This is a genomic window from Streptomyces sp. NPDC044064 (assembly GCF_056434245.1).
The window spans coordinates 57,672-144,062 of record NZ_JBWKFN010000027.1 but is presented as its reverse complement, the minus strand read 5'-3'; the positions used below and the strand labels follow the sequence as shown (position 1 = coordinate 144,062).

The following is an 86,391-nucleotide window of genomic DNA, read 5'->3' as shown; positions in this document are numbered from 1 at the left end:
GATCTGCACACCCCCCACCCCCCCCCCCCCCACCCACCCCCCCCCCCCCCCCCCCCCCCCCCCCCCCACCCACCCCCCCCCCCCCCCCCCCCCCCCCCCCCCCCCCCCCCCCCCCCCCCCCCCCCCCCCCCCCCCCCCCCCCCCCCCCCCCCACGCCCGGGCAGGTGGCGAGCTGCTTGCGGATCAGCTCGGACTTGTCCTTGGCGAACGGGATCGAGGCGTCGGTGATGAGCACGGCCCCGGCGTGGCCGGCGGAGTCCGAGATGATCCACTGCCCGCTGATGGCCGCCACGTCCTCGACCCGGGTCGTGACGTTGGTGAAGAGCGGGGGACGGCGGCTGGGACCGGGGGAGGCGAGCGCGTGCCAGCCGACGAGCGGGATGCGTTGCGCGGCGGCCCGGGCGACCTGCTGGGAGGTCGCGTCGGGGTCGAAGCCGCCGATGACGATGCCCGAGGGCCTGAGGGTCACGGCCTGGCTCATGGCCGCCTGGATGCCGGCGGGAGTGCCTCCGCCGTCGATCACCCGCACCTTCCAGCCGATGACGCGCGCGGCCTCCCGCACGCCCTTCGCTGCGCCCGCGACCCCGGGATTGGTCATGGTCTGCGCGACGAAGACGATGTTCTTGCCGGGCACAGCCCTGGGGCCGTTCGTGGGTCCGTCCCAGGGCATGTCCGTCTTCTCCGCCTGTTCCACCGCGGCCCGCGCCTTCGTCTGCACCGCGGGGCAGCCGGGCGGGCCCGTGGTGGAGCCTCCCCGCACGTCCGAGGAGCCGCGGTCGCAGCCTGCAAGGGTGGCTGCCGCCGCAGCCAGCAGGACTGCGGCGGTGTGCCGGGCGGTGACGCGGCCGCGGGCGGCCCTGCGGGTGCCGGGCACGGGAACTCCTCGGAGAAGCGGCGCGATCACGGGGGTGGGGACGGCACGGAGGGCAGGTCGCCGGTGGCCGCGGTGCCGGTGCGCAGACGGCGGCGGGCGGAGTAGCCCGCAAGGCCGACGGCGAGGAGCAGAGTGGCGCCGTAGAACAGCGGGGTCGTCCAGAAGTCGCCGCCCAGCTGGGCGATGCCGGTGAGACCGACGGCCAGGACGGCGACGGCGACGAGCGTGCCCAGGGCGTTGGGGCGGCCGGGTCTGACGGCCGTGGAGCCGAGGAGGGCGCCGGCGAAGGCGGGCAGCAGATAGTCCAGGCCGACGCTCGGGTTGCCGACCTGCAGCTGGGCCGCGAGCAGCACCCCGGCGAAACCGGTGATCAGCCCGGACGCGGTGAAGGCGTAGACGGTGTACCTGCGGGTCGGGATGCCGAGCAGGTCTGCGGCGCGCGGGTTGGATCCGACGACGTAGAGACCCCGGCCGAGCGGCAGCCGCTCCAGGACCAGCCAGAGGGCGGCTGCGAGGGCCAGCACGTAGAAGGCCGGTACGGGCAGACCGAGGAACGTGGAGTCGTAGAGGTCGGTGAAGCCCGTGGGGAGGCCTCGGGGCCCGGGGACGACGCGGGCACCGCCGGTGACCCATCCGGTCACGGCGTACAGCATGCTGCCGGTTCCGAGCGTGGCGATGAAGGAGTCGATCTGCCCGAACTCGACGATGACGCCGTTGAGGACGCCCACGAGCCCCGCTCCGACGAGTACCGCGAGGCAGGCGAGCGGCCAGGGCCAGTGTCCGTCGACGATGAGCTGCAGCACCATGACGTGCGCGAGGCCGAGGACGTAGCCGATGGAGAGGTCGAACGCGCGGGTGACGATGGGGACCATGGCGGCGAGCGCAAGGATGGCCGGGATCGACTGGGTGGACAGGATCGAGTCGACGGTCTCCCGGGTGGGGAAGGTGCGGGGCAGGGCGAGGGAGAAGGCCACGAGGAGCAGGGCCGTCAGGGCCAGGAGGCCGTAGGCGGCGGCCAGGTGGCCGCCGGGCCGGTGCCGGGGCGGTCGCGGCGGGGCGGGCGAGGCGGTCACGAGGTGGTCGCGGTTCCGGACTCGGGCAGGGCGCAGGCGGCTCGGGTGAGCCCGGAGACCGTCAGGCCCGCACCGCTCAGCTCGGCCGTCAGGGTTCCGCGTACGAAGACCAGGGCGCGTCCGCACACGCGGGTGACCTCCTCGAAGTCGGTGGAGACGAGCAGGGCTCCGAGGCCGGCGGCGAGGGCCTGGTCGAGCAGGCGGTGGACCATGGTGCGGGCGCCGATGTCCACGCTCGCCGTCGGCTCCTCGAGGATCAGCAGACGCGGGTCCGCGCGCAGCCACCGACCGATCATGACCTTCTGCTGGTTGCCGCCGGAGAGGACGGCGATGGGGGCCTCGCTGTCACGGGGACGTACCGAGAAGCGGTCGATCAGGGCGGTGGCGTAGGCACGTTCCTGGCCGGGGCTGATCCAGTGCGGCGCCGGCCGGCCGCCCGCCCGGGGGTTGGCCAGGAGGTTCTCCCGTACCGTCAGTTCGGTGGCGCAGCCCTCCCGTTGCCGGTCGGCGCAGACCAGGCCGACGCCGAGGCGCACGGCGTCCGCGACGGTGCGGGGGTGGTAGGGCCGGCCGCCGAGGAGTACCCGCCCTGCGAGGATCGGCCCGGCGCCCGCGAGGGCGCGGCCCAGGTCCGTGTGCCCGGCGCCCGTCAGCCCGACCAGGCCCAGGACTTCACCGGCCGCGAGTTCCAGGCTGACCGGGCCCACGCCCGGGGCGCTGACGCGGTCGAGGGCAAGGAGGGCCGGACCGCGGGCACGGACTGCGGCGGGGTGGAAGTCGGCCGGTTCCGCGCCGACGATGTCGCGCACCAGGCGGGCGGGACCGTGGCCGGCCACCGGACCGTGGCTGACCAGGCGGCCGTCGCGCAGGACGGCGAAGGTGTCGGCCACCTGGTACACCTCGTCGAGGCGGTGGGTGACGTAGAGGATGCCGTGCCCTCGGGCGCGCAGGGCGTGCAGGACGCCGAAGAGCCTGGCGCAGTCCACCGCGGGGAGGCGGGCGGTGGGCTCGTCGAGGACGATGAGCTTCGCCCGGGTCGCGAGGGCTCGGGCGATGGCGACCAGCGAGCGTTCGGCGGGGGCCAGTTGGGCGACGGTCGCCTCGGGGTCGAGATGTGCGGCGACGGTCCGCAGGGCTTCGGTGCACTGCTCCCTGGTGCGCCGCCAGGAGATCAGCCCGGCGCGGCGCGGATATCCGGTGCTCAGCGCGATGTTCTCGGCGACCGTCATCCACTCCACCAGACCGAGGTCCTGGTGGATGAAGGACATGCTGCGGGAGGCCTCCCGGGTGCCGAGCGGGTGCCCGGCCACGGTGATCTGCCCCGCGTCGGCGTGGTGGACGCCCGCGAGCACCTTGATGAGGGTGGACTTTCCCGCGCCGTTGGGGCCGAGGAGGGCGAGGACGCTGCCGGCCCGGACGTCCAGGTCGACCCCGGTCAGCGCGAGGGTTCCGCCGAAGCGCTTGCCGAGCCCGCGGACACGGACCAGGGGTGGAGCGTCGTGCACGGACATCTCCGGAGATTCGGCCTGGCTGGTTCATCCCATACGCACAAAGGGATACTAACGGGGGATATCACTTAATTCCGGTTCAGCCGGTCGTCAGGCCGCGTCCAGCGCGCATTCGGCCCAGATGACCTTGCCCTGGGCGGTGTAGCGGGTGCCCCAGCTCTGCGACAGCTGTGCCACGAGGAACAGACCGCGGCCGCCCTCGTCGGTACCGGCCGCCCGGCGCAGGTGCGGCGCGGTGTTGCTGGCGTCGGAGACCTCGCAGATCAGGTTGTGGGCGTGCAGCAGCCGTACCCCGATGGGCCCGGCGCCGTGACGGACGGCGTTCGTGACCAGCTCGCTGAGGATCAGTTCCGCGGCGAACGCGGTCTCGTCGAGTCCCCAGTCGGCCAGTTGTCGTACGGCGTCCGCGCGGACCTCGCCGACGAGGGCCGGGTCGGCGGCCAGGTCCCAGGTGGCGATCCGGTTCCGGTCCACGGCGTGGGTACGGGCGACCAGCAGGGCGATGTCGTCGTAGGGGTGGTCGGGCGCCACTAGGTCCAGCACGGTCTGGCAGGCCTCGTCGGGGGTGTGCTCGGGGTGCGCCAGGGCTCCGCAGAGGTGGTCAAGGACGTCGTCGACGTCGCGCTCGCGGTCCTCGATGAGTCCGTCGGTGTACAGGACCAGCTGGCTGTCCTCCGGCAGGTGCATCTCGGCCGTCTCGAAGGGCAGGCCGCCGAGCCCGAGCGGAGGCCCGGCGGGCAGGTCGGGGAGCGAGACGGTGCCGTCGGGGCCGACGAGCACGGGCGGGGGGTGGCCGGCTCGGGCCATGGCGCACTGCAGCGTGGTCGGGTCGTAGACGGCGTACAGACAGGTCGCTCCGACGATGCCGAAGTCCGCCGACTCGGGATCCTCCCGGTCGAGGCGCCCCACGACGTTGTCGAGATGAGCGAGGACCTCGTCCGGCGGGAAGTCCAGTTCGGCGAAGCTGCGTGCGGCGGTGCGCAGGCGCCCCATGGTGGCGGCGGACAGCATGCCGTGGCCGACGACGTCGCCGACGAAGAGGCCCACGCGCGTGCCGGAGAGGGGGATGACGTCGTACCAGTCGCCGCCCACGTCGGACTCCGCGGGCAGATAGCGGTGGGCGACGTCGACGGCGTCCAGGTCGGGCAGACAGTGCGGGAGCAGGCTGCGCTGCAGGGCCAGGACCATGGCGCGTTCGTGGGTGTACTGGCGGGCGTTGTCCATGGACAGGGCGGCGCGCGAGGCGAGCTCCTGGGCCAGCGAGCGGTCGTCGTCGCCGAAGGGGGCGGGGTCCTGCGAGCGGTAGAAGCTGGCGACGCCGAGGACGACGCCGCGGGCGACCAGCGGGACGGTGATGAGGGAGTGGACGGCCGCCAGCAGCTGTTCGCCGAGTTCGGGGTCCTGGGCGAGCCAGCCGGCGGCGATCTTCAGGTCCGGTTCCAGCACCGCCTGCCCGCTGACCAGGCACCGCAGCTGCGGCGTGGTCGGGCCGAAGTCGATCCGCTTGCCGACCGGGCTGAAGGGCAGGTCCTCGCGGATACCGCGCACGACCGTCCGGCGCAGCTCGCCGAGGGGGTCGGCGGCCTCCTCGCCGCGCAGGACGGACTCGGGCAGGTCGATCGTGACGAAGTCGGCCAGTCGCGGAATGGCCGTCTCGGCGAGTTCCTCGGCCGTGCGGCGCACGTCCAGGGTGGTGCCGATGCGGGCGCTGGCCTCGGAGAGCAGTTCCAGGCGGCGGCGCGCGGCCAGGGCGTACTCCCCCACCGTCGGCTCTCCCACCAGCACGAGCCCGCTCGCCAGCGGCCGGGAGTCCGCGTGAAGGTCCGGCGCCCCGTCGGGGGTTGTGGGGTAGGCCCGCTCACGGTCGGCACCGCTCCGGACCGGCGCGGCGGCGGCACGGCCGGGCGTCGGGCCGACGTGGACACGGTCCGGTACGAGGAGGACAGGACGGTCTCCGGGCGGCCGCAGGAAGGACAGGGCGGCGAGCCGGGCGCTGCCGACGGTGTCGTCGGCCCGGCTCGGGACGGCGCCGGGCGGCCGGGAGGCGGGGCCGGTCAGGACGGCTTCGATGGCGATGCCCTCCACCCCGGAGGCGCTCGTCGTCGGCCGGCTGACGAGCGTGACCCGCCGGCCGTCGGACAGGCGCACGTCCACGGCGCCCCGCTGTGCGCAGGAGATCAGCTCGGTGGCCCTGTCCAGGAGGACGGCCCGGTCGCGGGGGTGCAGCTCGGGGGCCAGCTCATCGACGCCGATGCGGGTGTGCGACCCCGCGGCGGCGTCGGCCCTGGCGCTCAGGTACGACCGCAGCAGCGCCCGCTCACGCACGGAGCTCTGCCCCAGCAGCCGCCGTTCGACGGCCTCGGCCGCCTTGCGGATCACGGTGGCGAGCGCCGGGTTCTCGGCACCGCGCGGATAGCCGAAGCAGAGGACGCCCTCGATGCGCCCGCTGAGCGGGTCACGGACGGGCAGCGCACGGCAGGCGTTGCCCTGGGCGCGCTCGGCGAAGTGCTCGGCGCCGTAGACCCTGATGAGCTGACGCTCCGCCAGCGCGAGACCGATGCCGTTGGTCCCGGCGTACCGCTCGGCGAACACGAATCCCGGAACGCGCTGGAACGCGGGGAGGGTTCGGACCATGGACGCGTCGCCGAAGCGGCGCAGGAGGACGATCCCGTTCGCGTCGGCGACGGAGATGTTCATCTGACTGCCGGCGAACGTGAACTGCAACCGGTCGAGGACCGGGAGGGCCGCGCTGACGAGCCTGCTGTGCGGATCGAAATCCGTACGGTAGGGAAGATCGGCCTGGTCCGGTGAAAGACCCAGGGACCGGGAGCGCTGCCAGGAACCCAGGATCGGCGACCGTACGCCTTCCTCGACCGCCTCACCCTGCAGGAACCGCTCACGGGTACGCGCGGGCCCTGCCCCGCCGGTCGTACGCCGCCTGGGCGTCGGTTCCCTGCCGGACCGCACCACGCCTCGCCTCGCTCGCACTCGCGTCTATCGCAATTTACGAAAACCCGGCATTGACGAGGATACGGTCATAGCGGTCATGAGTCATGGCATGCCGGAGCGGTCATGAGTCATCGCATACCGAAGCGGTCACACTCGGTGAGGGGTGGGGGCCGTCCGTCCATGACCGCGCTCGCGTGACAGCCGTGCCGAGCCGGGTACCCGGTCTGAACGTAAGCCCGGACCTCGGCCGACCCCTGTCGGTGCGGACGCGCAGTCCGACAGTGCGCTCGGGAGCGGAGCATGAGACTTTCCTTCCTCGAACCCCTGTACAAGCACACGGGCCCCTTCGCTTCGGTCTACCTGGACACCTCCCGCGACAGCCTCATCGAGGATCCCGACGCCGCCATAGAGCTGCGCTGGCGACGTCTGCGGGCCACCCTTGCCTCCGAGGGCGCCGATCAGGACGCCCTCACCGCGGCGGCGGAGGCCGTGGGGAGCGACACCGGCATCCCCGGCGCCCACGGGCAGGCGGTGTTCACCGCGCACGGCCGGCTGGTCCTGCTGGACGAACTGCCCGCCCCACCCGCAAGGGACTCCGCGCACTTCGGAACGCTGCCGGACACGCTGCCGCTGGTCGTCCAGCACTTCCCCCAGATCCCCTACGTGGTGGTGCACGTCCACTACAGCGGCCGTCACTCCACGGACGCGCCCGGCACGGTGCGGATCGAGGCCGAGATCGGCCTGTGGCCCCTGACCAAGGTCACGCAAGGGCACCGCGTCCACGAGGAGATCCCGGTGGCCGACTGGCTGAACGCCGCCGGAGCACTGGGCCGGGAGCTGGAGGGCCACGCACGGCGCATCGACGCCGAGGCAGTGGTCGTCGCGGGAGACGTGTGGGCCCGCGGCATTCTCGTCCGCCGCCTCCCCGCCGCCCTGCGCGGACGGGTCCGGACCCTGGAGGGCGCCGGCGAGTCCCGGCCAGGACGGGCCCTGCTGGAGCACCGGCTCGACATCCTCTTCAGCGGGCGCATGGCCGAGCACGACCGGTCCCTGCTGGCAGCCTTCCTCGCCCAGCGCGCACACGACGGAGCGTCGGCCGAGGGCCTTGCCCCGGCCGTTTCCGCACTGCAGCGCGGCCGGGTCAAGGCCCTCTTCCTCAACAACCACCCCGAGTCGCCGCTCCGTCTGTGGGCCGGCCCGGAGCCGGGCCAACTGGCCCTCGGCGAACAGGAACTGCGCTCCTACGGCCTCCAGGACGTCCGCGAGGAGCGTGCCGACACGGTGCTCACCCGCGCCCTGGTCGGCACCCGGGCCGAGCTCGTCCTCGTGCCCGAACATCAGGTGAGGCTGCACGAGGGCGTGGGCGTACTGCTCCGCTACTCGGAACCGGCACCCCGCTTCTGACCCCACCGCCCGTCACGGGCCCCGACGGCCCCCGCGCTCCGGGTGGTGCTCGGCTCGCTCCCTCGCACGGGTCGGCTCAATCCGGCGGTTCCGGCGCCGCGCCGCCGTCCTCACCGCCGTCGCCTTTCCGTTCGTCCGGGCCGGGGGGAGGTTCCTTCGCCTCCTCCGGGATGTCCTCCTTGGGCGGCGGGTCCCGCGGGACGGGACCGGGTGAGTCCGGTTCCTTGCCGTGCGACGCGTTGCGATGGCGGTGCGCGTGCCCTTCGGACGCGCTGGCGAACGCAAGGACGGGGTGCCCGAGGAACAGCCGGATTCGGGGGTGGTCGAGAATCAGGAATCGGAGAGGCATCGCTGTGCTCCCGTGGATCGGGGTTCTGTCAGGCTTCCTGCCCTGCCGGACGTCCTGTCGGTCCTCGTAGCCATGGCCGGTCACCGCTCCTCCTGTCGTGCTGCGACTACCCGTCCGGCCCGGAAGGATGCGGCGGCCGGTCAACACCGCTCCCGGGTTCCTTGAAGAGGAAACAGCCGTCGCGAGCCGTCCTCGCCGAGATCTGACGGTGTCTCCGCTCGACTCGCGGTCTCCCCCTTCGAGGCGCACGATGGACTCAGGGGAACTCCGCCCCGCGAGCCGGTGACAGGCCGTGGGGCCGGCCGAGGAACAGCCATGACCCACACCGAACTTCAGCCGGGCGGCGTCGAGTCGGAGAACCATCCTTGGAAGATCCGCCTCGTCAAACACCCGAAGCGGTTTGAATCGTCGCACTTCGTCGCCGCCAAGAAGGCGGCCCACGCGATCCTGCACGCCATGGAGGATCCGGACCTGCCCTACGGGCCGAGACCCGTCGATCCAGGGGCGGGACCGAACGGTTCCGAGCACTGGGAGATGCACCACGGCGGCAGCCTGTGGGTCAAGGGACGCGACCACTGGCTGATGTACCGCGCCCGGGTCGGCATCGAGTGGAGCATGCAGTTCTGCGCCGATCCCGAGAAGGTCGACCGGCTCCGGCAGGAGGCCGCCGAGCTGGTCGACGCCTTCCCGCTCACCCTGCCCGCCCTGGCGGAACTGGGCTACGGGCACGCCGAGGAGCTGCTGCGCACGCCCATCAAGGACGCCGACGGGGTCGAGGCCTGGACCGACTGCCTGTTCAACTCCTGTGTGCCGCTGAGCCGCGGGAATCACCAGGGGATCCTGCCCAAGGTGCCGGGTGAGCACCACTATCCCTGGCCCGTGAAGGGCGCGGACTTCGTCCGGTTCGACGACTTCCAGCTCTGGGTGACCCTGCCCGACGGCACCCACGGTGCCGTCACCCCGGTGGACCGCCGCGGCTCGGGCGACGGACACGTCCGCCTGGCCTTCGTCCCCGAGGGCAGCGAGGCCGCCGCGACGATCGCGGAGGCGCAGAACCGCGGGCTGATGGCGGTCCTGCCGGCGAACAGCGACGTGGCCATGCAGGCCTTCGCCCGGCAGGTCTCCCCGGGCCGGCACACCGCCTCCGGCCCCCTGTCCGCCGCCGCGGCACGGCACGGCGGACCCAACTCCGGCTAGCAGGGAGGACGGCATGCCTCGCGCGATCGTCGTCTGCCTGGACGGGACGGGCAACCAGGTGGGCGCCAGCCATCCCACGAACGTGGTCAGGCTGGTGGAGATGCTGGACGCGGACGATCCGGCACGCCAGCTCGTCTACTACGACCCCGGCGTCGGGACGATGTCGTCGGCCACCGCCAACGGACCGGTAGGCCGCCGGCTCTCCCGCCTGTGGGGGCTGGCCTTCGGCAGCGGGCTGCGGACCAATCTCGCCGAGGCGTACACGTACCTGATGCGGAACTGGCAACCGGGCGACCAGGTGTACGTGTTCGGCTTCAGCCGCGGTGCCTACACCGCCCGGGCGCTCGTCGGGATGCTCAACAAGCCCGGCCTCATGCGCCCGGGCTCGGAGAACCTGGTGCCGTACGCCGTGGCGAAGTACTCCTTCAACCAGGACGTCGACCGGAGCGAGAAAGAGGTCGCGCGGTTCTCGCACGCGTTCTGCCGGCGCACGGAGAACGAGCCGCTGTGGGCGGAGGTGAAGCAGAACAACCCGCGCCAGGTCTCCCACCACGCCCTGCCGGTGGCCTACCTCGGTGTCTGGGACACCGTGAAGGCGGCCGGCCTGCTGCGGCTGGGCAGTCTGCAGTGGCCGTACACGCACCAGTTGCCGAACGTCGCCCGCATCCGGCATGCGGTGTCGCTCGACGAGACCCGCCGCCCCTACCACGAGTTCCTGGTGACACCCCGCCCGGCGCCGCGTCAGGACACCGCTGAAGAGGTGTGGTTCACCGGGGTGCACTCCGATGTCGGCGGCACCTTCGCGCATGCCGAGGACGACCCCCTGCTCTCCACGATCCCGCTCAAGTGGATCACCGACGGCGTCACCCAGGACCTGGTGTTCCGGCCCCAGGCCTACGGCACGACCTGCGCGGTCACCGAGAACTTCGCCGGCGCTCCGGTGCACGACAACGGCCCGCTGTGGTTCCTCGTGGGCCGGCGCTCCCGTCCCCTGCCCGACGACGCCCTGCTGCACACGAGCGTCAGGCTGCGGCGGGAGCGGGATCCCGGGTACCGCCCGGATCTGCCCGGCCCGCAGGAGCCGGGCCGCTGGGCCGACCCCGACTGGACCAAGCCGGAACCGCCGCCCGGCGGTTGAGCACCGCCCGGCCTGTTCCCGCGAAGATCTCGCAACAGACACCTTGACTGGCTAAGTCTCGTTACGCAACGCTCTCCTCAGGAGTCGATGACGACGAGGAGGCCGGTCTCGCGATGGAGTGGACGGGCGCGCGGTACGCGGACGAACCGACGGTCGAAGTGACGACGTGGATCGACGCACCGCCGGAGCGGGTGTGGAAGCTGGTCTCGGACGTGGGCCTGATGCCGGCCATGAGCGACGAGCTGCAGTCGGTGGAGTGGCTCGACGGCGTCACCGGGCCGGCCGTCGGCGCCCGGTTCGTGGGGCGCAGCAGCCACGAGGCGTACGGGGAGTGGGAGACCACCTCCCACGTCGTCGAGTGCGAACCGCCGCGGGTGTTCGCCTGGGCGGTGCAGGACCCCGCCGATCCGAGCGCCGTCTGGCGCTTCCGGCTCACGCCCAGGGACGGCGGGACCGAACTCTCCCAGTGGATGCAGATGGGTCCGGGACGTTCCGGCCTGTCCGTCGCCATCGACGCGATGCCGGAGAAGGAACAGAAGATCGTGTTCGTGCGCCTGCGCGAGTTCGAGCGCAACATCTCCGTCACCCTGGAACACCTCAAGAAGCGTGCGGAGGCGTGATGCGGACCGCGACGACGATCGAGGCGGCGGGCGGGGAGGCCTGGTCGGACCAGACGGACTTCGTGGTCGAGGCCGAGAAGCTGGGGCTCGACATCTGCTGGGTCGCCGAGGCATGGGGCTCCGACGCGCCCTCCGCCCTGGGCTTCTACGCTGCCCGCACGGACCGCATGCTGCTCGGCTCGGCGGTCATGCAGGTCGGCACGCGCACCCCGGTGGCGCTGGCCCAGACGGCCATCACCTTGTCCAACCTCTCCGGCGGGCGCTTCCTGCTGGGCCTGGGCCCCTCCGGCCCGCAGGTGATGGAGGGGCTGCACGGGGTCCCCTTCGCCCGGCCGCTGGCCCGCGTCCGCGAGACCGTGGAGATCGTGCGCCAGGCGGTGGAGGGCGCCAGGATCTCCTACTCCGGAAGCGAGTTCCGGATCCCGCTGCCGGACGGGGACGCCCGGCCCATGCGGCTCTCCATGCGCGCCGAGCACCGGATACCGGTCTATCTGGCCGCCCTGTCCCCCGCCATGCTCCGGCTGACGGGGCAGGTCGCGGACGGCTGGCTCGGCACGAGCTTCGTACCGGAAGGCGCGGCGCAGGCCTACTTCGCGCCGCTCGACGAAGGCCTGGCCCGCAGCGGGCGCGGCCGCGCCGACCTGGACGTCTGCCAGGGTGCCGAGGTGTCGTTCGCGCCGGACGAGGAGGCGCTGGGCGCCATGGTCGCCGGCCGCAAGAAGGAGCTGGCCTTCAGCCTCGGCGGGATGGGCTCGGCCTCGACCAACTTCTACAACCAGGCGTACAGCCGCCAGGGCTGGGCGGAGGTGGCCGCGGAGGTACGCGAGCGGTGGCAGGCGGGTGACCGGGACGGAGCTGCGCAACTGGTCACCGACGAGATGGTGCTCGCCACCACGCTGATCGGCACCGAGGACATGGTGCGGCAGCGGCTGCGCGTGTGGCGCGACGCCGGTGTGAACACCGTCCGTCTCTACCCGGCCGGTGACACCCTGGACGCCCGGCTCGCCACGCTGGGCCGCGCGATCGAGCTGGTCCGTGAAGCGGGTGACCTCTCATGAGTCCCGCGCGCCCGTCCTTCGCCGACTGGCCGTGCTCCGTGGCCCGCACGGTGGACATCATCGGTGACGCCTGGACGTCGCTGATCCTGCGGGAGGCCTTCTACGGCAGCTGCCGGTTCGACGAGTTCCAGCAGCAGCTGGGCATCGCCCGCAACACGCTGACCGACCGGCTGCGCCGACTCGTCGACGAAGGACTCATGGAGAGGCGGCTCTACGAGAGCGAGCCTCCGCGCCACGAGTACCGCCTGACGGAGAAGGGGTGCGACTTCTTCCCGGTCCTCGCCGCCCTCACCCGCTGGGGCGACCGGTGGCTCGCGGGTGACGAGGGCGTACCCGTCACGCTCCATCACGACGCGTGCGACCACGACGCCCACGCCGAGGTGGTCTGCTCCTCGTGCGGCGAGCCGATGCGATCCGAGGACACGTCCGTGCGGATGGGTCCCGGCTATCCGGAGCGGCTCAGGACGCGGCCCGACGTGCAGCGCCGTTTCGCTCAGCCCTGAGGGCGATGCCGCCTGCGTTCGTGAACCGTTGCGGGGTCGACGGGCGGGAAGGCCTCCCTGAGCCGGGCGAGGAGGGCCTTCGCCGCCAAAGTGGCGGGCCCGTGCGCCGGCCAGGCGAGAGCGATCCGGCCGCGCAGGCCCGGAGCGGTCAGCGGGAGGGTGCGCAGGCCGAAGGCGGCCGCGGTCCCGGACGGGAGCTCCGGGACGACGGCAACCCCGAGACCTCGGGCCGCGAGGCGCGCCACCAGGGTCGGCGCGGCGGCTTCGAAGGCGATGCGAGGGGAGAAACCGGCCTGGGCGCAGGCGCGTTCGAGTGTCCCGCGCAGACCGGTGCCGCGGGGAAGGCAGATGAGCGGCCGATCGGCGAGGGCTGCCGGCCTCGGCCGGCAGGTCCCGCAGGAGCGCCTGCGGATCGTCCTGGACACCGTCGCGCCGCGAACACTTCGCTTCTTCAAGGCGGACCTCGTCGACATCGAACTGCGCGCCACCGATCTGGAGTGGTCGTACGGCAGGGGCACTCAGGTGCTGCGCCCGGCTCAGGAGCTTCTTCTGCTCGCGTACGGGCCCAAACTCCCGGCGGCACGCATGGACGGGTGATTCCTGCTCCCCTGTCCCACCAGGGTTGCCGGTCAGGGGGGTGGAGGTGGCTCGCGGGAGGGCAGCAGGCATGATCACCGCGTGGACAAGACATGGCGGGGCTGGGCGGCGCGGTGGGCGATCGCTCTGGTGTGGTTCTACGAGGGGTTCTGGTGCAAGATCTGGCCGGGGCGGGCGGATCAGCGGGCGATCGTGGGGGACGTGCCGTTCCTGCCCGAATGGGCGGTGACGGGGGCGCTCCTCGCGATCGGCCTGGCCGAGGTCGCGATCGGCGTGTGGGTGCTGAGCGGGCGTCGGGCGCGGGCGGCCGCGATCGTACAGACCGTGCTGGTGGTGGCGTTCAACACGGGCGGCCTGCTCTTCGGCGCCGACCGGATCGACGAGCCCGGGCGGCTCGTGACACAGGACCTGGCCTTCCTGGCGCTGATCTGGCTGGTGTCGTGGACGGAGGACGAGTGAGCGGGACACCCTGGGCGCACGGTCGGCTGCTCGGCGGGTTCGGCGGCCCGCGCCTGCTCTTCGGGCGGATGTACGAGGACTGGGGTGTCGAGCTGGCGGTCTTCCCGCCGGCGGGCGCACGGGTGCTGTGCATCGCCTCGGCAGGTGACACGGCGGCGGCCCTGGATGCGGCGGGGTACGACGTGACGGCCGTGGACGTCAATCCGGTGCAGCTCGCCTACACGCGCGAGCGGCTGGCCGGCGGTGCGACCCGGGAGGGAACGGCCGAGGCGGTCATGCGCCTGGGCCGGGGCACCGCGGCCCGGCTGCTGCCCGCCTGGCGCCGGGCGGAGCTGCACGACTTCCTGGCCCTCGACGATCCGCAGGAGCAAGCCCGCCGCTGGCGGGAGGAGTTGGACACCCCGGGTCTGCGCCGGCTGATGCGGGTCGCACTGCGGCCCGGCGGAGCCCTGGCGGTGGCCCTGCGACCGTCGTTCGCCGGTGTCGTCCCGCAGCGTTTCGACGAGGTGCTGAGGCGGCGCCTCGAGCGGACCGTGTGCGGGCATCCCAACGCGAGCAATCCGTGGCTGTGGCGGCTGCTGGCAGGGGCCGAGCCGCCGCGCACTCCACCGCCCCGGGCACCGGGCGTCCGGCTGGTCCACGACGACGTGGTGCGCGCGTTGGAGCAGGCGCCGTGCGGTGCCTTCGACGCGGTGACGCTCTCCAACGTGCTGGACGGGCCCGGCCCCGGCTTCGCCCGGCGGCTGCGGGCGGCCGTGCGCCACGCGGTGCGGCCGGGCGGCGTGGTGGTGCTGCGCAGCGCCCGGGAGCCGGGCCCTGGCGGGCCGGGTTGGGCGGCGCAGGACAGCTCGGTGCTGTGGGGTGTGGTGCGCGTGGTGCGCCTCGGGGGCGAGGGCGCGGATCGGAGGATCGAGCCGTGAGGTATCTGCTGCAGCGTCATCCCGTGCCCATACGCACGCGCTTCGCGCACTCGCTGGTGCTGACGTACGCGCTGCCCGCCGAGCTGCTGTACCCGCTGGTGCCGCCGGGCCTGGAACTGGACACCTATGGGGAGCACGGGTTCGTGGCGGCCGCGCTGGTCGACACCCGCGCCCTGCGGCCGGCGGGCCTGCCCGTCCGCCTCGGGGCGGACTACCTCCTCACCGGCTACCGGGTCTTCACCCGCTTCCGCACCCCGGGCGGCCGCGTCATGCGCGGACTGCGCATCCTGCGCAGCGACACCGACAGCAGGGTGATGGCGCTCGGCGGCAATCTGATGACCCGCTACAACTACCGCCTGGCCCGGATCGGCACCCGTGTCGAGTCCGGCCTGCTGGAGTTCCGGGTGGACAGCGCCGACGGCCGGGCGGATCTGCACGTGCGGGCCGATCTCGGCAGCGCGCCGGCGCCGCTGCCCGCCGGCAGCCCGTTCGCGGACGCGCGCGCCGCCCGGCGCTTCGCGGGCCCGCTCCCGTACACCTTCGAGTACGAACCGCAGACCCGCTCGATGATCGTGGTCAAGGCGGTCCGCACGCACTGGGACCCGCAGCCGGTCTCCGTGGACGTGCGCCGGCTGACGTTCTTCGACCACGCCCCGTTCGCCGGAACGCGGCCGGTCCTCGCCAACGCCTTCCACGTCGCCGATCTGGAGTACGGCTGGGAACGGGGCCTGCGCCGGACCGAGACCGGCGGTGAGCGGTGATCCGCCGCTCCGGCGTCCGGGACGTGATCGCCTACAACTGGCCGCGGTACACGGCCGGTCTGGCCACGGCGGCGGCCTCGGCCGCAGTCGCCCGCCGGCTGCCACCGCCCCTGCGCACCATGGCCCGGGCCGGCTCCGCCGCCGCGGTCGGTCTGCTCGCCTCCGCCACGGTCGCGAGCTGGCTCGTCTACGACCGCTCGGAACTGTACGGCTACGACTGGCTGGACGCGCTGCTGCCGCAGGCGCCGACCGCGCACGTGGTGGTGGGCACCGGCCTCGACGAGGCGAGCGTCCCGCTGGCCGCCCGCTGGCCGGCCTCCCGGCAGACCACCGTCGACCTGTACGACCCGGCCGTGATGACCGAGGGGTCGGTGCGCCGCGCCCGGCGCAGGGTGCCCCCGCCGCCGCACGCGGTACCCGGCCGGGCGGAGGCGCTGCCCGTGCCCCCGGCCATGGCGGACGCCGTGTTCCTGGTGTTCGCCGCCCATGAGCTGCGGCGGGCGCGGGACAGGGAGCGGCTGTTCGCGCAGTGCGCCCGGGCGCTGCGCCCCGGCGGGCGCCTGGTCCTGGTGGAGCACCTGCGGGACGGCGCGAACACGGCCGTCTTCGGACCGGGAGCCTGGCACTTCTTCCCTCGCGGAGAGTGGCTCCGGCTGGCCGCGCATGCCGGGCTGCGTCCGGCGGCCGAGCGCCGCGTCGCGGGCCTGGTCACGGCGTTCGCCTTCACCAGGGAGCCGGCGTGACCGAACTGCTCACGCTCACCTCGCAGTTGCGCCTGGTCGGCCTGGCGCTCGTGGGCATGGGGCTGCTGCACGTGGTCCTGCCGCGCATCCTCGGCTGGCCGGGCGACCTCGGCGGCAGCAGCCTGCTCACCCGTCAGGTCTCCTACGCGCACGTGTTCTTCATCGGCCTGACCTGCGTGCTGCTCGGCGCGCTGCCGCTGGCGTTCTCCCATGAGCTGTTGAGCGGCGCGCCGCTGCCGACGGCACTGCTGTGCGGACAGACCCTGTTCTGGGGCCTGCGCTGGGTCATGGAGTTCGCCTACTTCTCACCGCGGCTGTGGCGGGGGCACCGGCTGCGGACGGCGGGCCACCTCGCACTGTCGCTGCTGTGGACGTGGGTGACCGCTGTGTTCACCCTGGCGACGGCGCACGCGGTGGGCTGAGGAGCGCCGGATGCGCGGCCGCGCCCCGGGCCATGGTGCCGGTGCCCGGCCGGCCGGCGTCAATCGCCCGGCCGGCCCTTCTCCCGGTCCGGCAGGTAGCTGGCGAGGCCGCGCAGGATGATCTCGACGCCGATGTCGAACCGCTCGTCGGAGGAGTCCGACACCATCAGCCCGGACAGGGCGCGCAGATGGGGGAAGTCCTCTTCGGGCAGGGCCGAGAAGTAGTTCCGCATCTCCTCGGCCATCTCGCGCCAGTCGGGGCGGGCCAGGGAGGAACCGTCACCGCCGTGCTGGTCGGCCCGGTCCTGCCACATGCCCTCCTCCAGGACGAACCCGTCGATGTAGGTGGAGATGAGGTCCCCAGCCTCCGCCGCGATGCGGTCGGGCAGCCCGGCGGTGCGGAATATGGCGAGCAACGCCTCGACGTGCGGCAGCAGTTCGGCGGTGAAGGGGACGTGGGCCATGGAGATCCTGGCCATGTCCCGGTGGGACCGCAGGCGTCGCCGTCCGGAGCGGGCGTAGTCCCGCACCTGCTCCTGCCATCGCTCCGGGTCGGGTTCGGGCATTTCGAAGCCGTCGAAGAGCCGGGTGTACATCAGCTCCAGGAGGTCGTCCTTGGACCTGACGTGGGCGTAGAGGGCGGAGACCGTGACCCCCAGCTCGGCCGCGACCTGGCGCATCGACAGCCCGTCGAGCCCCTGGCGGTCCAGCACGGTGAAGGCGGCTTGGACGACCCGCTCGCGGGACAGCGGTGCACGCGCGGGGGCGACGCGGGTGCGCGTGGGGCGCTCGCGCTCCCAGGGGGACGGCGGAGGGGTTGCGGGGGTGTTCGAGGCCGCGTCGGTCATGCCGACAGTTTAGGCACCGGGAGAACAGTGTTCACCTTACTGAGCGGCCCGCATGGCGACAAACGCGATATATCTTGTCTCGGCGCCGCGCTTGCGCTATATCTTAATGAACGCCGTTCTCTCGGTGAGCACTGTTCTGTTAGTGTGAACAGTGTTCTGCCGCGCGTCCGGTCACCCGTCTCCCCGGGGCGTACCAGCACCAGCGCACCGGGCAGTCACATCCATCCGTCCCACCGCGCCCGCGGACCTCACCGCGGCGCGGCCCATGTGCGAGGAGTTCCGATGTCCACCACCGGTGTCGCGTCCACCGAGACGCCCACCGACTCGCCAGCGCCCTACCGGTGGCGCTGGGCTGCGCTCTTCGTGATCCTCGCGGCCGAGGTGATGGATCTCCTCGACGCAGTCGTCACGAACATCGCCGGCCCCTCCATGCGGGCCGACCTGGGCGGCGGCGCCTCCACCCTGCAGTGGCTCGCCGCCGCGTACACGCTCTCGATGGCCGTCGGCCTCGTCACCGGAGGGCGGCTCGGCGACATTCACGGGCGCCGCCGGATGTTCCTGGTGGGAGCCGCCGGCTTCACCCTGGGCTCGCTGCTGTGCGCGATATCCGTGTCGCCCGAGATGCTGATCGGCGCACGCGTCGTCCAGGGCCTGTTCGGCGCGGTGATGCTGCCGCAGGGCCTCGGCATGATCAAGGAGATGTTCCCGCCGAAGGAGTCGCAGAAGGCCTTCGGCATGTTCGGCCCGGTCATGGGACTGTCCGCGGTGTGCGGGCCGATCCTGGCGGGCTGGCTGGTGGACGCCGACTACTTCGGCACCGGCTGGCGGATGATCTTCCTGATCAACCTGCCGCTGGGTGCCGCGGCCTTCCTCGGTGCCCTGCGCTATCTGCCGCGGGGCCGCTCCGGGACCAAGCCGCGCCTCGACATCGCCGGCATGCTCCTGGTCTCGCTGGCCGCACTGCTCATCATCTTCCCGCTGGTCCAGGGCCGTGAGTACGACTGGCCCGTGTGGACGTTCGTGATGATGGGCGCCTCGGTGGCCGTGTTCGCCTTCTTCGCCAAGTACGAGTCGCGCCGCAGCAAGGACGGCCGGGACCCGCTGGTCGTCCCCAGCCTGTTCCGCAAGCGCGGGTTCAGCGGCGGCATGGCCCTCGGGCTGGTCTTCTTCTCGACCATGCAGGGCTTCATGCTGGTCTTCAACCTCTACACCCAGATCGGCCTCGGCTATTCGCCGCTCAAGGCCGGCCTGGTGATGGTGCCCTGGTCCGGCGGCATGATCGTCGGCTTCGGGATCGCCCAGGGGGTCGCCCGGTTCGGGCGGGCCGTACTGCAGGCCGGCACGCTGGTCATGGCGCTCGGTGTGTTCGGCGTGTGGCTGACCCTCGACATGGTCGGCAGCGGTGTCGGCCCCTGGCAGCTCCTGCCCTCCCTGCTCGTCACCGGCATCGGCATGGGCCTGCTCATGGCACCGTTCTTCGACATCGTGCTCGCCAGTGTCGAGCAGCACGAGACGGGTTCGGCGTCCGGCACGATGACCGCGATGCAGCAGCTCGGCGGCGCCTTCGGCGTAGCCATCCTCGGCACCGTGTTCTTCGGCCTGCTGGGCGGCGGGATCGCCTCCGCCGTGGACCACCACTCGGGCAGTCTGCGGGGCCAGTTGGCCGCCGCGCACGTCGCGCCCGCCGCTCGGGACCGCATCGTGACGGACCTGCGCGCCTGCGCCTCGGACCGCGCCGTCGCCAAGGATCCCGCTGCGACCCCGGCGTCCTGCACGCGGCTGGAGAAGGACACCCGGTCCGCCGTGACCTCGCCGCAGGCCGGGGCCCGGATACCGGCGGCGCTCAAGTCCACCGCGTCGTCGGCCTTCCAGAGCGGCTTCGGATCCGTCATGCAGACGGTGCTGTGGATCGTGGACGGCATGCTCGCCCTGACCTTCCTGCTCGCGTTCCTCCTGCCCCGCCACGCACGCCCCGAGGGCTCTGCCGGGCACTGAGCCCCGGCCGCGTACGCACAACGAAGTACGGCCGCCGGCCCCCTCCTTGGGGTGCCCGGCGGCCGTCCCGTTTCCGAGGCGGCCACACGGAGACGGCCTGTCACCGGATGCGCCCGCTCCCGTACAGTCCGTGGTGCCGGCGCTCCATCGCGACCACGCCCATCGGTTGACCAGGAGAGGAACCATGGACACCGAAGCCAGTCCCGACACCCTTCCCCGCCTTCCCGGAACAGGACGGCCGGTTCCCGAAGCCGAGCCCGGGCTCGTGGAGCGGTGGCGTTCGGAGGGCGGCGAACTGGTCGGCCTGCTGGCCCAGGTGCGGGAGCGGTTGGGCGGGGTCGCCGCGTTCCGTCTCGGGCCGGCACCCACGCCCACGGTTCTGGTCACCGACCCGGAGGCGGTCCAGCACGTACTCGCCCGGCACCCGGACCGGTACGTCAAGCGCTCCCACCGCGCCCGCCTGCTGATCGGCGACGGCGTCCTCGCCGCCACGGGTACGGCGTGGAAGCAGCAACGCCGCCTGTTGCAGTCCCAGTTCACCGGCACCGGGATGCGCCGCTACGAACAGCGGATCGTCGGGGCCGCCCGGACCACAGCCGGGCGCTGGAACGGCTACGCCCGTACGGGGCAGACCATCGATGTCGCCCGGGAGATGCGCCGCTTCGCCCTGGACGCCATCTGGCGCTCACTCACCGGGCACCCTCTCGACGACGGAACCGAGCACGAACTGGCCGCCGTCGCGGCCGTGGCGGCCGCCCTTCCGACGCTGCCCGCCGGTGCCACCGACGCCGAGGGCGCCGTCGCCGCCGATCTCGCCAGGATCGACGCGGTCGCCCGGCACGCCATCGAGGCCGCCCGCGACGGGGCGGCCGGCCCCGACGGCCCGGGCCTGCTGCACGTCCTGGTCGAGGCCTCCGCCGAGCGCCCCGAGTACACCGACCGGCTGATCCGCGACGAGCTGGTCACGCTGCTCGTGGCCGGGCACGAGACCACGGCGAGCACCCTGACGTGGCTCTACCTGCTCCTCGACCGGCACCCCGCCACCCGCGAACAGGTTCTCGCCGCCGGCGCCGAAGGCTCGGCACAACGCCGCCAGGCCATCCAGGCCCTGGTTCACGAGACGCTCCGGCTCTACCCCTCCGCCTGGATCCTGCCCCGCCACGCCACCGAGGACGACACCCTCGCCGGCTACGCGGTCGAGGCAGGCACCGACATCCTGACCTGCCCCTACCTCACGCACCGCGATCCCGGACTGTGGCCGGATCCCGAGCGCTTCGACCCCCGGCGCTTCCTCACATCGGACGGGCGCCCCGCCCACCCGGGCGCCTACTTCCCCTTCGGCATCGGCGCCCGCGCCTGCCTCGGCCTGCAGTTCGCGCTCCGTGAGACGACCATCCTGCTGGAACACCTGCTCCCGGCCCACATCCCGGCCTTCTCCTCCGTCCCCACGAAGGCGGCGTACGGCATCACCGTCCGCCCCGACGGCCCCACCCCGGCGACGCTGGAAGCTCCGGGCGCCTGACGCCTCCCGGCGGCCCGGAGGGTTCGGGATCGGGTCGGCCCGCGTTCACCCGGCGAACCCGGGCGATCTACGCTACGACTTCGGCGGCGCCCCCCACCGCCCCACCCGCACCGTCCCGAAAGGACGAGCCCCGTGCTCACGTCGTACGCAGCCCACTTCGACACGCCCGCCGGGTATCTCGACTTCGCACGGTTCGGTCCGCCGTCGCGGGACGCCGTGGCCGCCACCGCGCGCGCCATGGAGGAGTCCGCCGGCGCCGACCACACCACCGTTGACACGCTGATGGGCGCGGAAGGAGTCGCCCGGGACACTGCCGCCCGGCTCGCGGGCACGGACGCCCGGCACACCGTGCTGCTCCCCAACGCGTCCACCGGTCTGTTCCACGCCGCCCTCGGCATCCGGGACGGTGTGGTCCTGGCGCCGCGCACCGACTTCCCGGCCAACCACTATCCGTGGCGCCGCACGGCGGACCTGGGCCGGGCCACGCCGCGCTGGCTCGACCCGGCGCCCGGCGGCGGGGTCACCCCCGACCTGGTCCGCGCCGCGCTGACCGACGACGTCGTGGCCGTGTCCGTCAGCGCCGTCGACTTCCGCTCCGGCTTCCGTGCCGACCTGGCGGCCCTGCGCGAGGCGATCGGACCGGACCGGCTGCTGATCGTGGACGCCATCCAGGCGTTCGGCGTGGCCGTGATGCCCTGGGACGCGGCCGACGTGCTGGTCGCGGGCGGTCAGAAGTGGCTGCGCGCGGGATGGGCCACCGGCTTCGCGACGCTGTCCGATCGCGCGCTGGAATCCCTGGAGCCGGTACTCACCGGATGGACGGGCGTCGAGGACGTCGGCCTCTTCGACGGAGCGGAGCACCCGCCCGCCCCGGACGCGCGGCGGTGGTCGATCACCAATCTCAGCCCGGTGACGGCCGCCTCGTTCGCGGCCGCGCTGGACCTCGTCGAGCGGCACACCGTCACGGCGATCGAGGCCGCGATCGCCGCGCGGATCGCCGAACTCACCGATGTCGTCCGGGAGCACGGCGGCCAGGTCCTCTCCCCCACCGACCCGGCGCGGCGCGCGGGCGTCCTCTCCTTCACGATGCCGGACCACGATCCGTCCCTCGTCGCGAAGTCCCTGCATGCCGAGGGTGTCACTCCGACGGTGCGCACCGGCTCGCTCAGGCTCTCCCCGCACGCCTCGACCCCGCCGGAGGCGTCCGATCGGGTCGCTGCCGCGCTGTCGTCGCTGCGGAACTGACCCCGGCCGGCGGGACGATCTCCCTCTTGAGGATCTTGCCGGTGGGTCCCTCGGGCAGTGCATCGGCGATCCACACCCTCCGCGGGTACTTGTAGGCGGCGACCTGACGTCTGACGTACTCGCGCAGCTCGTCGGGTGTCGCCCGGGCACCCGGTTCGAGAACGACCGCGGCGTCGGCGACCGCGGGGTGCTCGTACAGCACGTCTTCTGCCGACCGGAGCGAGCGACCAGGCCCGGTCGGACAAAAACGTCCGGTGACCCGGCACAGTGGCCGACGACCCCGCGGACCGCCGCGCCGAACCGGTGTTCCCCACCGGACGCGGCCTGCTCCAGATGGCGGCCGCCGCCGGCTACATCTGTCCCGCGGCCATGGGCGCGGAGTGGAGTTCGCGTACCAGCTGCGGGGTGAGCAGTTCACCGGCGCGGTCGGCGAGGACGGCCATTTCGTAACCGACCAGACCGACGTCGCACCCTTCGGCCGCCAGGACGCCGAGGCAGCTTCCGTCGCGGATGCGCCCGACCAGGAGGAAGCCGCCGAGCATCTCGATCATGACGAGTTTCATGCCGTGGAAGCCGTGCGCCGTCGCCGCGTTCTGGGCGAGGCTGGTGATGCCGGAGACGACGGCGGCGAGGTGGTCGGCCCGGTCTCGGCCGAGGCTGTCCGAGGCGGCCATGAGCAGGCCGTCGGAGGAGACGGCGACGGCATCGGTGACGCCGTCGGCGGTGCGGACGAACTGCGAGATGAGCCAGCCGAAGCTCTGGACGGCGGTGGTCATGATGAAGCTCCTTGAGTGGTGCGGGCCTCGCCACGGGCGACACCTGCTCTGAAGCCGTTGAGCAGGGAGGAGACGGCGGGCCGGGCGGGCCGGGCGGAGGCGGCGGAATCCTTCGCGGGGGCGAGCAGACGCCCGGGGAGGGCGAGGAGTGCGGACAGACCGCCGCCGGTGGTGTCGAAGAGGTGGACCTGGGTGCCTTCACCGAGGCGGTGGGCGAGTCGGCCGACGACGAGGTGGCCGAGGAACCGGGTGGGCGCGGCGAGGAGGGCCTCCTCCCCGGAGCCGGCGAAGCGGGTGTGGGCGCGTTCCTTGTCGGCTTCGGACATGCCGACGCCGTGGTCGACGACGGCGAAGCAGTACGTGTCGTCCTCGGTGTCGTACCAGCCGTGCACCTCGACGGGTTCGGCCGGCGGCGAGAACATCAGCCCGTTCTCGATGAGTTCGGCAAGGAGATGCACGACATCGGCGACGGCGTGTCCGCGCACCCGCACCGGCTCCACCGGCGCGATCAGCACCCGCCGGTACTGCTCCACCTCGGCGACGGCGGACTGGACGACTTCCAGACCGTCGGCCGGTGCCGCCGTGGGCCGCGGCGGATTCTGCCCGGCCAGGACCAGCAGGTTCTCGGCGTTGCGCCGCATACGGGTGGCGAGGTGGTCGAGCTCGAACAGCTCGGCGAGGGCGTCCGGGTCGAGTTCCTGCCGTTCAAGTCGGGTGATGAGGGCGAGCTGCCGGCGCACGAGGTTCTGGTTGCGCCGGCCGAGATTGGCGAGCGACTCGGTGGTGTTGCGGCGCAGGCCGGCCTGCTGGGCCGCGAGGTGGAGAGCGGTGCGCTCCACCTGGTGCAGGGAGGCTGCGACCTCGGTGATCTCCGTCGTGCCGCCGAGCAGCCGCGCATCGCGGTGGTCGGGGCCGTCCGCCGTCAGGAGGGGCTCCAGGTGATCCTGCGGGGCCTGCTGGATACGGGCGACGGTCGCGGGCAGTCGGTGCCGTGCCACGTCGTGGGCGGTCGCGGTGAGCGCGCCGAGCGGGCGTGTGAGGGAGCGGGAGGCGAAGGCGGCGAGGCCCGCGAGCAGGGCGGCCACGAGCGTCCCCGCGCCGAGGCAGACGGCGAGGCCCGTCCCGGCGTCGTGGCTGAGCCGGTCGGCCCGGTCCCGTACGTCGTGGCCGACCGACAGCTGGACGGCGTACAGGTCGTCGACGAGCACGGTCATCGCGTTCCACCAGGTGCCGGGGTCGGCGCGCAGTGCGGAACCGTCGGGGGCGGCGTCCGCCCGGTTCTCGTAGGTGATGGCGCGTCGGGCGTCCGCCGTCGCGAAGGCCCGTTCCAGGGCGGCGCGTTGAGGTGCAGTGGCGACGTGCCGGAAGCGGGCCAGGGCGGCGACGCGGGTGGCGCGCACCTCGGTGAAGGTGAGGTACTCGCGGCCGTGGAAGGCTCCTTCGGCGAACACGCCGTTGAGGAGTCCGCGTTCGAGAGCGACGGACTCCTCGGCCGCGGCCAGCTCCCGCAGTGCCGCGAGCCCGTCGCTCAGTCGGCGGTCGGCGCGTGTCGCGGTCTCCGTGACCGGGTCGACGGCATCGAGGGCGTCGATCGCGTCGGTGTAGAAGGTGAGGGTCGCCGCCCTGTCGGCGGTGCCCCGGTCGGCAGCGGCACGGATGTCGGCGAGCCGCCCCAGATTCCGCCGGACGACACCCTCGACGACGCTGTCACCCCGCATTGCGCGCAGTGACGACGCCACGCGCGTGCGCGTGGCGTCCAGCGCGGGCCGGAACGCCTTCTCACCCCCCAACAGGCCGTTGGTCAGGCCGCGTTCGCGTTGCAGCTGGTGCACCAGGGCCTGGATCCGCAGGCTGAGACCGACCTCGGTACGGGTCGTCCGGGCAGCGTCGAGGTCCTGGACGCGGTCGTGCACGGCGAGACCCGCCACCGCCAGCAGCAGGCAGATCGGGACCGTGATGACCACCGCCACCCGGCCCCTGATGCTGCGCCAGCCGGGCAGCGGCCGCCGGCCCGGACCGGTTCGGCCGCGGTGGCGGCTCCCTGAACTGCTCCTGCCCGAACTCCGCTTGTACGAACGGCCCTTGCGGACTGCACCGAGCCTGCCGAGCAGTGGCCGTAACGGCTCCCACACCCTCATACGTCATGAAGCTAGCCCGACCGCCGGCCCGGGCGGTTTCCGATCCGTAAGGCCGCAGGGGAAGTTCGGTTGCGCCACCCTCACACGGCGGGCGAGGAGGGTGTGACCGCGTCCGGCACGGCACGGACGGCGACGGGCGGCGGGGCTCCGGGCGTGCGGCCGTTCGGACCGTCAGGCGGCTCCCCCGCCTGCGCCCGGTGTCGGGCCCGCCGCGATCGAGAAGGCGAGCACGAGGCCGTCGTCGGTGGCGCGCGCCGAGGTCAGTGCGACGCCATGGGGCAGTCCGGTGACGGCCACGGTCCGGGGTTCGAGCTTGTCCCGCAGCCCGGAGGCGGCCGGCAGGGCGTCGAGGTCGTCGACCGCCATGCTGCGGCCGAGAACGGTCACCGTCGTGGGCGTGACGGTGAAGGCGTCCGGGGTCGTGGACACCTCGGCCCGTACGGTGACCGGGAGCCCGAGGCGGCCGACGCTCCCGCCGAGGATCAGATCGCCGTCCTGGCCACCGGCTGTCAGACCGTCCCCCAGTGCGCCCATGCGACGGGCCACCTGGTCGTATCCGACGGTGGCGGTCCCGGTGCCGCCGGCGCTGTCGCCGTCCGTCGTGACGTCCTTCAGGCGGACGTTCACATCCATCACCGCGTGCTGGCGGTGTACGCCCCTGGCGCTCAGCTCGACGTCGCCGATCTCCCCGCCGAGGGTGCGCAGCCCCGCGAGCGGCGTGGTGAGGTCGGCGTGCACCGGGCCTTGCGGCTTCAGCCGGCGCGACGCCTGGATGTCGATCCGCTCCTCGGTCCGGTGCTCGACCAGGAGATCGGTCGTGCAGACCAGGGCGATCAGTGCCGCGCCGATCGCGGCGAGGATGCGGGGCTTGTTCCGAAGGATGCGGGTCACGAGCTCACTTGCTCCGAATCGGTCGGTGGGCGGAGGGACGGGATGATCAGGCGTGCAGGCGCGGGAGGACCCGGTCGAGCCCGCGGGGCAGCCACCAGTTCGCCCTGCCCATGAGAAACATGGCGGACGGCACGAGGATCAGGCGGACCACCGTGGCGTCGACGATCACGCTGATCGCGAGCCCCAGGGCGAGCATCTTCACGACCACGGTCGGCGAGGAGGTGAAGGACAGGAACACCGCGGTCATGATGAAGGCCGCGGCGGAGATCACGCGGGCCGTCGCGGACAGTCCCTCCCCCACGGCGAGCCGGTTGTCACCGGTGCGATGCCAGGCCTCGGCGATCCGGGACAGCAGGAAGATCTCGTAGTCCATGGACAGCCCGAAGACGATCGCGAACATCATCATCGGCACGTACGACTCGATCGGCACCGGCTCGGACAGTCCCAGCAGTGAGTCGCCCCAGCCCCATTGGAAGACGGCGACGAGGACGCCGTAGGACGCGGCCGTGGTGAGGAGGTTGAGGACGACGGCCTTGAGCGGAATCACCACGCTGCGGAAGACGGTCATGAGCAACAGGAAGGCGAGGACCAGGACGATGCCGATGACGATCGGCAGCCGCTCGCCGACCGTGTCGCGGAAGTCGGCCTGGCCGGCCACGGAGCCGGTGAGAGAGGCCGCGGCGCCCGTGCCGTCGAGGGCCTTCGGCAGGGTTCGCCCGGAGAGGGTGTCCAGCAGGGCGCCGGTCGCGGCGTCCTGTGGGCCCGTGGTCGGGGTGACCGTGGTGACGAGGATCTTTCCGTCGGCGCTCGCCCTGAGGGGGGTGAAGGACGCCACGCCGTGGGTGTCGTTCAGCGCCGCGGTCACGTCGTTCGAGATCCGGTCGACGGGCGTGCTCGCGTGGCTCACGTCGACCACGGTGACGACCGGGCCGTTCGCCCCCGCTCCGAAGCCCTGCCCGTCGGCGTGCGCGATCCAGTCGTACGCGGTGCGGGTGCTGCTGCCTGGTCGGTCCGCACCGGCGTCGACGTGGCCGAGGCGCATGGACAGCAGCGGTACGGAGCACACGCCGAGGACGGCGAGGCCGATGGCCAGGAAGGTCCACGGGCGCCGGGAGACGAGTTCGGCGTAGCGGTGCCAGCCGTCGCGGGCTCCCCCGCTCTCGGCGACGGGGCGGCGCAGTCGGAGCCGGTCGATGTGCCTGCCGACCAGGCCCAGGGCCGCCGGGACCAGGGTGAGGGCGGCAGCGGCGGTCACGATCACGGCGAGGGTGGCCGCCAGCCCTATCTTGCCGATGAAGCTCAGTCCGCACGCGTACAGGCTCAGCATGGCGACGGCCACGGTCAGGGCGGCGATGAGAACGGCGCGTCCGCTGGTGTGTGCCGTGCGGGCCGCGGCGTCGACCGGATCGCGTCCGTCCATGAGGTCCTGGCGGAAGCGCGTCGTCAGGAACAGGGCGTAGTCGATCCCGACGCCCAGGCCGATCATGCCGGCGAGCGTCGTGGCGGAGGTCGCGAACGACAGCGTGGCGGCGACGATGCCCACGACGCCGAGGCCGACTCCGACGCTGATCAGCGCGGTGGCCAGCGGCAGCAACGCGGCGAGGACGCTGCCGAAGGTCAGCAGCAGGATGACCAGGGCGGTGACGACGCCCACGCCCTCGCTCAGCTTGTCGTCGGCCGGTTCCCGGACCACCTGTTCGAGGTCGCCTCCGTAGGCGACGTCCAGCCCTGCCGCCCGGGCGGGCTCCGTCGCCGTGTCGAGTCGCCCGGTGTAGTCGTGGCCGAGGTTCTTCAGCTGCTGGTCGAAGGAGACGGTGGTGTACGCCGTGCGTCCGTCGTCGCTGGTCACGAGTGCGGAAGCGGCGGTGACGTGGGGCAGGTCGCGCAGGTCGGCCAGGGTTCGGCCGAGGGCGGACCGCCGGCCGGCCACGGTGCCGGAGTCCGCGTGGAAGACGACCTTGCCGCTGGGCCGGCCCGCTTCGGGCATGGAGGCGGCCAGGAGGTCGGCTCCGGTGTGGGATGCGGTGCCGGGCAGGCTGACCTGGTCGCTGAAGGTGGGCGCGGCGAGGTGCCGCCCGACCAGGGCGGCGACGAGGACCAGCAGCCAGGCGGCGACGACCGTGGCCGGATGCCGGGCGCAGAAACGGCCGAGGCGGCCGAGTCCGCCGGGTACCGGGTCGGGGTTCACCGGCGGACGCGTATCGGTGCGGGCGTCGGCCGGCGCCGTGGGGTGTTGTGAGGGTCGGGGCACCGTGGTCTCCAAGGAAAGTGTCACGAGTGACACGAACTCTAGAGAAGAAGTGGCACGTATGACAATTGGCATCCATGACACTTTGCGTCTGCGACAGCTCTCGCGTGACACGCGTGCCAATTGACAGCCACGACACCATGGCGGAGGCTTCGACCCATGCCGAGTGAGATCACCCCTGCTGGACTGCGTGAACGCAAGAAGGAGGAGACGCGGCGCCTGCTCCTCGAAGGGGCCGCACGCCTGTTCAAGGAACGCGGCTTCGAGGCCACGACGGTTGCGGACATCGCCGCATACGCGAACGTCTCCGCGCGCACGTTCTTCCGCTATTTCGACAGCAAGGAAGCACTGCTGCTGCCGGACGGCGTCGAGATCTTCGCCTACGTGGAGAACGCCCTGTCGGAGCGTCCGGCGGACGAGGAGCCTCTCGACGCGGTGTGCAACGCCCTGCTGGAGGCGGCCAAACCGTTCGCGGCCTCCACCCTGACCGCCCTCAGCCACCCGCTCGAGGACATGGAAGTCGTCGTCACGGCCCGCCTGGTGCAGGCCTTCTCCGACTTCGAGGAGCGGCTCACCGTCCTGGTCCGGCGCAGACTGCCGCCGGACACCCCGGACGCCGACCTCAAGGCGGCCGTGATCGCCTGCGCCGCTCTCTCCGCGGTGCGTGCCGTCCTGCGGACCCGCCGGGCACGCCGCGCGTCCGGCATCACGGACACGGGCCCGGCGCCCCTCCTGCGAGCCTTCGGCATGCTGCGCGAGATCGGCTCTGCCGAGCGTCTGTGACGACGGGCGGAACGCCGCAGGAGGCGGTGGCGCACGCGACGGCCCGCGGCACCGGGTGCGCCTCGGCCTCCCCGGCCGATCATCACCTGTCCCCGTAGTCCTCCACCAGATTGCCGATGAGCGAGAGCAGGGCGTCGGCGCGATGCCGGTCCTCCTGCTGGGCGCGCAGAGCCTCGTGGGTCTCCCGGAGCCGGTCCAGGGCGGCCGGTTCGCGGTCCTGCACTTCGTCGAGCAGCGGGTCGGTGATCAGGTCGAGGCAGGCACTGAGCAGCCGGCGGGTGGCCGGGGACGGCGGGGCGGGGTCGGGGGCGGCGTATGCGGTCGTCAGATAGCGCGCCGGATCGGTGAGGCTCCAGCCGACGACGGTGCCGTGCTGGACCAGGAGCGCCAGGTCCTGGGCGATGCCGATGCGGCCCTCCAGCGGTTCGTCGAGGACGTCGAGGTCACGCAGTGAGGTCAGTACGGCGTCCCCGGGCGCTCGGCACAGCACCGAGGTCACCTCCAGACGGCAGTTCCGCTCCTCGTCCGCGCGCAGCCCGCCCGGGAGGACGGGCGGTGCGGAGAGGAGGCGGGCACAGTCCTCGGCGGAGGCGGACTCGTGCGGCAGCCGGAACTCGGCTCCGACCAGCTCCCGGCTCGCCCGGTCGAACCCGAGCGTGTCCGGGGTGTCCCACAGCCACTCCTGGCTGCCGAAGGTGTCCAGGAGGAAGCGCTCGCGTTCCTCCCGGCTCGCGTACGGCGCGAGGTGCACACCGGGGCTCGAGAAGTCGAAGCCCGGGGTGACGGACAGGGGTTCACCCGTCACCGTCGCGGTCCAGTCGTCGTCGAGCGTGATCTTCATATCGTCCTGCCTCATCATCTGATCTGCTCCGCCGGAGCCATGTAGCCGCCGTTCTTGCCCGGAATCCTGCCCTCCACGACGTCCGCGTGGGTGATCGGCCCACCGGGATCGGTGGGCAGGCCACCGAGTGCCTCCGCCCCGGAGGTCCCCTTGATGCCCGAGGGACCGTACGCGGTGACGACGTTGCCGGCTCCGGCGCCGCCGCCCCGGGCGATCACGACGTCGTCGCCCTGACGGAAGATCAGGTTCCCGCTGCCCGCCGAGGAGTGGTACACCGCGTCCGGGTTCTTCAGGATCTCCAGCACGCGCTCGTCGGTGAACTCGTGCCGGGTGTCCGCGTGATAGCCGCCGTCCTTGCGCATCCGGCCGCCCTGCGCCCGCTCGATGACGTCGTCCGCGGTCTTGACGGCCTTCTCCCTGGCCTGCTGTGCCTTCTCCTCCTTCGTGTACTTGGGCATCAGGCCCAGCGGGTCGCACCCCGCGAACGGGTTGGCGACATAGCCCACGGGATTCGGCGCGGGGGCCAGACCCAGCGGGTCCGGGGAGGTGTAACGGCCGGTCTCGGGGTCGTAGTGGCGGAAGCAGTTGTAGTGGAGACCGGTCTCGGGGTCGTAGTACTGGCCGGGGAACCGCAGCGGGGTATAGGCGCCACTGTCCCGGGACCAGGCCGTGGTGCCCCAGAGCGTGCTCCGGGTGCGCCAGGCGATGTCGCCCGTCTCGTCGATGAGTTCGGTCGGCGTGCCGACGAGGTCGGTGGCGATGGCGAAGAAGCGCCGGTCGATCTCCGACTGGCTGTTGTCGGCCGTCAGGATGCGCTCGGTCTGGGCCAGGGGCACGACGTCCCGGTGGTCCCAGGTGAGGGCGACCGTGTGCGGGGCGTCCGGCCGGTGGCTGGTCTGCTCGCACAGGGTGAGGCCGTCCCAGGTGAAACGGACCTCCTCGGCCACGCTCTCGCCGTCGGCAGCCAGGCGCTGCTTGGCGGTGCGCCGGCCGAGGGGGTCGTAGCGGTAGCGCCACCGGGTCCCGTCGGGGGTGGTGACGGAGGTGAGGCGGCTCTCCGTGTCCCACTCGTAGCGCCAGCTGTCGGGCTTTCGGGACAGCCGGGTCTTCTGCCGCAGGGTGACCCGGCCGAGGGCGTCGTGCTCGAAGCGGACGCCTCCGGCGCGGGTGATGCTCGTGCCGCTGTAGGCGCGCTCCCCCGTCGCCTCGCTGCCGGGATGCCGGTCCGGCCAGGACGCCGAGGTCTGGTTGCCCGTGTCGTCGTACGCGTACCGCTCCGTCCAGCCCGGGGCGTGTACGGCGGTGACCCGGCCCATCGGGTCCAGATCGAAGGTGCGGGTGCCGGCCAGCCGGTCGGCGAGGGACAGCAGGTGCCCGTCGGCGCGGTAGGCGTAGGCACGGCTGTTGACGGCCCGGGCCCCGGCGGTGACGTGCTGCGCGGAGAGCCGTCCGGCCTCGTCCCAGGCCGACGTCATGGTGAGCGCGTCCCCGAAGACGCGGGCCAGCTCGCGGCCGGCGGCGTCGTGGGTGAAGTCGACCCGGCGGCCACCCGTAGTGAGCCGCAGGGGAAGCCCGTCGGAGGCGTAGGCGTAGGACGTGACATGGCCGGTGGGTGTCGTCCGGCGGACACGCCGCCCCAGGGCGTCGTAGGAGTGGACCAGCGGTTGGCCGTCCACCAGCTCGGTCTTGACCTGGCCGCGGCGGTCGTACTGGTAGCGCAGTTCGCTGTCCGGTCCGACCGCCTCCAGGAGGCGGCCCGCCCGGTCGTACGCGTAGGTCGTCACCCGCCCGTCGACGTTCTTGCGGAGCACCTGGCCGAGCGGGTCGCGCTCGAAGGAGATGGTCCCGCCGAGGGCGTCGGCCCGCTCGGTGAGCCGGCCCGCGGGGTCCACCCGGTAGGTCAGGGTGCGCCCGTCGAAGTCGGTCTCGGACACGATGTTGCCGACCGCGTCGTACTCGTAACTCCACGTCAGCCCCTGCGGGTTGGTGACCCTGGTGAGGCGCAGGTCGTTGTCGTGCTCGAACTCGTGGCGGCCGCCGTCGGGCCGGGCGGTGGCGAGCGGGAGGTCGAAGTGGGTGTACTCGTAGCTCGACACGCCGCCGGCGGCGTCGGTGTGGGTCAGGCAGTTGCCCTCGCCGTCGTAGGTCCATGATTCGGTGGCGCCGCCCGGGCCGGTGCGCCGGGCGAGCCACCCGTCCGCGTGCCAGGCGAGCCGGGTGGCCCCGCCCGTCGGGTCGGTGACGCGGACCGGGCGGCCGAGCCCGTTCCGCTCGGTGCGGGTGGTGGCGCCGGACGGGTCGGTCACCGCCACGACGAGCCCCGCCGCGTCGCACTCCACGCGGGTCGTGTCCCCGAGCGCGTCGGTGACGGAGGTGAGCCGGCCTGCGTCGTCGTAGGCGCAGTGGGTGGTGTGACCGGCCGGGTCGGTGACCGCCGTACGGTTGCCGCGCTCGTCGTACGTGTACGTCGTGCGGGCGCCGTCCGGTCCCACGACCTCCATCGGCAGGCCCGACGGCCCGCGCACGATGCGCAGTTCGGAGCCGTCCGGACGGACGGCCGAGACCAGCCGGCCCTGCTCGTCGTACGTCAGGGCGGTGGTGGCGCCGAGCGGGTCGGTACGGGACAGCAGGTTGCCGCTCCTGTCGTGGCGGAACCGGGTGGTGGCGCCGAGTGCGTCGGTCGTGGCGAGGATGTGGCAGCCCGGGCCGATCAGGTGCCGGGTGGCCCGGCCGTCGGCTGTGGTCAGGACGGTCGTCCGGTGGCCGGTCGTGGCGTCCGGTTCGGTGTACGCCAGGGTGATCTGGACGTGGCCGGCCTCGCCGCCCTCGGCGACGACCCGGTCCTGGTCGTCGTAGACGTAGTCGTAGCGGCGTCCGTTGGAGTCGATCCAGGCGACGACCCGGTGGCGCTCGTCGTAGCGGAAGGTGGTGGCGGCGCCGGACGGCCTGGTCACGGTGGTGAGGTCGCCGTCCTCGTAGCCGTAACCCATCAGTGGCAGGTCCGCGCCGCCCTCTGCCGCGCCGGCCAGGGAGAGCGCGGTCACCCGGCCGTCGGCGGTGGTCAGCCTCACCTGGTGCCCCGCCGAGTGGACGAGGGCCAGCGGCAGCCCGTCCTCGGCCCGGTCGACGGTGATGCCGTGACCGTTGCGTTCGGTGATGCCGGACAGCCATGCGGTTCCGTCACCGCCGGGTTCGGCGCCCGCCGGGGCGGCGAAGTGACGGACCACGCCCGAGTCGGGGTCGGTGAGCGTGTACGCGCCGTCGGTGTCACGGGCGAGCAGTGTGCGGGCCCTGCCCGACCGTGGCCGGGTGGGATCGCCGGGTACCGGATGCGGATAGGTGACCAGCAGGCCGTCGGCGGTGACATGGACGACGCCGATCGCGTCGATCGCCAGCCGCTCGTCGACCGTGGACGACCAGGACGGGCCCAGGAAGCGGCCGGTCGCCAGGCCGGACTCGGTGCGGCGGGTGAAGACCAGCGGCAGGATGCCTGGGATCTCGACGTCGGTCTGGGGCAGGAACATCCGGCCCGTGGCGAGGTCCACCGGGTCGGAGCCGTCGGTGGTGCGCTCACCGTCCGGACGCCGGTGCGCCCCGTCCTCGGCGTCGTCCACCAGCCTGCGCACCCGGGACGCGTCGGAGGCCTCCTCGGCCAGGCGCGCTCCCTTCACCGCGGCCCCGCCGCCGTCGGTGGCCACGGTCAGCACCAGGTCGGGGATCAGCCGGCCGACGCCCTCGGACGGGTCCTTCATGAAGTCCTTGACCATCTGGGTGCCGGCGCCCACGGGGTCGTTGGCAGCCACCACCAGGCCCGCGGCCAGGCTGTTGAGGGACGTCGCGTACTCGGCCGGGTGCGTGAGGTTGTACGGGTCCATGGGGTCGACACTGCGGACGAAGTTCACGATGCCGGCCGTGCCCTTGATGAGACCGCCGGCGACGTGGTCCTGCATGATCTGCACTTCTTCGTACCCGTCGCGCAACTGCTCGGAGTACGACGGCTTCTTCGGCGCCATGTCGCGGGCGGCGCGGACCGCGGAGCTCGCGGTCTCCGCCGCCGAGTTCCGCTGCTTGCGGGCCTCGGCGAGGATGTCCTGAGCCTCCTTCATCAGCGTCTTGCCGGGGTCGTCGAAGGCCTGTGCGGGCTTGGGAGGGAGCGAGGCCGGATCGCGCTTGTCCGCGGGCTGGGCGTTGTAGTGGTCGACGGCGCGGTTGTAGTCGTCGATCTTCTTGCGGTGGGCGTCGGCAGCGTCCTCGGACGCCTTGACCCCCTCCTTCCACTTGTCGATCGCCGTCTGCGCCCGTCCCTGCGCCCAGGTGACGGTGTCGGCGAACGACTCGAGCGCGCCGACCGCCTTCGCGCAGGAGTCGGCGGCGTTGTACCACTTCGGCGGCTGGGTGCTCACCGCGGTGCGCAGCGCGTCTGCCGCCTCGCCCTTGAGCCGGGACGAGTCGAGGCCCTTGAGGCCGTCGCCGGTGTCGTCGAACGACGACTGGAAGGCGCGGAGCTTCCCGGCGATGGAATTGATCTTGCTCGGACTGCCGTAGATCAGCTTGGTCTTGTCCTCGGTCTGCCCGAGATCCATCTCGTCGACCTCGGCGCCCAGCCGGTTGGCGACCGAACGGGACTGTTCGCGCACCCAGTCGGCGCCGGACTTCCAGCCGACGTCCTGCAACCGGTCGGCGGTCCAGTTGCCCGCGTCCTCGACCCGGTCGCCCACCCACTCGACGCCGTCCTCGACCGCGTCCTCGACCGAGTCGGGCGTGATGTCGCTGATGAAGTCGCCGATACCCACTGTCAGTTCCCCCCGGAATCACCCTGCTGTTGCTGCTGCGCGCGCTCCTGCGGCGACGGCCCGAAGGTGTCGTCCAGCGCCTTGTTCCACTGGTCGTCGGACACGCCCGCGACCTGGTTGAGCATCTGCGACTGCAGGCCGCCCTGCCCCTCGGTGAGAACGGAGCGGCCGGTGTCCTTCCACGTCTGCGACATGTCGTGGCCGGCCTTGTCGAACGACTCCGGGCTCCAGTCCGGGTGCAGATAGTCGGGCGTGAAGATGTCGCCCCAGCCCTGCTTGGCGATCTCCTCCTCGCTGGCGTGCGGGTTCCCGCCGAACACGGAGTTGGCGCCCACCTTGAGCGAGCCCGCGATGTACTGGTCGTTCTCCCACTGGGTGCCCGCCGCCAGGCCGAGCCGGTTCGCGATCTCGCTGGCGTCCCGCACCAGGGCGCGCACGCCCCACTCCCAGCGCTCGCAGAAGTCCTCGAAGTCGACCGAGAGGCCGTGGTGTCCGGCCTCCATCCCCGTCATCGCCAGCTCCGAGAAACCCTTTCCCATCACCGAACCGGTGGCGCCGCCGAGTTCACCGAGCTGGTCGATGGTCGCACCGACGCCCTGGGTGAACTTGGCGACGGATTCCTTGTCGAGCTGGAGGTCCGCTCCGTCTCCGCTCACGGCCGCACCTCCCCCGCCCGACCGGTGTCGACGGCGACCTCGTCCGCAACGATGCCGACGACCGGCGGGAAGAACATCGACCCGTCCTCGGTGGCGATGTCGACGGCGAGGCCGGCCGGCTCGCCCAGGGCGGGCACGATCTCGTCCACGATGCGCGCACCGAGCAGCGCCGCGTAGTCCATGGGCTGATCACCGGGCCCGTGGTGCAGGGCGAACCGGGCCAGCGCGGCCTCGTCGGTGAACCCGCAGATCCACCGCACCCCGCCCGAAGGCACCGACCAGAGGCCTCCGCCGGCCACCGGCACCAGGAGGACCGAGCGCCGCATCTCGCCGACGAGTGCACGGGGATCGTCGTCACCCCTTCTCCGCTCGGCTATGCGCTGGGCGAGCGCCGTCCGCGGCTGCTGCACGATTCCTCCCCGGTCGTAGGTGACTGATGGCACCGCAGATCAGGACGCGCGTGCGGGTGCTGATGGTTCTCGTGGGGGCTCGCCGGGGCCGGTCACCGTCACGAGCGCAGGGCCGTGCGAGGGCGGAGCGCTGCTGCAGCCGCGGGATTCGGTCCTGTGCCGCACGGTGAAGCCTGTGCCGTCTGCGGCCTGACGCGCCGTCGGCCGGTTCAGGGCTGGGCTCGGGCGACGAGCAGCGCGACGTCGTCCTCGCCGCCGGGCGAGCGCAGAATCTCCAGGATGCGGTCGCAGGTGTCTTCCAGATCCTGGCCGCGCGTCGCGGTGAGTGCGTCGAGGAGGGTGTTCAGGCGGGCGTCGATGGGTTCGCTCCGGGTCTCGACCAGGCCGTCGGTGTAGAGGGCCAGTTCGTCGCCGGGGCGGAAGGCGATGGTGGTGGACTCGAAGGGCACCCCGCCGACACCCAGCGGTGCGCCGGTGGGAAGGTCGAGCAGCTCTGCCGCGTGGCCGACGCGCATCAGGACCGGGGGAAGGTGGCCGGCGAGGCAGATCTCGCACTGGCCCCGGTGCGGGTCGTAGACGCAGTAGATGCAGGTCGTGATGGTCTGCTCGACACCTTCGGTCAGGTGATCCAGGTGGCGCAGGGCCTCGGCGGGGGCCAGGGCGACCTCGGCGAAGGCGCGGGCGGCGCTGCGGAGTTGCCCCATGGTGGCGGCGGCGTTGATGCCGCTGCCCATGACGTCGCCGACGACCAGGGCCGTCCGGTCGCCCTGGCAGGGTATGGCGTCGTACCAGTCGCCGCCGACCTCGCTCATGGCGCCGGCGGGCTGGTAGCGGCAGGCGACCGTCAGGCCGGGCAGGTGTGCCGGGGGCTCGGGAAGCATGCTGCGCTGGAGGGTGAGGGCCGCATGGCGCTGGGCCTGGTATCCGCGCGCGTTGTCGATGCAGACCGCGGCCCGGGCCGCCAGCTCCCGGGCGAGGAACGCGTCGTCCTCGTCGAAGGGTGCGGGGTTCCGGGTGCGCTTGAGGTCGAGAGCGCCGAGGACTTCGCCCCGGGCCATGAGCGGTACCGCCAGGTAGGAGTGCACGCCGGCCTCCGCGAGGAGGGTGGCGGCCTCACCGTCCCGGGCGATGCGCGCCAGATCCCGAGGGGTGGTGCGGGGCACCAGAACCGGTCGACGGGCGCGCACGCACTGGGTGATCAGACGGTCGTCGTCGTAGGAGGCGAGTTCCCCCGGGGGGTCGGCCGCCGGGACCGCCTCGGAGGAGTGGGCCGACCTGACGGCCAGGGCGCGGAAGAGGGCCGGACCCTCGTGTGACGCGGTCCGGCCGTCAAGGGCGCTGTCGAGTATGTCCACGGCTGCCACATCGGCCAGGACCGGTACGACGACGTCGGCCAGCTCGCGCGCTGTCGTCTCCAGATCGAGGGTGGTGCCCACGCAGGCGGAAGCCCTGGCGATATGGGCCAGCCGCTGCCGGGCCTGCGCCGCCTCCGCGGCAGCCCGATAACGCTCGGTGACGTCGATGACGGAGTAGGCCAGGCCCAGCACCCGCCCGCCGGAGTCCTCCAGCCGGTAGTACGAGACCGACCAGGCATGCTCGTGGTCGGGGTCGCCGGGGGGACGGCAGACGATGTCCCGGTCCACGACCGACTCACCCGTCTCCAGGACCCGGCGCAGCCGTACCTCGGGGTCCGTGTCCAGGTAGGTCAGGACCTCGCCGGCCCGCCTGCCGAGACGCTCGGAGGCGGACGTACCGGTGATGCGTTCGAGAGCGGGGTTCACGGCGAGGTACCGCAGGTCCGGGTCCAGAATGGCCAGCCCGACCGGGGACTGGGACACCAGACGCACGGCCAGTGCGGCATCACGCTCGACCCGCTCGACGGTCGCCTGGTCCGCGGCGAGACCCAGGGCGTAGACCTCACCGAGGTCGTCCAGCAGCCGCATGTTGCGGAACTCCACGAGGCGGGTGCTGCCGTCCTTGTGCCGGATCGGGAAGGCCCCGGCCCAGTCGGTGCCGGACACCATGATCTCGGCGAACAGCTTGATCACCTCGTCCTGCTGCTCCTCGTGGACCGTCAGCCGAGCCGCGTTCCGGCCCAGCGCCTCCGCCGCGGTGTAGCCGAACAGCTCCTCGGCCTTCGGGCTCCAGAACACCACCTGGCCCTGCGCGTTCAGCACCACGGCGGCGACACTGAGCAGATCGAGCAGGCCACTGGGCGGCCCGGCACGGCCGACCACCGGCCGGCCTTCGTCTGCTCTGGAAGCGTCCGTCGTGCCCATGCCTCATGTTCCTTCCGGCTCGGCGCCTTGGCTCGTGCCGTACCGGCGGGCGTTCTGCCTTCGTCCATGGTCGACCCGGACCGGGGCAGCGCACACCTCGTGGCCGCCGCCGGCGTGCCGTCGCGTGGTGTGGCGGTTCGGTGGTGCCGCTCCACGTCACGTTCGGTGACCGGCTGCGGACACTCGGGGTCCTCCGACCGGCAGCGGAGATCGAAGCCGGCACCGAAAGGGACCGCGCGACACCAGCGGCACACACCTGCTGCTGTTGGTGCGGATACCCGCCATCGTCGCCGCCGTGCTGATCGGCGGGGCACTTTCGGTGCCGGGTGGCGGGGATGCGCCACCCGACGGTCCTTGTCGCGCTCGGCCCCGGGCCGGCCGCGCTGATGGTCACGCACCTGGTGAAGGGCTGCCGGTGGAGCGCGGCGGTGGCGATCGCGCGTGCGGTTGTCGTCCGTCGTGCGGCACGGGATGCTGAGGGAGCACGAAGGGAAGCGGTGTCATGGATCGTTTTCCGAATGCCGCCGACGTAGATTTCCACAGTCCTCTGGACCTCTCCAAAGCCGCCGCCGCGGTACTGGACGCCGAAGGCAACGTCTCCGGGTGGGGTGCCTCGGCCCAGCGCCTCCTCGGGCATTCGCCCGAGGACGTACTCGGAAAGCCGGCCGGCCGGCTGCTGGCAGCGGGCCCCGGGCAGCGACTGTCCGCTCTCTGCAGGACGCACAGGCCCCGCAGCACCGTCCTGGACCTCTCCTGCCGGGACGGACGCACCCTGCGCGCGGCCGTGACGTTCAGCCCGCTCGATCACCTCGGTGTCGCCGCGACCGTCGTGGTCGCGGCCGAGCTGGAGGCGCTTCGCGGCTGGGAGGCGCAGCTGGCGATGCTGCAGGGGCTGGCGACCGAGTCGACCGTGGGCCTGACGATCTTCGACACCGACATGCGCGTCGTCTGGGGGAACGTCTCCACCGATCAGGAGCTCGCGGGGATCGCCGACTACATCGGCCGGCCGGCCGCGGATCTCTTTCCGGAGGGCGAATTCATCTCCCGGCACCACCCCCCGGACGAGGACCAGATCATGGAGCACGTCATGACGACGGGCGATCCGATCATGGGCATGCACTATCGCGGCCGGGCCCCGGCCGACCCGGTGCGCGAGCACGTCTGGTCCTGCTCGTACCACCGGCTGGTGGATGCCCGCGGCGAACTGCTCGGCCTGTTCGAGGAGTCCCTGGACATCACCGAGCGCTACCGTGCCCAGGAACGGCTGTCGTTGCTGGTGCGGGCGGGAAAGCGCATCGGTGCGTCGCTGGACGTCCGGCGTACGGCCGCGGAGCTCGCCGACGTGGCAGTGCCGCAGCTGGCCGACGAAGTGCTGGTGGACCTGCCGCCGGCGGTCATGGAGGGCCGGCAGCCGCCGACGGGCTCGGCGCCGGGGCACAGTCTGCTGCGGATGCACGGCAGGACGCCGGAAGAGTTCCGGACCAGTCCCGTCTCCTACCCACCGTCGTCACCGCAGGCGCAGAGTCTGGGCACCGGCCGCCTCGTCGTCGACGACTCCCAGCCCGACGCGCCGCGCGGGGAGCGACCGGCCCCCTCGCACTCCTGCCTCTTCGTGCCGCTGCTCACCCGCAATACGGTCCTGGGCCTTGCCACCTTCCGGCGCAGCAGCAACCCCGACCCCTTCGGACCCGAGGAGCAGACGCTCGCCATGGAACTGGCCGAGCGCGCCGCCGTCGGCATCGACAACGCGCGCCGTTACACCAGCCAGCATGCGGCGGCCCTGGTGCTGCAGCGCAGCCTGCTGCCCCAGCACCTGCCCGAGCAGAGCGCGGTCGACGTGGCGTACCGCTATCTGCCCGCCGACAGCCGCGTGGGCGTGGGCGGCGACTGGTTCGACCTGATCCCGCTGTCCGGTGCCAGAGTGGGCCTGACCGTCGGCGACGTGGTGGGCCACGGCATGCACGCGGCCGCGACCATGGGCCGGCTGCGCGCCACCGTGCGGACCCTGGCCCTGCTGGACCTGGACCCGGCCGAACTGCTCACCCGGCTGGACGGCCTGGTCGCGCAGGACGCGGAACCCCACGGGAACGACGGGCTGAGCGACGAGTCGCTCGGGGTGACCTGCCTGTACGCGATCTACAACCCGGTCAACGGCCGGTGCTCCTGGGCGAGCGCGGGCCATCCCCCGCCGATCGTGGCCGATGCGAGCGGCTCGGTGGCCCTGTCGGCGCTGGCGCCGGGACCGCCCCTGGGGCTGGGCGGCCTGCCCTACGAGAACGTCGACCTGAACCTCCCCAGCGGCAGCGTGGTGGCGTTCTTCACCGACGGCGTCGTGGAGGACCGGCGCACCGACATCGACAGTGGAATCGACCGGCTTGCCCATGTGCTGACCTGGCAACGCTGCCCGCTGGAGGAACTGTGTGACCGGGCGCTGTCGGCCCGGCCGCCCGGACCGCAGGCCGACGATGCCACGTTGTTGCTCGTCCGCACGCGGCGTCTCGACGCCGACCGGGTGGCGGACCTGGAACTGCCGCCCGACCCGGCCATGGTGGCGCACGCGCGCACGATCGCCGAGCGCCAGTTGGAGAACTGGGGCCTGTCCGAACTGTCGTTCACCGCCGAGCTCGTGGTGAGCGAGCTGGTCACCAACAGCATCCGGTACGCCACCGGGCCCGTCATGCTGCGGCTGATCAAGGACCGCTCCCTGCTGTGCGAGGTCTCCGACAACGCGCACACCGCACCCCACCTACGGCGAGCGCGCCGGGACGACGAGGGCGGCCGCGGCCTGTTCCTCGTCGCCCAGATGTCTCAGCGCTGGGGCACTCGGTACACCTCGTCCGGGAAGACGATCTGGGCCGAACTGGCCATCCCCTAGGAGCCCCTGCCACGGCGGACGCACCGGACGGCCGGTCGCACCGGCCCCGGACGCACCAGCGGCGTCCCACCGGCTCTCACCAGTCGTGCACGGTCCCGTCCTGCAACCTGCTGATGGGCAAGTACGCCTGCTGATAGGGGAAGTGACGTGCCGCCTCGATGTCGAGGTCGACGCCCAGACCCGGCGTGTCGGACGGATGCAGCAGGCCCTGCTCGAACCGGTAGGAGGTGCGGAACACCTCCAGGGTGGGCTCGGAGTGGCGCATGTACTCCTGGATGCCGAAGTTGTGCACGGCCAGGTCCAGATGGAGGGCGGCTGCCATGCCCACCGGGGAGATGTCGGTGGGACCGTGCATCCCGGACCTGACGCCGTAGACGGCAGCGAGGTCGAGCAGCTTCTTCATCGCGGTGACGCCGCCGGTGTGGGTCACCGCGGAGCGCACGTAGTCGATCAGGCGCTCGCTGAGCAACGTGGTGTAGTCGTACACGGAGTTGAAGACCTCGCCGATGGCCAGCGGTGTCGTCGTGTGCTGCCGGATCAGGCGCAGGGCCGCCTGGTCCTCCGCGGGTGTGGCGTCCTCCAGCCAGAACAGGTCGTACGGTTCCAGTGCCTTGCCCAACCTGGCGGCCTCGATCGGGGTCATCCGGTGGTGTCCGTCGTGGAGCAACGGGAGTTCCGGGCCGAACTCCGCCCGCACGGCCTCGAAGACGCCGGGCAGGTGCCGTAGGTAGGCGCGTGTGTCCCAGGTCTCCACGGTGAGCAGGGACCGGCCGCCGCCGACGGGGCGCGCGGGCTCGTAGTCGTAGCGGTCTCCGCCGCCGGCGCTCGACGCGGCCACGCCGTACACGGAGTCGAAGCCGGGTATCCCGGTCTGTATGCGGATGGCACGGTAGCCCCGCTCCCGGTGCGCCCGGATGGAGTCGAGCAGTTCGGGCACGTCGCGGCCGGAGGCGTGTCCATAGGCGAGGGCGCCGGTGCGGGACGCCCCGCCGAGGAGCTGGTAGAGGGGCATCCCCGCGTACTTGGCCTTGATGTCCCACAGCGCGGTGTCCACGGCCGCGACGGCCGCCATGGTCACGGGGCCGCGCCGCCAGTACGCCCCTCGGTAGAGCTGCTGCCAGGTGTCCTCGATGCGGGAGGCGTCGCTCCCGACGAGCAGGGGCACGACATGGCTGTCCAGGTAGGAGTGGACGGCCAGCTCGCGGCCGTTGAGCGTGGCGTCGCCCAGGCCTACGACGCCGTCCTCGGTGGTGATGCGCAGGGTGACGAAGTTCCGTCCCGGGCTGGTGACGATCACCTCGGCGGACACGATCTGCATGGTGGATCCCCCACTTTCCGGCGGTTCGGTCGTTCCGTTCGGTCGGTCGGTTCGGGCGGTTCGGGCGGTCGGTCGGTTCGGGCGGTCCTCTCGGAGGGCGCGGCGGTCATGTGCGGTGGCCGCGCCCGGACGACACCCGGGTCAGCGGCCCCGGGTGCGACGGGCCAGCACGGTCTGGACCTCGGCGACGATGCGTTCGAGCGGCAGGGTGGCGTCGACGGTCATCCCTGCCTCGTCGTCCTCGAGCGGTTCCAGGTCCTCGAACTGCGAGGACACCAGAGCGGCGGGCATGAAGTGCGACTTCCTGCTCTCCACACGGGTGGTGGCCGTCTCCCGGTCGATCGTCAGGTGCACGAAGAACGCGTCGGGCCGGGCCACGCGCAGCAACTCGCGGTAGATGCGCCTGAGTGCGGAGCAGGTGATCACCAGTCCCTCCTCCGCACCCGCTGCCCGCATACGGCCCGCGAGGGCGGCCAGCCACGGACTGCGGCTGCGGTCGTCGAGAGGGGTGCGGTTCTCCATCGACCGGACGTTGCGCCGGGGATGGAAGCTGTCCCCCTCCTCGAACGGCACCCTGAGCGAGTCCGCCAGGTAGCGGCCCACGGTGCTCTTGCCGCACCCGCTCACGCCCATGACGACAACGGGTGCGCGCCGGGCGTGGAACAAGCCCGACATGGCCTCCTGGAACCCGGTTCGATGAGCGGGTGGCAGCCCGTTGGTGTTGAACCCGTCCAGGCCCGCCCGCAGTCGGTCGCGCACGCCGGGATCGTGCAGCCGTCCGCTGCGGATCTCGGCGAGGAGGGCCTCGGCGAAGGCCTCGGCGGCCGTGGCCAGACCCTGGTCGATGGCGTAGGCCAGACCCATGTGCAGCCACATGGCGATCGGTTCCGGCCGGGTGGGATAGCTCTGGACGGTGTCGGTGCCGGCAACGGCCCGCGTCGGCGTGATCATCGCCTCCTGGAGAGCGCCGGCCCAGTTCCTGTCGATGCGGTGGTTCAGTGCCATGACGACCGGATAGGAGAGGCGCACGAACAGCTCGTTGCGCGAGCCGGCGAGGAGCGTCCGGTGGAAGGCCGCGTCCACGTCCCTGAAGCGCTGCCGGATCGCCGCGCCCTCGAGTGGCTGCGCGAAGTCCGGGTCCTCGCTGAGGGCGAGCAGGGTGCGGGCGTGGCTGGTGAGGTCGTGGCAGATCTCCGCGGACCGGCTCTCGGCGGCCAGCCTGGCCGCCCGGGGCTCGATCACCTCGCGCAGCTCGGTCAGTGACCGCATCTGGCTGTCGGGGGCCACCTCCAGACGCCACGCGATCACGTCGGGGTCCAGCAGGTCCCACCGCTCCAGCGCCTGGACGGTGGCCCCGATCCGGGGCTGCAGATTCACCAGGCCCTTCTGGTGCAGCGACTGCAGGGCTTCGCGGGCCATGGGCCGGGTGACTTCGAACTCCTGCGTGACGGCGTCCACGGTGAGGTGGTGGTCGCGGGGCTTGCCGCCTTCCACGATCTGGCAGCCCAGTCGCTCCACCACCCTCGCGGTGGAGCCCCGTAACGCGTCCTCGGTTCCTTCGGGCGGGTCGGCTTCGGGACCAGTCATGGCGCAGATGCTAGGTCACAGCGGCAGACTGGTCAGCCGTCCGGACACCGCCTGAAGAAGCACGGAACGCCCTGGGGGCGCGCGCCGGAGCGCTCCATCCCCTGCCATGCGACTCCGAGGCCCGTTGACGAAGCATCAGAGGCCTTCTCTGACCTAGATCACATGAGTAGCGTGGTCACCCATTCGAAAGGTTTCGGTATCGCCCAGGACCGGCCGGAGCGGGTGGATGTGCGCCGTCGCAGGGCCGGAGTCAACGCGCGGCAGCTGACGCAGGGCTGCCTCGTCCCCGTTCTGACGCAGCCGCAGGAGAGCCGTATGCCCGAACCGACCTCGCCCACGCCGCCGCCGGAGCGGCTGTCACTGCGCTGGGCACTCATACTCCTGGCCGCGGTGGTGGCGGGACTGCTGGCCGGTCTGCTGACGTACGCCCAGTCCCGCAACTGGCCGGCCTCGATCCTGGCGGCGCTCGGCGCGAGCGGCGCGGCCCTGGTGAGTCTTCCGCTGCTGCTGTGAGCCGGGAGTGCGCCGGGCTCCCCGTGTCAGGTGGGAATGCGTACCGTCTCCACCCAGCTCGGGGGCTGTGGTGCGGCGGAGCCGATCAGGGCCGCGACGACACGGCAGGGCGGGCTCTCGTCGGGCCAGGGGGTGTACCCGTCGGTGAGGACGACGACGATGCTCGGGCGGTCCGGCGTCGCGAGCGCCGCCTCGATGCCGACGCGCATGTCCGTGCCGCCACCGCCGCCCAGGGTGATCTGCTCGGTGGCGGCCACCCGGGACACGGCCTGCACGTCGGCGTCGCACGCGAGCACGGTCACGCGGTTGCCCCGTACGCCCACCTCGCGCAGGACGCCCGTCACCTCCGCGAGGGCGGCGGCCAGTTCGGCGTCGCCCATCGAACCGGAGGTGTCGATGACGACGGCCACCCGCGGCAACGGCCGGCGCAGGCTCGGCAGGACGACACCGCGCAGCGCCGGGGTGCGGCGCGAGGGGCGGCGGTAGGTGTAGTCGACGGCTCCGCCGGCCCATGCGGCGGCCTCCCGGACCGCGCCGGACAGCGCCCGCCGCCAGTCCACCGTGGGCTCCAGGACCTCCTCGGCCCAACGCTGCCAGCCCGCGGGCAGGGTGCCACGGGTGCGCTGATGGGCGCGCATCGCGTCGGCGGTCTGCCGCCGCAGGGCCTGCGCCTCGACGTCGCCGAGCCGTGCGGGGCCGGCGGAGTCGGGGAGTTCCCAGGGCGCGGGCCGGCCGTGGGCGCCCGATCCGCAGTCCGGCGCCCGCACATGCGGCGGCAGCCGGTCCAGGTACACCTCGAACAACTGGCCCTCGGGGAGGCCGAAGAGGCGGGGTTCCATGCGCCCCTCGGGCAGCCGCAGGCCGTCGGCGAGCAGGTCGTCGTTGATCTCGCAGTCCTGCGCGACGTTGACACGGTGCCAGTCGCGCTGGGCGGCGGCCGGGAGACGGTCCGCCCGGCCGTGATGGTCGCGCAGCAGGTGCGCCGCCTCGTGCACCCATACGCCCGCGAGCTCGGGCACCGGCGTCGCGTCGACGAAGGCGGGCGACACGTAGCAGCGCCAGTGCCGGTCCACGCCCATCGTCCGGACCTCTGTGCTCGGGACGACGGTCAGGGCGTACAACGCCGAGGCCAGATAGGGCCGGTCGCTCGCCGCCCGGGAACGGGCGCCGAGCAGCTTGGTCATGTCCAGGGGGCGGCGGGATTCCTCCGTCGTCCCCGCACTGCTCACCGGCCGGCGCCGGGCAGCGCCCCGGACATCTGCAGCAGGTCCAGAAACCCGTCGATGCCGGGCGGTACGGGCCAGTCGAGGCGCCGCATCGCCGCGAGGTCGGTGGCGGCCCGGGCGGCCACGTCCGGTACGCCCGCGTCGACGGCCTTCGCCAGCACCGCCCAGCCGGCCTCCCACCGGGGCCGGGTGAGGTCGCTCTGGATGGCGGCGACCACCGCGATGAGGAACGCCAGTTGCCGGTCGCCGCGGTCGGGCAGGGCGAAGGCGTCCGGGTCGGCGAGGACCCGGTCGGGGTCGGGCAGATCGAGGTGTTCGAGGTAGGACAGCAGCTCGATGCCCGCGCCGCCCCCGACGGCGCCGGTGAGCGCGGCGGCCAGCGCCTCGCGGCCGGCGCCGGCCGCGTACCCGGCGGCGAGCAGCTTGAGTGCCATCTCCCAGGTACGAGGGGACGGCCAGGACCGGCCGCGGCTCTCGGCGTCGCCGGGGATGTGGTGGACCAGGCCGGGCCGGGCCGTGAGGAAGCCGGAGATCGCACCGCGGGCCCGTGCGACCGCACCGGGGACCTTGCCTGCGGAGACGAGGGGCACGGTCAGCTCCGGCCAGGTGCCGGCCATGCCGCGGGCCACCGTCCGGGGGTCGTGGGTCCATTCGAGGTGGACGAACCGGTTGGCGAGCGGCGGACTGAGATGCCAGCCGTCCGCCGCGCTGGACGGCGGGTTGGCGGCGGCGACGATGCGCACCGCCTCCGGCAGGACCAGGCTGCCGACCCGTCGTTCGAGCACCACGCGCAGCAGCGCGGCCTGCACGGCCGGCGGTGCGGAGGACAGCTCGTCGAAGAAGAGCAGGCCCTGTCCGGCCCGGGCGAGGCGGACCGCCCAGTCCGGTGGAGCCATCGGGACACCGGTCACGGCGGGGTCGTCACCGACGATCGGCAGCCCGGCGAAGTCGGAGGGCTCGTGCACACTGGCGATGACCGTCTCCAGCGGCAGACCGAGCCCGGCGGCGAGCTGCTCCAGGGCGGCCGACTTGCCGATTCCCGGCTCGCCCCACAGCAGCACGGGCTGATTGGCCGTCACGGCGAGGGCGAGCGCCTCCAGCTGCGGGTTCGCGGCGGGCTCGGTCCGTCGTGAGCGCAGCCTGCGGTTGAGTTCGTCCGCGGCCGCCAGCGGGCCGGACGGCGCGGTGGGGACGGTACGGTCGGTGCTCAAGGGGCTGTTTCTTCCTCGTCGTCGGCTTCGTCGGCTTCATCGGAGTAGTACTCGTCCTGGTCGTCCATCCATTCGTCCCACCACTCGGCGCCGACGCCCGGATGCTCCTCCTGCACGCGTTCCCGGAGGAAGGCCAGGTCGGGCCGCTTGTACCGGCGGACGAGCTGGGCGAGCGACAGCTCGGACTGGTCGATCACGTCGAGTCGCGCCCCGGCGGCGACGAGCGCCTCCACCAGCGCCTTCGAACCGAGGTCGTTGACCGCCACGAACAGCGGCGTGCGCTCCCGCCGGTCCCGGGCCTCCAGATCCAGTCCCTCCGCCAGCAGCCGCGGCAGCAGCGTCTCGTGGTCGAGGAGGTTCAGTACGTGCAGCAAGGTGCGGCCGCCGGCGTCGCGCACGCGGGGGTCGACACCGGCGTCCAGGAGCTCCAGCACGCCGTGAGTGTCACCGTGCTGGGCGCGCAGGAACAGTTCGTGGCGTTGTGCTCGCAGCGCCTTCGGCAGACGGCCCTCTCCGGAGGTCCACGTCTGCTCCACGGCGAAGCATCCGGCGACGGCACCGCCGAAGGCGCGCATGGCGCGCTCGCGCTGCTGTTCCTCGTCGCTGTGCGGCATGTGCAGCAGGCCGCCGGGCCGGAAGGCCACCTCGTGCCATTCCCCGCGGCACCTGACCCGTACGGGTGCGGGAGCCGGTGCCCCTGGCGGGCCGACCGGGCTGTCCGGGGCCCGGAGGGCGGGGAACAGCGCCTGACGGACGAGCGGATGCAGGTGCTCCGCGGCGATGCCTCCGCCGCGCATCAGGTCCAGGTCGGGGAGCCTGCGCCACAGGGCCGCGGCGAGGATGGGCTCGCCCTTCACGTCGTCCCGGTCGACAGCCCGCGCCAGCAGCCCGCCGGCGTCCACGGGCTCCAGCAGGATGTAGGTCCGCCAGTGCGCGGCGATGAGAAAGCGGTCACCGACACCCTCGGCCATGTGCCGGCGGACTTCCGGCTCCAGACGGGTGTGGTCGATCGCGAGCCCGCCGAGGAGCTGCTCCGGATCCACCTGGTACCAGCCCGACTTCTGCGGGGGTGTCAGGTCCAGCTCGATGCCGGCGGCCGCGAAGGCGGCCTGGGTCTCGCCCTTCTGGTGCAGCAGCGTGACCCACTCGGCCCGTGCCGCCGGGTCGCCGTCGCCGGGGTCGGCCGCGGGCAGTTCGTCCGTGCCGCGCGGGGTGGCGTCGGCGTGCAGGAACGGCGGCCTGTCCGTGCCGCCGCCGCACCGTTCGCGCAGCTCGGCGGCGTGCCGTGCGTCCCACAGGTGCCGCGCGTACCGCCAGTCCTGCGTGGTGCGCCCGAAGACGCCCGCGGCCTGCTCGTCCGTCACCGTACTGAACCGCAGGGCGATCCGCTGCGGTCCGTCGATCATCGCGGGAGTGGTGATGTGCAGGTACGGCGTGGCCCGGCGGCCCTCGTCCGCTGCCTTGGGGCGGTAGCGCGCGAGGACGACCGTCGTGTCCGTGGCGAGTGTGGTCCGCCCGCCGAGCACGCGCGGCAGGTGCCAGCGCAGCAGGTCGGGGGCGAAGTGGCGCAGGTCGTCCTCGAGAGCCGCGGCGACCTCGTCGCCACAGTGGCCGGCGACCTCCGCCAGGTCGAAGGCGACGTCGACGTTCGCCGCGGCGCAGGCGCCGCGCCAGTCACCGGCCAGACGGCGTTCGGTCGCGCGCTCGATCATCCGGCCGGGCACCGCGTACCGGCGGATCCGGCGCCGGCTCGACGCCTCGTCCGCGGGGAAGCAACGCAGTTCGATGTGAGAGCTCAACGGTAGACACTCCCTATCGCGCGCAGGTCGGCATGCGCCCTGCCGACGGGCCGCAGTCGCTGGGTGAAGGACCGCTTCACCTTGCGGGGCAGGCCGGGCCCCAGACCGACGTACTCCAGGGACGAGTTGTCGGGCACGGCGGCCAGCAGCGTCTTCGCGCCCCGGCCGGTCAGTCCGGTGTGGCACAGTTCCAGCCGGCGCAGCGGGCTGCCCGGCAGGGCGGCGGCCAGCGCGTGGGCGCCCTCGTCGCCGGTGGTGTTGGCGGGGGCCCCGAGGCTGCGTTCCGACGGCGGGCGGCCCAGGTCGAGTGCCTCGATCCCGCCGAGGGAGTCGGCGAGGGCCCGGGCTCCGACGGGGCCGATCCCGTTGCCGCCGAGGCCCAGGCGCACCGGTCGTGCGGGGTCGGCCGCGGCGGCGAGGATCGCGGCGCCCTCGTCACCGAGGTGGTTGGCCGGGAGGTACAGCTCGCGCACACCCGCCTCACGGATCAGCGCCGCCAGCAGCGGGGCCGCGTCGGCGGTCAGGCCGTTGCCGCCGAGGAAGAGGCGTTCGACCGGGCTGGGCCGGTCGGTGAGGGCGTCGAACAGGGCTCGCAGACCGTGGGTGGTGAGACCGGTGTTGACCAGGTCGAGGGTGCGCAGCGTGGTGTTGCGGCGGAGCATCGCGGCGAGCGCGCGGGCGCCTTCGTCGCCCACCGGGTTGCGCTTGAGCCACAGGGCGCGGACGGTGCCGTCCGTCGTCAGCGCATCGGCGAGCGCGGTGACGCCCTCGGGGCCGATGCGGTTGCAGCCGAGGTACAGCGTGCGCAGGCCGTGGCCGTCGGCCAGCGCGCCGGCGACCGTGCGGGCTCCCTCGTTCCCGATGGCGTTGGTGCCGAGCAGGACGTGCCCGGCGTGCGCGGAGGCGGCGGCGACGGGCATCAGCCGGGCGGCGCCGGCCGCTCCGAGGCCCTGCTTGCACAGGTCGACACGTCCGTCCGCGCGCACCGTGCCGAGCGGGAAGGTCTCGTCGGCCTCGACCGGCCGGGTGGACCGCAGACGGGCGAGCAGCGGCTCCAGAGCCGCGGGATCGCTCATCGGGATGTCGGGGTGCTCGATCGCGGGGCAGCGTACGGGCGTCGGCTGCGTCATCACCACTCCACCGGTCCATCGCCGGTGCCCGGCTCGCCGAGGGCGGCATCGCCCTCCGCCCGCCCAGGACGAACCGACGCCAATCGACTTTCCTCCACGACAAGGGCGGCAAGGCTGGCCGGATTCGAACCGACGTCCTCCAGCTTGATGCTTGGGCGCGACGACCTCTGCGCTACAGCCTTGCCGCGGAGATCATAGCGGCTGTCGCCTCTGCGTTCGAACCCAGTTGATTCTCGGGCGGAGGGGCGAAAAAGGGAGCACGGCCGCGGGCGCCGAGCGCCCGGCGGCGCCCACCCTCAGCCGCCGTCCGGCGCGCCCGAGAGGCGCGGCGAGGTACCACGTAAAAACGTTTGTTCGCGCATGCGCACACCCGGGTCGCACACCAACACCGCTGCGTTCACGCCCAGATCGCGACGGGGCGCACAACCCGATCGATCCAGATTTTCTCTATTATCCGACCTTCCTGGGGGCTCTTGCCCCGATCTCACGCTCTGCAGCTAGCTATGTGCTGCGTCCACTTCCTGGGCCGGGCTCCCGACGAGCACGGCCGTCGGTCAGGGGAAGTGGCCGGGAAACCCGTATGTGAGGAGTGGTCATGAAGAAGGCCTATGAGGCGCCGACGCTCGTCCGGCTCGGTACGTTCCGGAAGGAGACCGGGCTCCTGGGGCGCCACGGCAACGACCGGCTGATCCTGAGCAAGAACTGACGACCGACGGTCATCGACCGACGTCATGACTGAACTGCACGAGAGTGCGGGGACGGGCCCCGGCGACGCGCACTTCGCGGTCTTCACGGACCGTGCGGACGCGGCCGCCGTGGCCCGCTTCTTCGCCCGCCCCGGAAGCCGGACCCTCGCGCATGCGTCGGGCCGGCCCTGGCTGGTCGGCCACTGGCACGACGACGAGGTGGTCACGGCGGGCGTGGGCGCCACCCGCATCGCCGTCGTCGGCTGCTGCCCGGTCGACCCCGACGAACTGCGGCGCCGGACCGCACGGTTGCGTGATCTCGCGGAGCTCGACGCCCTGGCCCGGTCCCTGCCCGGCAGTTTCCATCTCGTCGGCACCCTCGACGGACGGATCAGGGTGCAGGGCACGGCCTCCGGACTTCGGCTCGTCTTCCACGCGGAGATCGACGGCGTGCGGGTGGCCGCGACCAGGGCCGACACGCTCGCCGCCGTCCTGGGCCTCGACCCCGACGTGGAGGAACTGGCCGCAAGGCTGCTGTGGCCCGCCCCGTATCCGCTGTTCGAGACGTCGATGTGGCGTCCGGTCACCGCCGTCGCTCCGCAGGACGCCGTGGTCGTCGCCGCGGACGGGCGCACCGTACGGCACACGCGGTGGTGGACGCCGCCGGAGCCGGTCCGGCCGCTCGCCGAAGCGGCGCCCCTGATCCGGCAGGCGCTGGCGGAGGCCGTCGGGGCGCGAACCCGGCAGGGTGGCGTGGTGAGCTGCGACCTGTCCGGCGGCCTGGACTCGACCTCCGTCTGCTTCCTTGCCGACCGCTCCCCCGCCCGTGTGGTGGCCAGTACCTGGCCGGGACGCGATCCGGCGGACACCGACCTGTCCTGGGCCGAGCGGGCGATGGAGTACCTCCCGGACGTCGAGCACGTGGTCTGGGACGCCGACACCTCACCACTGGTCTACGAGGACCTGCTCGGTATCGACGACCTGCTCGACGAGCCCACCATCGGTGTCATGGACCGCTCCCGGGTCCTCCACCATCTGCCCGGTCTCGCGGCACGCGGCAGCCGGCTGCATCTGACCGGGATCGGCGGCGACCACGTGGCCTGGTGCTCCGAGGCCTACTACCACCGGCTGCTGCGCACCCGCCCGCTGTTCGCCCTGCGGCAGTTGCGGGGGTTCCGGGCGCTGTGGCAGTGGCCGCTCGGCGGCACGGTCCGCGCTCTCGCGGACTCCCGGCCGTACGGGAAGTGGCTCGGCGGCGCCGCCGGTGAACTGCGTGCCCCGTCGCCTCCGACCGTCGCCACGGGTCTCGGCTGGGGCATGGCCCCGCGCGTGTTCGGCTGGGTGACTCCCGACGCCGAACGCATGGCCCGCCGGGCACTGCTCGCCGCCGCGGCGACGGTCTCGCCGCTCCATCCGGACCGTGGACTGCACGCCGACCTGGAGCAGATCCGCTCGTGCACCCGTGTCATCCGGCAGTGGGACCGGATGGCGGCCCGGGCCGGCCTGCCGATGGCCTCTCCCTTCCTCGACGACCGCGTCATCGAGGCGTGTCTCGCCGTACGTCCGAGCGAGCGCGTCACGCCCTGGCGGTACAAGCCCGTGCTGAGCGCCGCGATGCGCGGCATCGTGCCGGACGCCTGCCTGCGGCGGGCCAACAAGGCCACGGCCGCCATGGACGCCTCCGACGGACTGCGCCGGCACCGCGGCGACCTGCTCGCCCTGTGGGAGAACTCGCGGCTGGAGGAGCTCGGCCTGGTGGACGGCGCCGAGCTGCGCCGCCTCGCCCGGCGGCCCGCCTCCCCGGGACTGTCGGAGGCCATCCTGTACTCCACGATCGCCGCCGAGGTGTGGCTGCGTGGAAGGGAGCGCGGCCACAGCCGTGTCCCACAGCCCTGACCGGACCCCCGTACCAGAAAGGCCCTCACATGCCCCTGCGGTTCGGCGACAACGTCTCCACTGCCCAGACCGACTACGGCACCGTACTGCTGGACGAACGGGCAGGCACCTACTGGGAGTTGAACCCCACCGCCACGCTGGTGGTACGGGCCCTGCTCGACGGCGCCGAGGAGGCGGACGCGGCCGCCGCCCTGGTGCGGGAGTTCGACATCGACCAGGCGCAGGCCCTGCGGGACGTCCAGGCGCTCGTCCAGCAGCTGCGCGGCTCGGGGCTCGCCTCATGACGACGCCCAGCGCGCTGGAGCGGCCCACCGGTGTGCCCCTGGCCCGGCGCCTGGCCGCCCGCCTCGTCCTGCTGCCCGCCGTCGCCCTGGCCATGCTGCCACCCCACCGCATCCGTACCGTACTCGGCCTGCTGCGGCGCGGTGCCGCGCCCGCCACCACTGCGCAGGCCCAGAACGCACGCGACGCGATGTGCGCCGCCAGCCTGGCCTGCGCCGGACCGAAGGGGTGTCTGCCCCGGTCCCTGGGGGCTGCGCTGCTGTGCCGGCTCGGCGGTACCTGGCCCAGCTGGTGCACCGGTGTACGTGTCGTCCCGCCGTTCACCGCGCATGCCTGGATCGAGGCGGACGGACGTCCGGTCGGCGAGGGGCTGCCCGAGGGCTACCTCGCCCGGCTGATGGCCGTCGACCCGCTGCCGGGGCCGACGGGCCGATGACCGGCGACGCGCCTGCGCACGGCGGCCCGGCCCCGGCCGCCGAGGGTGACACGTCCACCCGGGCGGCGGTGGCCACCATGTACCGGCTCACCGCCGGGCACCGGAGCTCCATCGCCGTCGCCACCGTGCTGACCCTCGTGTGCTCCGCCCTGGGACTGGCCCAGCCGCTCGTCGCCAAGCACGTCGTGGACGCGAACGCCCGAGGGCAGGTCGTCTGGCCGCTGCTGGGAGTGCTGGGCGCGCTGTTCGTGGTCGAGGCGGCGACGGGAGCCACGGGGCGCTTCCTGCTGGACCGGATGGGCGAAGGCGTCGTACGGCAGCTCCGTCACGGGCTGGTGGGACGGCTGCTCCGGCTGGAGATGCGGGAATACGACCGCCACCGGTGCGGTGACCTCGTCTCCCGGGTGACGGCCGACACCACCTTGCTCCGGGAGGTCGTGTCACAGGCCCTGGTCGATCTCGTGACGGGCAGCCTCGTCGCCGCCGGGGCAATCGCCCTCATGGCCTGGCTCGACCCCCTGCTGCTGCTCCTGGTCGCCGGCACCGTGGCAGCGGCGGCCGTGGTCGTCGCCTCGCTGCTCACAGGTATCCGCTGCGCGTCCGCGCGCATGCAGGACTCGGTCGGTGCCGTCGCCGCCGATCTGGAGCGCGCCCTCGGCGCCCTGTCGATGGTTCGCGTGCACCGCGCCGAGGGGCGCGAGGCGGCCGGCATCGGCGCCCGCATCGACGCGGCCTACGACGCCGGGGTACGCACTGCGAAACTCGCCTCGGTCATGAGCTCCGCCGTCGAACTCGCCGTGCAGGGCTCCTTTCTCATCGTCCTGGTCGTCGGCGGTCTGCGCGTCAACGGCAACGCCGGATCCCTCGGTGACCTCGTCGCCTTCCTGCTGTACGCCTCGTACCTCGCCCTGCCGCTGTCCTCCGTCTTCCGTGCGGTGGGCCTGGTCCAGCGCGGAATGGGCGCCTACCAGCGCATCGACGGGGCGCTCCGGCTGCCGGTGGAGCCCACCGCGCCCCGGATCCGGGGAGACTTCGCCCCCGTACCGTGCCCGACCGGTCCGCCCGTCACCCGCGAACGGCCCGTTCTCGCCCTGCACGACGTCCACTTCGGCTACGAACCGGATCGGCCGGTGCTCCGCGGCGTCTCGTTCGCGGTTCCGCCGCGCCGGCAGGTGGCCCTGGTGGGCCGGTCCGGGGCCGGCAAGAGCACCGTGTTCGCCCTCGTGGCGAGGTTCTACGAGCCGGACACGGGCGCCCTGCTCTTCGACGGGCGGCCCGCGGCCGGGCTCACCCGTGACGCATGCCGACGGGGCATCGCCGTCGTCGACCAGAACACCCATGTCGTCCACGGCACGTTGCGCGACAACATCACCTACGCCGTGCCCGACGCCACGGAGGCGGAGATCCGGCGCGTGGTCGAACTGGCCCGGCTCGAGGAGGTCGTCGACCGGCTGCCCGGCGGCCTGGCCGCGGTCATCGGCGAACGCGGCAGCAATCTCTCCGGCGGCGAACGCCAGCGCATCGCCCTCGCCCGCGCGTTGCTGGCCCGCCCCTCGCTGCTCCTGCTGGACGAACCCACCTCCCACCTCGACGCGATCAATGAAGCGGCGCTGACCACCGTCATGAAGGAAGTCGCCCAGGAGTGCGCACTGCTGGTCATCGCCCACCGCCTGTCCACCGTGCAGCACGCGGACCGCATCGTGCTGCTGCAGGACGGCCGCATCGCCGCCGGCGGACGCCATGAGGAGTTGCTCGCCCGCAGTGCCCTCTATCGCGAGCTGGCCGCGAGCCAGATGCTCCGGCCCGGCGGAGACGACGGAGACCGCTCATAGGAGGTGCGACACTCCGCCCCGACCACCTCGGGTCGAGCTCGGCCGGCGGGGTGTTCAGTGCGTTCACACGGCGTTCGCGTTCCTCTCGGCGGCCTCGACGACGTTGGCCAGCAGCATCGCCCGGGTCATGGGTCCCACTCCCCCGGGCATGGGCGCGACCCGTCCGGCGACCTGGGCGGCCTGAGGATGGACGTCGCCGACGAGCCCGTGCTCGGTGCGCGTGATGCCGACGTCCAGGACGGTCGCGCCGGGGCGCAGCATGTCCGGGGTGATCAGTCCGGGCGAGCCGGCCGCCGCGACGACGATGTCCGCCTCGCGTACGTGCCAGGCCAGGCCCTTGGTCGCGGTGTGGCACAGGGTGACGGTGGCGTTCTCCGAGCGGCGGGTGAGGAGCAGTCCGATCGGCCGCCCGACGGTGATGCCCCGGCCGATCACGCACACCCGCGCTCCGGCCAGCGGGACCTCGTGGCGGCGCAGCAGTTCGACGATGCCCCGCGGAGTGCAGGGCAGTGGGGCGTCGCCGCCGAGGACGAGCCGGCCGAGGTTGACCGGGTGCAGGCCGTCGGCGTCCTTGGCGGGGTCCATGCGCTCCAGCACGGCGCCCGCGTCCAGGTGGCGCGGGAGCGGCAGTTGGACGATGTAGCCGGTACAGGCCGGGTCGGCGTTGAGTTCGTCGATGACGTCCTCGACCTGCTGCTGGGTGGCGTCGGCGGGCAGTTCGCGGCGGAGCGAGGCGATACCCACCTGCGCGCAGTCGCGGTGCTTCCCGGCGACGTAGGCGCGGCTGCCCGGGTCGTCCCCGACCAGGACGGTGCCGAGGCCGGGCTGCCGTCCGGTGGCGGCGGTCACCTTGGCCACGCGCTCGGCCAGTTCACGGCGGATGACGGCGGCGGTCGCCCTGCCGTCGAGGAGTTGTGCGGTCACCGGCGGTTCTCCTTCGCCAGGTCAGCCACGGAGGCGGGACATGGTCGGGTCGAACAGGGGCTCCTGGGCGACGGTCGCCTCGACGCGCTGGTCGAAGTAGCCGATGTGCACCGTGGTACCGGGGGTGGCCAGCTCCACCGGGAGCCAGGCATAGGCGATGCCCTTGCCGATGGTGTGGCCGTGGGCGGCGCTGGTCACGTAGCCGACAGCGCGGTCCCCGTCGTAGACCGGCTCCTTGCCCATGACGACGGCCCGCGGGTCGTCGATGGTGAGGCAGCTCAGCCTGCGCCGCACGTCTGCCTTGCGGCGCTCCAGTGCGGCCTTGCCGACGAAGTCGCCCTTGTCCGGCTTGACGGCGAAGCCGACGCCGGCCTCGTAGGGGTCGTGCTCGTAGGTCATGTCGGTGCCGAAGGAGCGGTAGCCCTTCTCCAGGCGGAGGCTGTTGAAGGCGCCGCGGCCGGCGATGATGCCGCCGAGCGGCTCGGCCGCCTGCCACAGGGTGTCCCAGAGCTTCGCGCCCTGGTCGGCGGTCGTGTAGAGCTCCCAGCCGAGTTCACCGACGTAGGACAGGCGCATCGCAGTGACCGGAACCGAGCCGATGTAGGCGCGCTTGGCGCGGAAGTACTTGAGGCCCTCGTCGGAGAAGTCCTCGTCGGTGAGCGGCTGCAGCACCTCGCGGGCGAGCGGGCCCCACAGGCCGATGCAGCAGGTGCCGGGGGTGATGTCGCGGACCTGGACGGTACCGTCGGCGGGCAGGTGGCGGGTGAACCAGTCGAGGTCCAGGTTGCCGTTGGCTCCCACCTGGAAGAGGTCGCGGGCGAGGCGGGCGACGGTGATGTCGCTGCGGATGCCGCCGTCGTGGTCCAGCAGCAGGGTGTACGTCACCGAGCCGACGGACTTGGCGACCTTGCCGGTGACCAGGCTCTCCAGGAAGCCGGCGGCACCGGGGCCGCTGACCTCCAGGCGCTTGAGGGCCGTCATGTCGTACAGGGCGACGGTCTCGCGGGTGACCTGGGCCTCGGCGCCGACGATGGGCGACCAGTAGCGGGCGGCCCAGTCGTTGGGGGTGGGGATGGCGCGGCCTTCGACCAGCCCGGCGTTCGCCTCGTACCACTGGGGGCGCTCCCAGCCGTTCGCCTCCAGGAAGAACGCTCCGTGCTCCTGCTGGCGGACGTAGAAGGGGCTGGTGCGGATCGGGCGCGGCTTCCCGCTCGGCTGGAGGGGGTGGAGGATGTCGTAGACCTCGACGAAGTTCTGGCAGTCGCGGGCCAGGACATACTCCGGGGAGAGCTGGTGCGGCTCGAAGCGGTTGACGTCGCACTCGTGCAGGTCGAAGGAGGAGCAGTAGCCGTCGACCAGCCATTCGGCGACGGCCCGGCCGACGCCCGCGGAGTGGGTGACCCACACGGCCTCGGCTACCCAGAAGCCCTGGACGTCCTGGGATTCGCCGAGCAGCGGGAAGCCGTCGGTGGTGAAGGAGAACAGGCCGTTGATGCCCTCCTCGACCTTGGCCTCGCGGGTCGCGGGCAGCAGCGACCGGGTCTCGGTCCAGGCGTCCTCGAAGTCCGCCTCGGTGAACTCCAGGACCGACGGCATCTGTTCGGCCTCGTCCACGGAGAGGATGTCGTCGGCGGAGACGGGCATGGGACGGTGTCCGTAGTAGCCGATGCCGAGGGCGTCGAAGCGGTCGCGGTAGTAGAGGTCGGCGTCCTGGTGGCGCAGGATCGGGCGTACCGCCTCCTCGGTCTGGCCGGCGAGGGCGGGGATCGGGCCGGTCCAGGCGAGCTGGTGGGCGAGCGGGGTGAGCGGCAGGTTCATCCCGACCATGCGGGCGATCTTCGGTCCCCAGATGCCGGCGCAGCAGACGACGATGTCGGCGGGGATCTCGCCCTGGTCGGTCACCACACCGGCGACGCGGCCCTCGCTCTGCCGCACGTCGAGGACCTCGTGGCGGGCGAGGAAGCGCACACCGCGCTCGGTGGCCCGGCGGATCTGGGCCTCGACGGCGAGGACGGCCTTGGCGAGGCCGTCGGTGGGGACGAGGAGACCGCCGAGGACCTTGTCGCGGTCGACCAGCGGGTGCTGCTCCACGCACTCGTCGGGGGTCAGCAGGCGCGACTCGATGCCCCAGGAGGCGATCCAGCCCTGGCGGCGCCGCAGCTCGGTGAGGCGCTCGGGGCTGGTGGCCACCTCCAGGCCGCCGACCTGGAGGAAGCAGGGCTTGCCGTCGACGTCGAGGGCGCAGAACTTCTCGACGGTGTAGCGCGCCAGTTCGGTCATGGTCTTCGAGGGGTTCGTCTGGAAGACCAGGCCCGGCGCGTGCGAGGAGGATCCTCCCGTGGCCGGGAGGGGGCCCTGGTCGACGACGGTCACCTCGGTCCAGCCGCGTGCGGAGATCTCGTCCGCCAGGGCCGCTCCCACGACACCCGCTCCGATGATGACCACTCGGGGTCCCGCCATCGCCCAACCTCCGAACATTGAGACCGGTGCAGTTGCTTGTTCCGCAACGTGGTTCAGGTTGCGCAACTCAATGTGCCCGTCCGGGAAGGGGGTGTCAAGGGGTCCGTGACGTCGGGGAACGGCCCGTAACAGGGCCCTGGACACGGCAATGCCCGGCGGGCGGCGCGCACCTGCACGCACCGCCCGCCGGGCATGTCCGACCCGTCCTCCCGACCCGGTCTACTTGAGCCAGGCGTCCACCTTGTCCTTGTTGGCGTCGACCCACTTCTTCGCCGCCGCGTCGTCGGACATCTTGTCCTGAGCGATGTACTTGGCGACCTCGTTCTGGTCGTCGTTCGTCCAGTTGAAGTTCTTCACCAGGTTGTAGGCGGGGCTGCCGGACTTGGCGAACTTCGCACTGACGATCTTGTTCAGGTCGTACACGGGATAGTCGCAGGCGATCTTCTCGGCGACGGCGTCGCAGCCCGTCGTGTACTTCGGCAGGGAGACCTTCTTCAGCGGGACCTCGGACAGGAACCACTGCGGCTCGTAGAAGTAGCCGATCACCCACTGCTTGTTCTTCTCGGCGGTGCGGAAGGCCTGGATGAGCGCGGTCTCGCTGCCCGCGTACACCACCTTGAAGTCCAGCTTCAGGTTCTTCACCAGCGCCGCGTCGTTGGTGACGTACGACGGGTCGCCGTCCAGGAGCTGGCCCTTGCCGCCCGACTCGGAGGTCTTGAAGTTGGACGCGTACTTGTCGAGGTTCTTCCAGTCGAGGATGTCGGGGTGCGCCTTGGCCAGCCACGGCGGCACGTACCAGCCGATGATGCCCTTGTTACCGGTCTGGCCGGCGTCGACGGCGGTCTTCTGCCCGGTGATGTACTTCTTCTTCAGATCGTCGTGGCCCCAGTTCTCCAGGACGGCGTCGACCTCGCCGGTGCCGAAGCCCTGCCAGGCGATCTCCTCCTTGAGGTTCTTCTTGGTGACCTTGCAGCCGAGGCTGTGCTCGGCCACGTACGCGACGACCGCCGCGTCCGCCTCGTAGCCCACCCACGGGTTGACCGCGAGGTTGAACGTGCCGCACTTGCCGGAGCTGCCCGCGTTGTCCGAACCCGAGGAGGTGTCACCGACCTTCGCGCCCGAACATGCGGTGAGCGTGAGGCCGAGGACGGCCAGGCCGGCCGCGCCGGCTCGCCAGTGTCTTGCCATGGTGTCGTGCTCCTTAAGCGCTCGCGCGTCGCGCCGCTGCCTGAGTGATCCGGTCGAACATGACTCCGAGCAGTACGATGGCGAGTCCCGCCGCCAGCCCCTTGCCGTACAGCTCTCCCTGCGAGAATCCGGCCACGACGTCGTAGCCGAGGGCGCCCGCGCCTACCAGGCCGCCCACCACAACCATCGACAGCACGTAGATCAGCCCCTGGTTGGTCGCGAGCGTCAGGGCACTGCGTGACATCGGCAGTTGAACCTTGGTGATGATCTGCCAGGTGTTGCACCCGGCGGAGGTGGCCGCCTCCACGGTGGTCTCGGGCACGGCCCGGATCCCGTCCGCGATGATCTTCATGGCGACGGGCGCCCCGTAGACGACCGCGGCGACGATGGCCGTGAAACGGCTGGCACCGAACAACGCGAGGAACGGCACCAGATAGACGAACGGCGGCATGACCTGGGCCGCGTCCAGACTGGGCCGGATCAGCCGGTCCACCATCGTGCTGCGCCCCATCCATACGCCGAAGACGATGCCGAGCACCATCACCAGCACCGTCGCGACGAGTGTCGAGGCCAGCGTGGTCATGGCGTCCGACCACAGACCGGTGCCGACCAGCAGGCCCACGCACACGGCCGTGGTGATCCCGGCCTTCCAGCCGCCGAGCACCACGCCGAGCGCGACCAGCACCGCGCCGACGAGCCACCACGGAGAGTCCGTGAGCAGCGTCTGGAACGGGTTGAGCAGCCCGTTGGTGATGACGTCGCGGATGGCGTTGGTCACGCCCGACAGATGGTCCTGCGCCCAGTTGGTCGCGGTGTCCGCCGCGCTCGCGATGTGGCTGCCGACGGTGCCGTCGCCGGGGAAGTCGGCCGCCCACACGTAGGTGTGCGAGAGGTAGACCAGGACCGCCGCGACCGCGGCGCCGGCGCCCAGCAGGGGCCGGCGCCACTTGGCGAAGCTGTGCTCGGCGTTCCGTGCGTTCTCCTCGCGTGCGGCGGCCGCGGTCGTGACCCGGTCCAGGACGATCGCCATGACGACGATGGCGAGTCCGGCGTTGAAGGCCGTGCCGACGTCGAGCGACTGCAGCGCCTGGATGACGACCGGGCCGAGGCCGGGCGCGTTGATCAGTGCCGCGATGGTCACCATGGCCAGGGCGGCCATGATGGTCTGGTTGACGCCCATCACCACGGTCCGCTTGGACATCGGCAGCAGGACCTTCTGCAGCGACTGGCGGCGCGTGGCGCCCATCGAGTCGGCCGCCTCGACCGTCGTCGCCGGCACGTTCCGGATGGCGTGTGCGGTGATGCGGATCGCCGGCGGAGCCGCGTAGATCACGGTGGCGATGGTGGCGGAGGCCCCGCCGATGAGGAAGAACAGGGTCAGCGGTGCCAGGTAGACGAAGGTCGGCATCGTCTGCATGAAGTCCAGGAACGGCGTCATGATCCGGTTGAACCGGTCGGACAGCCCCGCCCACACACCCAGCGGGATCGCGAACAGCAGCGCGACGAAGACCGCGGAGAGGGTCAGCGCCAGGGTGTCCATGCTCGGCTGCCACAGGCCCTGCAGCCCCATGAAGGTGAAGCCGGCCACGGCCAGCAGCGCGACCCGCCAGTTGCCCACGGCCCAGGAGACGTAGCCCGCGAGGCCGACGACGCCGAGCCAGCCGATCTGCGGGACCGGGCGGGCGCCGGACGGCTGGGAGATCAAGTGCTGGACGAAGGTCACCAGGTTGTCGATGACCAGCCGGATCTCGTTGAAGAAGTACAGGAAGAGCGGGTTGGAGTTGCGGTCGGCGCCGATGGAGTCGTTGAGGTCGTTGAGCCACCGGTGCAGGTCGGTGAGGTCGGCCGCCGCCAGGGACAGGGTCTCCTTGCCGCGCAGCACGGCGAACAGCACCAGCCAGACGACCACGATCGCACCGGCCAGCACAGGCCGGCCGACCTTGCGTGTCCCTCTGGCGGCAGCGGCCGGCTCTGCCGTCGCTGTCTTCTCGGGCTTCTCGGGTTTCTCGATGGCGACGGTCATCACGCGCCGCCTTCCCGCCCGGCGACCACGGAGAGGATCTCCTCGTCGCCGACGATGCCGAGCAGCTTGCCGTTCTCGACGACCTTGACCGGCCGGTCGGCCGCGAGGACGGCGCGGGTGGCCTCGCGCACCACGACGTCCGGCCCCAATTCGGGCCCGTCCAGGGCATCGTCGGGCCCGGCCGGGCGCATGATCCACCGCAGGGTGAGCACATCGCCGCGCGGCACGTCCTTGACGAACTCGCGCACGTAGTCGTCGGCGGGGGCGCCCACCAGCTCGTCGCCGGTGCCGCACTGGACCATCTTGCCGTCGCGCATGATCAGGATGCGGTCGCCCAGCTTGAGCGCCTCGGAGAGGTCGTGGGTGATGAACACCATGGTCTTGCCGACCTCGTGGTGCAGCCGGATGACCTCGTTCTGCATGTCGCGGCGGATCAGCGGGTCGAGCGCGGAGAACGGCTCGTCGAAGAAGAGGACGTCCGGATCCCCGGCCAGGGCCCGGGCGAGGCCGACGCGCTGCTGCATACCGCCGGAGAGCTGGTCGGGGTACGAGTTCTCGTAGCCGGCGAGGCCCACCAGTTCGACGACCTCCAGGGCCCGCCGGGTGCGTTCGGCCCTGCTCATCCCGCGGATCTCCAGGCCGAAGGCCACGTTGTCGACCACTCGGCGGTGGGGCAGCAGCCCGAAGTGCTGGAAGACCATGGAGAACTTGCGGCGGCGCAGCTCGCGCAGGCGCTTGTCGTCCGCCTCGCGGATGTCCTGGCCCTCGAAGACGACCTCACCGGCGGTGGGTTCGATCAGCCGGGTCAGACATCGCACCAGCGTGGACTTGCCGGAGCCGGACAGACCCATGACGACGAAGACCTCGCCCGGCGCCACCTCGAAGTTCACGTCGCGCACGGCGGCGGTGCATCCCGTGCGGTCCATGAGCTCACGGCGGGAGAGACCGCACAGCTCCTCTGAGCCCGGCACCCGGTCGGCCTTCGGCCCGAACACCTTCCACAGATTGCGCACGGAGATGACCGGAGTGGCGTCCGAGTCCTGGGGTGTGCCGCGCCGCTGCGGCACCTCGGTCTGTGTTGGGGTCACGATCGACCTCTTTTCGGCGTTCAGCCGCGGAACCAGTGCTGCGGCCGGGGGTGGATGTTCTGCCAGATGTGTTTGGGCTCTCGGTACTCGTTCAGGCCGGTCGGCCCCAGCTCCCGGCCCACGCCCGAGTGCCCGAAGCCACCCCATTCCGCTTGCGGCACGTAGGGGTGGTAGTCGTTGATCCACACCGTGCCGTGGCGCAGCCGTCGGGCGACCCGCTGGGCCTTTCCGGCGTCCTGGGTCCACACGGCTCCGGCGAGTCCGTACTCGGTGTCGTTGGCGATGCGTACGGCGTCGTCCTCGTCGGTGAAGCGCTCGACGGTGAGGACGGGACCGAAGGACTCCTCGTGCACCACGCGCATGTCCTGCCGGCACTCGTCGAGGACGGTCGGCGGGTAGTAGTGGCCGTTCGCGAGGGCGGGGTCGGCGGGCCGCTGCCCGCCGCAGCGGAGTACGGCACCCTCGGCGAGGCCGGCCGCCACGTACGCCTCGACCTTGTCCCGGTGCTGGGCGGAGATCAGCGCGCCGGTCTCGGCCTCGGGGTCGAAGGGTCCGCCGAGGCGGATACGCCGGGCGCGGCGGACGACCTCGTCGACCAGGCGGTCGTGCAGGGAGTCCTCGACGATCAGGCGGGCACCGGCCGAGCAGACCTGCCCGGAGTGCAGAAAGACGGCCGTGAGGGCGAAGTCCACGGCCGTCTCGAAGTCGGCGTCGGCGAAGATCACGTTGGGGTTCTTGCCACCGAGTTCCAGCGCCACCTTCTTCACGGTGGTGGCGGCGGCGGCCATGATCCGTCTGCCGGTCTCCAGGCCGCCGGTGAAGGAGACCATGTCGACGGCGGGGTGCTCGGAGAGCGGGGCGCCGGCCTCGGGCCCGGCGCCCAGGACGAGGTTGGCGGCACCGGGCGGGAGCCCGGCCTCCTCCAGCGCCTTCATCAGCAGGACGGAGCTGGAGGGGGTGAGCTCGCTCGGTTTGAGGACGATCGTGTTGCCGGCCAGGAGCGCCGGAGCGACCTTCCAACTAGCCTGCAGCAGTGGGTAGTTCCAGGGGGTGATCAGTCCGCACACACCGACGGGTTCGTAGACCACGCGGCTGACGGCGTCGTCGCGGCCGGTGTCGATCACCCGGCCGGCGTCGGTACCGGCGAGCCCTCCGTAGTAGCGGAAGCAGGAGACGACGTCGGCGATGTCGTACTCGCTCTCCACCAGCCGCTTGCCGGTGTCCAGCGACTCGGCCCGGGCGAACTCCTTGGCGTCGCGCTCGATCAGGTCGGCGGTGCGCAGCAGCAGTGCGCCGCGCTCGCGCTCGGGGGTACGCGGCCAGGGGCCGTCGTCGAAGGCGCGCCGGGCCGCGGCGATCGCCGCCTCGGCGTCGGCGCGGGTCGCCTCCGAGACCGTCGCGACCGGCGTACCGTCCGCCGGACAGCGGATCTCCCGGAGGCCGCCGGCCACCGCGGCGCGCCATTCTCCGTCCACATACAGATCTGCCACTGCCGCGCCCTTCGAAATTTCGTTGCGCATTGTGCACTGTATTGCTTGTGGTGGAACACCCTGGCCGAATGGACGGACACCCGTCAAGGGGTCTGCATGTCCCGATTCGGCCACCGGAGCTGCACTCCACCGGGGGTGTCGGCCACCCGGCCGGTCCAGCACCCGACGGCTCCGGCCCCGCGGGCGAGCAGCGCCCGCAGGGTCCCGGTGCCCACCGGCTACCCGGCCTGCTTCTGGGCGTCGCGGTGCCGGTAGTACGCGGCCTTGGACGGCGCCGGCGGCTCCTTGCCGAGGATGAGGTCGGCCGCCTTCTCGGCGATCATCATCACCGGCGCGTAGATGTTGCCGTTGGTGACGTACGGCATCACCGAAGCGTCCACCACCCGCAGCCCGTCGAGACCGTGCACCCGCATGCTCTGCGGGTCGACGACGGACATCTCGTCGGTGCCCATCTTGCAGGTGCAGGAGGGGTGCAGGGCGGTCTCGCCGTCCTTGGCGACCCAGGCGAGGATCTCCTCGTCCGTCTCCACGGACGGGCCGGGCGAGATCTCCCCGTCGTTGTAGGGGGCGAGTGCGGGCTGATCGAGGAGCCTGCGGGCCACCCTGATCGCCTCGACCCATTCGCGGCGGTCCTGCTCGGTGGAGAGGTAGTTGAAGCGCAGCGCAGGGTGTTCGTGCGGATCCTTGCTCTTGATCTTCACCGAGCCGAGCGCGTCGGAGTACATGGGGCCCACGTGGACCTGGTAGCCGTGGCCGCCGGCCGGTACGGAGCCGTCGTAGCGGACCGCGATGGGCAGGAAGTGGAACATCAGGTTGGGGTAGTCCACGTCCTCGTTGCTGCGGCAGAAGCCGCCGGCCTCGAAGTGGTTGGTGGCCGCCGGCCCCTTGCGCAGGAGCCACTGCAGGCCGATGAAGGGGGCCCGCCACTTCGCCAGGTACGGCTGCATGGAGACGGGCTGTTTGCAGGCGTACTGGATGTACACCTCGAGGTGGTCCTGCATGTTCTCGCCGACACCCGGCAGATCGTGGACGACGTCGATGCCGAGGGCGCGCAGTTCCTCGGCGTTGCCGACGCCGGAGAGCTGCAGCAGCTGCGGGGAGTTGATCGCGCCGCCGCAGAGGATGACCTCCTTGGCCCGGACCTGCTGGAGGGCGCCCTTGCCGCGCTGGAACTCGACACCCACGGCCTTCTTGCCCTCGAAGAGGACGCGGGTGACGAGGGCGCGCGTCTTCACGGTGAGGTTGGGACGCCTCCTGGCGGGCTTGAGGTACGCCTTGGACGCCGAGAGGCGCCGACCGCGGTGGACATTGCGGTCGAACTTGGCGAAACCTTCCTGCCGATAGCCGTTGACATCGTCCGTGGGCGCGTAGCCCGCCTCCTGAGTGGCCTCGAGGAAGGCGGAGAAGAGTGGGTTGGTGGCCGGGCCGCGCTCCAGGACGAGGGGGCCGTCATGGCCGCGGAACTCGTCGTCCGGGTCGGCCGCCAGACAGTTCTCCATGCGGCGGAAGTACGGCAGACAGTGGGCGTAGTCCCAGGTCTCCATGCCGGGGTCGGCCGCCCAGCGCTCGTAGTCCATCGGGTTGCCGCGCTGGAAGATCATGCCGTTGATGCTGCTGGAGCCGCCGAGCACCTTGCCGCGCGCATGATAGACGCGCCGGCCGCCCATGTGGGGCTCGGGCTCGGACTCGTACTTCCAGTCGTAGAAGCGGCTGCCGATGGGATAGGTCAGCGCCGCGGGCATGTGGATGAACACGTCCCAGGGATAGTCGGGGCGGCCCGCCTCCAGCACGAGCACCCGATTGCCGGGCTCGGCGGAGAGCCGGTTCGCAAGTGCGCTGCCGGCCGATCCACCGCCGACGATGACGAAGTCGTAGTGCAGGAGAGCCATGGTGCCTCGTCTCGCTCGCGTCGTCGCTATGCGGGGATGCTAGTACGAGTATCGCCATGCGCACTAGGTTGCGAACAACGCAACTTGTAAGATCTTTGTTCACATCTCATTACTTGCAAGTGCGTTGTTTACTACGCGTATAGTTCCGCTATGAGCAACTACAGTCCGGATAGCGAAACGACCGCTTCACCGTCCGGCGGCGTGCAGTCCGTCGACCGGGCCATCAGCGTCCTGGAGATCCTCGCCCAGCGCGGCGAGGCGGGCGTCAGCGAAGTGGCCGCCGAGATCGATGTTCACAAGTCGACCGCGTTCCGTCTGCTCGGCGCCCTGGAGGCGCGCGGTCTCGTCGAGCAGGCGGGCGAGCGCGGCAAGTACCGGCTCGGCTTCGGCATCGTACGCCTGGCGGGTGCCGTGACGGGACGCATCGACATCACCCAGCAGAGCCGCCAGGTGTGCGAGCGTCTGGCCGAGGAGATCGGCGAGACGGTCAACATCGCGGTGATGCAGGAGCACTACGCGATCAACCTCTACCAGGTGCGCGGCCAGTCCGCCGTCACCGCGCACAACTGGGTCGGCCAGCTGACTCCCCTGCACGCCACCTCCAGCGGCAAGATCATGCTGGCCCATCTGCCCGCCCAGGAGCGCGCCGAGCTGGTCACGGAGACCGGCCTGAAGAAGCTGACCCCGCACACGATCTCCTCGAAGGCGAAGCTGGAGAAGAATCTCGCCGAGGCCCGGGATCGCGGTTACGCCTGGACGCTGGAGGAGCTGGAGATCGGGCTGCACGCCATGGCCGCGCCGATCCGGGACCGGGAAGGCCAGGTCATCGGGTCGATCAGCGCTTCCGGGCCGTCGTACCGGTTCACCGAGGAGCGTATGCACGAGCTGGCTCCGGTGCTGGTGAAGGGCGCGGAGGAGATCAGCCATCGCATGGGGTACCTGGGCTGAGCACGCACGGTACGACCGCCGTACGGCCCGCGTCCGCCCCTCGCGCGGGCCACGGGCACCCTCCTCCGCCTCACTCCGGCTGCCGGGTACCGAGCCGCTCGTGCACCCAGTCGTGGAAGGCACCGATGTGGTGCTCACTGGGCACCAGCACGCCGCCCTTGGCGTACAGCCGTGAGCTCATGCCCGGCTGGGTGCGCTCGCAGGCGTCGAAGTCCTGGCGGTTGACCCGGTCGAAGAGTTCCACGGACCGGCCGACGTCCTTGCCGCTCTCGACCACGTGCGGGAGATAGAGCCAGTCGCACTCGACGACGGTGCGGTCGACGGCGACCGGAAACATCCGGTGGAAGATCACGTGGTCGGGCACCAGGTTGATGAACACCTGCGGCTTGACGGTGATCGCGTAGTACCGGCGGTCCTGGTCCTCGGAGACTCCGGGGATGCGGTCCAGCCCCTCGGTGCCGTCGACGGTGAAGCCCTGGACGGCCTCGCCGAACTCGGCGCCGTGGCCGACGTAGTACTGGGCGGCGTAGCCGTCGGCGAACTCGGGCAGCACCTCGGTCAGTTCGGGATGGATCGTGGCGCAGTGGTAGCACTCCATGAAGTTCTCGATGATGAGCTTCCAGTTCGCCTTGACGTCGTAGACGATCCGCCTGCCCAGCGCGAGGTTGTCGATGTCGTAGCGCTCGATCGACTCGACATCGCCCAGCCGCTCGACCACGGCCCCCATCACGTCCTCCTCGAAGGAGGGCGGGTCCTCGGCGAGGCACACCCAGACGTAGCCGAGCCATTCGCGCACGGCCACACTCACCAGGCCGTACTCGGTGCGGCCGACGTCGGGCATCTTCGTGAGGTTGGGCGCCGCGACCAGCTTGCCGTCCAGGCCGTAGGCCCAGGCGTGGTACGGGCACTGGAAGGCCCGCTTGACCTCGCCGGAATCCTCGGTGCAGAGCTTGGCTCCGCGGTGCCGGCAGACATTGAAGTAGGCGCGGATCGAGTGGTCCCGGGCCCGGGTGACGAGGATGCTCTCGCGGCCCACGTCGACGGTGCGGAAGGCACCGGGCTTCGGCAGGTCCGCGGCCCGGGCGACGCAGAACCACATCGTCTCGAAGATGCGTTCCTGCTCCTGGGCGAAGACCCCCGGGTCCGTGTAGGCGGAGCCGGGAAGGGTGGCGATGAGGCTGTCCGGCAGGTTTGTCGAGGTCAACGCTGCACTCCTCGGGAAGCGTCGTGGAAGGTTCGGTCACGTGCCGGGCAACGCAGCACGAGAGGGCGCCGGCGCGGTGTCAGGATGCGGTGGCGGTGAACTGCTTGCGCCAGCGGGTGAACAGCCGCGGCTGGTTCATCCCGAGCGCGGCGACCGGCCGGCCGGCCCGCCGGTAGACGGCGAGGAAGCTGCGGTCGTCGGTGGAGCCCTCCTCGACCGTCACGCTGTCGGCCCCGGCGGCATGGCCGACGAACTGGATCTTCACGCCGTACTGGTCGGACCAGAAGTAGGGCGGCCGTGGGGCACCAGGTTCCGTGGCACCGTGCGCGAGCAGCGTGGCCACGGCGGCGTCGGGCCGTTCCAGCGCGCCGGTCCAGTGCTCGACCCTGCGGTGGATTCCGGTGCGCGGGTCGTACCAGTTGGCGCAGTCGCCCACGGCGACCACCCCGGCGACACTGGTGCGCCCGTCGGCGCCGCACTTCACTCCGTTGTCCAGCGCGACGCCGGACCCCTCGAGCCAGTCGACGCAGGGACGCGCGCCGACCCCGACGACGACCGTGTCAGCAGGAACGGAGCGACCGTCCTCCAGCAGTACGGCATCGACCCTGCGCTCCCCGCTCAGCCCCTTCACCCCGACCCCGCACAGCAGCCGTACGCCGTGGTCGGTGTGGAGGGCCGAGACGACCCGGCCCATCGCCTCCCCGAGCGGTGCGGCCAGCGGCGTCGGCGCCGCCTCGATCACGGTCACGTCCAGGCCGAGGGCGTACGCCGTGGAGGCCACCTCGGCGCCGATGAACCCGCCGCCGATCACCACCAGCCGTCCGCCGCCGGCGAGGTCGTCGCGCAGGGCGCGGGCGTCGTCGACGGTGCGCAGTACATGCACCCCGGCGAGTCCGTCGGTGCCGGGCAGGGTGCGGGCGGCGGCTCCGGTCGCGACGACCACGCCGTCGGCGCGGATCTCCCGGCCGTCGGCGAGCCGGATCGCCCGCTCGGTGTGGTCGAGCCCGGTGGCGCGGACCCCGAGCACCCACTCCGCCCGGAGTTCCTCGTCGTCCCGTTCCAGCGCCAGGTCTCCCTCGCCGATGGCACCGGCCAGGAACTCCTTGGACAGTGGCGGCCTGTCGTACGGCCGGTGGGGCTCGTCCCCGATGACGACGAGCCGGCCGTCGTACCCGCGCTGCCGCAGTGCGCGCGCGGCCGACAGACCGGCCAGCGACGCCCCCACCACGGCGACGGTCCTCACGCGGGGCCTCCGGCGAGGCGGGCGGCGATGCACGGCGGCAGGTTGGGCGCGTCCGTCGACAGCCGGACGTAGACCATCCCGTCCTCGACCACGACCTCGTGGGTGCGGACCGGGAGCTTGGCCGGGGGTGCGTCCACGGCTCCGGTCCTGAGGTCGAACTTGGAGGCGTGCAGGGGGCATTCCACCTCGCAGCCCTCCAGCCAGCCGTCGGCGAGCGAGGCGTCCTGGTGGGTGCAGGTGTCGTCGATGGCGAAGAGCTCGCCGTCGTCGGTGTGGAACACCGACACGGGCGGGTCGATGTCGAGCCGTTGGGCCTCGCCTCGCGGCAGATCCGCGAGACGGCACGCGGGAATCATCATGACACCTCGGTGCGTATAACGAAACGGATTGCGATTGACGCAACGCCAGTCTGAGGGCCGTTCTGAAGCGTTGTCAAGGCGTCCACAGGCCGGGTTGTGCGCGGCCGGGCGACGGCCTTCGGGGCACGCCGAAGCGACCTCGAAAGCGCAGGTGAACAAGGGGGACACAGCCTCGTCCGGTACGACGACGGCCCTGCCCCGGTGCCGTCCACGAGGTCCGTCACCGGGTCAGGGCCGCTTCCGCGCCGACGCGGTCAGAAGCCGCGGTCGACCCACTCCTGGAGATGCGGCGCCTCGGCACCGACCGTGGTGGTCCCCCCGTGGCCGGTGTGCACGACGGTGCACTCGGGCAGGCCGAGGAGCCGGTCCCGGATCGAGGTGATGATGGTGGGGAAGTCGCTGTACGACCGCCCCGTCGCCCCCGGCCCGCCGGCGAACAGCGTGTCGCCGCTGAAGAGCGCGGCGAGGCCCGGTGCGTGCAGACAGACGGCTCCCGGGGCATGGCCCGGGGTGTGCAGCACGGTCAGCTCGGTGTCCGCGACCGGGATGCGCTGCCCGTCGGTCAGTTCACCGTCGGGCAGCCGGTCGGGGTGGGTCTGTTTCCAGAGCGGCAGATCGTCGGCGTGCAGCAGGATCGGGGCGCCGGTCCGGTCGGCGAGTTCGGGCGCGGCGTCGATGTGGTCGTTGTGGGCGTGGGTGCACACGATCGCCCGCAGGGTGCGTCCGCCGAGTGCCCGGACGATCGCGTCGGCGTCATGGGCGGCGTCGATGACGAGTGCCTCGTCGTCGTCCCCCACGATCCAGACGTTGTTGTCGACGTCCCAGGTGCCGCCGTCCAGCGAGAACGTCCCCGAGGTGACGAGGTGTTCGATGCGGGCGCCGGTCGTCACAGGACCACCACCGAGCGCAGGACGTCGCCGTGGTGCATGCGCTCGAAGGCCTTCTCGACCTCGTCGAGGGCGATGGTCTCGGTGACGAAGGCGTCCAGGTCGAGGCGGCCCTGCAGATAGAGGTCGATGAGCATCGGGAAGTCGCGTGAGGGCAGGCAGTCCCCGTACCACGACGACTTCAGCGCGCCGCCCCGGCCGAAGACGTCCAGCAGCGGCAGCTCCAGCTTCATCTCCGGGGTCGGCACACCGACCAGCACCACGGTCCCGGCGAGATCGCGGGCGTAGAAGGCCTGCCGGTAGGTCTCCGGACGCCCCACCGCCTCGATGACGACGTCGGCGCCGAAGCCCCCGGTCAGCTCGCGCACCGCGTCGACCGCGTCGGTCTGCCTGGAGTTGACGGTGTGGGTCGCGCCCAGCTTCGCGGCCGTGGCCAGCTTGCGGTCGTCGATGTCCACGGCGATGACCTTCGCCGCGCCCGCGAGCTTCGCGCCGACGATCGCCGCGTCCCCCACGCCGCCGCAGCCGATGACCGCCACGGTGTCACCGCGACCGACGTTGCCGGTGTTGATGGCGGCACCGATGCCCGCCATCACCCCGCAGCCCAGCAGTCCGGCGGCGGCCGCCGACGCGGCCCGGTCCACCTTGGTGCACTGCCCGGCCGCCACGAGGGTCTTCTCCGCGAAGGCGCCGATCCCCAGCGCGGGCGACAGCTCCGTGCCGTCCGTCAGGGTCATCCTCTGCTTCGCGTTGTGCGTGTTGAAGCAGTACCAGGGTCGCCCGCGCAGACAGGCCCGGCAGTTGCCGCACACCGCACGCCAGTTCAGGATCACGAAGTCACCGGGTGCCACGTCCGTGACCCCCTCGCCGACGGCCTCGACCACCCCCGCCGCCTCGTGCCCCAGCAGGAACGGGAACTCGTCGCTGATGCCGCCCTCGCGGTAGTGCAGATCGGTGTGGCAGACGCCGCAGGCCTCGATCTTTACCACTGCCTCACCCGGGCCGGGGTCGGGCACGACGATCGTTTCCAGACTGACAGGGGCGCCCTTGCTCCGCGCGACGACCGCTCGGACCTGCTGAGACATGGCCACTCCTCGACTGACAGAGGGACGAGACGTTGCCTAATACGGTACGCATCTCGTGTTTCGCAACACAGCATCGCGGAGGCCGAAGCAGCGGTCAAGAATCCGTCGGGCGGAGGAATCGCGTGGCCGAGCAGCCGACTGCCACGGCAGGTCTCCCCCGCGGCTCCTACAGCCCCAGGTCCAGAGCCAGACACGAGTAGTACTTCCACGAGCTCTCGATGTCGTACGCGGCCGCCACCCCGCCGCTCGGGCCGGCTTCCGCCTCCTCGGTCATGTCCTCGAAGCGGATGCGCTCGGGAAGCTTGCCGAACCGCGCGTGCCGTGCCGCGGCGGCGGGGTCCGCCATCGGTTCCCTTGCCTTGTCCATGGCCGATCTCCCCTTCTTCGCGCCGTCCAGGGTCACACCCTGCGTCGAGTAACCACTCTGACAGGTGACCGATACGGCCACAATACTCGTCACCATTTTAACGGGTTACTCAATTCATCAAGCGACCGCCGACCCGGCTCGTCCGGGATCTCGTCTCCCCGACCCGGGACTTCGACGACGCCGCCTTCGCGGTGCCGGCCAATGAGGGGGTGAACCCTGCTCCGTCGCAACAGAAGTCAGCGATCAGGGCATCTCCGAGTAGAGGCTGCCGCGACTTCCCCGTCTCGGCGGTCTTCGCCGGGGTGCCGACGGGGCGCTCCTGTGCCTGCTCGGGTAGGGGAGCAGGATTCGCCTCCTCATACCGCTCGGCGAGCGTCAGGATGTCCGTCAGGAGGGCTTCCTCCTGCTTCAACATCTTTATCTTCTGGACCGGTTCACGCTGCCGGCGGCGGTTCTCCGCCAGATCCGCCACGGCCTGTTCGGCGTCCGCGCCCGGCGCGAGGCGGCCGATCGGCTGGCCACAACCGTCCACTCCCCGGTGAGTGCCGGATGACGCTGCGCATCGTACCTACGACCCGTCAGCTCTTCGCGCCGTGCCGGCGGGCCCGGTAGGCGGCGGCCTTGACCCTGTTGCCGCACGTTCGCATCGCGCACCAGTCGCGCCTGTGGCCTCGTGAGCGATCGAGGTAGACCTGGGTGCACTCGGGACGGGCACACTCGCGCAACAGCGCCGCCTCGTCGCCCCCGATGATCTCGACGGCCTCGCGGGCGAGGGCGGCAAGTCCCTGCACAGCCGTACCGGTTCGGGTCGCGCCGTCGGGACCGAGCCGTACGGTGACGGGAAGGCCCGCCGCCTGCAGGTTCACCTCGGCGACCGCCTCGGCGGGCAGTGGCCGCCGCTCGATCCGGGCCGCGACCAGGACGTGGATCGCCTCACGCAGCTCCAGGGCGATGGCGAGGTCGGCCTCGCTCGCCCCGGGCGCCAGATCGAGCATCCCGGACTCCACGAACCAGTCGTCGAGCAGCCCGGGGGAGGCGAGCTTCTCCATCGGCTCGGCGTTGCGACGCGCGCGCAGCGTGCCGACGAAGTCCAGGGGAAGCGTCCCGCAGGGGAAAGCGTGATTCACGTAACCATACTGGCCGGTGACTCACGGATAGGCAACATCCTGCCTGCCGCGACAGAACCGGCCCGTTGGGTGACGGCCGTCGCCGCATCGCACAGACGCGTGTTTCATGCAGTGGGGCGCGCGGATCGTGCAGGAATTCACGCGGATGTCCTTCGCATACTCGGTGACTCAAGAGACCGATTCGACCGGATGACACGCGGAGGCAGAGTTCCATGCGGACGTTCGTCTACACATCTCACCCCTCGCGGGTGGTCTTCGGCGCCGGCACGGTCGGCAGCCTCGCCGATGAGGTCGAGCGGCTCGGCTGCTCGCGGGTGCTGCTGCTGTCGAGCGGGCCCCTCGCGGCCGCCTCGGCGCGGGTTCGCCAGGCGCTCGGCGGCCTCCTGGCGGCGGAGTTCGACGGCGCGGCCATGCACACCCCGGTCGAGGTGACCGAACAGGCCCTCGACCTGCTCAAGGAGTCGTCCGTGGACGGCATCGTCGCCGTCGGGGGCGGTTCGACGACGGGTCTGTCGAAGGCCCTGGCCCTGCGCACGGGTCTGCCACAGGTGATCCTGCCGACGACGTACGCCGGCTCCGAGGTGACCCCCGTCCTCGGCGAGACCCGGGACGGACGCAAGGTCACCCGGTCCTCCCCGGAGATCCTGCCCGAGACCGTCGTCTACGACGTCGACTTCACCCTCACCCTGCCGCTGTCCCTGACGGTCACGAGCGGCGTCAACGCGCTCGCCCACGCCGTCGAGGCCCTGTACTCCGGCGAGGCGAACCCGGTCACCGACCAGCAGGCCCTCGACGCGATCTCGCGCATCGCCCGGGCGCTGCCCCGCCTCGCCGCCGACCCGGCCGACCTGGAGGCGCGCGCCGACCTGCTGCACGCCGCCTGGCTCGCGGGGACCTGCCTCGCCACGGTGGGTATGGGCCTGCACCACAAGCTGTGCCACACCCTGGGCGGCAGCTTCGATCTGCCGCACGCCGAGACGCACACCGTCGTACTGCCGCACGCCATGGCCCACAACGCGCCCGCGGTGCCCGACGTGATGCGCCGCATCGCCGACGCACTGGGTGTGCCCGACGCGCCCAGCGGTGTGTACGACCTGGTCGTCTCCCTGGGCGGCCCCACCTCGCTGCGTGACCTCGGCATGCCGGAGGCGGGCCTGGCCCGCGCGGCCGAGCTGGCCACCTCGACGCCGTACCCGAACCCGCGCGAGCTGACCACCGAGGGCATCGCCGACCTGCTGACCGGTGCCTGGCACGGGCGCCGCCCCGAGGGTCCCTCCACCACCGAGGCCAAGCTGTCCCGGCTCACCGAACAGGTCGTGGCCGGCTTCGCGCAGGCGCCCGACCCGCGCGTCCGCACCTTGCTGAGCGACCTGGTCCGGCATCTGCACACCTTCCTCGCCGCCAACGACGTCACCGAGGCGGAATGGCAGTACGCCGTCGACTTCCTCACCCGCACCGGCGAGAGCTGCAGCCCGACCCGCCAGGAGTTCGTGCTGCTGTCGGACACGCTCGGTGTCTCCAGTGCCGTGGACCTGCTCACCAACTCCCGTACTCCCCTGACCACTCCGTCCGCCGTGCTCGGTCCCTTCTACGTGGAGGGACCGCCCGACACCCCGCACGGCGGCGACATCTCCGGAGGGCTGCCCGGCACCCCGCTCTGGGTGGACGTGCGGGTCACGAACACCGACGGCGAACCGGTCGGGGACGCGGTCGTGGACGTGTGGCAGTCCAATGAGGACGGTTTCTACGACGTCCAGCTCCCGGACCTGGAGGGTCCGGTCCTGCGCGGCAGGCTGCGCACCGACGCCGGGGGACGGATCACGTTCTGGTCGATCCTGCCCTCGGAGTACCCGATCCCGGAGGACGGGCCGGTGGGGCAGATGCTCGCGGCGGTCGGGCGCCATCCCTTCCGGGCGCCGCACCTCCACTTCATGTTCGACGCGCCGGGCCACCGCCGGCTCGTCACCCAGCTGTTCGTGTCAGGCGGCGCCTACCTGGACAGCGACACGGTTTTCGGCGTGAAGGACGAGCTCGTCGTCGACTTCGCGCCGCAGACCGGCCCCACTCCCGACGGCCGCCTGGTCGACGGCGAGTGGCGTCGGCTCTCATACACCTTCCGCCTCGCCCCCCTGGCCGGATGACCGAGGAGCGCACACCCATGACCACCACCGATGCACACGACACGTACGACACCGACGTCCTCGTCGTCGGCAGCGGCCCCGCCGGAGGTTCCGCCGCACTGCTGCTGGCCACCTACGGCATCCGCACCCTGCTGGTGACGAAGTACGGCTGGCTGGCCAACACGCCCCGGGCCCACATCACCAACCAGCGCACCATGGAGGTCCTGCGCGACCTCGGAGTGGAGTCCGAGGCTCTGTCCGTCGGCAGCCCGTCCCACCTCATGGGTGACACGGTGCTGTGCACCGCGCTGACCGGGCAGGAGATCGGCCGTATCCGCAGCTGGGGCACGGGGCCGGCGAAGGCCGGCGAGTACGCGGCGAAGAGCCCCTGCGAGATGATCGACCTGCCGCAGACCTACCTGGAGCCGATCCTGGTGAAAAACGCGGCGGCCCGCGGTGCCAAGGTGCGCTTCGACACCGAGTTCCTGAGCTTCACCCAGGACGAGAACGGCGTCACCGCGCTGCTGCGCGACCGCGTCCGCGGCGACGAGTTCACCGTACGGGCCCGCTACCTGATCGGCGCGGACGGGGGACGCAGCACGGTCGCCGAGCAGCTCGGCCTCCCCTTCGACGGCCGGATGGCCAAGGCCGGCAGCATGAACATCGTCTTCAAGGCCGACCTCTCCCGGTACTGCGCCCACCGGCCGAGCGTCCTGTACTGGGTGCTGCAGCCCGGGGCGGAGACCGGCGGCATCGGCATGGGTCTGGTCCGCATGGTCCGTCCGTGGAACGAATGGCTGCTGGTGTGGGGGTACGACATCGAGCAGCCGCCGCCTGAGGTGGACGAGGAGTCGGCGCGGCAGATCGTGCGTGACCTCGTCGGTGACCCCGGCCTGCCGGTGGAGATCACGTCCACCTCGCTGTGGACGGTCAACCACAGCCATGCCTCGGCGTATTCGTCCGAGAGGGTCTTCTGCGCGGGGGACGCGGTGCACCGTCATCCGCCGTCCAACGGGCTCGGCTCCAACACCTCGGTACAGGACTCCTACAACCTGGCCTGGAAGCTCGCCATGGTGATCCGCGGCGAGGCCGGCCCCGAACTGCTCGACAGCTACACCGCCGAACGGGCCCCCGTCGGGCGGCAGATCGTCGAACGGGCCAACCTCAGCCGGGACCAGTTCGGCCCGATCTTCGAGGTGCTCGGCATCGGCGGTGGCAGCGGCCACGAGGCCATCGCCGAGGGACTCTCGGCGATCGGCGCGCCGACGCCCGAGGGCGCCAAGAAGCGACGGCTGCTCGAAGAGGCGATCCGGCTGAAGAACTACGAGTTCAACGCACACGGCGTCGAGATGAACCAGCGCTATGTCTCCACCGCGGTGCTTCCCGACGACGCCCCTGCCGAATTCTGGGAACAGGACCGGGAGTTGGTGGCCGAACCGACCACGCGGCCCGGCGCGAAACTGCCGCACGCATGGCTCGTCGACGCCCAGGGCGAGCGTCTCTCCACACTGGACGTCGTCGGCGACGGCACCTTCACCGTGCTGACCGGCCTGTCGGGCGGTGTCTGGGACACGGCGGCGACCGCGTGCCGGGCGGAACTCGGCGTACCGCTGCGGGTGGTGCGCATCGGGGACGACGACTCCCGTGACGCGTACGGCGAGTGGAGCCGGGTCAGCGAGATCGCCGAGGACGGCGTGCTGCTGGTGCGCCCGGACGGCCATGTCGCCTGGCGCCGCGCCACGGCCCCCGAGAGCGCACAGTCGGCCCGGAACGAGCTGCTCGGCGCGCTGCGCCGGGTGCTGGCCCGGTAGGAGAGAACGAGATGGACAAGGTGATGGCCACGGCCGAGCAGGCCCTGGCGGACGTGACGGACGGACGGTCGTTCGCCGTCGGCGGCTTCGGGCTGAGCGGCGTCCCCGAGGTTCTCATCGGTGCCCTGTACGAGAGCGGCGCGAGCGGTCTGACCGTCGTGTCCAACAACTGCGGCGTGGACGGCCGCGGCCTCGGCATCCTGCTGGCCGCGGGCCGCATCGCCCGGGTGACCGGCTCGTACATCGGCGAGAACAAGGAGTTCGCCCGTCAGTACCTCGCGGGCGAGCTGGAGGTCGAACTGACGCCGCAGGGCACGCTCGCCGAGCGGCTGCGGGCGGGTGGCTCGGGGATCCCGGCCTTCTACACCACGGCCGGCGTCGGCACTCAGGTCGCCGAGGGCGGACTGCCGTGGCGCTATGCCACGGACGGATCGGTGGCCGTGGCCTCGCCGCCCAAGGAGGTGCGGGCCTTCGGCGGCGTCGACCACATCCTGGAGCACGCCATCACCACGGACTACGCGCTGGTCAGGGCGGCGCGCGGGGACCGCCACGGCAACCTCGTCTTCCGCCGCGCGGCGCGCAATTTCAATCCGCCGGCGGCCATGGCCGGGCGCATCACCGTCGCGGAGGTGGAGGAGCTGGTCGAGCCGGGCGTTCTCGGCCCCGACGAAATCCATCTGCCGGGCGTGTTCGTGCAGCGTGTCGTGGCGCTGACCCCCGCGCAGGCGGCCGACAAGGGAATCGAGAAGAGGACGGTGCGCGAGCGATGAGCTGGAGCAGGGACGAGATGGCGGCGCGCGCCGCGAGCGAACTGAGGGACGGCGACTACGTCAACCTGGGTATCGGGCTGCCCACCCGGGTCGCCGACTTCCTGCCGGCGGGCGTGGACGTCGTCCTGCACTCGGAGAACGGGCTGCTCGGTGTGGGGCCGTACCCGTCGCCCGACGAGGTCGACGCCGACCTCATCAACGCGGGCAAGGAGACCGTGACCGTACGGCCGGGAGCGTCCTTCTTCGACTCTTCGCTGTCCTTCGGCATGATCCGCGGCGGCCACATCGACACCGCCGTTCTGGGCGCGCTCCAGGTCTCGGTCCGCGGCGACCTCGCCAACTGGGCCGTCCCCGGAAAGATGATCAAGGGGATGGGGGGTGCGATGGACCTCGTCCACGGCGCCGGCCGGGTCGTCGTCCTCATGGAGCACCTGACGAAGGGCGGCGAATCGAAGATCGTCCGGGAGTGCACGCTGCCGCTGACGGGCCGCGGCTGCGTGGACCGGATCATCACCGACCTGTGCGTCCTCGACGTGACCCCCCACGGGCTCGAACTCGTCGAAACCGCGCCGGGCGTGACTGCCGGTCAGGTCGCTGCCCACACGCCCCTGACGAGCCCTCGTGAGAAGCATGCCGGGAGCAACCGATGATCGAGCAACCGCGTGACGTGTACGTCGTGGACGCCGTCCGTACCCCCTTCGGCCGCTACGGCGGCGCGTTGGCGGGGGTACGCCCGGACGACCTGGCCGCCGGCGTGCTGCGCGCCCTGGTCGCCCGCAGCCCCGGCCTGGACCCCGCGCGCATCGACGACGTGCTGCTCGGCAACGCCAACGGCGCGGGCGAGGACAACCGCGACGTGGCCCGCATGGCCGTCCTGCTCGCCGGGCTCCCGGTCACCGTGCCCGGCGCCACGGTCAACCGGCTGTGCGGATCCGGTATGGAGGCGGTGATCCAGGCGGCCCGCGCCATCGCGCTCGGCGACGCCTCCATAGCGGTGGCGGGCGGCGTGGAGTCCATGAGCCGTGCGCCCTGGGTGCTGCCGAAGCCGGAACGGGCCTTCCCGGCGAAGGACCAGCAGCTGCACTCGACGACGCTCGGCTGGCGGATGGTGAACCCGCGGATGCCCGCGGAGTGGACCATCCCGCTCGGCGAGAGCGCGGAGCTGGTGGGCGCCGAGCACGCCGTCACCCGGGCGGCGCAGGACGCGTTCGCCCTGGACAGCCACCGCAACGCCGCCCGTGCCTGGCGCGAGGGCCGGTACGCGGGAGAGGTGGTCCCCGTCGAGGGCGTGGACCTGAGCCGTGACGAGGGGATCCGGGACGACACCTCCCTGGAGGCCCTCGCCCGGCTGAGGCCGGCCTTCACCGCGGACGGCACGATCACGGCAGGCAACGCCTCACCGCTCAACGACGGGGCGGCCGCGCTGCTGCTCGCCGACGAGGACGGACTCGCCGCGATCGGGCGCGAGCCCCTGGCCCGGGTCCGGGCGGCGGCGGTGACGGGCATCGACCCGCAGTACTTCGGACTCGGCCCGGTCGACGCCATCCGCAAGGTGCTGGCCAAGGCCGCGGTCGCCCCCGGTGATCTGCACACGATCGAGCTGAACGAGGCCTACGCGGCACAGGCGCTGGCCTGCCTGGCCGCGCTGCCGGAACTCGACCCCGCGGTGGTCAACCCGCGCGGCGGCGCCATCGCCATCGGCCACCCGCTGGGCGCGTCCGGCGCGCGCATCACCGGAGCGGTCGCGCACCAGCTGTCCGCCGCGGGCACCGGCACGGGACTGGCGGCGCTGTGCATCGGAGTGGGCCAGGGGCTGGCCCTGGTGCTGGAGCGCTGAGGGGAGGCTGCGGCAGGCTGTGCCGGACCGCTTCAGCCGGAGCGGCGCAGGGCGGCCGGGGTGGTGCCCAGCCGGGCGCGCATCACCCGGGTGAGATGCTCCTGGTGGGAGAAGCCGCAGGTGGCAGCGACCTCCCCGATCGGGGCCGAGCCGGTGCGCAGCATCCGGCACGCGGCTTCGAGCCGCAGCTTGAGGAGGAACTGGTGAGGCGAGTGCCCGGTGCTCGCCCGGAACCTCCGTGTGAACTGGCTCGGGCTCAGCGAGGCCGAGGCGGCGAGGTCCGCGATCGGCAGCGGTTCGTCGAGGCGCTGCTCCATGAGTTCGCGGACGGTGTCGAGCTGCCGGTCGGACAGCCCGGACCGGTCGGGCGGGGGCGCGGTCGCGCGGGCCCCGTGGCGGCGGGCGAGCTGGGCGGCGAGCATCCCGGTCAGGTGATCGGTGTACGTGCGGGCCGACGGCTCCCAGGAGCGGACCGCGCCCTCAAGTGCCAGGACGAGCTGTTCGGCCAGTGGATCACTGGCCCCGAACTCCTCGGACAGCTCCACGGGCCGCCCGCCGTTCGCGTCGCGCAGGGCGTCGTCCGTGAGGTAGGTGTGGATCGTCTCCAGCCGCCCGCCGAGCTCGACGGCGAGAGCCCGGCCGGCCGGCTGCAGAAAGAGCCCGCCGGCCGGGATCGTCCGTGCCCGTCCGTCGGGGCCCTGCCCCCGCCGGACGGTGACGGGACCGGTGAGGTGCAGGATCAGCAGGTGGGTGGGGGCCGCATCGAACGCCGCGCGGTAGGGCTGCTCCTCCTGCGCGGAGAGATACAGCTGGTCCCATCCGAGCCCTGAGCTGGTGTGCCGTGTCTGCACGCCGGCCTGCCGCAGCATGCCGACCGTGTCCGCCAGCCCGAGTTCCGTCATGATCAGACCTCCTCACGACACCCATGTGATTGAAGGATAAACCAAATGGCGGACCGGCGGGCCGGCGTTGCCGTTCGAGCGGCAGACCGGCAGAGCGCGTCTCCTCAGAAGGCGGAGTTGGCGAACCAGTGGGCCAGCAACTGCTCGTCACCCTCGTGGGCAAGGGCCTCCGCGTCGTAGGACAGCCGGCCGTAGACGAGCAGGAGCAGGTCGGCCGCGGTTCCCCGGACGGTCGCGTCGGCGGCGGCCGCGGCCGGGTGCGCCGCATCGAGCCCGAAACCGTCGGGCCGCAGACGGACGACCCAGCCCTCGTCCCCGTCGGTCACGCGGAAGCGGATGGTCCTGTCGGGACCGCGCAGCTCGGCCACCTTGGGGGCGAAGAAGCCGGCGAAGGGCAGATTGACCAGGAACTCGTCGATCCCATCGACCGCGACCGGGCGCCCGATCGCGGGCCGGAGGCCGAGTGCGAGCTCGGCGTCGGCTCGGTGCAGCAGGGTCTCGAAGAGCATCCGGCGCGCCCAGAACCGGGCGTACTGATCGGCGCCCCAAGCCCACATCGGCTGGTTCGGGTCGGTGGCGGCGAAGGCGTCCGCGGCCACGGTCGCGCTCTCGGCCAGCCAGTCGGCGTATCCGTCCTCCTGCTCCGGGAGCCGAAGGTCCACGTCACGCGAGCGCGGGGGTTCCTGGATGCGCGCCCGCAACAGGACCGAGAACCAGCGCTGAACGCTGCCGGTGTGCTTGACCAGGTCGGCCAGCGTCCAGCCGGGGCAGCTCGGCACCGCTGCGGCCAGGTCGGCGTCCCTGACCGCCGCGACGAACCGGGCGGTCTCCGCCGCGACGGCCGTACGGTGATCGACCGGGGTGGAACCGGACGCGTGCGGGGTGTGGTCGGACGTCTTCATGGTGATCTGCCTTTCGGTGAAGCACGGTCACACGAGCTCGGCGTCGGCTTCCGCCTCTTCGATCCCTGCCGCCCCGGAGTCCGCGACCTTCTTCGACACGGGCGTACGAGGCGCATGGCTCGACTTGATGCCGAGGAGGGACACGACGACGACCAGGCCGAAAGCCACGCCGGCGATCACGAAGCTCGTCGTGAACTGGCTCTCCTGGGGCAGAGCGGGCGCTCCGGCCGGGAGCGGGATGGTCTTCGACGCCAGCAGCGAGGTGATCACCGCGCTGGCGACGGCGCTGCCGACCGAGCGGGAGATGGAGTTGATGCCGTTGGCGATGCCGGACTGGTGAGCGGGGACGCTGGCCACGATGAGCGCCGGCATGGCGGCGTAGCCGAAGCTGATCGCGAGACCGATGACCATGCCCGCGCCGATCACCGAAGCGGTCGTGTCGTGCGCGACGCTCAGCCACGTGAAGCCGAGCACTCCGAAGCAGGCCCCGGCGGTCAGGGTGAAGCGCGCTCCGAGCCGGCGCACCAGTACGCCGCCGAACTGGGCGCCCGCGAGCGAGACGAGTGTGGTCGGAAGCAGGTACACCACGGACGCCTCGAGCACGGAGGCGCCGAAGCCGTAGCCCGCGATCCTCTCCGGCACCTGGACGAGGTAGGAGACACCGATGAACTGGGCGAACATCGCGAACCCCAGCAACAGCCCGGCCAGGTTGGTGAAGAGGACGGGCCGGTGGGTGAACATCTTCATGTCCACCATCGGCTCCCCGACCCGGTTCTCGGCGACGACCCACACCGCCGCCATGACGACCGCCCCGGCGAAGGAGCCGAGCGTGCGGCCGGACGTCCATCCCCACTCGTGCCCCTGCGAGATGGGCAGAAGCAGCAGCACCAGCAGCATCGCCAGGGTGAGCGCGCCCAGCCAGTCCGTCCGGCCTCCGGTCGTCGCCCGGGAGGCGGGCACCGTGAACAGCACTCCGGCCAGCGCCACCGTCGCGAGCACCACCGCGAGCCAGAAGACCCGGTGGTAGTCGGGGTCGGAGCCACGGGTGAGGAGTCCCGCGCCGACCAGCGCGAGCCCGCTGCCGAACGCGAGCGTGCCGCTGACCAGGGCCATGGCACCGTGCAGCTTCTCCGGCTTGATCTCCTCACGCAGGATGGAGAGCGCGAGCGGGAAGATCGCGGTCGCCGCTCCCTGCATCACCCGGCCGACGATGAGCCACGTCAGCGAGGTGGTGGTGGCGGCGAGCACCGAGCCCGCGATCATCACGAGCAGAACGCCGACGAGGGTGTGCTTCTTGCCGTGCTGGTCGCCGAAGCGGCCGAGCAGCGGGGTGAAGACCGCGGCGGACAGGAGCGTGGCGGTGGTCACCCAGCTGACGTTCGCCGTGGTGGCGTGCAGGTCGCCCTGGATGATGCCCAGGATCGGCACGACCAGGGTCTGCATCATCGAGACGACCATCGCGGAAAGACCGAGCACCAGGACGACCGCAGTGTCCGCCGAGCGGCGTCCTGCCGCCGTGTGCTGTTCGTGAGACACGGAATCTCTTCCCTTATAGAGACTTCGACGAACTACTTGAGAACATCGAAGCTTGAGAACTTCAAGTAATGAGCGAGACCGTAGCCGTCAATATTTGAGATCGTCAAGTTTCCGGGGGTAAGGTGCGCAGCATGACGGCACTCCCCCGCGTCAACCCCGCCCAGCTCATGGAGCTGCTCTCCGTGTCGCTGGCCGCCTACTACGGCGATTTCACGGTCGCCGCCGCGAGCGAGAACCTCACGGCCAGCCAGGGCAAGACGCTCAATGTGCTGCGCCGTGGGCCCGCCTCGATGAGCATGCTCGCCACCACGCTGACCTGTGACGCCTCCAACATGACCGGGATCATCGACCGGCTGGAGAAGCGCGGTCTGGTGCGCCGCGAGCCCAGCCCCTCCGATCGGCGCGTCAAGAACGTCCTCCTCACCGCGGAGGGCGAGCAGGTCATCGACGTGATCCGCGGGAAGATGCACAACACGCTGGCCGGCCTGGACAGACTCAGCCAGCAGGAGCAGGACACTCTGTACGCACTGCTGGAGCGCGCCTTCACCGGGCAGGCCGCGGCCGCCTGACCCGGCGGCCCACCGGGGACGGTGAGCCGCCGAGCACCGCCGAGGGCGGGCCGTACACCCGATCCGCACCGCGCGTCCGGACGTACGGCTCCCCCTCAGATACCGTCCGGCTTGCCCGGACCGGGGACCTTACGGAAACGGAACGGCTCCGGGTCGCGTCCGGGCTGGATGAACCAGCACTCCCCGGTGCCGTTCCCGAGGATGATCCGCAGCACCGTGTCCGCCACGACCTGAGCCGGGATGACCGGCAGCCCCTGCTCGGAGAGCATGTCGCGCAGCGGATCGATGATCCGCGACTCGGCGAAGCCGGGACAGACGGCGTTGAAGCGCACGTTCTGTGGCGCCAGAGCCGGCCCCAGCGAGCGGGCGAGTCCTACGACCGCGTGCTTGTTGGCCGCGTACAGGGGATCGAGCGGGACGGCCGCCAGGCCCGCCAGGGACGCCGTCGCCACGATCGTCCCGCCACCTCGGGACCGCAGCGCCGGCAGCACCGCATGGGTGCCGAAGACCACGCCGTCGAGGTTGGCCCCCATCGCACGGCGGTAGCGCGCCAGGTCGAAGTCGTCGCCGAGGCCGCATCCGGTCGCCACTCCGGCGTTGAGCAACGCGATGTCGATACCGCCGTACTGCTCCTGGGCGAAGGCCACCAGCGCACGGTTGGCGTCGGGGTCGGAGACGTCACAGGCGTGGAAGCGGCCGCCGATCGCCTCGGCCACCTCGCGGCCGCCTTCCGCGTCGAGGTCAGCGACGACCACGCGCGCGCCCGCCTCGGCCAGCGCCAGCGCCGTGGCCCGGCCCAGTCCGCTGGCCCCGCCGGTGACCACGGCCACCTTGCCCTCGAGGGCGGCGCCGTCCGTCAGTCCCGGCCGTACGGCGGCGTCGCTCTCGACGGCGGTCATGCCAGCTCCAGGACGAGCTTGCCGACGTTCTCCCCGCGGAAGAGCATCCCCAGCGTCTCGGGGAAGTCGTCCACACTTCCCGTCACCACGTGTTCCTTGACCTTGATGCGGCCGGCTCCGATCCAGGCGGAGATGTCCTGCGCGGCCTGCGCGTAGCGCTTGGCGTAGTCGAAGACGACGAAGCCCTCCATCCGGGCGCGGCGCACCAGCAGCGAGAGGTAGTTGGAGGGGCCCTTGACCGGCGTGGCGTTGTTGTACTGGCTGATCGCACCGCAGACCACGACGCGTGCGTGCATCGCCAGCCGCGTCAGGGCGGCGTCGAGGATGTCCCCTCCGACATTGTCGAAGTAGACGTCGATGCCGTCGGGGGCCTCCCGGCGCAGCGCCTTCCTTACGTCCTCGGCGCGGTAGTCGATCGCCGCGTCGAATCCCAGTTCGTCGGTGAGCATGGCGCACTTCCGGGGCCCTCCGGCGATGCCCACGACCCGGCAGCCCTTGGCCTTCGCGATCTGACCGGCGATGGTCCCGACCGCGCCGGCCGCGCCCGACACCACGACGGTCTCCCCGTCCTTCAGCGCCCCGACGTCCAGCAGGCCGAAGTAGGCGGTCATGCCGGGCATGCCCAGCGCGCCGAGATAGGTCGAGGGCGGGGCGAGCGAGGTGTCGATCTTCATGACCCCCTTGCCGTCGGAGACGACGTACTCCTGGACGCCGAACGTGCCGACGACGTGGTCGCCCGGCTGGAAGTCGGGGTGATCGGACGCGGTGACCTCGATGACCGACCCGGCTCGCATCACCTCGCCGATACCCACCGGCGGCAGGTAGGAGGGACGGTCGTCCAGCCAGCCCCGCATCGCCGGGTCCAGGGAGATGACGCGCGTCCGGCCCGCGAACCGGCCCGGACCGGGCTCCTCGACGAGTCCTGAACAGTGCTCCCAGTCATCGGATTTGACCTCACCCACGGGGCGGGCTGCCAGACGGATCTGGCGGTTGGTCGCAGACATCGCGCCTCCTGTCGTTCACGGCTTCGCCGCAGGGTACCGACCAGTAGGTATGTGCGAGTGTGTGACGTTCGACACGCACCGGTCGCGAGGCGGGAAAGCGAGCCGGGCGGACCGTCGTACGCCCGACCCCGAAACGTGACCCGCGGTGACCTTACAGGCATCCCAACCAGTCGGTATCGTGCGCCGCCGAAGCCACCCCCCTCCCCGTCCACCTCCACGGATCCGAGCCGTAGCGGAAGGCCATGCGATGACGTTCGCCGACGAGAACCGGTACCCGCCGACAGAAACGGGGTGGCCGCCCCGCATCGTGCCTCAGGGGTACGGACCCGACGTCCCTCGGTACGAGTCGTACGGGCAGCCCGCCTGGGACGCGCCGTACGGGCAACCTGCCTGGGACGCGCCGTACGGGCAAGCCTCTTGGGGCGAGCCTCACGCGCACGAGACCCATCGGCGCGGTGCCGACCTCGCGGCCCTGCGCTCGGCCTACCGCCTGCTCCGCCGGATCTCCACGCTCACGGCGTTGGGTTCCTTCGTGGTGTACGTCGTGCTGTCCTGTTACGCCCCCGGCCTGATGGGGGCCAAGATCGCCGGAGAGCTGAGCCTGGGGATGGCCCTGGGGGTCCTCCAGCTCGTCGTCACCTTCGCGGCGCTCTCCTGGTACGGCCGCAGCGCACGACGCTCGGTCGATCCCCTGGCCCGCGCCGTCAGAGAGCGGGCGGCCACGACCGGCCGGAACCCGGGGACGGCGAGATGAACGACTTCAGCAGCGGGACGCAGGCCACGGTCCTGATCCTGTTCACCACGCTGGTCACCGTCACGCTGCTGATGTGCGTGATGGCGGGACCGGACCGCGACGACCTGACGAACTTCTACACCGGCTACCGCTCGCTCACCCCGTTCAAGAACGGCCTGGCCATCGCGGGCGACTACATCTCCGCGGCAACGGTGCTGAGCACCACGGGCATCAT

At 71.9% G+C, this 86,391-nt stretch carries 73 protein-coding genes and 2 pseudogenes (1 of these 75 cut by a window edge); 32 read left to right on the top strand and 43 right to left on the bottom strand.

Translation table 11 applies throughout. From position 1 onward, the window contains the following. Positions 1–151: 151 nt before the first annotated feature. The 4 genes and pseudogenes from AC07DS_RS34835 to AC07DS_RS34820 all read right to left on the bottom strand — a co-directional run. Positions 152–874 (bottom strand): annotated as a pseudogene (locus AC07DS_RS34835) (substrate-binding domain-containing protein); the annotation flags it as partial. Positions 875–900: 26 nt separating this feature from the next. Beyond that, positions 901–1,947 (bottom strand): ABC transporter permease, encoded by a 1,047-nt coding sequence (locus tag AC07DS_RS34830; protein ID WP_479151888.1) that lies wholly within the window; start codon positions 1,945–1,947, stop codon positions 901–903. Further along, the gene (locus AC07DS_RS34825) at positions 1,944–3,458 is read right to left on the bottom strand and encodes a sugar ABC transporter ATP-binding protein (protein WP_479151886.1); all 1,515 of its coding nucleotides are present in this window, start codon (positions 3,456–3,458) and stop codon (positions 1,944–1,946) included. Before AC07DS_RS34825 ends, AC07DS_RS34830 begins: the two co-directional genes overlap by 4 nt. Positions 3,459–3,545: 87 nt before the next feature. Next, positions 3,546–6,425 (bottom strand): SpoIIE family protein phosphatase, encoded by a 2,880-nt coding sequence (locus AC07DS_RS34820; RefSeq protein ID WP_479151892.1) that lies wholly within the window; start codon positions 6,423–6,425, stop codon positions 3,546–3,548. A gap of 279 nt (positions 6,426–6,704) precedes the next feature. Between AC07DS_RS34820 and AC07DS_RS34815 the strand changes: the two genes are divergently transcribed. Then, a complete protein-coding gene (locus tag AC07DS_RS34815; protein ID WP_479151884.1) occupies positions 6,705–7,808 on the top strand; it encodes a baeRF2 domain-containing protein in 1,104 nt (367 codons plus the stop codon). A gap of 76 nt (positions 7,809–7,884) precedes the next feature. Here the strand turns inward: AC07DS_RS34815 and AC07DS_RS34810 are convergent, their stop codons facing one another. Further along, positions 7,885–8,157 (bottom strand): hypothetical protein, encoded by a 273-nt coding sequence (locus AC07DS_RS34810; protein WP_479151882.1) that lies wholly within the window; start codon positions 8,155–8,157, stop codon positions 7,885–7,887. A gap of 315 nt (positions 8,158–8,472) precedes the next feature. Between AC07DS_RS34810 and AC07DS_RS34805 the strand changes: the two genes are divergently transcribed. The 5 genes from AC07DS_RS34805 to AC07DS_RS34785 all read left to right on the top strand — a co-directional run bounded on the left by AC07DS_RS34805 (position 8,473) and on the right by AC07DS_RS34785 (position 12,673). Continuing rightward, the gene (locus AC07DS_RS34805) at positions 8,473–9,354 is read left to right on the top strand and encodes a DUF6424 family protein (protein WP_479151880.1); all 882 of its coding nucleotides are present in this window, start codon (positions 8,473–8,475) and stop codon (positions 9,352–9,354) included. Between the two features lie 13 nt (positions 9,355–9,367). Next, entirely contained in the window at positions 9,368–10,492 is a 1,125-nt protein-coding gene (locus tag AC07DS_RS34800; RefSeq protein WP_479151878.1) for a DUF2235 domain-containing protein, read from the top strand. Positions 10,493–10,605: 113 nt separating this feature from the next. Next, positions 10,606–11,112, top strand: a complete 507-nt coding sequence (locus AC07DS_RS34795) for an SRPBCC family protein (RefSeq protein WP_479151876.1) — start codon at positions 10,606–10,608, stop codon at positions 11,110–11,112. Next, a complete protein-coding gene (locus tag AC07DS_RS34790) occupies positions 11,112–12,170 on the top strand; it encodes an LLM class flavin-dependent oxidoreductase (protein WP_479151874.1) in 1,059 nt (352 codons plus the stop codon). The genes AC07DS_RS34795 and AC07DS_RS34790 overlap by 1 nt, the downstream gene beginning before the upstream one ends. Continuing rightward, the gene (locus AC07DS_RS34785) at positions 12,167–12,673 is read left to right on the top strand and encodes a winged helix-turn-helix transcriptional regulator (protein WP_479151872.1); all 507 of its coding nucleotides are present in this window, start codon (positions 12,167–12,169) and stop codon (positions 12,671–12,673) included. Before AC07DS_RS34790 ends, AC07DS_RS34785 begins: the two co-directional genes overlap by 4 nt. Here AC07DS_RS34785 and AC07DS_RS34780 read toward each other — a convergent pair. Further along, positions 12,664–13,098 (bottom strand): LysR substrate-binding domain-containing protein, encoded by a 435-nt coding sequence (locus tag AC07DS_RS34780; RefSeq protein WP_479151871.1) that lies wholly within the window; start codon positions 13,096–13,098, stop codon positions 12,664–12,666. The genes AC07DS_RS34785 and AC07DS_RS34780 overlap by 10 nt on opposite strands. Between AC07DS_RS34780 and AC07DS_RS34775 the strand changes: the two genes are divergently transcribed. The 6 genes from AC07DS_RS34775 (at position 13,022) to AC07DS_RS34750 (ending at position 16,575) form a co-directional block, all read left to right on the top strand. Beyond that, positions 13,022–13,270 carry a hypothetical protein gene (locus AC07DS_RS34775; protein WP_479151894.1) on the top strand — a complete coding sequence of 83 codons (249 nt, stop codon included), beginning with the start codon at positions 13,022–13,024 and terminating at the stop codon, positions 13,268–13,270. The genes AC07DS_RS34780 and AC07DS_RS34775 overlap by 77 nt on opposite strands. Positions 13,271–13,351: 81 nt before the next feature. Next, positions 13,352–13,729, top strand: a complete 378-nt coding sequence (locus AC07DS_RS34770; RefSeq protein ID WP_479151869.1) for a DoxX-like family protein — start codon at positions 13,352–13,354, stop codon at positions 13,727–13,729. Continuing rightward, positions 13,726–14,649 (top strand): BtaA family protein, encoded by a 924-nt coding sequence (locus tag AC07DS_RS34765; RefSeq protein ID WP_479151867.1) that lies wholly within the window; start codon positions 13,726–13,728, stop codon positions 14,647–14,649. The genes AC07DS_RS34770 and AC07DS_RS34765 overlap by 4 nt, the downstream gene beginning before the upstream one ends. A 23-nt stretch (positions 14,650–14,672) precedes the next feature. Beyond that, positions 14,673–15,410 carry a DUF2071 domain-containing protein gene (locus tag AC07DS_RS34760; protein WP_479151865.1) on the top strand — a complete coding sequence of 246 codons (738 nt, stop codon included), beginning with the start codon at positions 14,673–14,675 and terminating at the stop codon, positions 15,408–15,410. Continuing rightward, positions 15,407–16,153 carry a class I SAM-dependent methyltransferase gene (locus tag AC07DS_RS34755; protein WP_479151863.1) on the top strand — a complete coding sequence of 249 codons (747 nt, stop codon included), beginning with the start codon at positions 15,407–15,409 and terminating at the stop codon, positions 16,151–16,153. The genes AC07DS_RS34760 and AC07DS_RS34755 overlap by 4 nt, the downstream gene beginning before the upstream one ends. Beyond that, entirely contained in the window at positions 16,150–16,575 is a 426-nt protein-coding gene (locus tag AC07DS_RS34750) for a hypothetical protein (RefSeq protein WP_479151861.1), read from the top strand. The genes AC07DS_RS34755 and AC07DS_RS34750 overlap by 4 nt, the downstream gene beginning before the upstream one ends. 59 nt (positions 16,576–16,634) lie before the next feature. On the opposite strand, the gene AC07DS_RS34745 is transcribed toward AC07DS_RS34750, so the two are convergent. Next, positions 16,635–17,423, bottom strand: a complete 789-nt coding sequence (locus AC07DS_RS34745; protein WP_479151860.1) for a TetR/AcrR family transcriptional regulator — start codon at positions 17,421–17,423, stop codon at positions 16,635–16,637. Between the two features lie 282 nt (positions 17,424–17,705). On the opposite strand from AC07DS_RS34745, the gene AC07DS_RS34740 reads away from it, so the two are divergent. The 3 genes from AC07DS_RS34740 to AC07DS_RS34730 all read left to right on the top strand — a co-directional run bounded on the left by AC07DS_RS34740 (position 17,706) and on the right by AC07DS_RS34730 (position 22,185). Further along, positions 17,706–19,418 carry an MFS transporter gene (locus AC07DS_RS34740; RefSeq protein ID WP_479151858.1) on the top strand — a complete coding sequence of 571 codons (1,713 nt, stop codon included), beginning with the start codon at positions 17,706–17,708 and terminating at the stop codon, positions 19,416–19,418. A gap of 184 nt (positions 19,419–19,602) precedes the next feature. Then, entirely contained in the window at positions 19,603–20,940 is a 1,338-nt protein-coding gene (locus AC07DS_RS34735; RefSeq protein WP_479151856.1) for a cytochrome P450, read from the top strand. A gap of 132 nt (positions 20,941–21,072) precedes the next feature. Continuing rightward, complete coding sequence (locus AC07DS_RS34730; protein ID WP_479151854.1) at positions 21,073–22,185, top strand: aminotransferase class V-fold PLP-dependent enzyme; 1,113 nt, start codon at positions 21,073–21,075, stop codon at positions 22,183–22,185. Between the two features lie 4 nt (positions 22,186–22,189). On the opposite strand, the pseudogene AC07DS_RS34725 reads toward AC07DS_RS34730, so the two are convergent. The 5 genes and pseudogenes from AC07DS_RS34725 to AC07DS_RS34705 form a co-directional block, all read right to left on the bottom strand. Continuing rightward, positions 22,190–22,402: pseudogene (locus tag AC07DS_RS34725) on the bottom strand (AMP-binding enzyme); the annotation flags it as partial. 133 nt (positions 22,403–22,535) lie between these two features. Next, the gene (locus tag AC07DS_RS34720) at positions 22,536–22,961 is read right to left on the bottom strand and encodes a roadblock/LC7 domain-containing protein (RefSeq protein WP_479151852.1); all 426 of its coding nucleotides are present in this window, start codon (positions 22,959–22,961) and stop codon (positions 22,536–22,538) included. Further along, positions 22,958–24,931 carry a sensor histidine kinase gene (locus tag AC07DS_RS34715; RefSeq protein WP_479151850.1) on the bottom strand — a complete coding sequence of 658 codons (1,974 nt, stop codon included), beginning with the start codon at positions 24,929–24,931 and terminating at the stop codon, positions 22,958–22,960. The genes AC07DS_RS34720 and AC07DS_RS34715 overlap by 4 nt, the downstream gene beginning before the upstream one ends. A 339-nt stretch (positions 24,932–25,270) precedes the next feature. After that, positions 25,271–25,990 carry an LmeA family phospholipid-binding protein gene (locus AC07DS_RS34710; RefSeq protein WP_479151849.1) on the bottom strand — a complete coding sequence of 240 codons (720 nt, stop codon included), beginning with the start codon at positions 25,988–25,990 and terminating at the stop codon, positions 25,271–25,273. Between the two features lie 46 nt (positions 25,991–26,036). Then, positions 26,037–28,178: an MMPL family transporter gene (locus tag AC07DS_RS34705; protein ID WP_479151848.1), complete on the bottom strand. Its 2,142-nt coding sequence runs from the start codon at positions 28,176–28,178 to the stop codon at positions 26,037–26,039. Between the two features lie 219 nt (positions 28,179–28,397). Between AC07DS_RS34705 and AC07DS_RS34700 the strand changes: the two genes are divergently transcribed. Beyond that, positions 28,398–29,021, top strand: coding sequence for a TetR/AcrR family transcriptional regulator (locus AC07DS_RS34700; protein WP_479151846.1), 624 nt, complete (start codon positions 28,398–28,400; stop codon positions 29,019–29,021). 82 nt (positions 29,022–29,103) lie between these two features. Here AC07DS_RS34700 and AC07DS_RS34695 read toward each other — a convergent pair whose 3' ends face one another. From AC07DS_RS34695 to AC07DS_RS34675, 5 genes are all read right to left on the bottom strand, one after another. Continuing rightward, entirely contained in the window at positions 29,104–29,862 is a 759-nt protein-coding gene (locus AC07DS_RS34695; RefSeq protein ID WP_479151844.1) for a hypothetical protein, read from the bottom strand. 14 nt (positions 29,863–29,876) lie between these two features. Continuing rightward, complete coding sequence (locus AC07DS_RS34690) at positions 29,877–34,655, bottom strand: putative T7SS-secreted protein (RefSeq protein WP_479151842.1); 4,779 nt, start codon at positions 34,653–34,655, stop codon at positions 29,877–29,879. A gap of 2 nt (positions 34,656–34,657) precedes the next feature. Then, positions 34,658–35,311: a hypothetical protein gene (locus tag AC07DS_RS34685; RefSeq protein WP_479151840.1), complete on the bottom strand. Its 654-nt coding sequence runs from the start codon at positions 35,309–35,311 to the stop codon at positions 34,658–34,660. Then, positions 35,308–35,721: a hypothetical protein gene (locus AC07DS_RS34680; RefSeq protein ID WP_479151838.1), complete on the bottom strand. Its 414-nt coding sequence runs from the start codon at positions 35,719–35,721 to the stop codon at positions 35,308–35,310. Before AC07DS_RS34680 ends, AC07DS_RS34685 begins: the two co-directional genes overlap by 4 nt. Before the next feature lie 209 nt (positions 35,722–35,930). Further along, entirely contained in the window at positions 35,931–38,000 is a 2,070-nt protein-coding gene (locus AC07DS_RS34675) for a SpoIIE family protein phosphatase (protein ID WP_479151836.1), read from the bottom strand. 502 nt (positions 38,001–38,502) lie between these two features. On the opposite strand from AC07DS_RS34675, the gene AC07DS_RS34670 reads away from it, so the two are divergent. Next, positions 38,503–40,875 (top strand): SpoIIE family protein phosphatase, encoded by a 2,373-nt coding sequence (locus tag AC07DS_RS34670; protein WP_479151834.1) that lies wholly within the window; start codon positions 38,503–38,505, stop codon positions 40,873–40,875. Between the two features lie 76 nt (positions 40,876–40,951). Here the strand turns inward: AC07DS_RS34670 and manD are convergent, their stop codons facing one another. Next, positions 40,952–42,193 carry a D-mannonate dehydratase ManD gene (gene manD, locus AC07DS_RS34665; protein WP_479151832.1) on the bottom strand — a complete coding sequence of 414 codons (1,242 nt, stop codon included), beginning with the start codon at positions 42,191–42,193 and terminating at the stop codon, positions 40,952–40,954. A gap of 141 nt (positions 42,194–42,334) precedes the next feature. Further along, positions 42,335–43,780 carry a gluconokinase, GntK/IdnK-type gene (locus AC07DS_RS34660; RefSeq protein WP_479151830.1) on the bottom strand — a complete coding sequence of 482 codons (1,446 nt, stop codon included), beginning with the start codon at positions 43,778–43,780 and terminating at the stop codon, positions 42,335–42,337. A 162-nt stretch (positions 43,781–43,942) separates the two neighbouring features. On the opposite strand from AC07DS_RS34660, the gene AC07DS_RS34655 reads away from it, so the two are divergent. Beyond that, on the top strand, positions 43,943–44,293 hold the full coding sequence (locus tag AC07DS_RS34655; protein WP_479151828.1) for a hypothetical protein: 351 nt from the start codon (positions 43,943–43,945) through the stop codon (positions 44,291–44,293). A gap of 26 nt (positions 44,294–44,319) precedes the next feature. On the opposite strand, the gene AC07DS_RS34650 is transcribed toward AC07DS_RS34655, so the two are convergent. Genes AC07DS_RS34650 through AC07DS_RS34635 form a run of 4 tightly spaced genes read right to left on the bottom strand, consistent with a single transcriptional unit; the run spans position 44,320 to position 49,659 of the window. Next, positions 44,320–45,477: a vWA domain-containing protein gene (locus tag AC07DS_RS34650; RefSeq protein WP_479151890.1), complete on the bottom strand. Its 1,158-nt coding sequence runs from the start codon at positions 45,475–45,477 to the stop codon at positions 44,320–44,322. A gap of 41 nt (positions 45,478–45,518) precedes the next feature. Then, complete coding sequence (locus AC07DS_RS34645) at positions 45,519–46,730, bottom strand: AAA family ATPase (protein ID WP_479151826.1); 1,212 nt, start codon at positions 46,728–46,730, stop codon at positions 45,519–45,521. Beyond that, the gene (locus AC07DS_RS34640; RefSeq protein ID WP_479151825.1) at positions 46,727–48,529 is read right to left on the bottom strand and encodes an ankyrin repeat domain-containing protein; all 1,803 of its coding nucleotides are present in this window, start codon (positions 48,527–48,529) and stop codon (positions 46,727–46,729) included. Before AC07DS_RS34640 ends, AC07DS_RS34645 begins: the two co-directional genes overlap by 4 nt. Next, a complete protein-coding gene (locus AC07DS_RS34635; RefSeq protein ID WP_479151823.1) occupies positions 48,526–49,659 on the bottom strand; it encodes a leucine-rich repeat domain-containing protein in 1,134 nt (377 codons plus the stop codon). Before AC07DS_RS34635 ends, AC07DS_RS34640 begins: the two co-directional genes overlap by 4 nt. Positions 49,660–50,254: 595 nt before the next feature. Here AC07DS_RS34635 and AC07DS_RS34630 point away from each other — a divergent pair. From AC07DS_RS34630 to AC07DS_RS34610, 5 genes are read left to right on the top strand one after another with little or no spacing between them, the layout of a single operon-like run. Further along, positions 50,255–50,365 carry a keywimysin-related RiPP gene (locus tag AC07DS_RS34630; RefSeq protein WP_106434143.1) on the top strand — a complete coding sequence of 37 codons (111 nt, stop codon included), beginning with the start codon at positions 50,255–50,257 and terminating at the stop codon, positions 50,363–50,365. A gap of 25 nt (positions 50,366–50,390) precedes the next feature. Next, entirely contained in the window at positions 50,391–52,241 is a 1,851-nt protein-coding gene (locus AC07DS_RS34625; protein ID WP_479151821.1) for a lasso peptide isopeptide bond-forming cyclase, read from the top strand. A gap of 29 nt (positions 52,242–52,270) precedes the next feature. Continuing rightward, positions 52,271–52,525 carry a lasso peptide biosynthesis PqqD family chaperone gene (locus AC07DS_RS34620; RefSeq protein ID WP_479151819.1) on the top strand — a complete coding sequence of 85 codons (255 nt, stop codon included), beginning with the start codon at positions 52,271–52,273 and terminating at the stop codon, positions 52,523–52,525. After that, positions 52,522–52,959: a lasso peptide biosynthesis B2 protein gene (locus AC07DS_RS34615; protein WP_479151817.1), complete on the top strand. Its 438-nt coding sequence runs from the start codon at positions 52,522–52,524 to the stop codon at positions 52,957–52,959. Before AC07DS_RS34620 ends, AC07DS_RS34615 begins: the two co-directional genes overlap by 4 nt. Continuing rightward, positions 52,956–54,791 (top strand): ABC transporter ATP-binding protein, encoded by a 1,836-nt coding sequence (locus AC07DS_RS34610; protein ID WP_479151815.1) that lies wholly within the window; start codon positions 52,956–52,958, stop codon positions 54,789–54,791. The genes AC07DS_RS34615 and AC07DS_RS34610 overlap by 4 nt, the downstream gene beginning before the upstream one ends. Positions 54,792–54,854: 63 nt before the next feature. Here the strand turns inward: AC07DS_RS34610 and AC07DS_RS34605 are convergent, their stop codons facing one another. The 7 genes from AC07DS_RS34605 to betA form a co-directional block, all read right to left on the bottom strand. After that, on the bottom strand, positions 54,855–55,715 hold the full coding sequence (locus AC07DS_RS34605; protein ID WP_479151814.1) for a bifunctional methylenetetrahydrofolate dehydrogenase/methenyltetrahydrofolate cyclohydrolase: 861 nt from the start codon (positions 55,713–55,715) through the stop codon (positions 54,855–54,857). Between the two features lie 21 nt (positions 55,716–55,736). Next, on the bottom strand, positions 55,737–58,175 hold the full coding sequence (locus AC07DS_RS34600) for a GcvT family protein (RefSeq protein ID WP_479151813.1): 2,439 nt from the start codon (positions 58,173–58,175) through the stop codon (positions 55,737–55,739). 219 nt (positions 58,176–58,394) lie between these two features. Continuing rightward, complete coding sequence (locus AC07DS_RS34595) at positions 58,395–59,363, bottom strand: ABC transporter substrate-binding protein (RefSeq protein WP_479151811.1); 969 nt, start codon at positions 59,361–59,363, stop codon at positions 58,395–58,397. A gap of 13 nt (positions 59,364–59,376) precedes the next feature. Next, a complete protein-coding gene (locus AC07DS_RS34590) occupies positions 59,377–61,386 on the bottom strand; it encodes an ABC transporter permease (RefSeq protein WP_479151809.1) in 2,010 nt (669 codons plus the stop codon). After that, a complete protein-coding gene (locus AC07DS_RS34585) occupies positions 61,386–62,474 on the bottom strand; it encodes a quaternary amine ABC transporter ATP-binding protein (RefSeq protein WP_479151807.1) in 1,089 nt (362 codons plus the stop codon). The genes AC07DS_RS34590 and AC07DS_RS34585 overlap by 1 nt, the downstream gene beginning before the upstream one ends. Before the next feature lie 20 nt (positions 62,475–62,494). Next, a complete protein-coding gene (locus AC07DS_RS34580; RefSeq protein ID WP_479151806.1) occupies positions 62,495–63,964 on the bottom strand; it encodes an aldehyde dehydrogenase family protein in 1,470 nt (489 codons plus the stop codon). A 218-nt stretch (positions 63,965–64,182) separates the two neighbouring features. After that, positions 64,183–65,853: a choline dehydrogenase gene (gene betA, locus AC07DS_RS34575; RefSeq protein WP_479151804.1), complete on the bottom strand. Its 1,671-nt coding sequence runs from the start codon at positions 65,851–65,853 to the stop codon at positions 64,183–64,185. 150 nt (positions 65,854–66,003) lie between these two features. Between betA and AC07DS_RS34570 the strand changes: the two genes are divergently transcribed. Next, the gene (locus AC07DS_RS34570) at positions 66,004–66,801 is read left to right on the top strand and encodes an IclR family transcriptional regulator (RefSeq protein ID WP_479151802.1); all 798 of its coding nucleotides are present in this window, start codon (positions 66,004–66,006) and stop codon (positions 66,799–66,801) included. 70 nt (positions 66,802–66,871) lie between these two features. Here AC07DS_RS34570 and AC07DS_RS34565 read toward each other — a convergent pair whose 3' ends face one another. From AC07DS_RS34565 to AC07DS_RS34530, 8 genes are all read right to left on the bottom strand, one after another. Then, complete coding sequence (locus AC07DS_RS34565; protein WP_479151800.1) at positions 66,872–68,005, bottom strand: aromatic ring-hydroxylating oxygenase subunit alpha; 1,134 nt, start codon at positions 68,003–68,005, stop codon at positions 66,872–66,874. 79 nt (positions 68,006–68,084) lie between these two features. Beyond that, entirely contained in the window at positions 68,085–69,248 is a 1,164-nt protein-coding gene (locus AC07DS_RS34560) for an NAD(P)/FAD-dependent oxidoreductase (protein WP_479151798.1), read from the bottom strand. Beyond that, a complete protein-coding gene (locus tag AC07DS_RS34555) occupies positions 69,245–69,607 on the bottom strand; it encodes a bifunctional 3-phenylpropionate/cinnamic acid dioxygenase ferredoxin subunit (RefSeq protein WP_145885396.1) in 363 nt (120 codons plus the stop codon). The genes AC07DS_RS34560 and AC07DS_RS34555 overlap by 4 nt, the downstream gene beginning before the upstream one ends. Positions 69,608–69,861: 254 nt before the next feature. Then, positions 69,862–70,497, bottom strand: coding sequence for an MBL fold metallo-hydrolase (locus tag AC07DS_RS34550; RefSeq protein ID WP_479151796.1), 636 nt, complete (start codon positions 70,495–70,497; stop codon positions 69,862–69,864). After that, positions 70,494–71,579 (bottom strand): S-(hydroxymethyl)mycothiol dehydrogenase, encoded by a 1,086-nt coding sequence (locus tag AC07DS_RS34545; RefSeq protein ID WP_479151794.1) that lies wholly within the window; start codon positions 71,577–71,579, stop codon positions 70,494–70,496. Before AC07DS_RS34545 ends, AC07DS_RS34550 begins: the two co-directional genes overlap by 4 nt. A gap of 166 nt (positions 71,580–71,745) precedes the next feature. Next, complete coding sequence (locus AC07DS_RS34540) at positions 71,746–71,946, bottom strand: hypothetical protein (protein WP_479151792.1); 201 nt, start codon at positions 71,944–71,946, stop codon at positions 71,746–71,748. A 109-nt stretch (positions 71,947–72,055) separates the two neighbouring features. Next, the gene (locus tag AC07DS_RS34535; RefSeq protein WP_479151790.1) at positions 72,056–72,418 is read right to left on the bottom strand and encodes a hypothetical protein; all 363 of its coding nucleotides are present in this window, start codon (positions 72,416–72,418) and stop codon (positions 72,056–72,058) included. Between the two features lie 106 nt (positions 72,419–72,524). Beyond that, positions 72,525–73,073 carry a CGNR zinc finger domain-containing protein gene (locus AC07DS_RS34530; RefSeq protein ID WP_479151788.1) on the bottom strand — a complete coding sequence of 183 codons (549 nt, stop codon included), beginning with the start codon at positions 73,071–73,073 and terminating at the stop codon, positions 72,525–72,527. Between the two features lie 212 nt (positions 73,074–73,285). Between AC07DS_RS34530 and AC07DS_RS34525 the strand changes: the two genes are divergently transcribed. Genes AC07DS_RS34525 through AC07DS_RS34505 form a run of 5 tightly spaced genes read left to right on the top strand, consistent with a single transcriptional unit; the run spans position 73,286 to position 79,611 of the window. Next, positions 73,286–75,214: a maleylacetate reductase and hydroxyquinol 1,2-dioxygenase domain-containing protein gene (locus AC07DS_RS34525; RefSeq protein WP_479151786.1), complete on the top strand. Its 1,929-nt coding sequence runs from the start codon at positions 73,286–73,288 to the stop codon at positions 75,212–75,214. Between the two features lie 17 nt (positions 75,215–75,231). Next, positions 75,232–77,004, top strand: coding sequence for an FAD-dependent oxidoreductase (locus AC07DS_RS34520; RefSeq protein WP_479151785.1), 1,773 nt, complete (start codon positions 75,232–75,234; stop codon positions 77,002–77,004). Positions 77,005–77,015: 11 nt separating this feature from the next. Then, positions 77,016–77,774, top strand: a complete 759-nt coding sequence (locus AC07DS_RS34515; RefSeq protein ID WP_479151783.1) for a CoA transferase subunit A — start codon at positions 77,016–77,018, stop codon at positions 77,772–77,774. After that, positions 77,771–78,424 (top strand): CoA transferase subunit B, encoded by a 654-nt coding sequence (locus AC07DS_RS34510; protein ID WP_479151781.1) that lies wholly within the window; start codon positions 77,771–77,773, stop codon positions 78,422–78,424. Before AC07DS_RS34515 ends, AC07DS_RS34510 begins: the two co-directional genes overlap by 4 nt. After that, positions 78,421–79,611 (top strand): thiolase family protein, encoded by a 1,191-nt coding sequence (locus AC07DS_RS34505; protein ID WP_479151780.1) that lies wholly within the window; start codon positions 78,421–78,423, stop codon positions 79,609–79,611. The genes AC07DS_RS34510 and AC07DS_RS34505 overlap by 4 nt, the downstream gene beginning before the upstream one ends. Positions 79,612–79,643: 32 nt before the next feature. Here the strand turns inward: AC07DS_RS34505 and AC07DS_RS34500 are convergent, their stop codons facing one another. From AC07DS_RS34500 to AC07DS_RS34490, 3 genes are all read right to left on the bottom strand, one after another. Next, complete coding sequence (locus tag AC07DS_RS34500) at positions 79,644–80,513, bottom strand: helix-turn-helix domain-containing protein (protein ID WP_479151778.1); 870 nt, start codon at positions 80,511–80,513, stop codon at positions 79,644–79,646. A gap of 104 nt (positions 80,514–80,617) precedes the next feature. Further along, the gene (locus AC07DS_RS34495) at positions 80,618–81,415 is read right to left on the bottom strand and encodes a maleylpyruvate isomerase family mycothiol-dependent enzyme (protein WP_479151776.1); all 798 of its coding nucleotides are present in this window, start codon (positions 81,413–81,415) and stop codon (positions 80,618–80,620) included. A 27-nt stretch (positions 81,416–81,442) separates the two neighbouring features. Further along, a complete protein-coding gene (locus tag AC07DS_RS34490) occupies positions 81,443–82,951 on the bottom strand; it encodes an MFS transporter (protein ID WP_479151774.1) in 1,509 nt (502 codons plus the stop codon). 131 nt (positions 82,952–83,082) lie between these two features. Between AC07DS_RS34490 and AC07DS_RS34485 the strand changes: the two genes are divergently transcribed. Then, the gene (locus AC07DS_RS34485; RefSeq protein WP_479151772.1) at positions 83,083–83,520 is read left to right on the top strand and encodes a MarR family winged helix-turn-helix transcriptional regulator; all 438 of its coding nucleotides are present in this window, start codon (positions 83,083–83,085) and stop codon (positions 83,518–83,520) included. Between the two features lie 95 nt (positions 83,521–83,615). On the opposite strand, the gene AC07DS_RS34480 is transcribed toward AC07DS_RS34485, so the two are convergent. Further along, positions 83,616–84,419, bottom strand: a complete 804-nt coding sequence (locus AC07DS_RS34480) for an SDR family oxidoreductase (RefSeq protein ID WP_479151770.1) — start codon at positions 84,417–84,419, stop codon at positions 83,616–83,618. Beyond that, complete coding sequence (locus AC07DS_RS34475) at positions 84,416–85,423, bottom strand: NADP-dependent oxidoreductase (protein WP_479151768.1); 1,008 nt, start codon at positions 85,421–85,423, stop codon at positions 84,416–84,418. Before AC07DS_RS34475 ends, AC07DS_RS34480 begins: the two co-directional genes overlap by 4 nt. Before the next feature lie 247 nt (positions 85,424–85,670). Between AC07DS_RS34475 and AC07DS_RS34470 the strand changes: the two genes are divergently transcribed. Together AC07DS_RS34470 and AC07DS_RS34465 are read left to right on the top strand one after the other, a co-directional pair. After that, on the top strand, positions 85,671–86,177 hold the full coding sequence (locus AC07DS_RS34470; protein ID WP_479151766.1) for a DUF485 domain-containing protein: 507 nt from the start codon (positions 85,671–85,673) through the stop codon (positions 86,175–86,177). Beyond that, positions 86,174–86,391: the beginning of a sodium/solute symporter gene (locus tag AC07DS_RS34465; protein ID WP_479151764.1), read on the top strand. Its footprint extends 1,399 nt past the window's final position; only the first 218 of its 1,617 coding nucleotides appear in the window; its start codon is at positions 86,174–86,176; its stop codon lies off the right edge, out of view. Before AC07DS_RS34470 ends, AC07DS_RS34465 begins: the two co-directional genes overlap by 4 nt.

What these genes read in the sequence shown, in the direction of transcription:
- AC07DS_RS34590 (WP_479151809.1), bottom strand. Translation starts at nt 61,386, where the DNA reads ATGACCGTCGCCATCGAGAAACCCGAGAAGCCCGAGAAGACAGCGACG.
- AC07DS_RS34470 (WP_479151766.1), top strand. Translation starts at nt 85,671, where the DNA reads ATGACGTTCGCCGACGAGAACCGGTACCCGCCGACAGAAACGGGGTGG.
- AC07DS_RS34745 (WP_479151860.1), bottom strand. Translation starts at nt 17,423, where the DNA reads ATGACCGACGCGGCCTCGAACACCCCCGCAACCCCTCCGCCGTCCCCC.
- AC07DS_RS34540 (WP_479151792.1), bottom strand. Translation starts at nt 71,946, where the DNA reads ATGGACAAGGCAAGGGAACCGATGGCGGACCCCGCCGCCGCGGCACGG.
- AC07DS_RS34785 (WP_479151872.1), top strand. Translation starts at nt 12,167, where the DNA reads ATGAGTCCCGCGCGCCCGTCCTTCGCCGACTGGCCGTGCTCCGTGGCC.
- AC07DS_RS34595 (WP_479151811.1), bottom strand. Translation starts at nt 59,363, where the DNA reads ATGGCAAGACACTGGCGAGCCGGCGCGGCCGGCCTGGCCGTCCTCGGC.
- AC07DS_RS34670 (WP_479151834.1), top strand. Translation starts at nt 38,503, where the DNA reads ATGGATCGTTTTCCGAATGCCGCCGACGTAGATTTCCACAGTCCTCTG.
- AC07DS_RS34525 (WP_479151786.1), top strand. Translation starts at nt 73,286, where the DNA reads ATGCGGACGTTCGTCTACACATCTCACCCCTCGCGGGTGGTCTTCGGC.
- AC07DS_RS34675 (WP_479151836.1), bottom strand. Translation starts at nt 38,000, where the DNA reads ATGGGCACGACGGACGCTTCCAGAGCAGACGAAGGCCGGCCGGTGGTC.
- AC07DS_RS34775 (WP_479151894.1), top strand. Translation starts at nt 13,022, where the DNA reads ATGAGCGGCCGATCGGCGAGGGCTGCCGGCCTCGGCCGGCAGGTCCCG.
- AC07DS_RS34790 (WP_479151874.1), top strand. Translation starts at nt 11,112, where the DNA reads ATGCGGACCGCGACGACGATCGAGGCGGCGGGCGGGGAGGCCTGGTCG.
- AC07DS_RS34515 (WP_479151783.1), top strand. Translation starts at nt 77,016, where the DNA reads ATGGACAAGGTGATGGCCACGGCCGAGCAGGCCCTGGCGGACGTGACG.
- AC07DS_RS34795 (WP_479151876.1), top strand. Translation starts at nt 10,606, where the DNA reads ATGGAGTGGACGGGCGCGCGGTACGCGGACGAACCGACGGTCGAAGTG.
- AC07DS_RS34740 (WP_479151858.1), top strand. Translation starts at nt 17,706, where the DNA reads ATGTCCACCACCGGTGTCGCGTCCACCGAGACGCCCACCGACTCGCCA.
- AC07DS_RS34505 (WP_479151780.1), top strand. Translation starts at nt 78,421, where the DNA reads ATGATCGAGCAACCGCGTGACGTGTACGTCGTGGACGCCGTCCGTACC.
- AC07DS_RS34555 (WP_145885396.1), bottom strand. Translation starts at nt 69,607, where the DNA reads ATGATGATTCCCGCGTGCCGTCTCGCGGATCTGCCGCGAGGCGAGGCC.
- AC07DS_RS34805 (WP_479151880.1), top strand. Translation starts at nt 8,473, where the DNA reads ATGACCCACACCGAACTTCAGCCGGGCGGCGTCGAGTCGGAGAACCAT.
- AC07DS_RS34630 (WP_106434143.1), top strand. Translation starts at nt 50,255, where the DNA reads ATGAAGAAGGCCTATGAGGCGCCGACGCTCGTCCGGCTCGGTACGTTC.
- AC07DS_RS34695 (WP_479151844.1), bottom strand. Translation starts at nt 29,862, where the DNA reads ATGAAGATCACGCTCGACGACGACTGGACCGCGACGGTGACGGGTGAA.
- AC07DS_RS34625 (WP_479151821.1), top strand. Translation starts at nt 50,391, where the DNA reads ATGACTGAACTGCACGAGAGTGCGGGGACGGGCCCCGGCGACGCGCAC.
- AC07DS_RS34620 (WP_479151819.1), top strand. Translation starts at nt 52,271, where the DNA reads ATGCCCCTGCGGTTCGGCGACAACGTCTCCACTGCCCAGACCGACTAC.
- AC07DS_RS34570 (WP_479151802.1), top strand. Translation starts at nt 66,004, where the DNA reads ATGAGCAACTACAGTCCGGATAGCGAAACGACCGCTTCACCGTCCGGC.
- AC07DS_RS34510 (WP_479151781.1), top strand. Translation starts at nt 77,771, where the DNA reads ATGAGCTGGAGCAGGGACGAGATGGCGGCGCGCGCCGCGAGCGAACTG.
- AC07DS_RS34520 (WP_479151785.1), top strand. Translation starts at nt 75,232, where the DNA reads ATGACCACCACCGATGCACACGACACGTACGACACCGACGTCCTCGTC.
- AC07DS_RS34600 (WP_479151813.1), bottom strand. Translation starts at nt 58,175, where the DNA reads ATGGCGGGACCCCGAGTGGTCATCATCGGAGCGGGTGTCGTGGGAGCG.
- AC07DS_RS34825 (WP_479151886.1), bottom strand. Translation starts at nt 3,458, where the DNA reads ATGTCCGTGCACGACGCTCCACCCCTGGTCCGTGTCCGCGGGCTCGGC.
- AC07DS_RS34810 (WP_479151882.1), bottom strand. Translation starts at nt 8,157, where the DNA reads ATGCCTCTCCGATTCCTGATTCTCGACCACCCCCGAATCCGGCTGTTC.
- AC07DS_RS34800 (WP_479151878.1), top strand. Translation starts at nt 9,368, where the DNA reads ATGCCTCGCGCGATCGTCGTCTGCCTGGACGGGACGGGCAACCAGGTG.
- betA (WP_479151804.1), bottom strand. Translation starts at nt 65,853, where the DNA reads ATGGCTCTCCTGCACTACGACTTCGTCATCGTCGGCGGTGGATCGGCC.
- AC07DS_RS34660 (WP_479151830.1), bottom strand. Translation starts at nt 43,780, where the DNA reads ATGACTGGTCCCGAAGCCGACCCGCCCGAAGGAACCGAGGACGCGTTA.
- AC07DS_RS34650 (WP_479151890.1), bottom strand. Translation starts at nt 45,477, where the DNA reads ATGACCAAGCTGCTCGGCGCCCGTTCCCGGGCGGCGAGCGACCGGCCC.
- AC07DS_RS34815 (WP_479151884.1), top strand. Translation starts at nt 6,705, where the DNA reads ATGAGACTTTCCTTCCTCGAACCCCTGTACAAGCACACGGGCCCCTTC.
- AC07DS_RS34500 (WP_479151778.1), bottom strand. Translation starts at nt 80,513, where the DNA reads ATGACGGAACTCGGGCTGGCGGACACGGTCGGCATGCTGCGGCAGGCC.
- AC07DS_RS34700 (WP_479151846.1), top strand. Translation starts at nt 28,398, where the DNA reads ATGCCGAGTGAGATCACCCCTGCTGGACTGCGTGAACGCAAGAAGGAG.
- AC07DS_RS34720 (WP_479151852.1), bottom strand. Translation starts at nt 22,961, where the DNA reads ATGACCACCGCCGTCCAGAGCTTCGGCTGGCTCATCTCGCAGTTCGTC.
- AC07DS_RS34475 (WP_479151768.1), bottom strand. Translation starts at nt 85,423, where the DNA reads ATGTCTGCGACCAACCGCCAGATCCGTCTGGCAGCCCGCCCCGTGGGT.
- AC07DS_RS34735 (WP_479151856.1), top strand. Translation starts at nt 19,603, where the DNA reads ATGGACACCGAAGCCAGTCCCGACACCCTTCCCCGCCTTCCCGGAACA.
- AC07DS_RS34480 (WP_479151770.1), bottom strand. Translation starts at nt 84,419, where the DNA reads ATGACCGCCGTCGAGAGCGACGCCGCCGTACGGCCGGGACTGACGGAC.
- AC07DS_RS34485 (WP_479151772.1), top strand. Translation starts at nt 83,083, where the DNA reads ATGACGGCACTCCCCCGCGTCAACCCCGCCCAGCTCATGGAGCTGCTC.
- AC07DS_RS34615 (WP_479151817.1), top strand. Translation starts at nt 52,522, where the DNA reads ATGACGACGCCCAGCGCGCTGGAGCGGCCCACCGGTGTGCCCCTGGCC.
- AC07DS_RS34495 (WP_479151776.1), bottom strand. Translation starts at nt 81,415, where the DNA reads ATGAAGACGTCCGACCACACCCCGCACGCGTCCGGTTCCACCCCGGTC.
- AC07DS_RS34635 (WP_479151823.1), bottom strand. Translation starts at nt 49,659, where the DNA reads ATGACGCAGCCGACGCCCGTACGCTGCCCCGCGATCGAGCACCCCGAC.
- AC07DS_RS34610 (WP_479151815.1), top strand. Translation starts at nt 52,956, where the DNA reads ATGACCGGCGACGCGCCTGCGCACGGCGGCCCGGCCCCGGCCGCCGAG.
- manD (WP_479151832.1), bottom strand. Translation starts at nt 42,193, where the DNA reads ATGCAGATCGTGTCCGCCGAGGTGATCGTCACCAGCCCGGGACGGAAC.
- AC07DS_RS34545 (WP_479151794.1), bottom strand. Translation starts at nt 71,579, where the DNA reads ATGTCTCAGCAGGTCCGAGCGGTCGTCGCGCGGAGCAAGGGCGCCCCT.
- AC07DS_RS34655 (WP_479151828.1), top strand. Translation starts at nt 43,943, where the DNA reads ATGAGTAGCGTGGTCACCCATTCGAAAGGTTTCGGTATCGCCCAGGAC.